Source organism: Larkinella soli (assembly GCF_003703975.1).
Lineage (GTDB): Bacteria > Bacteroidota > Bacteroidia > Cytophagales > Spirosomataceae > Larkinella > Larkinella soli.
The window spans coordinates 288,358-401,032 of sequence record NZ_QTJY01000004.1 but is presented as its reverse complement, the minus strand read 5'-3'; the positions used below and the strand labels follow the sequence as shown (position 1 = coordinate 401,032).

At 57.0% G+C, this 112,675-nt stretch carries 112 protein-coding genes (2 of these 112 running past the window's edge); 35 read left to right on the top strand and 77 right to left on the bottom strand.

All coding sequences use genetic code 11. The annotated features are described in order from the left end of the window. Both DX909_RS13505 and DX909_RS13500 read left to right on the top strand, forming a co-directional pair. A protein-coding gene (locus tag DX909_RS13505) for a TolC family protein (RefSeq protein ID WP_128545700.1) crosses the window boundary here: on the top strand, window positions 1-1,067 show its 3' portion. The gene continues 232 nt to the left of window position 1, outside the view; only the last 1,067 of its 1,299 coding nucleotides appear in the window; its start codon lies off the left edge, out of view; its stop codon occupies window positions 1,065-1,067. A 135-nt stretch (window positions 1,068-1,202) separates the two neighbouring features. Next, window positions 1,203-1,448: an acyl carrier protein gene (locus DX909_RS13500; protein WP_128545699.1), complete on the top strand. Its 246-nt coding sequence runs from the start codon at window positions 1,203-1,205 to the stop codon at window positions 1,446-1,448. A 76-nt stretch (window positions 1,449-1,524) separates the two neighbouring features. Here the strand turns inward: DX909_RS13500 and DX909_RS13495 are convergent, their stop codons facing one another. Further along, on the bottom strand, window positions 1,525-2,169 hold the full coding sequence (locus tag DX909_RS13495) for a 3-keto-disaccharide hydrolase (RefSeq protein ID WP_128545698.1): 645 nt from the start codon (window positions 2,167-2,169) through the stop codon (window positions 1,525-1,527). A 248-nt stretch (window positions 2,170-2,417) separates the two neighbouring features. Between DX909_RS13495 and DX909_RS13490 the strand changes: the two genes are divergently transcribed. Beyond that, the gene (locus tag DX909_RS13490) at window positions 2,418-2,687 is read left to right on the top strand and encodes a hypothetical protein (protein ID WP_128545697.1); all 270 of its coding nucleotides are present in this window, start codon (window positions 2,418-2,420) and stop codon (window positions 2,685-2,687) included. A 456-nt stretch (window positions 2,688-3,143) separates the two neighbouring features. Here DX909_RS13490 and DX909_RS13485 read toward each other — a convergent pair whose 3' ends face one another. Continuing rightward, a complete protein-coding gene (locus DX909_RS13485; RefSeq protein WP_128545696.1) occupies window positions 3,144-3,860 on the bottom strand; it encodes a 2-phosphosulfolactate phosphatase in 717 nt (238 codons plus the stop codon). Then, entirely contained in the window at window positions 3,857-4,948 is a 1,092-nt protein-coding gene (gcvT, locus tag DX909_RS13480; RefSeq protein WP_128545695.1) for a glycine cleavage system aminomethyltransferase GcvT, read from the bottom strand. The genes DX909_RS13485 and gcvT overlap by 4 nt, the downstream gene beginning before the upstream one ends. Before the next feature lie 154 nt (window positions 4,949-5,102). Here gcvT and DX909_RS13475 point away from each other — a divergent pair, with 154 nt between their 5' ends. Then, on the top strand, window positions 5,103-5,951 hold the full coding sequence (locus DX909_RS13475) for a carboxypeptidase-like regulatory domain-containing protein (RefSeq protein ID WP_164851276.1): 849 nt from the start codon (window positions 5,103-5,105) through the stop codon (window positions 5,949-5,951). On the opposite strand, the gene DX909_RS13470 is transcribed toward DX909_RS13475, so the two are convergent. The 5 genes from DX909_RS13470 to DX909_RS13450 form a co-directional block, all read right to left on the bottom strand. Then, the gene (locus tag DX909_RS13470) at window positions 5,920-6,612 is read right to left on the bottom strand and encodes a deoxyribose-phosphate aldolase (protein WP_229311038.1); all 693 of its coding nucleotides are present in this window, start codon (window positions 6,610-6,612) and stop codon (window positions 5,920-5,922) included. The genes DX909_RS13475 and DX909_RS13470 overlap by 32 nt on opposite strands. A 101-nt stretch (window positions 6,613-6,713) precedes the next feature. Beyond that, window positions 6,714-10,724, bottom strand: coding sequence for a S8 family serine peptidase (locus DX909_RS13465; protein WP_128545693.1), 4,011 nt, complete (start codon window positions 10,722-10,724; stop codon window positions 6,714-6,716). Window positions 10,725-10,844: 120 nt separating this feature from the next. Continuing rightward, on the bottom strand, window positions 10,845-11,189 hold the full coding sequence (locus tag DX909_RS13460) for a T9SS type A sorting domain-containing protein (protein ID WP_128545692.1): 345 nt from the start codon (window positions 11,187-11,189) through the stop codon (window positions 10,845-10,847). Window positions 11,190-11,540: 351 nt separating this feature from the next. Further along, a complete protein-coding gene (locus DX909_RS13455) occupies window positions 11,541-12,338 on the bottom strand; it encodes a polyprenol monophosphomannose synthase (protein ID WP_128545691.1) in 798 nt (265 codons plus the stop codon). 138 nt (window positions 12,339-12,476) lie between these two features. Next, window positions 12,477-12,842, bottom strand: a complete 366-nt coding sequence (locus tag DX909_RS13450; RefSeq protein ID WP_229311037.1) for a DUF4296 domain-containing protein — start codon at window positions 12,840-12,842, stop codon at window positions 12,477-12,479. Between the two features lie 137 nt (window positions 12,843-12,979). On the opposite strand from DX909_RS13450, the gene DX909_RS13445 reads away from it, so the two are divergent. Genes DX909_RS13445 through rnhB form a run of 4 tightly spaced genes read left to right on the top strand, consistent with a single transcriptional unit; the run spans window position 12,980 to window position 16,392 of the window. Further along, window positions 12,980-13,846 (top strand): DUF58 domain-containing protein, encoded by an 867-nt coding sequence (locus DX909_RS13445; RefSeq protein ID WP_128545689.1) that lies wholly within the window; start codon window positions 12,980-12,982, stop codon window positions 13,844-13,846. Next, window positions 13,843-14,790 (top strand): hypothetical protein, encoded by a 948-nt coding sequence (locus tag DX909_RS13440; RefSeq protein ID WP_128545688.1) that lies wholly within the window; start codon window positions 13,843-13,845, stop codon window positions 14,788-14,790. Before DX909_RS13445 ends, DX909_RS13440 begins: the two co-directional genes overlap by 4 nt. A 4-nt stretch (window positions 14,791-14,794) precedes the next feature. Further along, on the top strand, window positions 14,795-15,805 hold the full coding sequence (locus DX909_RS13435) for a vWA domain-containing protein (protein WP_128545687.1): 1,011 nt from the start codon (window positions 14,795-14,797) through the stop codon (window positions 15,803-15,805). Between the two features lie 11 nt (window positions 15,806-15,816). Then, complete coding sequence (gene rnhB, locus DX909_RS13430) at window positions 15,817-16,392, top strand: ribonuclease HII (RefSeq protein ID WP_128545686.1); 576 nt, start codon at window positions 15,817-15,819, stop codon at window positions 16,390-16,392. A 5-nt stretch (window positions 16,393-16,397) separates the two neighbouring features. On the opposite strand, the gene DX909_RS13425 is transcribed toward rnhB, so the two are convergent. Genes DX909_RS13425 through rpmH form a run of 5 tightly spaced genes read right to left on the bottom strand, consistent with a single transcriptional unit; the run spans window position 16,398 to window position 19,953 of the window. Further along, window positions 16,398-16,922, bottom strand: a complete 525-nt coding sequence (locus tag DX909_RS13425; protein WP_128545685.1) for a DUF2480 family protein — start codon at window positions 16,920-16,922, stop codon at window positions 16,398-16,400. A 5-nt stretch (window positions 16,923-16,927) separates the two neighbouring features. After that, on the bottom strand, window positions 16,928-17,647 hold the full coding sequence (gene tsaB, locus DX909_RS13420; RefSeq protein WP_128545684.1) for a tRNA (adenosine(37)-N6)-threonylcarbamoyltransferase complex dimerization subunit type 1 TsaB: 720 nt from the start codon (window positions 17,645-17,647) through the stop codon (window positions 16,928-16,930). A 2-nt stretch (window positions 17,648-17,649) separates the two neighbouring features. Further along, window positions 17,650-19,311 (bottom strand): S41 family peptidase, encoded by a 1,662-nt coding sequence (locus DX909_RS13415; protein WP_128545683.1) that lies wholly within the window; start codon window positions 19,309-19,311, stop codon window positions 17,650-17,652. Window positions 19,312-19,328: 17 nt separating this feature from the next. Further along, complete coding sequence (locus DX909_RS13410) at window positions 19,329-19,760, bottom strand: ribonuclease P protein component (protein WP_128545682.1); 432 nt, start codon at window positions 19,758-19,760, stop codon at window positions 19,329-19,331. 25 nt (window positions 19,761-19,785) lie between these two features. Further along, a complete protein-coding gene (gene rpmH / locus DX909_RS13405) occupies window positions 19,786-19,953 on the bottom strand; it encodes a 50S ribosomal protein L34 (RefSeq protein WP_128545681.1) in 168 nt (55 codons plus the stop codon). Window positions 19,954-20,109: 156 nt separating this feature from the next. Between rpmH and DX909_RS13400 the strand changes: the two genes are divergently transcribed. The 3 genes from DX909_RS13400 to DX909_RS13390 all read left to right on the top strand — a co-directional run bounded on the left by DX909_RS13400 (window position 20,110) and on the right by DX909_RS13390 (window position 23,825). Beyond that, window positions 20,110-21,594 carry a M61 family metallopeptidase gene (locus tag DX909_RS13400; protein WP_128545680.1) on the top strand — a complete coding sequence of 495 codons (1,485 nt, stop codon included), beginning with the start codon at window positions 20,110-20,112 and terminating at the stop codon, window positions 21,592-21,594. A gap of 68 nt (window positions 21,595-21,662) precedes the next feature. Further along, the gene (locus tag DX909_RS13395) at window positions 21,663-23,024 is read left to right on the top strand and encodes an amidohydrolase family protein (RefSeq protein WP_128545679.1); all 1,362 of its coding nucleotides are present in this window, start codon (window positions 21,663-21,665) and stop codon (window positions 23,022-23,024) included. A gap of 3 nt (window positions 23,025-23,027) precedes the next feature. Next, on the top strand, window positions 23,028-23,825 hold the full coding sequence (locus DX909_RS13390; protein WP_128545678.1) for an MBL fold metallo-hydrolase: 798 nt from the start codon (window positions 23,028-23,030) through the stop codon (window positions 23,823-23,825). Between the two features lie 35 nt (window positions 23,826-23,860). Here DX909_RS13390 and DX909_RS13385 read toward each other — a convergent pair whose 3' ends face one another. Together DX909_RS13385 and DX909_RS13380 are read right to left on the bottom strand one after the other, a co-directional pair. After that, complete coding sequence (locus tag DX909_RS13385; protein WP_128545677.1) at window positions 23,861-24,349, bottom strand: RES family NAD+ phosphorylase; 489 nt, start codon at window positions 24,347-24,349, stop codon at window positions 23,861-23,863. A 14-nt stretch (window positions 24,350-24,363) separates the two neighbouring features. Beyond that, window positions 24,364-24,774 (bottom strand): Xre family toxin-antitoxin system antitoxin, encoded by a 411-nt coding sequence (locus tag DX909_RS13380; RefSeq protein WP_128545676.1) that lies wholly within the window; start codon window positions 24,772-24,774, stop codon window positions 24,364-24,366. Window positions 24,775-24,985: 211 nt separating this feature from the next. Between DX909_RS13380 and DX909_RS13375 the strand changes: the two genes are divergently transcribed. The 3 genes from DX909_RS13375 to DX909_RS13365 are packed head-to-tail and all read left to right on the top strand — an operon-like array spanning window position 24,986 to window position 27,812. After that, window positions 24,986-25,357 (top strand): BlaI/MecI/CopY family transcriptional regulator, encoded by a 372-nt coding sequence (locus tag DX909_RS13375; RefSeq protein WP_128545675.1) that lies wholly within the window; start codon window positions 24,986-24,988, stop codon window positions 25,355-25,357. Continuing rightward, complete coding sequence (locus tag DX909_RS13370; RefSeq protein WP_128545674.1) at window positions 25,354-27,174, top strand: M56 family metallopeptidase; 1,821 nt, start codon at window positions 25,354-25,356, stop codon at window positions 27,172-27,174. Before DX909_RS13375 ends, DX909_RS13370 begins: the two co-directional genes overlap by 4 nt. Before the next feature lie 2 nt (window positions 27,175-27,176). Further along, window positions 27,177-27,812 (top strand): TonB family protein, encoded by a 636-nt coding sequence (locus tag DX909_RS13365; protein ID WP_128545673.1) that lies wholly within the window; start codon window positions 27,177-27,179, stop codon window positions 27,810-27,812. Window positions 27,813-27,872: 60 nt separating this feature from the next. Here the strand turns inward: DX909_RS13365 and DX909_RS13360 are convergent, their stop codons facing one another. From DX909_RS13360 to DX909_RS13345, 4 genes are all read right to left on the bottom strand, one after another. Continuing rightward, window positions 27,873-28,358: a hypothetical protein gene (locus tag DX909_RS13360; protein ID WP_128545672.1), complete on the bottom strand. Its 486-nt coding sequence runs from the start codon at window positions 28,356-28,358 to the stop codon at window positions 27,873-27,875. Window positions 28,359-28,549: 191 nt separating this feature from the next. Then, window positions 28,550-29,053 (bottom strand): SixA phosphatase family protein, encoded by a 504-nt coding sequence (locus tag DX909_RS13355; protein ID WP_128545671.1) that lies wholly within the window; start codon window positions 29,051-29,053, stop codon window positions 28,550-28,552. 57 nt (window positions 29,054-29,110) lie between these two features. Further along, window positions 29,111-30,304 (bottom strand): M20 metallopeptidase family protein, encoded by a 1,194-nt coding sequence (locus tag DX909_RS13350; protein WP_128545670.1) that lies wholly within the window; start codon window positions 30,302-30,304, stop codon window positions 29,111-29,113. 60 nt (window positions 30,305-30,364) lie between these two features. Next, window positions 30,365-31,066 carry an RDD family protein gene (locus tag DX909_RS13345; protein ID WP_128545669.1) on the bottom strand — a complete coding sequence of 234 codons (702 nt, stop codon included), beginning with the start codon at window positions 31,064-31,066 and terminating at the stop codon, window positions 30,365-30,367. 163 nt (window positions 31,067-31,229) lie between these two features. Here DX909_RS13345 and DX909_RS13340 point away from each other — a divergent pair, with 163 nt between their 5' ends. From DX909_RS13340 to DX909_RS13305, 8 genes are read left to right on the top strand one after another with little or no spacing between them, the layout of a single operon-like run. Continuing rightward, a complete protein-coding gene (locus tag DX909_RS13340) occupies window positions 31,230-32,183 on the top strand; it encodes a stage II sporulation protein M (RefSeq protein ID WP_128545668.1) in 954 nt (317 codons plus the stop codon). A 44-nt stretch (window positions 32,184-32,227) separates the two neighbouring features. Beyond that, window positions 32,228-33,112, top strand: a complete 885-nt coding sequence (locus DX909_RS13335) for a DUF7847 domain-containing protein (RefSeq protein ID WP_128545667.1) — start codon at window positions 32,228-32,230, stop codon at window positions 33,110-33,112. A gap of 4 nt (window positions 33,113-33,116) precedes the next feature. Then, a complete protein-coding gene (locus tag DX909_RS13330; RefSeq protein WP_128545666.1) occupies window positions 33,117-33,989 on the top strand; it encodes a DUF7847 domain-containing protein in 873 nt (290 codons plus the stop codon). Continuing rightward, window positions 33,973-34,755, top strand: coding sequence for a DUF4129 domain-containing protein (locus DX909_RS13325; protein ID WP_128545665.1), 783 nt, complete (start codon window positions 33,973-33,975; stop codon window positions 34,753-34,755). The genes DX909_RS13330 and DX909_RS13325 overlap by 17 nt, the downstream gene beginning before the upstream one ends. Before the next feature lie 25 nt (window positions 34,756-34,780). Beyond that, window positions 34,781-35,974 (top strand): DUF4350 domain-containing protein, encoded by a 1,194-nt coding sequence (locus DX909_RS13320; RefSeq protein WP_128545664.1) that lies wholly within the window; start codon window positions 34,781-34,783, stop codon window positions 35,972-35,974. A 50-nt stretch (window positions 35,975-36,024) separates the two neighbouring features. Then, a complete protein-coding gene (locus DX909_RS13315; protein ID WP_128545663.1) occupies window positions 36,025-36,999 on the top strand; it encodes an AAA family ATPase in 975 nt (324 codons plus the stop codon). 29 nt (window positions 37,000-37,028) lie between these two features. Then, window positions 37,029-38,360, top strand: a complete 1,332-nt coding sequence (locus DX909_RS13310; RefSeq protein WP_128545662.1) for a DUF58 domain-containing protein — start codon at window positions 37,029-37,031, stop codon at window positions 38,358-38,360. A 23-nt stretch (window positions 38,361-38,383) separates the two neighbouring features. Beyond that, window positions 38,384-39,847: a M20 family peptidase gene (locus tag DX909_RS13305; protein ID WP_128545661.1), complete on the top strand. Its 1,464-nt coding sequence runs from the start codon at window positions 38,384-38,386 to the stop codon at window positions 39,845-39,847. A 31-nt stretch (window positions 39,848-39,878) separates the two neighbouring features. Here the strand turns inward: DX909_RS13305 and tatC are convergent, their stop codons facing one another. The 3 genes from tatC to DX909_RS13290 form a co-directional block, all read right to left on the bottom strand. Continuing rightward, entirely contained in the window at window positions 39,879-40,751 is an 873-nt protein-coding gene (gene tatC / locus DX909_RS13300) for a twin-arginine translocase subunit TatC (RefSeq protein ID WP_128545660.1), read from the bottom strand. 120 nt (window positions 40,752-40,871) lie between these two features. Continuing rightward, window positions 40,872-42,164, bottom strand: coding sequence for a serine hydroxymethyltransferase (gene glyA, locus DX909_RS13295; protein ID WP_128545659.1), 1,293 nt, complete (start codon window positions 42,162-42,164; stop codon window positions 40,872-40,874). 158 nt (window positions 42,165-42,322) lie between these two features. Further along, window positions 42,323-43,192, bottom strand: a complete 870-nt coding sequence (locus DX909_RS13290) for an AraC family transcriptional regulator (protein ID WP_128545658.1) — start codon at window positions 43,190-43,192, stop codon at window positions 42,323-42,325. Between the two features lie 141 nt (window positions 43,193-43,333). Between DX909_RS13290 and DX909_RS13285 the strand changes: the two genes are divergently transcribed. Further along, on the top strand, window positions 43,334-44,167 hold the full coding sequence (locus tag DX909_RS13285) for a phytanoyl-CoA dioxygenase family protein (protein ID WP_128545657.1): 834 nt from the start codon (window positions 43,334-43,336) through the stop codon (window positions 44,165-44,167). Between the two features lie 212 nt (window positions 44,168-44,379). Continuing rightward, on the top strand, window positions 44,380-46,515 hold the full coding sequence (locus DX909_RS13280; protein ID WP_128545656.1) for a protein-disulfide reductase DsbD family protein: 2,136 nt from the start codon (window positions 44,380-44,382) through the stop codon (window positions 46,513-46,515). A gap of 104 nt (window positions 46,516-46,619) precedes the next feature. Here DX909_RS13280 and DX909_RS13275 read toward each other — a convergent pair whose 3' ends face one another. After that, window positions 46,620-47,312: a porin family protein gene (locus tag DX909_RS13275; protein WP_128545655.1), complete on the bottom strand. Its 693-nt coding sequence runs from the start codon at window positions 47,310-47,312 to the stop codon at window positions 46,620-46,622. A 242-nt stretch (window positions 47,313-47,554) separates the two neighbouring features. On the opposite strand from DX909_RS13275, the gene DX909_RS13270 reads away from it, so the two are divergent. After that, window positions 47,555-48,370 carry a lysophospholipid acyltransferase family protein gene (locus DX909_RS13270; protein WP_128545654.1) on the top strand — a complete coding sequence of 272 codons (816 nt, stop codon included), beginning with the start codon at window positions 47,555-47,557 and terminating at the stop codon, window positions 48,368-48,370. Between the two features lie 34 nt (window positions 48,371-48,404). On the opposite strand, the gene DX909_RS13265 is transcribed toward DX909_RS13270, so the two are convergent. From DX909_RS13265 to DX909_RS13250, 4 genes are all read right to left on the bottom strand, one after another. Then, window positions 48,405-49,817: an inorganic phosphate transporter gene (locus DX909_RS13265; RefSeq protein ID WP_128545653.1), complete on the bottom strand. Its 1,413-nt coding sequence runs from the start codon at window positions 49,815-49,817 to the stop codon at window positions 48,405-48,407. 127 nt (window positions 49,818-49,944) lie between these two features. Next, a complete protein-coding gene (gene rlmN, locus DX909_RS13260; RefSeq protein WP_128545652.1) occupies window positions 49,945-51,012 on the bottom strand; it encodes a dual-specificity RNA methyltransferase RlmN in 1,068 nt (355 codons plus the stop codon). Beyond that, the gene (locus tag DX909_RS13255; RefSeq protein WP_206512999.1) at window positions 51,009-51,593 is read right to left on the bottom strand and encodes a CvpA family protein; all 585 of its coding nucleotides are present in this window, start codon (window positions 51,591-51,593) and stop codon (window positions 51,009-51,011) included. The genes rlmN and DX909_RS13255 overlap by 4 nt, the downstream gene beginning before the upstream one ends. Then, complete coding sequence (locus tag DX909_RS13250; protein ID WP_128545651.1) at window positions 51,590-52,042, bottom strand: GatB/YqeY domain-containing protein; 453 nt, start codon at window positions 52,040-52,042, stop codon at window positions 51,590-51,592. The genes DX909_RS13255 and DX909_RS13250 overlap by 4 nt, the downstream gene beginning before the upstream one ends. 122 nt (window positions 52,043-52,164) lie before the next feature. On the opposite strand from DX909_RS13250, the gene DX909_RS13245 reads away from it, so the two are divergent. Genes DX909_RS13245 through DX909_RS13235 form a run of 3 tightly spaced genes read left to right on the top strand, consistent with a single transcriptional unit; the run spans window position 52,165 to window position 54,336 of the window. Further along, window positions 52,165-52,890 (top strand): pyridoxine 5'-phosphate synthase, encoded by a 726-nt coding sequence (locus DX909_RS13245; RefSeq protein ID WP_128545650.1) that lies wholly within the window; start codon window positions 52,165-52,167, stop codon window positions 52,888-52,890. Window positions 52,891-52,900: 10 nt separating this feature from the next. Then, window positions 52,901-53,953, top strand: a complete 1,053-nt coding sequence (gene mnmH / locus DX909_RS13240; RefSeq protein WP_128545749.1) for a tRNA 2-selenouridine(34) synthase MnmH — start codon at window positions 52,901-52,903, stop codon at window positions 53,951-53,953. Continuing rightward, on the top strand, window positions 53,950-54,336 hold the full coding sequence (locus DX909_RS13235) for a RidA family protein (RefSeq protein ID WP_229311036.1): 387 nt from the start codon (window positions 53,950-53,952) through the stop codon (window positions 54,334-54,336). Before mnmH ends, DX909_RS13235 begins: the two co-directional genes overlap by 4 nt. 3 nt (window positions 54,337-54,339) lie before the next feature. On the opposite strand, the gene DX909_RS13230 is transcribed toward DX909_RS13235, so the two are convergent. The 3 genes from DX909_RS13230 to DX909_RS13220 all read right to left on the bottom strand — a co-directional run bounded on the left by DX909_RS13230 (window position 54,340) and on the right by DX909_RS13220 (window position 57,104). Beyond that, complete coding sequence (locus DX909_RS13230) at window positions 54,340-55,065, bottom strand: 3-keto-disaccharide hydrolase (protein WP_128545649.1); 726 nt, start codon at window positions 55,063-55,065, stop codon at window positions 54,340-54,342. Beyond that, on the bottom strand, window positions 55,065-56,417 hold the full coding sequence (locus DX909_RS13225; RefSeq protein WP_128545648.1) for a Gfo/Idh/MocA family protein: 1,353 nt from the start codon (window positions 56,415-56,417) through the stop codon (window positions 55,065-55,067). The genes DX909_RS13230 and DX909_RS13225 overlap by 1 nt, the downstream gene beginning before the upstream one ends. Before the next feature lie 108 nt (window positions 56,418-56,525). Next, window positions 56,526-57,104, bottom strand: a complete 579-nt coding sequence (locus DX909_RS13220; RefSeq protein ID WP_128545647.1) for a hypothetical protein — start codon at window positions 57,102-57,104, stop codon at window positions 56,526-56,528. 267 nt (window positions 57,105-57,371) lie between these two features. Between DX909_RS13220 and prfA the strand changes: the two genes are divergently transcribed. Further along, window positions 57,372-58,445: a peptide chain release factor 1 gene (gene prfA, locus DX909_RS13215; protein WP_128545646.1), complete on the top strand. Its 1,074-nt coding sequence runs from the start codon at window positions 57,372-57,374 to the stop codon at window positions 58,443-58,445. Between the two features lie 45 nt (window positions 58,446-58,490). On the opposite strand, the gene DX909_RS13210 is transcribed toward prfA, so the two are convergent. Beyond that, window positions 58,491-59,279: an SDR family oxidoreductase gene (locus DX909_RS13210; RefSeq protein ID WP_128545645.1), complete on the bottom strand. Its 789-nt coding sequence runs from the start codon at window positions 59,277-59,279 to the stop codon at window positions 58,491-58,493. A gap of 75 nt (window positions 59,280-59,354) precedes the next feature. On the opposite strand from DX909_RS13210, the gene DX909_RS13205 reads away from it, so the two are divergent. From DX909_RS13205 to DX909_RS13190, 4 genes are all read left to right on the top strand, one after another. Then, complete coding sequence (locus DX909_RS13205; protein ID WP_128545644.1) at window positions 59,355-60,800, top strand: DASH family cryptochrome; 1,446 nt, start codon at window positions 59,355-59,357, stop codon at window positions 60,798-60,800. 68 nt (window positions 60,801-60,868) lie between these two features. Further along, entirely contained in the window at window positions 60,869-61,450 is a 582-nt protein-coding gene (locus DX909_RS13200) for a LemA family protein (protein ID WP_128545643.1), read from the top strand. Between the two features lie 230 nt (window positions 61,451-61,680). Beyond that, on the top strand, window positions 61,681-62,115 hold the full coding sequence (locus DX909_RS13195; RefSeq protein WP_206512998.1) for a TPM domain-containing protein: 435 nt from the start codon (window positions 61,681-61,683) through the stop codon (window positions 62,113-62,115). Beyond that, window positions 62,116-62,919 (top strand): TPM domain-containing protein, encoded by an 804-nt coding sequence (locus DX909_RS13190; RefSeq protein ID WP_128545642.1) that lies wholly within the window; start codon window positions 62,116-62,118, stop codon window positions 62,917-62,919. Between the two features lie 9 nt (window positions 62,920-62,928). On the opposite strand, the gene DX909_RS13185 is transcribed toward DX909_RS13190, so the two are convergent. From DX909_RS13185 to eno, 7 genes are all read right to left on the bottom strand, one after another. After that, complete coding sequence (locus tag DX909_RS13185) at window positions 62,929-63,474, bottom strand: hypothetical protein (protein WP_128545641.1); 546 nt, start codon at window positions 63,472-63,474, stop codon at window positions 62,929-62,931. 143 nt (window positions 63,475-63,617) lie between these two features. Further along, a complete protein-coding gene (gene gpmI, locus DX909_RS13180; protein ID WP_128545640.1) occupies window positions 63,618-65,153 on the bottom strand; it encodes a 2,3-bisphosphoglycerate-independent phosphoglycerate mutase in 1,536 nt (511 codons plus the stop codon). 152 nt (window positions 65,154-65,305) lie between these two features. Then, window positions 65,306-68,641 carry a UTP--glucose-1-phosphate uridylyltransferase gene (locus DX909_RS13175; RefSeq protein WP_128545639.1) on the bottom strand — a complete coding sequence of 1,112 codons (3,336 nt, stop codon included), beginning with the start codon at window positions 68,639-68,641 and terminating at the stop codon, window positions 65,306-65,308. Between the two features lie 3 nt (window positions 68,642-68,644). Beyond that, window positions 68,645-69,592 (bottom strand): UTP--glucose-1-phosphate uridylyltransferase, encoded by a 948-nt coding sequence (locus tag DX909_RS13170; protein WP_128545638.1) that lies wholly within the window; start codon window positions 69,590-69,592, stop codon window positions 68,645-68,647. Between the two features lie 196 nt (window positions 69,593-69,788). After that, entirely contained in the window at window positions 69,789-70,322 is a 534-nt protein-coding gene (locus tag DX909_RS13165) for a low molecular weight protein-tyrosine-phosphatase (protein WP_128545637.1), read from the bottom strand. 26 nt (window positions 70,323-70,348) lie between these two features. Then, entirely contained in the window at window positions 70,349-70,663 is a 315-nt protein-coding gene (locus tag DX909_RS13160; protein ID WP_128545636.1) for a septum formation initiator family protein, read from the bottom strand. A 61-nt stretch (window positions 70,664-70,724) separates the two neighbouring features. Beyond that, window positions 70,725-72,002, bottom strand: coding sequence for a phosphopyruvate hydratase (gene eno / locus DX909_RS13155; protein ID WP_128545635.1), 1,278 nt, complete (start codon window positions 72,000-72,002; stop codon window positions 70,725-70,727). A 658-nt stretch (window positions 72,003-72,660) separates the two neighbouring features. Here eno and DX909_RS13150 point away from each other — a divergent pair. Then, window positions 72,661-75,198 (top strand): ATP-binding protein, encoded by a 2,538-nt coding sequence (locus DX909_RS13150; protein ID WP_164851274.1) that lies wholly within the window; start codon window positions 72,661-72,663, stop codon window positions 75,196-75,198. Window positions 75,199-75,574: 376 nt separating this feature from the next. Here DX909_RS13150 and DX909_RS13145 read toward each other — a convergent pair whose 3' ends face one another. From DX909_RS13145 to DX909_RS12960, 39 genes are all read right to left on the bottom strand, one after another. Continuing rightward, window positions 75,575-76,771 carry an acetyltransferase domain-containing protein gene (locus DX909_RS13145; RefSeq protein ID WP_128545633.1) on the bottom strand — a complete coding sequence of 399 codons (1,197 nt, stop codon included), beginning with the start codon at window positions 76,769-76,771 and terminating at the stop codon, window positions 75,575-75,577. A gap of 113 nt (window positions 76,772-76,884) precedes the next feature. Then, window positions 76,885-78,003, bottom strand: coding sequence for a glutamine-hydrolyzing carbamoyl-phosphate synthase small subunit (gene carA, locus DX909_RS13140; protein WP_128545632.1), 1,119 nt, complete (start codon window positions 78,001-78,003; stop codon window positions 76,885-76,887). A 177-nt stretch (window positions 78,004-78,180) separates the two neighbouring features. Continuing rightward, a complete protein-coding gene (gene rplQ, locus DX909_RS13135; protein WP_128545631.1) occupies window positions 78,181-78,759 on the bottom strand; it encodes a 50S ribosomal protein L17 in 579 nt (192 codons plus the stop codon). Between the two features lie 65 nt (window positions 78,760-78,824). Continuing rightward, window positions 78,825-79,814 (bottom strand): DNA-directed RNA polymerase subunit alpha, encoded by a 990-nt coding sequence (locus DX909_RS13130; protein WP_128545630.1) that lies wholly within the window; start codon window positions 79,812-79,814, stop codon window positions 78,825-78,827. A gap of 104 nt (window positions 79,815-79,918) precedes the next feature. Beyond that, window positions 79,919-80,524, bottom strand: coding sequence for a 30S ribosomal protein S4 (gene rpsD, locus DX909_RS13125; RefSeq protein ID WP_128545629.1), 606 nt, complete (start codon window positions 80,522-80,524; stop codon window positions 79,919-79,921). 86 nt (window positions 80,525-80,610) lie between these two features. Next, window positions 80,611-81,006, bottom strand: coding sequence for a 30S ribosomal protein S11 (gene rpsK, locus DX909_RS13120; protein WP_128545628.1), 396 nt, complete (start codon window positions 81,004-81,006; stop codon window positions 80,611-80,613). A 75-nt stretch (window positions 81,007-81,081) separates the two neighbouring features. Then, entirely contained in the window at window positions 81,082-81,459 is a 378-nt protein-coding gene (gene rpsM / locus DX909_RS13115) for a 30S ribosomal protein S13 (protein WP_128545627.1), read from the bottom strand. A 9-nt stretch (window positions 81,460-81,468) separates the two neighbouring features. Further along, window positions 81,469-81,585, bottom strand: a complete 117-nt coding sequence (gene rpmJ, locus DX909_RS13110; protein ID WP_038119933.1) for a 50S ribosomal protein L36 — start codon at window positions 81,583-81,585, stop codon at window positions 81,469-81,471. Between the two features lie 11 nt (window positions 81,586-81,596). Beyond that, on the bottom strand, window positions 81,597-81,815 hold the full coding sequence (infA, locus tag DX909_RS13105) for a translation initiation factor IF-1 (RefSeq protein WP_038119936.1): 219 nt from the start codon (window positions 81,813-81,815) through the stop codon (window positions 81,597-81,599). Between the two features lie 3 nt (window positions 81,816-81,818). Further along, a complete protein-coding gene (gene map / locus DX909_RS13100; protein WP_128545626.1) occupies window positions 81,819-82,631 on the bottom strand; it encodes a type I methionyl aminopeptidase in 813 nt (270 codons plus the stop codon). Between the two features lie 6 nt (window positions 82,632-82,637). Next, window positions 82,638-83,951 carry a preprotein translocase subunit SecY gene (gene secY, locus DX909_RS13095; protein ID WP_128545625.1) on the bottom strand — a complete coding sequence of 438 codons (1,314 nt, stop codon included), beginning with the start codon at window positions 83,949-83,951 and terminating at the stop codon, window positions 82,638-82,640. 86 nt (window positions 83,952-84,037) lie between these two features. Beyond that, window positions 84,038-84,484 (bottom strand): 50S ribosomal protein L15, encoded by a 447-nt coding sequence (gene rplO / locus DX909_RS13090; RefSeq protein ID WP_128545624.1) that lies wholly within the window; start codon window positions 84,482-84,484, stop codon window positions 84,038-84,040. Window positions 84,485-84,490: 6 nt separating this feature from the next. After that, window positions 84,491-84,670, bottom strand: coding sequence for a 50S ribosomal protein L30 (gene rpmD, locus DX909_RS13085; RefSeq protein ID WP_128545623.1), 180 nt, complete (start codon window positions 84,668-84,670; stop codon window positions 84,491-84,493). 25 nt (window positions 84,671-84,695) lie between these two features. After that, on the bottom strand, window positions 84,696-85,211 hold the full coding sequence (gene rpsE, locus DX909_RS13080; RefSeq protein WP_128545622.1) for a 30S ribosomal protein S5: 516 nt from the start codon (window positions 85,209-85,211) through the stop codon (window positions 84,696-84,698). An 8-nt stretch (window positions 85,212-85,219) separates the two neighbouring features. Then, complete coding sequence (gene rplR / locus DX909_RS13075; protein WP_128545621.1) at window positions 85,220-85,576, bottom strand: 50S ribosomal protein L18; 357 nt, start codon at window positions 85,574-85,576, stop codon at window positions 85,220-85,222. A gap of 31 nt (window positions 85,577-85,607) precedes the next feature. Beyond that, window positions 85,608-86,165 (bottom strand): 50S ribosomal protein L6, encoded by a 558-nt coding sequence (gene rplF / locus DX909_RS13070; protein WP_128545620.1) that lies wholly within the window; start codon window positions 86,163-86,165, stop codon window positions 85,608-85,610. Between the two features lie 9 nt (window positions 86,166-86,174). Beyond that, complete coding sequence (gene rpsH / locus DX909_RS13065) at window positions 86,175-86,573, bottom strand: 30S ribosomal protein S8 (protein ID WP_128545746.1); 399 nt, start codon at window positions 86,571-86,573, stop codon at window positions 86,175-86,177. Between the two features lie 107 nt (window positions 86,574-86,680). Then, window positions 86,681-86,950 carry a 30S ribosomal protein S14 gene (gene rpsN, locus DX909_RS13060; protein WP_128545619.1) on the bottom strand — a complete coding sequence of 90 codons (270 nt, stop codon included), beginning with the start codon at window positions 86,948-86,950 and terminating at the stop codon, window positions 86,681-86,683. A 21-nt stretch (window positions 86,951-86,971) separates the two neighbouring features. After that, window positions 86,972-87,526, bottom strand: a complete 555-nt coding sequence (rplE, locus tag DX909_RS13055) for a 50S ribosomal protein L5 (RefSeq protein ID WP_128545618.1) — start codon at window positions 87,524-87,526, stop codon at window positions 86,972-86,974. Window positions 87,527-87,562: 36 nt separating this feature from the next. Next, entirely contained in the window at window positions 87,563-87,901 is a 339-nt protein-coding gene (rplX, locus tag DX909_RS13050; RefSeq protein WP_128545617.1) for a 50S ribosomal protein L24, read from the bottom strand. Between the two features lie 3 nt (window positions 87,902-87,904). Then, window positions 87,905-88,273 carry a 50S ribosomal protein L14 gene (gene rplN / locus DX909_RS13045; protein ID WP_128545616.1) on the bottom strand — a complete coding sequence of 123 codons (369 nt, stop codon included), beginning with the start codon at window positions 88,271-88,273 and terminating at the stop codon, window positions 87,905-87,907. 3 nt (window positions 88,274-88,276) lie between these two features. Further along, window positions 88,277-88,540: a 30S ribosomal protein S17 gene (gene rpsQ / locus DX909_RS13040; RefSeq protein WP_128545615.1), complete on the bottom strand. Its 264-nt coding sequence runs from the start codon at window positions 88,538-88,540 to the stop codon at window positions 88,277-88,279. 12 nt (window positions 88,541-88,552) lie between these two features. Continuing rightward, entirely contained in the window at window positions 88,553-88,753 is a 201-nt protein-coding gene (gene rpmC / locus DX909_RS13035; protein ID WP_128545614.1) for a 50S ribosomal protein L29, read from the bottom strand. A 71-nt stretch (window positions 88,754-88,824) separates the two neighbouring features. Next, on the bottom strand, window positions 88,825-89,253 hold the full coding sequence (gene rplP, locus DX909_RS13030; RefSeq protein WP_128545613.1) for a 50S ribosomal protein L16: 429 nt from the start codon (window positions 89,251-89,253) through the stop codon (window positions 88,825-88,827). A gap of 54 nt (window positions 89,254-89,307) precedes the next feature. Further along, window positions 89,308-90,162 carry a 30S ribosomal protein S3 gene (gene rpsC / locus DX909_RS13025; RefSeq protein ID WP_128545612.1) on the bottom strand — a complete coding sequence of 285 codons (855 nt, stop codon included), beginning with the start codon at window positions 90,160-90,162 and terminating at the stop codon, window positions 89,308-89,310. A 9-nt stretch (window positions 90,163-90,171) separates the two neighbouring features. Next, on the bottom strand, window positions 90,172-90,564 hold the full coding sequence (gene rplV / locus DX909_RS13020; RefSeq protein WP_128545611.1) for a 50S ribosomal protein L22: 393 nt from the start codon (window positions 90,562-90,564) through the stop codon (window positions 90,172-90,174). Window positions 90,565-90,639: 75 nt separating this feature from the next. After that, window positions 90,640-90,918 carry a 30S ribosomal protein S19 gene (gene rpsS / locus DX909_RS13015; RefSeq protein WP_128545610.1) on the bottom strand — a complete coding sequence of 93 codons (279 nt, stop codon included), beginning with the start codon at window positions 90,916-90,918 and terminating at the stop codon, window positions 90,640-90,642. 7 nt (window positions 90,919-90,925) lie between these two features. Continuing rightward, window positions 90,926-91,750, bottom strand: coding sequence for a 50S ribosomal protein L2 (gene rplB / locus DX909_RS13010; protein ID WP_128545609.1), 825 nt, complete (start codon window positions 91,748-91,750; stop codon window positions 90,926-90,928). A 42-nt stretch (window positions 91,751-91,792) separates the two neighbouring features. Then, window positions 91,793-92,086 carry a 50S ribosomal protein L23 gene (rplW, locus tag DX909_RS13005; RefSeq protein ID WP_128545608.1) on the bottom strand — a complete coding sequence of 98 codons (294 nt, stop codon included), beginning with the start codon at window positions 92,084-92,086 and terminating at the stop codon, window positions 91,793-91,795. A gap of 6 nt (window positions 92,087-92,092) precedes the next feature. After that, the gene (gene rplD, locus DX909_RS13000) at window positions 92,093-92,719 is read right to left on the bottom strand and encodes a 50S ribosomal protein L4 (protein ID WP_128545607.1); all 627 of its coding nucleotides are present in this window, start codon (window positions 92,717-92,719) and stop codon (window positions 92,093-92,095) included. Window positions 92,720-92,722: 3 nt separating this feature from the next. Continuing rightward, window positions 92,723-93,343 carry a 50S ribosomal protein L3 gene (gene rplC / locus DX909_RS12995; protein ID WP_128545606.1) on the bottom strand — a complete coding sequence of 207 codons (621 nt, stop codon included), beginning with the start codon at window positions 93,341-93,343 and terminating at the stop codon, window positions 92,723-92,725. Window positions 93,344-93,753: 410 nt separating this feature from the next. Next, a complete protein-coding gene (gene rpsJ, locus DX909_RS12990) occupies window positions 93,754-94,059 on the bottom strand; it encodes a 30S ribosomal protein S10 (RefSeq protein ID WP_114406391.1) in 306 nt (101 codons plus the stop codon). 191 nt (window positions 94,060-94,250) lie between these two features. Continuing rightward, on the bottom strand, window positions 94,251-96,356 hold the full coding sequence (gene fusA / locus DX909_RS12985) for an elongation factor G (RefSeq protein WP_128545605.1): 2,106 nt from the start codon (window positions 96,354-96,356) through the stop codon (window positions 94,251-94,253). A 195-nt stretch (window positions 96,357-96,551) separates the two neighbouring features. Continuing rightward, window positions 96,552-98,870, bottom strand: a complete 2,319-nt coding sequence (tamL, locus tag DX909_RS12980) for a translocation and assembly module lipoprotein TamL (protein ID WP_128545604.1) — start codon at window positions 98,868-98,870, stop codon at window positions 96,552-96,554. Beyond that, window positions 98,867-103,891, bottom strand: coding sequence for a translocation/assembly module TamB domain-containing protein (locus tag DX909_RS12975; protein WP_128545603.1), 5,025 nt, complete (start codon window positions 103,889-103,891; stop codon window positions 98,867-98,869). The genes tamL and DX909_RS12975 overlap by 4 nt, the downstream gene beginning before the upstream one ends. A gap of 112 nt (window positions 103,892-104,003) precedes the next feature. Beyond that, window positions 104,004-104,129, bottom strand: coding sequence for a hypothetical protein (locus tag DX909_RS30000; RefSeq protein ID WP_262707512.1), 126 nt, complete (start codon window positions 104,127-104,129; stop codon window positions 104,004-104,006). A 183-nt stretch (window positions 104,130-104,312) separates the two neighbouring features. Continuing rightward, window positions 104,313-105,920, bottom strand: a complete 1,608-nt coding sequence (locus DX909_RS12970) for a glucoamylase family protein (RefSeq protein ID WP_128545602.1) — start codon at window positions 105,918-105,920, stop codon at window positions 104,313-104,315. A gap of 104 nt (window positions 105,921-106,024) precedes the next feature. Beyond that, window positions 106,025-107,503, bottom strand: a complete 1,479-nt coding sequence (locus DX909_RS12965; protein ID WP_128545601.1) for a RagB/SusD family nutrient uptake outer membrane protein — start codon at window positions 107,501-107,503, stop codon at window positions 106,025-106,027. A 13-nt stretch (window positions 107,504-107,516) separates the two neighbouring features. Then, window positions 107,517-110,480, bottom strand: coding sequence for a SusC/RagA family TonB-linked outer membrane protein (locus DX909_RS12960; protein WP_229311035.1), 2,964 nt, complete (start codon window positions 110,478-110,480; stop codon window positions 107,517-107,519). A 260-nt stretch (window positions 110,481-110,740) separates the two neighbouring features. Between DX909_RS12960 and DX909_RS12955 the strand changes: the two genes are divergently transcribed. Then, window positions 110,741-112,675, top strand: partial view of a triple tyrosine motif-containing protein gene (locus DX909_RS12955; protein ID WP_128545599.1) — the 5' portion only. 834 nt of this gene lie beyond the right edge of the window; 1,935 of the gene's 2,769 nt are visible here — the first part of the coding sequence; its start codon is at window positions 110,741-110,743; its stop codon lies beyond the right edge, outside the window.

Below are 112,675 nucleotides of genomic sequence, written 5' to 3'. Positions count from 1 at the left end.
CCAAAGCCACCTTTCCGCTGAACGGCCGCGACACACAGATTCAGTTTCAGCCTAACCATAACCTGAACGCCAACCTCGGCATCGGGCAGACCATTTATGATTTCGGGCGGACCGAGGCCGGCATCCGGCGGGCGGCCGACGATGTGCAGCTTCTGAAGCACAACCTCGATCTGACCCGGCAGAACCTGGGCTATCAGGTCGCAGCCGCCTACTACGGTATTGGATTTTTACAAAAAAGCATTTCCGTACAGGATTCCGTAATCCGGGTAGCCGAAGAAAACATTCAGGTGATTGTGAATCGTTTGCGGAACGGCGACGCGCTGGAGTTCGATATTTTAACCCAGCGCGTACGCTTGGAAACGGCAAAAAACCGAAAAATTGATCTGTTGAACAATCTGGAGCGGCAGCGTGCGTTATTGTCGTATCTGACCGGTCATCCGAACCCGGTCGTCAGTCCGGCCGCCGTGCAGTTTGATGTTCCGGCAGCACCCTTCACGCTCGAGCAGAGCCTGCAGTCGGCCCAATCCGGAAACAGGGAAGTGCTTCTGGCTCAGGATCGGGTCCGGGCGGCCCAGACCGACATTCTGGTCACCAACCGCGCGGGTTTACCCAACATCAGCTTTAGCGGGGCCGCCGGCTACCGGAACGGGTATCTGCCGGACATTGCCGCCCTGAAATTCAACGTAGCCGCCGGGGTGAACCTGTCGGTACCGATCTATTCGGGCAAACGAAACAAATTGCAGAATCAGGCTGCCCGGCTGAACCTGGACGCCAGCCGCTTTGCGGTGGAAAACGCCGGCGCCCAGCTGCGGCAGAGCCTGGAACAACTGAGTGCGGACATCCGCAGCAACCAGCAGCGGCTTCAGAATCTGGAAACGCAGGTGCTGCAGGCCCATAAAGCGCTCGATATTGCCCGCAACCGACTGAAAGCAGGAGTGATTACCAACGTAGAATTGCAGAGTGCGGAGACGGGCGTCGAGGAAGCGGAACTGGCCCGGTTGAACTATCAGTATCAACTGGTGCTCAACCAATTGGAGTACAAACGATTATTGGGAGGAGATTTGTAATTACCAATTAATAAAAGTTGGAATCCGATTAAACTAAAATCTTTTACGGACGGTTCTCTGAACGAGGAACTATTTCCACCCATTTGGCCGCCGGCCGGCTTTTCCATTCGCCAACCTGAAAAACTGTTTACGACCATGAAAGACCGCGTAATCAACATTCTCAAAAACTTTGGTATTCAGGAGTCAGCTATTAATCCCAACGTTCATTTTACGCGCGACCTCGGTCTGGATAGCCTGGACACGGTTGACCTCATCATGCAACTTGAACAAGAGTTCGGCATTCGCATTCCGGATGAAGATTATGCCAGACTGACCACGTTTCAGGGTGTGCTGGAATACCTTCAGAACGAACAGCACGTTCCCATCGAACAGGAGGCCTGAGTCCGTTTTCTGACTAACTATGAAACAAAAAGCCAACCCCGAGGGGTCGGCTTTTTGTTTTTCTACGGTTCAGGACTCAGTCGGGCAGCACCCGCACCTGGATGTCCTTGAAGTAAACCTTGCTTTTGGGGTCGTGGCCCTGCAGGGCGAACGTCCCGTTGCTGATTTTTCGATTGCTCATATCCTTCGACCGGTCGAGGTTGTCGGGCTCGGTATATTCGACGACCGTCTTGTCGTTGATCTTGATCGTCACCTTCTTATCCTTCACGGTGATCTGCTCGGTATACCATTCGTTATCCTTCACGTAGACCTCCTTCACGTCCTGAACGGCGTATAGACTTCCCGTTCTCCGCCAGTCGGTGTGGGAGTTGTTCACCTGCACCTCGTAGCCTTTGGAGGGCCAGCCGTCCTCCTGGTATTCGGTATGGAAGTAGATGCCGGAGTTGGAGCCGGGCGTCGTCATGACCTGAGTTTTGAACTCGAAGTTTTTGAAGTTGTGGTTGTTCACGGGGCCCTCATAGAACAGGTGCGCCCGGGGGCCGGCCACCACGATAGCGCCGTTTTCAATGCTGAACGTGCCGGCGTTGGCCCCGACTTTCCAGCCGTCGAGCGATTTACCGTCGAAGAGAGAAACCCAGCCTTTCTTCTGCGTTTCGGGCCGGAAGCTCACGCAGGCCACCAGAAGCAGCAGCACGAACAGACCGTTACTGACTTTTTTCATGAGAGATATTTGTTAAAAGGTTTAAGATTTAGGCTTTGCCTGGAAGCAAGTTCACGAAAGTAGGAAAACGATGTACAAGTCGGATGGAAATACCCGGCTTTTTTCGGGGGTGGCTCCATAGTAACCAAAAACCCAAACCTATATATTTAGGATATAATTTGATAGTGACTGATACTAATACAAAGTATACTACTGCCCCTTTTTTAGTTATTTCACACAAAAGTTGTTGATTTCAGACGAGAAAATGCATGATAAGCTTTTTAGTTCTTTATATTTATATGCACAAACAAATTAATACCGACTACAGCGGAGCTGCTCTTGAAAGGATATTTGGCTCTTTAACATTGTCAGGTGTTGCGAAAGAAATGGTTAAAATGCCATGGAATAATTTCTTGACCGCGGTCAGAGGAGTTCTGTTTGGATTATCATTGAATGTATTGGATGCGAATGCGTGTGTAAAAGGTGCCCAGGGAGATATTGATGCAGAAATAGCAAAGGCTTATAATGCCGCTGCATAGGCATTTAACAAACCATGTAATTAACAAAAACAAATAAGTGATGAGCATAGAATGCTCATCACTTATCGTATAAATGGGATGTACTATGGACTTAAATAAAAATGCCCAGAACCTTCGAATTAAATATGATAATTACGTAAAAGGTTCATTGTCGCAAAATGACTACAGATTTTGGACTGTATTTATTACCAGTGCAGCTATAGGTTGCTTAACTTATTATTTATATACCTTTTACTTCGATTCTTTTTTTAACGGGGAAGATTCAAAAACCTATGCAATGTTAATAGCCTATTTATGCTTATTAATTCCGGCTATTTCGTTGCGCAGACTCCACATTGTTGTCATTTTAATAATGATCCACCTGATAGTAAATTTATTGAAAAGGGAATTCTGACTTTCAGAACCATATCATGGTGGCTCAGAATCCAAAATAATGAAAATCCGTAAAATAGGTGATCACACCTCCATGCTCACCAGCGCGCTTCCGCGCAAAACCGGGATTACATCATACAGGTCGTGCTGCAGGCAGTAGATGATGTCCTTGTGAATGCTGAGCCGGTGTAGGCGCCGGACGTGCGAGGAGTTGGCCAGAAAAGCCGGCAGGTCCTTCTGCCCCAGATTATATAACCGCCAGGCCATCAGCCCGCTGTCTTCCGGAATCATGTATTCGTCCTTCAGCCGGTCGATGAGGGCGCCGGCAAACAGCGTATCCTCCAGGTTGACGCGGCCCTTCCAGCCCGCACACAGCACCAGCACGTCATAACGCTCCCCGCGCAGAAACCGCACGATGGCTTCCAGGTTCAGGAATGACCCGACCAGCACCTTCACCGCGTTCCGCGAACGGGTGATGGCGTACGTCCCGTTGGTGGTCGTCATGGCGATGTTGGCACCGATCAGGCGTTCGTCCATGTAGCTGAACGGCGAGTTGTCGAGGTCGAAACCTTCCACCATGCGGGCGTTGCGCTCGGCCGCGCCCAGATACCCCCGGCTTTGCAGTTCGCTGCACTCCTCCACCGTCGCCACCGGGATGATGCTGCTCACGCCGTGGGCGAAAGCCGTCACCATGCAGGAAGTCGCCCGGAAGACGTCGGCTACGACGACGATCGAGTTTTCAAGGGAAGAGGTATGAAGATGAAGCAAATCAGGGGTCAGACAGACGTCAATCGTTTTCATAATTTTTTAACAAAAGGCATTTTCACCACCTGGGCTTTCAGCAGCCGGTCGCGGACTTTGACGAAGATTTCGGTACCCGGTTTGCTGAATTCGGCCGGCACGTATCCCATACCGATGCCTTTCCCAAGCGTGGGCGACTGCGTACCGGACGTCACTTCGCCGATGCGGTTTCCGTCGGCGTCGCAGAGCTCGTAGTGGCTGCGCGGAATGCCGCGGTCGAGAAGCTCGAAGCCGACCAGTCGGCGCGGAATGCCCTGTTCCTTCTGCTTTTTAAGCTGATCGGAGTTGATAAAATCCTTCGAAAACTTGGTTACCCAGCCCAGACCGGCTTCCAGCGGGGATATGGTGTCGTCGACGTCGTTGCCGTAGAGACAGAAACCCATCTCCAGCCGCAGGGTATCGCGGGCGCCGAGTCCGATCGGTTTGATACCGAAGGGCGCGCCGGCTTCCATGATCGCCTTCCAGACGCCTTCCGCCTGCTCGTTGGAGACATAAATCTCGAAACCGCCGGCCCCGGTGTAGCCCGTCGCCGAGACGATCACATTCTGGTAACCGGCAAAAGCCGTTTTCTCGAAGGTGTAATACGACATCGAATCGAGCTTCACGTTGGTCAGCGGCTGGAGGGCTTGAGCCGCCCGCGGGCCCTGGACGGCAAACAGGCACATGCCGTCCGAAATGTCGACCATATCCACCTCGAACGTGTTCTGGCTTTGAATCCAGTTCCAGTCCTTTTCGATGTTGGAGGCATTGACGACCACCATATATTCGATTGCACTGATCTGATAAATCAGCAGGTCGTCGACCACCCCGCCCCGGTCGTTGGGCAGGTAGCTGTACTGCACCTTGCCGTCATAAAGCAGCGAAACGTCGTTGGCCGACACTTTCTGAATCAGATCGCGGGCGCGTTCACCTTTCAGAATAAATTCGCCCATGTGCGACACGTCGAAAATACCGACGCCGTTCCGGACGGTCTGGTGTTCTTCAATGTCGGACGAATACCGCACCGGCATCAGAAAACCGGCAAACGGCACCATTTTTGCCCCAAGCTGTACGTGAATCGATTCGAGGGGAATATGTTTTAACTCCATGGATTGGACGAAGTGAGAAGGCAATTTTTCATATGGCCCGCCTACCGGGCCGAATCAGCTTGCAAAACTATCGAATTGTTAACGGTTTTCCATGTTTACTTACCCCAACCTCCGGCTTCTGTTCACTTTGAGTTTTATAACAACACCTTTTTTATTGCTTGCACAAAAAATAATTACCGGAGTAATCATTTCGGAAGCTGATCACCGACCGGTCCCGTATGCGCTGATTACCGAAACCCGGCACCGGTTCGGCACCTATGCCGATGCCGAAGGGCGGTTTTCGGCTCATATTCCATCGGAAGCGGATACGCTCCTGATTGCGTGCATCGGCTACCAGACGCGGCTCATCCCGGTAGCCGACCTGACCGGCGCCACCGTCTGGCAACTCCGCCCGAATCCGACCCAGCTGCCGGAAGTGCTCGTCCGGGGAACCAAACCAAAGCTGTTCACCACCGGAGCGATCCGAAAGCGGTCACCGATCGTCTGGGGCAACTGTTCAGGCCGGAACATTGAGTTTGCCCTCCACCTGCGGAATCCCGACCACCTCCGTGGGTACCTGCATCAGGTCCGGTATCTGGTGGCGAGGGGCGGGGTTCCGACGGCTCCGTTCCGGGTCCGGGTCTATGCCTGCACCGAGGGCGCCCCCGGCGAGGACCTGCTGCCGGAAAGCGTCGTAACGGCCGCCCGGCGCGGCAACAGCTGGTGTGAGATCGACCTGTCCCGGTACGGCATCCGGTTTCCGGAAGAGGGCTTATTTGTAGCGATGGAATGGCTGCCTACCCATGAAGCCCGGTATCGATTCTCCCTCTCAGCCGGTCCGTCAGGCCCACTCCGGGTAGTGCGTGAGTGCTTCGGGCAATACCTTGCTTTTTCCCGCGACCTCCGGCCGGCCTCCTACTGGGAGCGCATTAACGGCGGCATCTGGCGCCGGCATACGCCCTTCTCCCGCACCGGGCAGGGGGAGCATCCGGTCATTCAGGCAAGGATTGCAGTAACGGAGTGAGCGACTGCCCGAGAATCCGGCTGACCGGGTCGGCCAGTGAAATCCGGTCGATACCGGCCTCGACCATCCGTCGCAAATCGTCCGGCGAAGCTCCGTCGCCCACGATTTTCACGCCGACGGCCCGGGGTACTTCCCGCCGGAACTTCAGCGCCCGCTCCACCGAGAACCGCGTCGGCAGCACCCCCGTGGCGTCCTTGATGTAGTCGGCACCTGCATCGGCTGCTTTCTTTATCATCTTTTTCAGTTGGTCGTCGGTCAGGAGAGCGGATTCGATCACGACCGTAAACAGGGCTTCCTTCTCGTGAATCATGGACACCAGTTTGGCCAGTTCAATCTTGATCCAGACAGAGGTCGGCGAAAACAGGGCGGACGTATTCACCACGACTTCGATGTCGCAGGCTCCGTCTTTCAGCGCCCATTCCACTTCCGTCTGCTTGGCTTCCGTCCGCTGATAGCCATACGGAAAACCCACTACCGTCGCGAGGGAGGCCGGGTGCCGGGTGCCCATATCCCGCCTGAATTTTTTCACCCAGAACGGCGAGACCGTCAGCCCGGCCAGACCCAGGTGGGTCACCTCGTCGAGCGCATCGTGCTGTTCGTCAATATACATCCCGGGGTTCAGGACCGTGCGTTCAATATGGCAGAATAAATGCGGTTTCATGGTTACAGGAAGGTTATTCAGGAAAAAAGCCGGTGTTGAAAATCAACGTTTTGGCTTTCCGTGGCTTAACCCCCGAACTCCGTCTTCTGTTTGACCGGAATTTAATATTTAAGCATTTTGCCCTGTCCGACGCTCCGGCCCTCTGCATCCCGGATCAGCACCACGTACGTTCCGGCCGGGACCGAACTCACATCGAGACCGACCGAGAAAGAATCTCCCGCTCTGACCAGCTGCGCCGACCGGACCACCACGCCCCGCCCATCCAGCAGTTGCACCGAATAATTCCGGCTGCCGGCCGAACCGGGCGCGTATTCGATCCGCACCTGCCGGGAAACCGGGTTAGGCGCAAGGACGAACCTGGCGGCAGAAACTGACGGGCTGCCGACCGACGTGATCACCTCCAGTTCAATCTCGCGCGAAACCAGTTCTCCGCAGCCGTTGACGTTGGCCCGGACGGCATACCGCCCCGACTGCCGGGCCACGTAAGTCCGCTGCGTAGCACCTGTGATCGGCAGGCCGTTGTACAGCCACTGGTTGTCGGCACTTGCACTGGAAGTCAGGGTATTGCCGTCGCGGGTGATGGTCGGCACTTCAGGCGGGCGGACCGAGATTGCCACCGGGGCAGACATCACCGGAACGCATTCACCCGCCACCCGAACGGTATAGCTTCCGGCCGTCGAAGCCGTCAGGGTCGTCAGGGTAGCGCCGGGCACCGGCTGTCCGTTCCGGAACCACTGGTAGGTATAGCCCGGCCCTTCGGCGGCCCGCAGCGTCACGGCGCTTCCGGTGCAGATCGTCGTCGGGCCTTCCGCCGTAACCGACGCGCGCACGGCCGTTCCCGGCTGCACCGTCACCGGCACCCGCGCCGGGACCGCACAGGCCAGCGATTTCACCTGAAGGTCGTACAGATAATAATAAGAGTTGGTAATCGTGTCGCCGTTGAACAGAGCGCCGTCCAGCCGGGCCACGTCCGGAATCCGGAACGGAAAACCCGTCACCCCGACGTTGCTCCGAAAAATGGTAGCTCCGTCTTCGTATTCGATGCCGATGCGGTAATTGCCCGGTTCAGGAATGCGGAGGTTGAGCCAGTATTCGGCCCCGATGTCGTTCGGGTCGTCAGATTGCTGGCCGGAAGGCAGGTTGCCGGGGGGGGTTGCCGGGTTGCGGGTGGGCGTAACATCGAGCGTGACGCTGGAGACCGGCGTGCCGTCCGGTTTTTTTACCGTGAACGTCAGCCGTCCGGCAGTACCGATATATAGCCTCGCCCGTTCCAGCACCAGCGGCACCTGCGTCGAGATCAGCGGCTCGGGGCCGAAGTTTCCGGAGTAGGATCCTCCGCCGAACGCCTGCTTGCCGGCCGGACCGAGCCGACCGGAAAAGTCGTTGAGCGAAGCGTAATATACCCCACCCGACGGCCGGGAGAGGGCCACCGTCTGATTACCGGCCCCCAGGAGCTTTCCTCCGGTCGGCGCGTCGTACCAGAAAGCCGTGCCGGTGCCGGTGTTTCGGAGAGAAACCGCCGTATCGCAGCTCATGGCCGTAAATCGGCCCTGTCCGCCAGGGTCGGCGGCTGCGGTCAGGATGCTTTCCAACTGGTTGTTGGCGGTATTCTGGTCGCCCGGAAGCAGGGCTTGGATGGAAAACCGATAGGCGGTGGCCGCCTGGGTAGTTCCGGGCCCGCGCAGGAGGATCTGAGCCTCGGCCGCAGGTTCGAGCGTCTGCCGGAGCGTATCCCGGAGTGAAGCCACCACCCGGCCGAAAGGCGCCATCACCTGAACGGTAACCGGAATGTTGCGCTGGGCCGCCGAGCCGTAATTCCGCACCCGCGCAACGATTTGAATCTCGCTCTGACCGCAGAAACCGTTCTCCGGCGACACCAGGGCGCTGATGCCCACGTCGTCGCGGGGCCGGACAAACTGCACCAGATAGTCCTGCGTTTCCCCGTTGGGATACGTACCGCAGGCCGAAACCGCCCCGGCCTCAGTGGTTTCGACCGTAACGATGCGCAGCCGGGTGGTCTGACCGTCGATCAGCCCTGTGGGAACGGTCACCGTGGCGGTAAAGGTGGCCGGTGAAGTCAGTGCCGCCGACGTGGCCGCCAACTCGTCCGGATCATCGAAGTCGCCGTCGAGATTCCAGTCGACGAAGGCTTTGGTGACGGTCTGCCGGTTTTCGCCACAACTGCCGATCAGTACCTCCAGAGGAACGCGCTGCCCGGCCGAGACCGTGGTGGAGACGGCCGTGATGTCGGAATACGTCCGGCATCCTTCCCCCCCGGCCCGGTCGATGGTCCCGAACCGTACGCGGTCGATGCGCGTACGCTCCGGAGAGGAGGCTCCGGACACGCAGTACTCCTTTCCGCCGATTCCGCTGATAATCAGCGCAAACTCCTGTTTTCCGCTCCGAAGAGCGTTTTTGTGCGAAACCGTCAGGGTATAGGATTTCCCCGGAACGGCATCCGCGATCAGGACCTGTTCGGTATTGTCGCGGAGGTTATCCCCGGGCGTGGCCGGTCGGGCCGGGTTTTCCGGATCGAGTACCCAGGGCAGCAGGCTTCGCGTGCCGTCGGTAACCCGGATGTCGAGGTCGTTCACCAGCCGGGGGGTTCGGTTGTTGACGCTGGAAACTGCCGCCGGCAGGGCCGTTCCTTCCGGATCGGTCCAGCAGATGGTGACGATGAGCGGCCCTCGACCGGAGGCCGTCAGCCGGACGGTCTGGGTTTCGCCCTGATTCAGGGTCCGTTCTTCGAGCAGGTGGCTTTGGTCGGTATTGCCGATGACCCGGGCGGCCCGTTCGGCGTTGAGCAGGCCCCAACCGAAGCGATAATCGGGGCCGGGAGCGTCGCCCGCTTCGTCGGCCGTATGGAGCGCTACTCCTTTCAGGGTCGAGGAGCGCATCAGCCGACCGGCGTTCAGCCGGGCATAGTGTTCCTGGAGAAGCAGCAGGGAGCCGGCTACATTGGGCGTTGCCATCGACGTACCCGACAGCGAGGTATAGGCGTTATCGCCGGCCGAGCCGGAGGAGAGTACGTTGACCCCGACCCCAACGAGGTCGGGCTTGATGCGCCCGTCGTCGGAAGGCCCCCAGGAGCTGAAAGTGGCCAGTCGGGCGTCGGCGGGCCGGAAATATTCCGTAGAAATGGCACCGACGGCGCCCACCGTCAGGATGTTTTTGGCGTTCGCGTCGGTGGAGATCAGGTCGTAGGCGCTCTGGTCTCTTCGGGCGGTGCGGCTGATGACGTCGCCGTTGATGAGCCAGTACGGTGCTCCGGCTCCGGGGCCGTTCTGCCCGTGCGAATTGCCGGCCGACCTCACCAGCAGATAGTAAGGCGCATTGTAGGCAATGCGGTCCCAGTTGCGGGCACCGCTGTTGTAAAGCCCGAATTTGTAATCATCGGTGGCGCTGAGGGTCGTGTCGCCGTGCCATTCCCATTTGACGTCGCCCGAACGGTTGCTGTTCAGGATCCAGCCGGCCTGGTAGTTGTAGGAGTGGTTGGAAATCAGCAGGCCGGGAGCGGCCGAGGCCACCTCGGTTTCGTCGTTGCTGAAATCATAGGCCTTCAGTCGGGCCCCGAACGCCATGCCGCGGGCGCGTTCGTTCAGACCGGCGCCGATCAGGATACCGGCCACGTGCGTCGGGTGGTTCTGGATCCCAGGAGAATCGTCGATCAGGGTGACGCGGCCGGTAAGTTCAACGTGGCTTTGGCGGATGCGGCCCCCATCCCAGACGCCGAGTCGATCCCGAACGGTGGTGTCGGCGCCGGACAGCGACAAACCGAGCGAACCACCGGCGTAGAGGGCGGAGGTGCGCGTGGTCTGGCCGGCGCGGGTGGCGCTGCCGGTGGCCTTGAAGAGCAGGTTACCCCGCTCGTCGACGCCGTCCACGATAACCACCGAACCGTCGGCCCGCTCCTGCCGCAGAGGAATCTGCCGACGGACGGCCGTCTCGACCGCCCGGCGGTAGGAGCGGCTCCGTTCGCGCTGGATTTCCCGGCCGATCCGGTCGAGGGCGGCTCGCTGGCGGGCATTGAACAAAGGTTGCTGCGCTGCGGCCGTAAACAACACCCCTCCTACCAGCCCGACAGCCGACAGTAACCTGAAGAAAGAAAGCATATAGGTCTTACCAAATCAAATTCAACTAAGCGTTTTTAAGTTAACTGAAATAAACCAAAAAAGTAGGGGCGGCCCCATCAAATGGAACCGCCCCCCGTACAGCGTTACGATTGGTATGGCTTAAACCGGTTTCTGAGCAACCAGCGAAACTTCTTTCACCTTCCTGGTGAGTCCGTCGGTTACTTCTACCCGGTAGGTACCGTTTTCGGCATTTTTCAGACCGAAGTGAACGATATTCCCTTCTTCGAGTTGCTGGCTGGCAACCACCTCGCCGTTCAGTTTGGACAACTTCACGGTAATGGGCTGATTATCCGCCTTATTGACGACAACAGTTACCTGCGCTTTCGATGCTGACTGACCGCTCAGCCAACCCAGAATGGATTGGGGATTGACGGCGTCGACGACACAAATCATGACGAAGCCCATACCCAGGGCTATCAATGATGCTTTAACTACGGTGTTCATAATCTTTCTTGTTTACAGTGATGATCATTGTGATGTGGATCTTTTCAGCAAAGTAACTATAGAAAGAGCATAGGAAGTTCACATCGATTTAAGCACCTGACGTTCAGTGCAATTTTAATGTTGACACAAATAGGAAATTGAACTTTGCCAACCCAAACGAAATTTGGAGAGTAAAAGGTAAATCAGAAGATTATTCGCACAAAACCGAATACTCAGAGAAGGGGCGATCTTGGAAAAATTTAAATATTCTTTATAAAGTACAATTATATTTGACTCTGGACGGAAGAAAAACGGAGAAAAGTGATGCCTGGAGCGCCGGGAAGCGCAAAAAAAAGGTGTGAGGGACTGACCTCACACCGCTTCGGTGGTTTCCGGTTTTTCGGCTACCGGCGCCGGCACTTTCCGGGGAGGGATGTATCGCCGGAAGAAGCTTTCGACTTTCATCTGGATGACGCCGAAGACGGCCTCCTTAAAAATACGGGTCGACATTTTCGAAACGCCTTTTGTCCGGTCGGTGAAGATGATCGGCACTTCGGTAAGCCGGTAACCGTATTTCCAGGCCAGAAACTTCATCTCGATCTGGAAGGCATAACCGACAAACCGGATGTTATTGTGGAGGATGGTTTCCATGACTTCCCGGCGGTAGCAGATAAAACCCGCCGTCGGGTCCATGATCGGCATACCGGTGATAAAACGGACGTAATGCCCGGCAAAATAAGACATCAGCACCCGTCCCATCGGCCAGTTGACGACATTGACCCCCCGGATGTAGCGCGAACCGACGGCCACATCGTAGCCCTCTCCGGCGCAGGCCCGGTAAAGCCGCACCAGATCTTCGGGGTTGTGGGAAAAGTCGGCATCCATTTCGAACAGATACCGGTAAGGTCCTTCGAAGGCCCGGCGAAAGCCGGCAATGTAAGCCGTTCCGAGGCCGAGTTTTCCTTTACGCTCCAGCAGGTGCAGCCGCTGCGACCCGTCCGTCTCATATTCGGATTGCAATGCTTTTACCCGCAGGGCCGTCCCGTCCGGCGACCCGTCGTCGACGATCAGGAGGTCGAACGCAACGGGCAGGGACATCACTTTCCGGATGATGGCCTCAATGTTCTCAATTTCGTTGTAAGTCGGGATGACTACCAGACACTCTTTCAATGGACCAATGGGTTTTAGGGTCACGAAGGATTCATTACCAGCTAAATAACAACTTTTTCGAAGATAATTGCGTATGGAAATTCCTAAAAAGCGTTAAAAACGAACCCCGGCCCGGGGCGGTTTTCCGTTTGGGAGAACTCACTTTGCTTTGGACGGTTTCTTCCGTCGCTCCAGTTCTTCCGTGACCCGTTTGTAGACTTCAGCCAGTTTGGCCGGATGTGTGGAATAGTACGTGTAACTCCTCGAATAAACCGTCGTATCGACCTTGAATTCGCGGAAAATCTGCTTTTCCAGGCGTTTGTACACCAGGCTGCTGCTGTCCTGCGATCCCAGGCTCATGCGGCTGACCCGGGCCTCGGCCAGGTGGATTTCCGTCAGAATCCGGGCCATTTTTTCCTCCGGGATCAAGCCTTCGGGCGCTTCTTCGGCCTGATTCTGACAGGCCTGGACCAGCAGGACTACGATCAGCAGGAACCATTGCGGCAGCGATCTGCATCGTTCCACCTTCATTTTCGTTATTTTTGTCAAAGCCGGCATTTTCATACAAATGTCGTAATTATTTTTTACACGCCCGTTCGTCCGGCGACGGCCGGCGATTTACTCTTTCCGGACCCGTCCTTCGGGGACGTCCGGTGACGATTATGCACGAGTTCCTGGCGAAGTTACATCAATACGAAATCCGCATCCGGAAGGCCATCAACTCCCAGATGCGGGGCAATTTCCATTCAATTTTCAAAGGGTCGGGGCTTGAATTCAGCGACCTGCGGACTTACCAGTACGGTGACGATGTCCGGGCCATCGACTGGAACGTGTCGTCGAAAGGCCACGGCACCTTCGTCAAGATTTTCCGCGAGGAAAAAGACCAGACCGTATTTTTTCTGGTCGACGTCAGCGCTTCGCAGGAGGTCGGCACCGCGACGCGCTCCAAGCTGGCCACTACCCGGGAGGTCTGCGGGGTGCTGGCGCTGTCGGCCATCAAGGAGGCCAGCCATGTCGGGATGTACTGCTTCTCGGACCAGAAGGAAAAATACCTCAAGCCGTCGAACAGCCTGAAACACGGCTACCGGCTGATTCTGAGTCTTTTTAAACTGAAACCGGAATCGGTCCGAACCAACCTGGCCGGTGCCCTGCTGTTTACGCTGAACGTCCTGAAGCGCCGGAGCGTGGTCATCATGGTTTCCGATTTCATCGACAGCGGCTACGAGCACAACCTCAAAGCTCTGGCCCGGAAACATGATCTCGTGGTCATTCATATGTACGACAAGCGCGAAACCGAACTTCCGCGGCTGGGCATCATCCCGGTGTACGATACCGAGAGCCGCCGGACCGTCTGGGTCAACACGTCCTCCCCGGCTTTCCGGAACCAGATTCGCCAGACCTTTCGGCAGAGCCAGCAGCAACTCGAACGGTTTTGCAGGCAGTATAACGCCAATTACGTGGCGCTGGATTCCCAGGAGGACTATGTTCCCAAACTGATCGAATTGTTCCGCGTTCGGAAGTACCAATGAGCAGCCGGTTCTACAAGACGACCGAAGGGATACCGGGCCGGGCCGGCCGACGGCGGGCGTGTCTGCTGATGGTTCTGTTCCTGCTGGCCTTCTCCGTACCGGCCCAGACGCCGAAAGGCGTGTTCATCTCCGATACGGTGGAGATCGGCAAGCCGTTTCAGTATTCGCTCAGCCTGCTGCACCGCCCGGCCGCCGACGTGCTGTTTCCCGACACCGCCCGGTTTTTCGCGCCTTTTCTGGTTCGGGATATTTCGATTTTTTCAACGAGAACCAACGCGAAGGGTAGCCTGGACAGCGCCGTTTATACGCTCGTTTCCTTCGAAACCAGCCCCATGCAGACGCTGCGCGTTCCGGTGATTCTGATCCGCAACGGCACGGACAGCGTGTCGGTGTTTTCCAACACCGACACGGTCCGGCTCCGGGAGCGGATTCAGAGCCGGCGGCTCGACACGCTTCGGCTCTCGACCTATACCGATGTGGTGACGCTTCGCCAGCAGATGAATTATCCGCTGCTGTTCGTGATCCTGCTCGGAACCCTGGGGGGCGTCGGAATCGTCTTCCTGTTTTTCGGCCGCGACATCCGGACGCGCATCCTCCGGTACCGGCTCCATCGGCAGCATCTGGATTTCCATCGCTCGTTCAACCGGATGGCGCGCAGCATCGGCCCTGAAACGGCCCACGAAGAGGCCGGGCGGGCGGTGGTTCTCTGGAAAGAATACATGGAATGGCTGGAGGGCAAACCGTATACCTCCCTGACCACCCGCGAAATTGTCGAGTCCGTGCGTGACAACCGGCTGGCCGATGCCCTGAAAGAAATCGACGGGGTGGTTTACGGGGGCGTTTATTCCGATCAGACGCAGCAGTCGCTCCGGGTGCTGAGCGAACTGGCAGACATTGCCTATTACCGGCGCAGCGTTCAATTGCTGAATAACCCAATGCCCTGACGACATGGAATGGCTCTCTTACCACTGGTTCACCTTAGCGCAGCTGCGGCAGTTCACCTGGGCGCAACCGATTTATCTGTATGCCATTCCGATCGTTCTGCTGCTGTTCGGGCTGCGGTCGCTCCTGACGAGCCGCTCCCAGCAAAAGCTGAGCGTCGCCCTGAACCACGCCGAACTCCGGCCCACCCTGCTGAGCCGTCTCCGTTATGCGCTGCCCGTCAGTCTGTTTCTGGGGATGACGCTGATTCTGGTGGCTCTGGCCCGCCCGCAGCTGGTCCGCGAGCAGACCGAGCAGGTAGCCGAGGGCATCGACCTGATGCTGGCCATCGACATTTCGTCGTCGATGCTTGAAAAGGACCTCAAACCGAACCGGCTGGCGGCCGCCAAACGGGTGGCCCGGACCTTCGTGAAAAACCGGCGCAACGACCGTATCGGGCTGGTAATCTTCGCGGGTGAAGCCTTCTCGCTCTGCCCGCTGACCACCGATTACGACCTGCTGTACAGCTATCTGGACGATCTGGACGAGAGCATGATCAAAACCTCCGGCACGGCCATCGGCAGCGCGCTGGCGGTCTGCATCAACCGCATGCGCGAATCCCCGACCAAAAGCAAGGTTTCCATCCTGCTCAGCGACGGCGACAATACCGCCGGGAACCTGGACCCCGTGACCGTGGCCCGGCTGGCAAAGGCCTTCGGCATCCGGATCTATACCATCGCCGTCGGGCAGCCGCCCCGACCCCGGCTGCCCGACGTGCTGTCGGCGGTGACGGTGGATGAGGGCGTTCTGACCAACATTGCCAGCATCGGCGGAGGCAGTTTTTTCCGGGCCGGCGACACCCAGCGGCTTCAGGTGGTTTTCAACGAAATCGACCGGCTGGAGAAGGCTCCCGTCAAAACCACAACGTATAAAGACGTCAAGGACTTTTACCGGGTTTATCTTTACTGGGCCATCATCTTTCTGCTGCTGGCTTTTCTGCTGAAGAATACGATATTCGGAAATATTCTGGAAGATTGAGGAAGAACGCCGTGCTACGCTCTTTTTACAACGAAAACACGCTGGAAGCCGGTCTGGACGAAGTAGGCCGGGGTTGTCTGGCCGGGCCGGTTGTGGCGGCCGCCGTCATTCTGCCGAAACAGTACACGCACCCAGTCCTGAACGATTCGAAGCAGCTGACCCGCAGCCAGCGGGAAAAGCTGCGGGCGGAGATCGAGCGGGATGCCCTCGCCTGGGCGATTGCCGAGGTCTCGAATGAGGAAATCGACCGGATCAATATTCTGAAAGCCAGCTTTCTGGCCATGCACCGGGCGGTGGATGCCCTGGCGGTGGTGCCGGAGCACCTGCTCGTCGACGGCAACCGCTTTGTGAATTACCCCCTGATTCCGCACACCTGCATCATCAAAGGCGACGCCAAATTTCTCTCCATCGCAGCCGCGTCGGTGCTGGCGAAAACCTACCGGGACGACCTGATGGAAAAGCTTGCGGCTTCATTTCCACACTACGGCTGGGAACAGAACGTCGGTTACCCAACCCCGTTTCATCGCAGAGCCCTCCGCGAGCATGGCCCCTGCCCTCACCACCGCATGAGCTTCCGGCTGGTTTGAGGGTTTTAGGAATTGGGGAGTTTGGGGCGTTTATAGAGAGGGACGGTGCTGCACGGCTCGCCGAACATCAGGCTCTGAACGACCGGCTGGAGCAGCCGCGTGATCTCGACATAGGCCGAGGTCGGCACTTCCACCTTGCTGCACCCCTTCACCACCACCCGGGCATCATGATATGCTTCCGGATCGATGCGGGCAATGGCGTCGAAATAAAGCTTTTCTTCCAGATCCTGGAGGGAGCCGAAAACCACCAGATGGGCGTGGGGCTGCAAATGGAGCGTCAGCAGCATATAGGCCCAGGTCGGGACGATGGCGTCTTCGGAGCAGGTAACGGCCACGTTCTTTCCTGCATACTGGTTCCAGTCATGGGTTTTCAGAAACTCACGAAAGTCCTTTTCCCTCAGAATCAGCCCCATGTAAAGGTTATCTTTCAGGTCATAGACGACCCGCTCGCCGGGGTGGTAATACTCTTCCAGGTCGAGGGTGACCAGGCCGCTTTTTGCCACCCGGTTGATGATCGGTTCGGTTTCCATACGGATTAAACAACCAGTTTCTTCGGCTTGGTTCCCTGAAAATCTTTCAGATAGAAGGGTTCGAAGGCGGCCACGTCCTCAAACCGGCCCGCTTCGAAAGCCGCAGCGGCCCGCCGACCGACGGTCCGGGCGGACGGATGAATGACCTCGTCGATAAAAACCGCATTCGGCTGATGGGCCAGCACCGCCCGGCACTTGGCCGCCCCGTTGCCGAAAAATACCACGGGACCCCGGGACAGCAAATCCGGGAAGGAGGTTTCGTCCACCACCAGCGCCGTCGTCGGCATCAGTTCGGCTCCCTCCGGATCATATGCGGCACAGTAGACCTCCATCCGGCGGGCGTCGATCATGGGGCAGAGGGCGGGCGATTCGGCGGTACCCGACTCGTAGAACGGGCGGACCTGTTCGGCCATGGCTTCGAGCGTATTGACCGCCAGCAGCGGCTTGTCGAGCGCAAAACATAGCCCCTTGGCCGTTGAAACGCCGATCCGCAGGCCCGTGTAAGAGCCGGGGCCTTTGGCGACGGCCACGGCATCCAGCTCCGTCAACTGATGCCCGGCCTGCCGAACGGCATCGCGGATCAGGGTCGTCAGCATTCCGGAGGAGGACTTTTCGGCAAACAGCTCGTAGCAGGAAAGTAAGCGAACGGTCTGCAATCCGTCGCCCTGATGGAGCGCGACGGAGCAGACCGTTGTGGATGTATCGATAGAGAGAATGAGGGGCATACTTACTTCTGCCCTTTCAGAATAGCCTGATACCGGTTCATGTCCTTGAACAGATCGAGCGCGGCCTTGATTTCCGGGTCGGTCGAGAAGGAGGCTTCCTTCATGCCTTTCTGGAGGTAATAGTGACCGATAATTTCCTGTTCGAGCAGGGTTTTGATCTCCCCTTTAAACGTCGCCAGATCGGCGTCCTTGCTGTGCGAAAGCTTGTTTTTCAGGGCTTTGAGCTGGTCCTGAATCTGATCGAACGACTTTTCTTTCTTGGCCGAGGCTTCCAGGGTACCGAGATCTTTTTCCACCTGCGACGTGTAGTCATATTCCTTGTCTTTCAGCCAGCCGACGAAGTCCTGATAGTCGGCGTCGGACAGACGGAACTCCCGGGCGGGTTTGATCGTCGGGTGCGCATGCCGGTATTTGACGGCGTAGTCGAAGATCAGGCCCCGGTTGGTCAGGCTCAGGGCGATGGGTGCAGGCGACGCGGGTTCGACCGCCACGTCGGGCGTGACGCCACCGCCGTCGTATACCACCCGGCCGGCTTTGGTTTTAAAGGCGGTTTTGAGCGAATCCGGAATCTTGCCCACGCTGCCGTCCGGGTTCCGGTGGCTGTAGTCGATGGCCTGAATGCAGCGGCCGCTGGGAATATAATATTTGGCCGTGGTGATCTTCAGCTTGGTGTTGTACGACAGTTCGCGGGTCGTCTGAACGAGTCCCTTGCCGTAGGTCCGCTGGCCGACCAGTACGCCCCGGTCGTAGTCCTGAATAACGCCGGAAACGATTTCGGCGGCCGAGGCACTCCGGCTGTTGGTCAGCACCACCATCGGCATTTCCAGGTCGAGGGGCGGGTTCAGGGCCGTATAGGTCTTGTTCCACTCGGTCACCTTACCTTTGGTCGTCACGATCTCCGACTCGCGCGGGAGCCAGATGTTGGCGATGTCGATAGCCATGTTCAGCAGCCCGCCCGGGTTTTCGCGGACGTCGAGCACGAGCTTCTTCATGCCTTTGTTCTTCAGCTCGACGAAGGCGTTGCGCACCTCGCGGGAGGCCGTACCGGTAAAGTCCTTCAGGTCGATGTAGCCCACCTCGTCGGTAATCATGCCGTAAAAGGGCACGTTGGTCATCTTCACCACATCCCGCGATACCGGAATATCCAGGGGGTCTTTCGCCCCGAACCGCCTGACGGTGAGTTTGACGTTCGTGTTGGTCTGGCCGCGCAGCAGCTTTTCGGAGTCGATGTCGCGCCGGGTTTTGATGTCGACGCCGTCGATCTTCAGAATTTCGTCGCCGATCTGGAGACCGGATTTCTCGGCGGGTGTGCCTTCGTAAATCATCATGACGATGCTGCGGCCCTGCCGGGTACCGATCAGTGCGCCGATGCCGTTATAGCGGCCGGTCGTCATGGTCATGTAGTCCTCGATCTCATCTTCGGCGAAGAAGTTGGTATAGGGGTCCAGCGACTTCAGCATGGCGTCGATGCTGGACTTCACCATCTTGTTGGGATTCAGTTCGTCGACGTAGTAGAGGTTGAGTTCCTTGAACAGGGTCGCGTAGATATCCAGGTTCCGGGCGATTTCGAAGAAGCGGTCGTCGTTTCTGAACGAGGCCAGGCTAAGCCCGCCGACCAGCACGGCTGCGGCAGCCGCGATTTTATAACGTTTGCGAGTAAACATATTTTCAGCAGGCGGTCTTAAGGGGCTATTTTGCCTAAAGCTAATTTCACACTTTTTTCTATCTCTTCAAACGAAATTTTCTCGCGTGCGGTATACAGGAAAGCGATATAAGCCGGCGGGTTCCGCGGATTCTCGTCCGGGCCTAAAAGAAGCGGCTTATTCTGGCGGTAGGCTTCGCGAACGCGCCGTCGGATGAAGTTACGGTCGACGGCTTTTTTGAAGTTTCGGCGGGAAATGGAAATCAGGACGGCCGGCCAGTGCCGGTCGGCGGGATCGCCCGACGCGACGGGTTCACGTTCGGCGGGGTCGCCGGGATCGGGGTCGGCGATGTACAGAATTCGAAACGGAAAGAGGTAGAACGTCCGGACCGACGCACTACCTCTTTCAAACAGACGTTCAGTAATTTTTTTACTGCAAAGCCGTTCCGACTTTTTGAACGTCTGCTTCATAAAACGGCGAACAGGGCCGGTTTACTTAAAACTTAAACCGGTCGCCTTTCTTCTCGTCGGAAACGGTCAGTTTATGCCGTCCTTTCTTGCGACGGGCAGCCAGTACTTTACGGCCGTTGTGCGATGCCATGCGCTCGCGGAAGCCGTGTTTGTTCCGGCGCTTACGGTTCGACGGTTGATACGTTCTTTTCATGATCGATATATCCTTGAATCCCTATTTTTCAAATGAGTCTGCAAAGGTAGATAATGTTTCGGAATGGAGCAAGTTCAGGCTAACTATTTAGCGTTTTCATAAACAAGCCCTTATCTTTAGCGGTAGTACCTGTACTGTAGCCGCTTCCTCCGTGTTATGTATTATAAAATCACCTGTCCGCTTCCCGCATCGCGTTCCATCGAGGTAGAGTGCCGGCTCACCGGGATCGACACCCCCGTCGTCGAGCTTCAGCTTCCGTCTTGGCGACCCGGCCGGTATGAACTCCAGAATTTCGCCAAAAACCTGCAGCGCTTTGAGCTATTCGATACCGAAGGCCGCCGGCTGGCCTGTCACAAAATCACCAAAGACCGCTGGCGGGTGCAGACGAACGGGGTTTCGGAACTGGTGGCCCGGTATACGTATTATAGTAACGTGATCAACGCCGGCAGCAGCTTTTCCGACGACCGGCTGCTGTACGTCAACCCCGTCAACCTCTGTCTCTACGCCGAGGGCCGCCTGTCGGAACCGTGTACGCTGGAACTGGGCATTCCGTCGGACTGGACGGTGGCCTGCGGTTTGGCCGCGTCCGACGAGTCGCCTGCCCTGCTGAAAGCCGCCGATTTTTACGAACTGGTCGACTGCCCCCTCATGGCTTCCCCCGACCTCAAACACGACCAGTACCTGATCGACGGCGTTCCGTTCCATGTCTGGATTCACGGCAACTTCAAACCCGACTGGGAGCGCATCCGCCACGATTTCAGCCGGTTTTCGGAAGCACAGCTGCGGCTCTACGGCGAATTTCCGGAACCGGAATACCATTTTCTGACGATTGTTCTGCCGACGGCCTTCTACCACGGCGTCGAACACCGGAACTCCACGATGCTCGTTCTGGGACCGAACGATGAAGGCGAAGGGCTGTATACCGACCTGCTGGGCGTCGCTTCGCATGAACTGTTTCATGCCTGGAACGTCATTCGCATCCGGCCCGCCGAGCTGCTGCCGTATGACTTCACCCGGGAGAACTACTTCTCCACCTGCTTCGTGGCCGAAGGTGTCACGACCTATTACGGTGACCTGATGCTCCGCCGGGCAGGCGTTTTCGACGATGCGGCTTATTTAAAAGAACTCCACGTGCTGTTCAAGCGGCATTTCGAAGCCAGCGGGCGGGCGTTTCAGTCGCTGGTGGAATCCTCCTGGGATCTGTGGCTCGACGGCTACGACAAGGGCGTTCCCCACCGCAAGGTTTCCGTCTACCACAAAGGAGCGATCGCGGCCCTGATTCTGGACCTTCACCTCCGGCGCCAAACCGACCACCTCCGCTCGCTCGACGAGGTGATGCGGCTGATGTGGGACCGCTTCGGGAAACCGTTCATCGGCTACACGCTGGAAGATTACCGCGCCGTTGCGGAGGAAGTCGCCGGCGAATCCCTCGACTGGTATTTCGACCGCTGCATCTTCGGCAACGAACCGCTCGAAGACCTGCTTAACGAGTATCTGGCGTTCGTGGGCCTGCATCTCGATTACGATGCCGCCGATCATACCGCCAACCCGTCCGTGCTGCTCCATTCGCTCCCGGACATCGACGGCCAGCTCCAGCGCGATCGCTGGCTGAGCAATCAGGTTGTCCCGGTAGCCGGCTGAAGCGGGCGGCTCCAACGGTAAATTTCCTATCCTTCCCTCCTTTTGTCGTAAACAACCCCTCCAAGGCCATGCGTCACGTTATCCTTGCCTTCCTCCTGCTGCTCACCCTGCCCGCCTTCGCGCAGGACCTGGTCAGCAATGCCGGACGTGAAATTGTGTTCCGGTCGGTCAACGTCATCCCGATGGATCGGGAACGGGTTCTTGAAAACCAGACGGTCGTGGTGAAAGACGGCCGGATCACCGCCCTGGGTGACGACGGGAAAGTGAAATTTACCCGGGGTGCCCAGGTGGTTAACGCCAAAGGCAAATACCTGATGCCCGGCTGGGCCGAAATTCACGCCCACGTGCCGCCCATCGACGACATCGAGCCCATGAAGGACGTGCTGAAGCTCTATCTGGCCAACGGCATCACCACCATCCGGGGGATGCTGGGTCATCCGCGACACCTCGAACTGCGCAGCAAAATCAACAGTGGGGAGATTCTGGGACCGCATTTTTACAGTTCCGGGCCGTCGTTCAGCGGCCAGAGCGTCAAGACGGCGGAGCGGGGCGCCGAGCTGGTGCGTGAACAGAAAGCCGCCGGGTACGATTTCCTGAAACTGCATCCCGGTCTGACCAAAGAAACCTTCCCGGCCATTGCCAAAACCGCCAAAGAGGTGGGCATTCCGTTTGCCGGTCACGTGTCGTTCAACGTGGGCGTCTGGCGGGCCATCGAAGCGGAGTATGCCTCCATCGACCACATGGACGGTTTTATCGAAGCCATCGTGCCGGGCTCGGATACGCTCGTCGAGCAGGAAACCGGTCTGTTCGGCGCCTGGATCGGCTACCGCGCCGACCCGTCGCTGATTCCGAAGCTGGTGAAGGCGCTGCGCGATAAAAAGATCCGGGTGGTGCCGACGGAGGCCCTGGCCGAACGCTGGCTGTCGCCCCAGCCGGCCGAAACGTTTGCCAAAGCGCCGGAAATGAAATACATGAAACCGGAGGAGGTGCGTAACTGGGTCAACGCCAAGAACAACTACAACAATAACCCCAACTTCTCGAAGGAACGCGCCGAAAAATTCATCCAGGCCCGCCGGAAGCTGCTGTATGAATGCCAGAAGAACGGTGTCGAGATTCTGCTGGGCTCGGATGCCCCGCAGGTCTTCAACGTTCCCGGCTTTTCGATCCATCACGAAATGCAGTACATGGTGGATGCGGGCCTGACGCCCTACGAAACTCTGCGGACCGGCACCGTCAACGTAGCTTCCTTCTTCAACAAACCGGACTGGGGCACCGTCAAAACCGGCAACGTGTCGGACCTGGTACTCCTGAACGGCAACCCGCTGAAAGACATCAGCCAGACCCGTAACATCGAAGGCGTCATGATCGGCACCAGGTGGCTCTCCAAAGCCTACATTGATAAGGAACTGAAAAAACTGGAGAAGAACTGAGGCATGGCGCAAACCATCTGCCGGACCTGCGGCACCCAGTATCCGGACCCGGCCCGGCTGCCCGACCTCTGCCCGATCTGCGCCGATGACCGCCAATACGTCGGCGACGACGGCCAGACCTGGACCAGCCTCGACGAGCTGGCGAAAGACCGCACCATCCGGTTCAGCCGCCTTACCGACCGCCTGTACGACCTGCGCATCACGCCGGCCTTCGCCATCGGCCAGCGGGCCTTTCTGATCCGGTCGGAAGGCGGAAACATCCTTTGGGACTGCCTGCCCTTCCTCGACCCGCCCACGACGGCCTTCATCCGGTCGCTGGGTGGGCTGAAAGCCATTGCCATCTCCCATCCGCATTATTTCAGCCTGATGGCGGAATGGACCGAAACCTTCGACTGCCCGGTGTACATTCACGAAAACGACCGGCAATGGGTGATGAATCCCACTGACCGGGTTGAGTACTGGAGCGGCCCCCGGCAGCCGCTATGGGATGGTATTATCGTCGTCAATACCGGCGGGCATTTTCCCGGGAGCTGCGTCCTGCATCTGCCGGACGAAACCGGCCATTTTCTGCTGACGGGCGACAGCATCTATGTGACCCGCGACCGCAAGTCGGTCACCTTCATGTACAGCTACCCCAACTTGATTCCGCTGCCCAAACGGGAGATCGAACAGATCCGCGACCGGCTCGACGGATTTTCCTTCGACCGGATTTACGGCGCCTTCGAGGACCAGAACATCGAAGCCGACGGCCGGGCGATATTCGACCAGTCGATTCGGCGGTATCTTCAGATTTTTGAGTAAGGGACGGGCGGAAAAAAACGGTTTGGCTTTCTTTCTTAAGCTGCCTCAGGGGGCAAGCCTTCATCCCGCCACAACCGTCGCTCCACCGGGAAGTCCTCCTGCCGCAGGATCTCAATCTCCCTAAAACGGGGATGGGCAGGATGAATCAGGTAGTTACAGGACATGGGCACTACTACTGAGGGCACCGCGGCCACCAAGGTGGATGGGCGGGTGAGCCAGTCTCTCAGCAACCACTGGGTGCGCTCGTAACTTTCCTCCTGCCAGTACGCCGGCAGTGACTCAATAGGGAAGGAAGTTACCTCATCCGGGACCCGCAGGGTAAACAACATCAGTCCGGGCAGCTTCTCATACTTCACCCGGGGCTGATGGACCAGCGATTCCACCAACGCCAGAGCCGGTGAAGACGTTGTATAGAGCAAGGGAAAGCCTTTGGGATTCCAGCGGCCGCCAAACAGGCGAGCGCCTTCGGTAGCCAGCGGCTGGTCACTGTATCTCGCTTTTACGGTTCGGTACACAGTCAGCATTGCGGTATGACGGCTTACCCGACAATGCCATGTTCAATGCGGCCCAGTACGTCGTCGACCAGGCCAAAGCCCGTCGTGGTGTCCAGCAGTTGTAAAGGGGATTGAGAGTTCAACTCGCGAATGGACGAGCGTAGCCAGTCGGCCAGGGTTTCAGCGTCGTCATCAAAGACATCCAGACCATGACGAAGCAGATTGGTTAACAGCAGCAACCGCTCGGAAGCGTCACGAGACAGCCGCTCCTGGGGTTTAAGCCGATGCAGATTTCGATCGGACATGTTGAGGATCCGGGCCATCTCCAGGTCGGTCAGGCCTGCTAAGGCAGCCACCTGATCGGCTTCCGAACGCAGAACACCCTGACGGGCCTTGTCGATCACCGTATACGGAGCATATACAGCCTGATAGGGCGGAGGAGTTGCATGAGCCATGAGCAGAAACCGAAATATGTCAGTGCTACAACCGCAATATGGCAGATCGAGTTCATTTCTGCAATGGGTCAGAAATAGCAGGTCTAAATAAATTATGAGAACCATCGCCGGGCGCCAAAAATTTTTCAATAAAAAAACTAATGTATTAGTTGTGAAACTAAAATATTAGTCATACTTTCGGATCAGTTATCCATTCAAACCCCGGCCCCACATGAAGGTGCGCGAACTGACCAATGCCGAAGAAGAGATCATGAAGGTGCTCTGGAAGCTGGAAAAGGGCTTCGTCAAGGACGTTCTGGCCGAACTTCCGGAACCCAGACCCGCCTACAACACCGTCTCGACCATCATCCGTATTCTGGAAAAGAAAGGATTGGTAGGGTATCGGGCCTACGGCAAGACCCACGAATATTATCCCCTCATTACGGAGGAGCAGTACAAGCGTTTCGAGATGGAGCAGCTGATGTCGAGCTACTTCGACAATTCGCTGAAAAAGCTGGTTTCGTTTTTCGTCAAAGACCGGAACCTGAGCCTGAAGGAAGCCAACGAGATCATCGAACTCTTAAACCGGAAGAAGGAATCATGACCGCCTGGCTCGATTACCTGCTCAAAGCCAACCTGTTTCTGGCGCTGTTTTACGCCTGTTACTGGCTCTGGCTCCGCCGACACACCTTTTTTCGGCTCAATCGCGCCTACCTGCTGGGGTCGGTGGGCCTGTCGCTGGCGTTGCCGCTGGTCGAACTACCGGTCCAAACGGCCGAGGTGCTGCCGCTGCCCGTAGGGGTGATCACCCTGCCGGCCGTCGGCGCGGTGGCTCCGGCAGCGGCCGGTCCCGACTGGGAAACGGCGGCTTATTACCTCTACGGCCTGATTGCCGCGGTGCTGCTGTTCCGGCTGCTGCTTCAGCTGACCGGCATCGGTCGGCAGATCCGCCGGTCGGAGCGGCAGGCGATGCCGGGCTACACGCTGGTGCTGCCTACTGACGAACGCGTCCCTACCTTCTCCTTTCTGCGGTATCTGGTGCTGAGCCGCCAGGATGCGCAGACCGCCAACGCCCCGATCATCGCCCACGAGCTGGTGCATATCCGGCAATGGCACAGCCTCGATGTGCTCCTGCTGGAACTGATCCAGGTGGTTTTCTGGCTGAACCCGGTGCTGCTGGCCTACAAACGCTCCCTCCGGCAGGTGCACGAATTTCTGGCCGACGCCCAGGCCGAGGATAAACAGCAGTATGCGGCTTTCCTGATCGATTATGCCTTCGGCGTTCAGCCGGGCGGTCTGACTAACAATTTTTTCAAAAGCGCCCTCCTGAAAGAGCGCATCCGGATGCTTCACCGCCGGACCACCAGCCGCTGGGCGCTGGGCAAGTATGTGCTGGTGCTGCCGATGCTGCTCAGTCTGCTGGCCATGACCTCGGCACGGGAGCAGATCAGCCGGCTGGTGACGGCCTCCTCCGCCGAACCGCTGACCGTATCCGGAAACGTTCTCAGCGAGGAAGGGAAACCGCTCAGCCGGGCTACCGTGCTGGTTCAGGGTACGACCAACGGAGCACAAACCGACGCAGAAGGCCGGTATCAACTCCGCAACGTCCCGGCCGAGGCCCGGATCACGGCCAGCTATGTCGGTTATGAATCCGTCGCCGGAGAAGTGGCCGGAAAGACCACCCTGAATTTCGTACTGAACCGGAAAGCCGAGTCGCTGAAGCCGGTGGTCGTGGTCGGCTACGCGCCTTTCCCGAAGCCGGCGACGTCGGCCGACCCGCAACAGCCCGGACCTAAAAAGCCCCAGCAAAACCCCGTGTTTACCGTGGTGGAAAAGGCGCCCGAATTTCCGGGCGGCATGGACGCCCTGGGTCTGTATCTGGGAAAAAACATCCGGTATCCGTCTGAAGCAATTCAGCGGGGGGTTACCGGGAAGGTCTTCGTCCAGTTTACCGTCGGCCCATCTGGTGAAATCTATGACCTGCGGGTTCAGAAAGGCATCGGCTTCGGCTGCGACGAAGAGGCTGTGCGGGTGGTCGGCAAGATGCCGAACTGGAACCCGGGCATACAGGGCGGCAAGCCCGTAGCCGTTCAGTATGTGCTCCCGATCGAGTTTCAGCTGGAGCGCGGTGAACGAACCGGCAGCCGGACGGAAGAAAACCCGCCACCGGGTCCCATGTTCACGGGGCGGATCACGCTCGACCCTAACACCAAACCGCTGTATATCATCGACGGCGAGATGCAGGATGCCGATTTCTCTTTGAACAGGCTGGCTTCCGATGCCATTAAGTCGGTAGCCGTCCTGAAAGGCCAGTCGGCCCGGGCCATCTACGGCGAAAAGGGTACGAACGGCGTCATTCTGATCACGACCAAAGCTAATCCGAAAGCCGGGAACGAGACCCCGGCGCCTAAAAATCCCTGATCATGACCAGCCTGTTTTCCTATTTCGCCCGTCGCCGGCACCAACTGGACGACCGGCTGACGGCCTGGGTGTTCGGTCCGAACCCAGCACCGTTGGTAACCCCCTTTTTTCATTCATCCACCCTTAAACAGCGTATTCTTATGTTACAGAAATCGAAATCCGGCCGGTGGCGGCTGGTGAGTTACGGAGTCGTGTTCCCCCTGGCCGTTCTGCTGCTGATGTGCACTCAGAAGGAAGCCGAACCGACGCAGGCGGCCGCCGACAAGGCAACGGAGAAAGCCGTCGCCCAGGGTTTGTCGGCTCTTTCAAGGATTGGTCCCGTGGGTGAGGTCTATACGGTCGTGGATGACCTGCCCGGTTTTCCGGGCGGCTGGGAAGCCCTGGGCGAGTATTTGTCGGATCACCTCAATTACCCGGAAAAAGCGGTGAAAGACGGCGTTCAGGGAAAAGTGTTCGTAACGTTCATCGTGGCGACGGACGGCAGCCTCCATGACGCTCAGATTCTGGAAGGACTCAGCCCTGAAGTCAATGCGGAGGCTCTGCGGGTGGTTTATGACATGCCGCACTGGACCCCGGGCCGGATCCAGGGGAAACCGGTCAATGTAAAATTCAGAATGCCGATCCGGTTTCAGCTGTGACCTCCGCTAAAGCTCCCGTCAGGGAAGCAAAAAGCCCCGGCTTCATCAACCGGGGCTTTTTTATTTCGTTGTTTTTTTGGAAAAAAGATCCTTGAAGGTTTCGACGAACTTCGCGTAGGCGTCCGGAGCATTTTTCCGCTCCCAGGCGACGCTGTACTCGGTTTTGGCCTTCTTCCAGACGAGGGTGGTGTCGGGCTGCGCGGGAGCTTCGACCCTGGCGGTCTTAATTTTACACTCCTGTTCCAGGGCGGCAAAGGCCTGCTGGATGGTGGCTTTGGGCTTCTGACCCAGCTGTTTGAACGGCCCTTCGGAGCCTTCGCGGTAGAACAGCAATCCGTTGTCGAGCAGGCGGTATTCAGGTCGGTCGGCCGAAGAACCTACCGCCAGAATGATTTGACGCCCGGTATACCGGTTGGGAAACGTCGAACCGGTGGGCGTCGGCGGAGAAGTCGGCTCGGATTCCGTCTCCTGAGCCTGGCAGAAGCCGGCCCCGGCAAACCACAACATACTGAAAACCAAGAACAAGCGCACAAATCGGGTACTCATAAGTCTACTCACTACGATTATTAATTAACTGACTCTATTAACTGGTAACTATTTTAATCGCCAAAAATTGTGCCGAATGCCGGCGGCCCTGCCGCGGGTCCATCCGGTTTCCGTCATCGTTTAGCACCCCTTCCCTTTCTCCGCCCGATTCCCCTGTCGTCCCGACGCAGGAGGGCAAAACGGGCCGCTGGTCAGGGGGCCGTCGGCGTGCCGTACGTCTCTTCCTTCAGGTCTACCGACTGGCCAAACAGACCTTTGCGGACCGTTACGATCAGCAGGTTGTCGAAATCCCCGGACTCGATTTTCTGCCGGGAGGGGTTAGTTCCCAGTGCTTTCGCTATTTCCAGGATCGTGTTGCTGTGCCCGACCACCAGAATATTCTTCGCGTCGGCTTCTTCCAACTGCTTTACCACCGCCGTCGGCGGGCCGGCCGGATACGTTCCGGTAGTCAGGTTTCGCTGCTTTGCCAGCGGTGCCGCCGTGAGTCGCGTCCGGGCATAGGGCGTCGTCAGAATGAGGTCGATGTTCCGGCCGGCCAGCCGTTCGGCGAGGGCCTGCGCCCGCTCCGAGCCCGCCGGGGTCAGCGTGCTGGTGTCGGTGTCGTTCCGCTTCTCGGCATGCCGGACGATGTAGACCGTCGAGGTCGAGCAGGCCGACAGCCCCGCCAGCAGGAATCCAATCAGAATGTTTCTCATACGTAAAAATAGTTACGGGTGATGCTGATGGCCGGAATGGCCAGTCCTGACCGACGGTCAGACGGCGCCCATCCGGAGTTCCTCCACGGCCAGCCAGCTCATCAGGCCGGAGCCGATCTCCAGCGCCGACTCGTCGATGTCGAAGGTCGGGGTATGGACGCCGGAGACGATGCCGCGTTCTTCGTTACGGGTGCCGAGCCGGTAAAAACACGAGTCCACCACCTGCGAGTAGAAGGCAAAATCTTCGCCGGCCATCCACAGGTCCAGGTTGATGACGTTCTCCGGCCCCATGAAATCCGTAGCGGCCGACCGCAGACGGCGGGTCAGTTCGGGGTGGTTTTTCAGGAACGGATAGCCGCGCAGGATTTCGAACTCACAGCGTCCGCCCATCGCTTCGGCCATGCCTTCGGCCATTTTTTTCATCCGGCGCAGCCCGTCTTCCCGCCATTCCTCATCCATGCAGCGGAACGTCCCTTCGATCTTTACCTCGTTGGGAATCACGTTGGTAACGCCGTCGGCGATGAACCGCCCGAACGACAGCACCGACGGGTTGGCCGGCTTGCGGTTGCGGCTGATGATCTGCTGCAGGGCGACGATGATGTGGGACGCAATGACCACCGGGTCGATGAGCTGGTCGGGCATGGCCCCGTGGCCGCCTTTCCCCTTCACGGTCATGTACAGTTCATCCGTGCTGGCCATATACATGCCTTCCCGGAAGCCGATCTTCCCGACCGGAATGTTGGGCGCCACGTGCTGGCCGATCATGCTGGCCGGAGCCGGGTTTTGCAGCACGCCGTCCTTGATCATCAGGGAAGCCCCGCCGGGCGCCTTTTCCTCCGCCGGCTGAAACACCAGCTTGACGGTGCCCTCGAACTGGTCACGGAGCTGGTGAAGAATCCGGGCCGTGCCGAGCAGCGAAGCCGTGTGAACGTCGTGCCCGCAGGCATGCATGACGCCCTCGACCGTCGACTTGTACGGGACCTGGTTGGCTTCGTGGATGGGCAGCGCGTCCATATCGGCCCGCAGCCCAACGACGCGGCTCTCCGGGTTGCGGCCTTCGATCAGGGCCACGACGCCGGTGTTGGCGACGCCTTCCTGCGGGGTCAGGCCGATGGCTTTGAGGTGTTCGGCCACGAACCGGGCCGTATTGAACTCATGAAACGACAGTTCCGGGTGAGCGTGAAGGTGCCGCCGGTTGGCGATGGCATCGGCGGCATACTGCCGGGCTAATGCTTTGATCTGTTCCTGCATAGAATGATACGGGCCTGCGCCCGGCTTTTTCCGTTTTCGGCGAAGCTTTTCGGTGCTTCGTTATCGGGTGACCAGATATTGATAGTCGTTGACGATAGTCTGAAGAAACGAGCGGTCGTCCTGCGCCGACTGCACGTCCAGAACCGTCTTTACCTTGTCGGCCGTCAGTGCCAGAATGCCGGGCTGGTTTCGACGGAGGGCCTCCCGGACGACATTCAGGTCGCGGTCGGAAAGCCGGGTCACCTCCGGAAAACTGACCTGGTAATCCGGAGGCAGTTCGCGGTAGGCAATGTGTTCGAGTGAAACCGGCCGGTCCAGTTTGACCACGGTCGTTCCGGCGGCAATGTCGCCTAGCCGTTGGCCTTTGCCGTTGACCGCCACGGTAATCAGGGCCACCAGCCCGCCCATGAACGCGGGCGATTCGATCAGCCGCAGCAGCCACCGCAGCAGATAGGCACCCAGACCCGGCTGCGAACCGTCGAGGTTGACGACCCGGATTTTCATGGCAATCTTGCCGAGGCTCTGCCCGTTCAGCATCACCTCGCAAACCAGGTCGTAGAGCATGAACGGCAGCAACAGCAGCAGGTAAATCCACACCTGGCTCCGGGCGGAACCCTGAAGCTGGCCGTAGATGAGAAAGAACGCAATCATCCAGGCCAGAAAAATCAGGTAATCGATCAGCGTCGCCAGAATCCGGTCGCCGAGGCTGGCCGGTTCATATTCCAGCGTAACGTTCTGGGAGGTTTGTATGGCAACGCTCAAAACCGGGTTGGTTAAAGTGGATGTCTGGCCGGAGCTTCCACCGGAGGAATGCCCCGACCGATTACAAAATTTCAAAATTTTCGCTGCTTTTGCTTCCTGATCTTTGAAATAATAGCAGAATCTGCCAATTTATGTCTCTGCCATCACCGGCCTCAGGATCGTTATGCGGGAAGCTGTTTTCATCAAACGAAATACCGATAAGTGGAAGGAAATCGAAAATGCACCGGCGACCACCCGCGACCGCCAGGACCCCGACGTGCTGACCGGACACTTCATCGAGCTGACCGACGACCTTTCCTACGCCCGCACGTTTTACCCCAACTCGCCGGTGACGCGCTACCTCAACGGGCTGACCTCCGGGATGCATCGGCGGCTGATGCACAACAAGCGCGAGGAACGCGGCCGGTTTGTGAGCTTCTGGAAATATGAACTTCCGCGGCTGTTCCGGCAGTCGCACCGGCTGCTGCTGGTGTCGTTCGTGGTGTTTACGGTGGCCGGGGCACTGGGCTGGGTTTCGGCGGCCAATGACGATACGTTCGTCCGGCTGATCCTGGGCGACGACTACGTCAATATGACGCTGGAAAACATCCGCAAGGGCGACCCGCTGGCAGTATACAAAAGCGGAGGGCAAGCCACCATGTTTCTGGGCATCACGATCAATAACATCCGGGTGGCGTTCATGGCCTTCGTAATGGGACTTTTTGCTTCGCTCGGCACGCTTACGGTGCTGTTCCGGAACGGCATCATGCTGGGTGCCTTCCAGTATTTCTTTTATGAACGGGGCCTGCTGACCAAAGCCCTGCTGACGGTCTGGATTCACGGAACGCTGGAAATTTCGGCCATCGTCATTGCGGGGGCGGCCGGTCTGACGCTCGGCAACAGCCTGCTCTTCCCCGGCACGTATTCCCGGCTGGAATCGTTCCGGCGGGGGGCGAAACAGGGGCTGAAAATCGTGATCGGGCTGGTTCCGATCTTCATCTCCGCCGGCTTCCTCGAAAGCTTCGTGACCCGCCTGCCGCTCCCCCCGGCCGCCAGTCTGGCCATCATCCTGGCTTCGGCGGCTTTTATCATCTGGTACTTTATCCTGTATCCGATCCGGCTCGGAAAGAAAACCTGAGGCCGGGCTGGAAACGTTTCCGGCCGGCCCCAACCACACCTGATATGAATGGCTCTTTTCAACTCCACCGCCAGCGCGATTTCGGCCAGAAGGTCAACACCGCCTTTCAGTACATCGTACGGCATTACCGCTCGCTGGGTCTGGCCATCCTGGCCATTGCCGGTCCCCTGGCGCTGGCTACCAGTATCGCTACCCGAATATTCCAGACAGGCCTGGTCGATTCGCTGGTTCACCGGCGGTACAGCAGGACCGGCCTGGGAGGCTGGGGCGTTCTCAGCTTCAGCTATACCGCTCCGTCGTTCTGGGCCATCCTGTTTTTCACGCTGCTCAACAACCTGCTGGTGGCGATGGTCGTCTACCGGCATCTGCTGAGTTACGAAGAACGGCCCGACGAGCCAATCACCGTCAAAGGCATCTGGTCGTGGCTGGAAGTCGATTTTCTGCAGGTGTTTCTGACCTCGGTCGCATCGTTCGTACTGGTCCTGGCCGGCGCCCTGTTTCTGTTCGTGCCGGGTATTTATCTGGCGGTGGTGCTGTCGCTCGGGACGATCGTCGTCATGCGGGAGGACCTAAGCGCGGGCGAGGCCATCCGCCGGTGTTTCGAACTCGTTCGCGGCCACTGGTGGGAAACGGGCGGGCTGCTGCTGGTGATGCTCCTGATCCAGATCGTCCTCTCCAACGGCATCGGGATTCCGCTGGGGCTGCTGACGGCCGGAACTGCCCGGATCCACCCGGTTCTGTTCATCCTCTCCCAGTCGCTGCTGATCCTGATCCGGTCGCTGGTGTCCGCCCCCTTGCATATGGCCATCGCCCTGCATTATTTTCATCTGCTCGATCTGAAAGAGGGCACCGGTCTGCTCGACGACATTGAAAGCATCGGTACCCGGGCCCATTCCGACACCGCTTCTCAGGAAGACGTAACCACCTGATTTTATGATTCTTTTTCAACAGCGTGACTTCGGAGAGAAGATCAACGCAACCTTTCAGTACGCCGTACAGCAGGCCCGCAGTCTCGGAGCGGCTCTGTTGTCCATCGCCGGACCGGTGGCGCTGCTGGCCGGCATCGGATCGGGTTTGATGCCGCTGTCGGAAATTTTCAGCCGGGGCACGCGGATCGGTGACGACTATTTCGGGGTGATCGCTCCCGGAAGCGGGGGCGTGGTGATGCTCCTGACCATTTTCTTCTCCCTGCTGACGACCCTGTTCGTTTACCTCACCGTCTACGGCCACCTGAAGGTGTACGACCGGACGCAGGGCGGGCCGGTGGAGGTGGCCGACGTCTGGTCGGAAGTGAAGCAGTCGCTCGTGGGCGCGTTGGGAGCGGCTTTCATTTCCGCCGTTCTGATCTTCGTCGGGATGCTGTTCTTCCTCCTTCCCGGTATTTATTTCGCCGTCGTGTTTTCGCTGGCGGTGGTCGTGGTGGTGTTCGAAAACCAGACGCCCGTCCGGTTCATGGGCCGCTGCTTCGACCTGATCCGCGACCATTGGTGGTCGACGTTCGGGCTGATCATCATCCTGAGCATGATCACCTACATCCTCGGTATCGCCTTCAGCCTGCCGGTGGCGGTCGTGAGCGCCCTGAACGGTATGAAGGTTCTGCCCGAAGTTCCGACTTTCGTCAACATCCTGACCAGCGTCATCAGCACCGTGGGCAGCGCCCTGGTGTCGTCTCTGATGGCGCTCGCCCTCGGCTTTCAATATTTCAACCTCGTCGAAAAACGGGAAGGCAAAGGCATGCTCTCGGCCATCGAAAGCATTGGAACGGCTCCATCCAAAACTCAGTCAGCGGATGAAGGAGAGTTCTGACCGCTTCCGGCTCACGCTCGCTTTCCCGGCGCTCCCGGCAGGGCTGCTGATTCTGCTCCTGCTGGTTACCTCACCCGGCCGCGCGCAGGAGCCGGCGGCCCCGCAGACGGCGGAGAGCCGGGCGGCTCCCGACGATCAGGGGCCGGTCCGCGTCCGTCGACCGGCACCCGGCCGTCTCGATACCTACCGCAACGACCGGGATTATCACTACGGGCAGGATGTTCAGCCCACGGACAGCCTGTGGGATAAGTTCTGGAACTGGTTCTTTCGGAAAATCGCCCGGTTTTTCGCCAGTGAGTCGTATGAGAACTTCTGGCAGTATGTGATCCTGGCGGTTCTGGCCGGTGGAGCAGTCTGGCTGCTGATCAAAGCCCAGATCCTGGGGTTTGTCTTTAAAGCGTCGCGAAGCCGTCCCCTGGGCTATGAAACCTTGACCGAGAACATTCATGAAATGGATTTCGGAGCCGCCATCGACGAGGCCGTGCAGCAGGCCAATTACCGGCTGGCCGTGCGGCTGCTGTATCTCCGGACCCTGAAAAACCTGACCGACCGCCGGCTGATCGACTGGCAGCCGAACAAGACCAACCGCAGCTACGTCTACGAACTGGGGGCGTCACCCCTGCAGGCCGATTTCGAGCAGCTGACGACCCGCTTCGAATACGTCTGGTACGGCGACTTTCCGGTATCCGGGGAGCAGTTCGCTGAACTGCGGGAGACGTTCCGACGATTTAACCACGCCTTTCAGGCTTCTCCGGCCGACCGATAAGCAAGCCGCCTGACCCAATGCCGACATGGTCCTGAAACCCAACCGATACCTCCTCATTTTCGTCCTGACCCTGGTGGCCTACGGGTTGTTTGAATACTACCGCCCGAAACCCATCGACTGGACGCCGACCTACATGAACAAAGACCGGATTCCGTTCGGAGCGCGGGTGGTGTATGAAGTGTTGCCGGAGGTCATGAACGGGGCGCCGGTCACTCAGGTAAGGATGCCGGTCTACAATCATCTTTCGGACACGAAGCGGCCGCCCCGGAGCAATTACATCTTCATCTGCCATGCTGTGAAATTCAGCCGTTTCGACCGGGAGAAGCTGCTGACGTACGTTCGGGAGGGCAACCAGGTATTTCTGTCGGCCTACGAATTTCCGGATTCGCTGGCGTCGGTACTCGGTTTCACGGCCGACCTGAAAATGCCGACCCTCCGCGATACGACGCTGGGCGTCAATTTCTCCAACCCTGCCCTGCGATCACCGGCCGATTACCACTTCCGGCACGACGACGGCCGCAACTATCTGAAAATTAAAAATCCGTCAAACATTACCGTGCTGGGCCGGAACGCCCGCAACGAACCCGTCTTTCTGAAGATCACCTACGGAAAGGGGGCTATTTACATCCACAACCTGCCGCTGGCCTTCACGAATTATTACCTCCTCGACCGACCGACGGAGGAGTACGCCTACCGGGCGCTTTCCTACCTGCCCCCGGTGCCGACCTACTGGGACGAATACCAGAAACAGGGCCGGTTCAGCGAGGACGAACAATCCACGCTGCGGTATGCCCTGAGCCGCCCGCCCCTGGCCTGGGCCTATTACCTGAGCCTGGCCGGGCTGCTCCTGTACGCCGTCTTTGCCGGGAAACGCACCCAGCGGGTAATACCGGTGGTCGAACCACTGAGAAACACCTCGCTCGAATTCGTGCAGACGGTAGGGCGGCTGTATTTCCAGCGGGGGGATCACGATAACCTGGCTCAGAAGAAAATTCAGTATTTCCTGACCTTCGTGCGGGAGCAATATGGCCTGAATACCTCCTTCCCGGACGAAGCGTTCAAACAGGCGCTGTCGCGGAAAAGCGGGGTGCCGGAAGAAGACGTTCACGAGCTGTTCCGCCGGATCGCTTTCGCCCGGCAGCAGTCGCGGCTGAGCGAATATGATTTACTTGAATTGAACCGCCTGATTGAAAATTTCTATAAATACGCTAAAATGTAGGCGCACCGGGGCTGTGAAACGCCGACCGCTGCCTTTAAATCACGGAATGTATGTCATCTTTTGAAAGCCGTCTGGACTTAACCGAACTCAAAACCGCCGTCGAAGGCATCCGGACCGAAATCGGCCGGGTCATCGTCGGTCAGCAGGCCACCATAGATCTGCTGCTGACGGCGCTTCTCTCCGACGGCCATGTGCTGATCGAGGGCGTGCCGGGCGTTGCCAAAACCCTGACGGCCAAATTACTGGCAAAAACCATCGCGGTGGATTTCAGCCGCATCCAGTTCACACCCGACCTGATGCCGTCCGACGTGCTCGGGACGTCGATCTTCAACCCGAAATCCACCGAGTTCGAATACCGCCGGGGGCCTATTTTCGCCAACCTCGTCCTGATCGACGAGATCAACCGCGCCCCGGCCAAAACGCAGGCGGCCCTTTTCGAGGTCATGGAAGAGCGTCAGGTGACCAACGACGGCGTCACCTACCGGCTGGAAGAGCCGTTTCTGGTGCTGGCGACCCAGAATCCCGTCGAGCAGGAAGGCACCTACCGGCTGCCGGAGGCCCAGCTCGACCGGTTTCTATTCAAGGTGGTGGTCGGCTATCCGAATCTGAACGAAGAGATCGACATTCTGCGGGGGCACCATGAGCGCCGTCACCTCACCGACGGCGTGGAGGCCGTTCAGCCCGCCCTGACCGCCGGCCAGCTTCAGGCATTGCGGTCGCAGGTGCATCAGGTCCATGTGGAAGACAAAGTGCTCGAATACATTGCGCAGATCGTTCAGAGCACGCGCAGCAATAAATCCCTTTTTCTGGGTGCCTCTCCCCGGGCTTCGGTGGCGCTGCTGAACAGTTCGAAGGCCCTCGCCACCCTCCGGGGCCGGGATTTTGTGACGCCCGAAGACGTTCAGGAACTGGCCGGGCCGGTGCTTCGTCACCGCATCCTGCTGACCCCCGAGCGCGAAATGGAGGGCGGCACCGCCGACGAAGTGATTGCGCAGGTGCTTCAGAAGATCGAGGTACCGCGGTAATTTATCTGTCACTATTTTCCCCGGCTGCCGTGCGATTTTTCCGCTCCCTGTATGTTTCCACACGCGTCTGGATGGCCCTGACCGGCTTTATCCTGCTGTTCATCACGGCCTATCTGGTGCCGGCCCTGTTTGCTCCGGTAAAGCTGGCGCTGGCGGTACTCGCGGCCGTGCTGGTGCTGGAAGCCGTACTGCTCTTTCGGGGGCGGAGTTCAGTTTTTGCCCGCCGGGAGGTGCCCGACCGGCTGTCGAACGGGGACGACAACCCGCTGACGATCTACCTCGAAAGCCGTTATCCGTTCCGGGTTCATCTGGAGGTAATCGACGAAATACCGGTCCAGTTTCAGAAACGCGACGTTCTGTTTCAGGCCGCCCTTAACCCCAACGAAACCACTGCCATCCGGTACGAACTGCGGCCCATCCGAAGGGGAGAATACGGCTTCGGAGCGCTGAACATCTACGTCATGACGCCCCTGCGGCTGCTGAAACGCCGGTTTCAGTTTTCCCAGGACAAGCAGGTGGCGGTTTACCCTTCTTTTCTCCAGATGCGGCAATACGAACTGCTGGCGATCACGAACCGCCTGACCGAGCTGGGCATCAAGAAGGTGCGCCGGATCGGTCACAGCATGGAGTTCGAGCAGGTGCGGGCCTATACCCGGGGGGACGACGTCCGGACGATCAACTGGAAAGCCACCGCCCGCCGGAGCGACCTGATGGTCAATGCCTTTCAGGAGGAAAAATCGCAGGCCGTCTATTGCCTGATCGACAAGGGACGGGTCATGAAATCGCCGTTCGAGGGGCTCAGCCTGCTCGATTACGCCATCAATGCCTCGCTGGTCCTGAGCAACATCGCGCTGCTGAAACAGGATCGGGCGGGCCTGATGACGTTCTCCGAAAAAATCGGCCAGACGGTAGTCGCCGAACGCCGGCCGGGCCACATGCAGAAGATTCTGGAAGTCCTGTACCGGCAGAAAACCCGGTTTCTGGAGTCGGATTATGAGGCCCTGTACACGAGCGTCCGGACGCACATCCGCCAGCGGAGCCTGCTGCTGCTGTTTTCCAATTTTGAAACCGTCAACGCCCTGCACCGGCAGCTGCCTTATCTTCGGCGTCTGGCAAAAGACCACCTGCTGATCGTCGTTTTCTTTGAAAATACCGAATTAAGAAGTTTATTGGACGGTCCGGCCGACAGCACCGAAGCCATTTATCAGAAGACGATTGCCGAAAAGTTTTACTACGAGAAGAAGCTGATCGTGAAAGAACTTCAGCAATACGGCATTCAGACCATTCTGACGGCCCCGCAGCACCTGACCGCCGACACCGTCAATAAGTACCTGGAGTTGAAAGCCCGCGGGATGATCTGAACTCCGACCCTCTGTTATTTACGATGAAGAAATTTCTCCGCTGGTTCCTGCTCGGTCTCTTCCTGCTGGCCGTTATCCTGGTGATCAATACGTTCCGGTTTTCTTCGCGGCAGCTGACCGGCGTCGCTCCGGCGCCCCCGGTTGCGGTCGGCGATTCGGCCGTGGACCGTTTTGCCCAGGCCCTGCGTTACCGAACCGTCTCCTTCACCGACTACTCGCTGACCGATACCACCCAGTTCGAGGCTTTCGGGGCTTTTCTGAAACGGTCATTTCCATTGATGCACAGCCGGCTTAAGCTCGAAACCTTCAACCGCTACGGCCTGCTGTATGAATGGAAAGGCCGCAACCCGGCGTTGAAACCCATCCTGCTGATGGCCCATTACGACGTCGTGCCGGTGATTCAGGGCACCGAGCGGATGTGGCCGCGACCGCCGTTTGCGGGCCGGGTCGACGGCGGAATCATCTACGGCCGCGGCACCCGCGACGACAAAGGCTGCGTCATGGCGATCAGTGAAGCGGTCGAGTGGTTGCTGAAAGGCGGTTTTCAGCCGGAGCGGACAGTGTATCTGGCGTTCGGGCAGGACGAGGAGACACTCGGGAAACGGGGCGCCGAAGCCATCGCCAAAGCGTTCAAACAACGGAATATTGATCTGGAATACGTGCTGGACGAAGGCGGCACGGTCAAAACCGACGGCATACCGGGTTTGAAAAAACCGGTTGCGCTGGTCGGCATCAGTGAGAAAGGGTACGTCAGCCTGGAACTAACGGTCGTTGCGAGCGGGGGGCACTCGTCCATGCCGCCCCCGCAGACCAGCATCGGCATGGTGGCCGAGGCCGTCGACCGTTTGCAGAAGAACCCGTTTCCGGCCCGGCTGGATGCGGGTCTGGCCCAGATGTTCGCCTATACCGGCCCGGAGATGTCGTTCGGGCAGCGGCTGGTGTTTGCCAACGACTGGCTGTTTGCCCCGCTCGTCAAGCGGATCATCGGGCAGACCAATTCCGGCAACGCGCTGATCCGCACGACCACCGCCCCGACCATTTTCAAAGCCGGAGCCAAAGACAACGTCCTGCCCATCGATGCCACGGCGACGGTCAACTTCCGGATTCTGCCCGGTGAAAGCATCGCGAGCGTGACGAAGCGGGTGAAGGAGGTGATCGACAACGAGCAGGTGAAGGTGACGGTCATGAGCGCTTCCAGTACGGAGCCTTCGCCCCTCTCCGATCCCGACGACCCGGCTTTTACAAAGCTCCACCGCACGATCAAAAGTGTTTTCCCGGAGGTCGTGGTGACGCCGTTTCTGGTGCTGGGCGGCACCGATTCGAAGTATTTTGCGCGAATCTGTCCGAACGTGTACCGCTTCTCGCCGATGCTGACCGACGAAGCCAGCATCCCGACCATCCACGGCACGAACGAGCGCATGCCGGTCGACGACTACCGGAACATGATCCGGTTTTATGTGACGCTGATCCGAAACAGCCAGAACTGAAAAGGGCCGGTTCTGAACCGGCCCTTTTCAGTTAATCTTCATATCCGTCGCGTCGCATCAGTTCCTGCTCCTCCTTGAGTCGGAGCCGGTTGACGTAGCCGGACACCCAGATGCTGACCTCATAGAGCAGCGCCAGCGGCATCGCCACCAGAATCTGGCTGTAAATATCCGGCGAAGGCGTAATGACGGCGGCCACGACCAGAATCACGACCAGCGCATGCCGGCGGTATTCGCGCATAAATTCCGGAGTCAGGAAACCGATCTTGGAGAGCACGAAGGCCACGATTGGCATCTGAAACGTCAGCCCGCAGCCCAGCGTCAGGGTCGCCAGCGTTGAAATGTAGGAACTGATATCAAACTCGTTGACGATTCGGGGGTCGAGCTGGTAATTGGCCAGAAAGTTGATCGCCAGCGGAGAGACGATATAATAGCCAAACAGAACGCCCATAAAGAACAGGGTGGTCACGTAGAAAACCGCCCCGCGGGCCGCCCGGCGCTCGTTGGGCCGGAGGCCCGGTTTGATAAACCGCCACAGTTCCCAGAACGCATACGGAAAAGCGAACAGCAGCCCGATCATGAGCGAGGAGGTCAGTGCCATCGTAAACTGCTCGGCCATCTGGCGGCTTTGCAGCGTAAAGTTCAGCTTTTCGATGCAAAGGTCCGTAAAACCGGTCTTCTTCGACAGTTCACACATCATCCGGTACGTCCAGAAATTGGTTTTCGACGGTGCCAGAATCACCTTGTCGTAGATTTCCCGGATAAAGATAAATGCGGCAATGGCAAAGACCGCAATTGACCCAACCGCCCGCACAATATGCCACCTGAGTTCCTCAAGGTGCTCCAGGAAGGTCATCTCCTTGCCGTCGTCGAGGTCGTTATCGAACTGTTGATCTAAAGGATTCATCAAAAAGTTAATTGTTGAATAATTGAATTGCTGAATGATTGAATGTGCGCTGCCAACCTTGCACTGCGGAGCCAATTCAATCGCAACGGCGAACCGTCCCTCAACAACTCAACCATTCAATCATTGATAAAGCGGGTATGCTTTCATCCAGGAATTGATTTCCTCTTTTACGGCCTGAATCTTCGCATCGTTGTCATGGTTCATCAGCACCTCGTCGATATATACGACGATTTGCTCCATGTCCGATTCTTTCATACCGCGGGTCGTCATGGCGGCCGTCCCGACGCGCATCCCGGAGGTAACCATCGGGGACTTGTCGTCGAACGGAACCATATTTTTATTGATCGTAATATCGGCTTTGATCAGCGTATTCTCGGCCAGCTTACCGGTCAGGCCTTTGGAGCGGAGGTCGATCAGCATCAGGTGATTGTCGGTGCCGCCCGAAATGATCTGGTAACCCCGGCCGACGAAGGCGTTCGCCATGGCCTGGGCGTTTTTCTGGACCTGAGCCGCGTAGTCGGAGAAGTCTTCGGACAGCGCTTCACCGAAAGCGACGGCTTTGGCCGCGATGATGTGTTCCAGCGGGCCGCCCTGCGTGCCGGGGAAGACGCCCGAATCCAGCAGCGACGACATCATCCGCAATTCGCCTTTGGGCGTCCTGATGCCGTACGGGTTCTCGAAGTCGTTCCGCATCATGATCAGACCGCCCCGGGGGCCGCGCAGGGTTTTGTGAGTGGTCGTCGTGACGATGTGGCAGTGTTCCAGCGGGTCGCTCAGCAGTCCTTTGGCGATCAGGCCGGCCGGGTGCGAAATATCGGCCAGCAGCAGAGCGCCCACCGAGTCGGCAATGGCCCGCAGACGGACGTAATCCCAGTCGCGGCTATAGGCCGAAGCCCCGCAGATCAGCAGTTTCGGGCGTTCGCGACGGGCGGTTTCCTCCACGACGTCGTAATTGATGACTCCGGTTTCCTTCTCGACTCCGTAGAATGTCGGGCGGAAATACTTGCCGGAGATATTGACCGGGGAGCCGTGAGTCAGGTGTCCGCCATGCGACAGGTCGAAGCCGAGGATGGTATCCCCTGGTTTCAGGCAGGCCAGAAATACGGCGGTGTTGGCCTGTGCGCCCGAGTGCGGCTGTACGTTGGCCCAGGAGGCTCCGAAGAGTTCTCTGATGCGGTCGATCGCCAGCTGCTCGATCTCGTCCACTACCTCACAACCTCCGTAATACCGTTTGCCGGGCAGCCCTTCGGCATATTTGTTCGTTAACACACTCCCGGCCGCTTCCATCACTTGTTTGGAAACAAAGTTCTCGGAAGCAATCAATTCAATCCCGGACTCCTGACGGTGCTGCTCTCTCGCGATGAGGTCGAAAACCTGCGTGTCGCGGGCAACGGAGATGGCTGTAGTCGACATAGTAGACGGTTCGCCGTAGCGACTGATTATCAGTAATTGGATTACAATTTTTTCAATACAGATACAAAAGTACGGAGAAAACCCATACCGCACAGCATCCGCTCCCGGCTTTGACGCAAACCGCCGAAATATAAAAGACCGGCGGTCCGGGCGTCCGGTTACTTGGTCTGCTGAAGCGCCTGATATTTCAGGGGGGTGGTGCCGGTATGCAGTTTGAACTGCCGGTGAAAATGCGAAATGTTGTTGAACCCGCACTCCAGCCCGACCTGACTCACGCTGATGTCCGACTCCACAAGCAGCTTGCGGGCGTGGCTGATCCGAAGTTCGTTCAGGTATTCGATGAACGACTTGCGGGTCCGCTTCCGGAAATACCGGCAGAAAGCCGCCGGGGCCATACCGGCCACCGAGGCAATATTGTCGACCCGGATTTCCTCCCGAAAATGCCCCAGCATATAGTCGAGTACCCGTTTCATCCGCTCGGTTTCGGCTTCCGTGGCTTTCAGTTCGTAATTATCACTGGCGAGCATGACGGCATCTCCGTCCTGAGCGAGCATCTGGAGGATGTAGAGGAGCCGCAGCAGCCGCTCCAGGCCGTCGGTTTCCAGCAGGGTGTAGAGCCGGTCGCGTACCTCAAGCACCTTTTCAGGCCCAAACCGGAGGCCGTAGCGGGCGCGGGTCAGCAGGCCCGTCAGCGGCTGGGCTTCCGGAAGCTGGGGCAGCCAGCTGTCGCCCAGCGCCTGCGCGAACTGCACGACGATGGCTTCTCCAATCTCATCGGACTCGGGGTGGTAGTACTCGTCGTCGTTCCGGTACAGGTGGGGAAGGTCCGGCCCCAGCAACACCAGGTCACCCGGGCCGAACGCTTCCACATGGTCTCCGACGAACCGCTTGCCCCGGCTTCGGATGACGTAGGTCAGTTCATACTCCGGGTGATAGTGCCAGGGCGCATCGAAATAAGGCTGAGACAGGTAAATGACCCGCAAAGAGTTGTATTCACCCAATTCAATCTTTTCAAATAAAGCTTTCACAAAATGCGGTATTTATACTCGTAGCAAATCAATATGCTGAACAAAAGTCAAAATTATACACTTATCGGTAAAAGAATTAAATTTTTACAAGAAAATATTGACCCAACTTTGTATTACTGATTTTCCTAAACCTTTACCATTATGCAAGTAGCCGTTGACAAAGCATCTCTGCTTCATGAACTGGAAACGGAGTATGCAGTCAGCGCCGAAGCGACTGCCTTCTACCGTGAATACGGCTACGTCAAACTGAAAAATGTGCTCAGCCCGGAGGTTCTCCAGTATTACGGTGATATCATTACCGAGCTGGTCTTCAGGCTGAACACATTGACCAAACCCATGGAGGAGCGCACCACCTACGAGCGGGCGTTCCTTCAGATTATGAACCTCTGGCGGGAAGACGCTTCCGCCCGCGAATTCGTCTTCTCCCGTCGGCTGGCCAAAATCGCGACGGATCTGATGGGGGTTCAGGGCGTCCGGCTGTATCACGACCAGGCACTCTATAAAGAGCCTTCGGGCGGTTTGACGCCCTGGCATGCCGACCAGTTCTACTGGCCGCTGGCTTCTCCCCAGACCGTTACGGTCTGGATCCCGTTGCAGGCGACTCCGATGGAAATGGGACCCCTGGCTTTCGCCGAACGCAGCCAGAACGTCGAAATCGGCCGCGACATCGAAATTAGCGACGAAAGTGAGCAGCGGCTCAGCGAAGAGTTAAAGAAATTGAATTTCAACGTCAATGACACGCCGTTCGAACTGGGCGAGGTCAGCTTCCACGCCGGCTGGACGTTCCACCGCGCCGGCCCGAACACCTCCGGAGCCCCGCGGAAGGTCATGACGATGATTTACATGGACAAAGATCAGACTATTTCTAAACCCAAAAACTCTTTTCAGCAGGCCGACTGGACCACCTGGTTGGACAGCTATCCGGTCGGCAGCAAACCCGAAAGTTCACTAAATCCGGTGCTTTTCACCTATTGAGGAGAACTTTCCGAAAAAGGACGAACCTTGAATAGTCCTTTTTCTACCTGACTACCGTATTTAATTCATTATCAATTCATAGGTTGGTTGTACAGAACACCTCGCTGGAGCTCCGGCGGGGTGTTTTTTTGTCCGATGGTGAATCCTTTCCCATTTGGAAATATTTTTGTGGAAATCGTGTTATTAGCTTGGGCAACAAGTAACCCCCCGGTATGAAACAAGTTGGTTTCTTTTTCACTTTTCTGACCGCCATCCTATTTTCACTGACGACTTCGGCGCAAATTCAGAAAGATCCGTCGCACTGGACCTTCGGCGCATCCCGGCCGGAAGCCAAAGTGGGCGAGGTCGTGGAAATACGGCTGAACGCCACCCTCGACAACGGCTGGCATATGTATTCCTCGGATTTGAACCCGGACATCGGGCCGATCGTCACCTCGGCCAAATGGAAGGAAAACGGAAGCTTCGAGAAAATCGGTCCTCTCGTCTCGCTCGGTCCCAAAGAAGAATTTGAAGAAGTCTGGAGTGCGAAAGTGCGTTATTTCGAGGGCAAAGCCACTTTTGTCCAGAAAATCCGGATTCGAAAAGCCAACCCGGTGATCGAAGGCACGCTCGAATACCAGACCTGTTCCGGGACCACCTGCCTCCCCCCGGCCGAACAGGAATTTTCGGTGAAGATCAAAACCGTCGGAACCGCCACGGCGGAAACGGCTCCTCTCTCCGAGCCCGTCGCTTCCACCGAACCGGCCAAAGCTCAACCCACTCCCGGACTGTCGGCCGCTGATTCAGCGGTCGTTACAGCCTCCGCCGATGCCGGCACCGCGACCGACACCGTCGTTTCCGCTTCCGAAAAGGCGGTTGCCCCCGTTCCCGACCTGAGCGCGGCCGAGCCTGAGAACGCCGACGGCTCCCTGCTTGGTTTCATGGTGGCGGCTTTCCTGTCGGGTCTGCTGGCCCTGCTCACGCCCTGCGTTTTCCCGATCATCCCGATGACGGTCAGCTACTTTACGAAGCAGGACCACGGGGCCTGGAAGGCCGTATTGTATGGGGTTTCCATTATTGCTATCTATGTGCTCGTCGGTACGCTCGTGTCCCGCATCAACGGCCCGGCCTTTGCCAATTTCGTCAGCACCCACTGGCTGCCGAACCTGCTTTTCTTTGCCATTTTCTTCGTCTTCGGCCTCTCGTTCCTCGGGTTGTTCGAGATCGTTCTTCCTAACTCTCTGGTCAACAAGGCCGACGCGCAGGCGGAAAAAGGCGGTATTCTGGGGATCATCTTCATGGCCTTCACGCTGGTGCTGGTTTCTTTCAGTTGCACCGGTCCGATCGTCGGCAGTCTGCTGGTGGCTTCGGCGGGGGGTGAGGTGATCAAGCCCATCGCCGGAATGGCGGCTTTCTCGGCGGCTTTTGCGGTGCCGTTCACCTTGTTTGCGGCTTTTCCGCAGTGGCTGAAAAGCCTGCCCAAATCGGGTGGCTGGCTTAACTCGGTGAAGGTGGTGCTGGGCTTCCTGGAACTGGCCCTGGCCCTTAAATTCCTGAGCATCGCCGATCAGGTCTACCACTGGAACCTGCTCGACCGCGAAATCTTCCTGGCTTTCTGGGTCGTTATCTTCTCGCTGATCGGCTTTTACCTGCTGGGAAAAGTTCGGCTGCCGCACGACAGCGAGACCAAAACCGTCAGCATCCCCCGGCTGCTGCTGGCCATCGTTACCTTCTCTTTCGTCGTGTACATGATTCCGGGGCTGTGGGGCGCTCCGCTGAAGGCGCTGGCGGGTTACCTGCCGCCCGAAACTTCGCAGGATTTCAACCTGACCAACCAGACGGCCGCCGTCGGCACCCCGGTTGCTGCGCTGGGCGAAAAGCCCAAATATTCCGAACTGTTCCGGCTTCCTCACCAGCTGCAGGGCTTTTTCGACTACCAACAGGCGCTGAATTACGCCCGAAAAGTGAATAAGCCGGTGTTCATCGACTTTACGGGACACGGCTGCGTGAACTGCCGGGAAATGGAAGCCCGCGTCTGGTCGGAGGAGCCGGTTCTGAAGCGCCTGCGCGAAGATTACGTCGTGGTGGCGCTGTATGTAGACGACAAAACCGAACTTCCGGAGGCAGACTGGTATACGTCTACCTACGACAACAAACCCAAGAAAACCATCGGCGCCCAGAACGCCGACCTCCAGATCGTCCGGTTCAACAACAACGCACAGCCGCATTACTGCCTCGTCGATCCGAATGGGCGGCTGCTCGTCCGGCCGAAGAATTATGACCTGAATCCGGAGAACTTTGCCGCTTTTCTGGATGAGGGCAAGAAAAATTTTCAGTCGCCGGTAACGCTTTCCCGGCGGTCGGAATAAGCCGTTTTTTACCGAAAGAACATAAAAAAGCCCGGAGCAAACGCCCCGGGTTTTTCTTTTTCAACTCTAACCCTTAAACACACACAAACTATCTTTAGAATGGCTTACCGACCGATAGGGAACGAGTACCCGATGGAAGCACTGAGGCCCCGGTTCCGGATCGGAAGCTGAAGCATCGGCAGGTCGTACTGACGGGAGAAGCCGTGTTCATACCGCGCTTCGACGAAGAACTTCCCGACGCCGGCTTCGGCGCTCAGGCCCAGCCCGCCGATCCCGCTGAAATCCCAGCGGTTGAAACCGAAACCGTCCATGCTCATGGGAATATCGATGGGACGGGTCCGGAACAGCGCACTGGCCCGGGTGCGGATGCGGCCGTCGACGGCATACCCGGCGGCCGCGCCGGCCATCAGGTAAACCTGTACCGGACCGTCGTTCAGGTTAATTTTTGCCAGCACCGGCAGTTCGACGTAGTTCGTCTGGTAGGCCACCCGGGCACCCAGCGGAATCTCCCAGCTGCCGAGGCTGAAATCGAAGCCTTCATTGATCACGAAGCCCTTCCGGATATAGGCGATTTCCGGCCGGATGCTGACCCGGTCGCTGACCGGAAATTCGAGAAATACGGCCCCGGTCGGACCCGGAGACGGTTTGAACTCCGGAGAAAAAGTGTCGATCAGGTCAGGTTTCGAAACCGCCCCCCAGTTGGCCCCGGCCCGGAAGCCGACCTGCACCTGAGCGGTAGCGGTTTGAACGATGAGTAAGGCCAGAGCGGCTATTCCTGCCAGCGTAAATCGTTTCATGGAGATAAAATCTAAATAGGTTGGTTGCACTTTTATTTCAGGCAGGTAAAGTGAGTCATAGCCTCTTTTTTCGTGAATCTGTTGCTTGGACAGCAACCGGAAGGCATGGATTAATCGGATGTAAAAAAAAATTTAACGTTCAGTTATCCTGTATCGGAGTCGGAGGATGGTACTATTTATTGAAAACATTGTATTGCTTTTGTAGCTTTACGGATGTAGTCTCTGATTCGTCCGTCTCAAGAATGAAGTATCCGAAACCGATCCGATACAGCCTCCTTCCGAAACCGCTGGACGCCCTGGACTTCCTGGGCCTCTTTGAACTTGACCCGTTTGGAAACTTCCTGTTCTTCAGACGCATCCTGATCACGATCCTCGGCTGTTTCACCTACTTCCGCTATACGCTTTACAACAAACTGAAAATCGAGGGGACGGAACACCTGGAAAACCTGCCGGCCGGAAACGTGCTGTTTCTGTCCAATCACCAGACCTATTTTGCCGACGTCATTGCTTTTTACCACATTTTTTGCAGTGTAAAATGGAAGATGCGCAATTCCATCGTTCCACCGGTTTACCTGTTGTGTCCCAGAGCCAGGACCTATTATGTTGCGGCAAGTGAAACGATGAAGGGAGGGCTGGTTCCCCGGATTTTTGCGCTGGGGGGCGCCATTCAGGTGGAACGCTCGTGGCGGTCGAAAGGGCAGGACGTCAGCCGGGAAGTCGATACGACGGCCAACGACCGGATTGCCATGGGCCTGGATCATGGCTGGGTGATCAGTTTTCCGCAGGGCACGACCAGCCCTTACGCCCCCGTCCGGAAAGGTACGGCCCACATCATGAAGAATACGAACCCGATTGTGATTCCGGTGGTGATCAACGGTTTTCGGCGGGCGTTTGATAAGAAGGGTCTGCGGTTCAAAAAACGCAACACGGTCTTATCGGTGCGTTTCAAAGCCCCGCTGGAATACCGGATCGATGAACCGATCGAGACGCTGGTGGACAAGGTCCGGTCGGCCATCGAACAGGACGTGCCGAAAGAAAAACTGACGTGGATGTCATAGGCCGGCCTAAAAGGCCGTCGGCCGGGGTTTCACCTTAAAGAAGCCAGCGGAAAAACAGATACAGGGTAAAAGAGAGCGTAACCGACACCGGCAGGGTCATCACCCAAGCCAGAGCAATGTTCCGAATGGTGCCGCCCTGCAGGTTTTTGATCCCCTTGCTGGCGACCATACTCCCGGCAATTCCCGAAGAAAGCATGTGGGTCGTGCTGACCGGCGCCTTGTAGAGCGTTGCCAGAGCGATCGTCGTGGCGGCTACCAGTTCGGCCGAAGCGCCCTGGGCATAGGTCAGGTGCTGCTTTCCGATTTTTTCACCGATGGTCACCACGATCCGCTTCCAGCCGACCATCGTTCCCAGGCCCAGGGAAAGGGCGATCATCAGAATGACCCAAAGGGGCGCATAGTCGGTGAAACGCCGAAGTCCCTTTTTCTCATCCAGATTGGCATTGAGGGTGGCGATGTCGGCGGCACTCAGGTCGACGTTCTCGCTTTCGATCAGTTTTTTGATGTTGCTGTTGATCAGCAGGAGGTCGCGTCGGATCTGCAGCCGCTCCTCATTCCTGAACTTACCGGCTACCAGCGGGAGGTCCAGCCGACGCTGCAGATCGACCAGTTCTGTTCTGGTGGCGCTCAGGCGGCTGCGGTCGGCGGCCGACAGGCCCACGGTATCAATTTTTTGAATAATCGGCTGAATATGAACAAGGTTGGCCCGCATCGTAGTCGGGTCGACATTGGAATTGAGGGCAAAATAGGCGGGTGTGATCCCGATCAGGATCAGCATGACCAGGCCGACGCCCTTCTGCCCGTCGTTCGAACCGTGGAAGAAACTGACCCCCGTACAGGTGACGATCAGAACGGACCGGATCCAGGTCGGCGGGGGAGTATTCTTTTTGGGTTCCTTGAACAGATCTTTATTCCCGACCAGCTTCCGGAGCAGGTACATCAGAATGATGGCGAGACTGAAACCGATCAGGGGCGACAGCAGCAGCGCCCTTCCAATCTTGGAGGCTTCTTCCCAGTTCACCCCGCCCCGGTTGTTAGTGTCTACCATCGTGGAAAACGCCAGGCCGACCCCGAGAATGGAGCCGATCAGGGTGTGGGAACTGGAGCTCGGCAGACCGAAATACCAGGTGCCCAGGTTCCAGATGATGGCGCTGAACAGCAGGGCCAGCACCATGGCGATGCTGTGATAGACGTTCTGGTCGACCAGCAGCTCGACGGGGAGCAGATTGACGATCCCCATCGCCACGCCGATTCCGCCCAGCAGTACGCCGACGAAATTGCAGATGCCCGACCAGACGACGGCCACATTGGGTTTCAGGGAGTTGGTATAGATGACGGTGGCGACGGCGTTGGCCGTGTCGTGAAAACCGTTGACAAATTCAAAGGCACAGGCGGCAAACAGACAGAGGGAAAGGAGGATAAAAATATCCGTTTCTAATCCGAACATGCAGGTACAAGTCTGTAATAATGGGGCATGCTTTTACCGAAAAGCATAGATACTGCTACAAAAATACGGTAAACTTTCGAGGGCAATGTTAAGTAAATATTAAGTACCTGCTCCGCCTGTGCCGGAATCATGACGGGTTATTCTCTTTCCCTGCCAGTTGCCCGCAGGCGGCATCGATGTCTTTTCCGCGGCTCCGGCGCACGTTGACCACCACACCCCGCTCTTCCAGAAAGCCGGCAAAGCGGTCGAGCGTCTGCGGATCGGTATTCTTAAAACTGGCTTCGGCAATCGGGTTATACTCGATAATATTGACTTTGGCCGGCACTTTTTTGGTAAACTGCCAGAGTTCTCTGGCGTCCTGAAGCGTATCGTTGAAATTATAGAACACGATGTACTCGAACGTCACCCGCGTGCCGGTCTTCTTATAAAAATAATTCAGGGCTTCGGCCAGGGCGGGCAGCGAGTTGCTCTCGTTAATCGGCATGATCTGGTTGCGCTTCACGTCGTTGGCCGCGTGCAGCGAGAGCGCCAGGTTGAATTTCACCTGATCGTCGCCCAGCTTTTTGATCATCCTGGCGATGCCGGCGGTCGAGACCGTAATTCGTCGGGCCGCCATACCCAGGCCGTCGGGCGAGGTAATGTGTTCGACCGATTCGAGCATGTTGGCGTAGTTGAGCAAGGGTTCGCCCATACCCATATAGACGATGTTGGTCAGGCCGGTGCCGTAGGTTTCGCGGGCCTGCCGGTCGATGGAGACGACCTGATCGACCATCTCGAAGGCTTCCAGGTTGCGTTTTCGGTCCATGTACCCCGTCGCGCAGAATTTGCAGGTCAGCGAGCAGCCTACTTGTGACGAGATACAGGCCGTCATCCGGTCGTCGTCCGCCTGGCGGAGGGCCGGAATCAGCACCCCTTCGACCAGGTTGCCGTCGTAGAGACGGAACGACGATTTAATGGTACCGTCCGAACTTTGCTGCTGCCGGGACACCGACAGCGTCCGGATTTCGAAATGTTCGGCCAGCAGCTGCCGCGTCTTCAGCGACAGGTTGGTCATGTCGTCGAACGACCGCACGGAGTGCTTCCAAAGCCATTCCTGAATCTGTTTGGCCCGAAAACCGGGTTCGCCGTGCCGGCCGAGCCACGTTTTTAATTGTTCGGTATTGAGTTTCCGTATGTCCTGCTTCGTAGCAATCATCCCTTTTTTCCTTCCTTCAGCGCCGGTATCGCGATCACATCGCCGGACTTTCTGTGTGATAATTCTTCTTTCCGTTTTCGGATCCAGTTCGTACCGACCGGTATCCAGGCCGAGGTAACATCCATCACTTTGGGAGCCACCGGCACGACGATCGGATACAGGTATGTTTCCTGGGTGTGTTTGGGGGGCATCCGTATCCCCATCCAGGTTAACAACCAGAGCATTACACTAATTCCGAAAATCCAGGTAAAAATTCCGACCAGGGCACCGGCTACACTGTCGAAGGTGCCCAGAATCGTGTATTTCAGCGACCGGCGCAGGGAAAAGCCGATCTGGTTGATTAGAAAGACGGTCGGAAAAAAGATGATGGAGAAGCCCAGCCACGGCAGCAGCCGCCGGGCCATTTCCATACTGATGTATGGGGCCAGCAGGTCGATGCCGAACCCCAGAAACTTGAACCCCACGATCATGGCCACGATAAAGGCGATCACGGCTACGATCTCCACAAGGAGGCCTTTACGGTAGCCGTTGTACGCCCCCCAGAGCAGTGGAATGAGGATGAGGATATCGAGGGTTTTCAACTCAGCAGGCTCTTGACCACCGTGGAGATCGTTTTTCCTTCGGCCTGTCCGGCCAGTTCTTTGGTGGCGACGCCCATCACCTTGCCCATATCCGACGGTCCCGAGGCTCCGACGCGGGCGATGATCTCCCGGATGCGGGTTTGCAGTTCCTCTTCGGAGAGCTGCTGCGGCAGGTATTTTTCGATGACGGCGATCTCGGCGAGTTCGGCCTGGAGAAGGTCCTCCCGGCTCTGGGCGCGGTAAATGTCCGCCGAATCTTTCCGCTGCTTGACGGCTTTGGTCAGGAGCTTCAGTTCGTCTTCCGGTTTCAGGTCTCCGCCGGCCGCGCCGTCTTTGGTTTCTTCCAGCAGGATCAGCGACTTGATGGCCCGCAGCGCCCGCAGGCGGTCCTGCTCCTTAGCCTTCATGGCTTCCTTGATATCGGTATCGATTTGTTGCTTCAGCGACATGCCTTGCTGTAGGTTTAATGTGGTACGTTTAGAGTAACTTCGCTTCGGAACCATTGAAACGTCGCCAAAGTTACAAACAAAACCGGCCTCCTTTCAATCATTCAACCATTCAATCCCATCCGATGACCCGTCTTAGTGTCAATATCAACAAAATTGCCACGCTTCGAAATTCGCGGGGCGGTAATAATCCCAATGTGGTGAAGGTCGCGCTGGACTGCGAACGCTTCGGCGCCCAGGGCATTACGGTTCACCCCCGTCCCGATGAGCGGCACATCCGGTATCAGGACGTGCTGGACCTGAAGGAAGTCGTGACGACGGAATTCAACATCGAAGGTAACCCCGACGACCGGTTCATCAAGCTGGTGACCCGCGTCCGGCCGGAGCAGGTGACGCTCGTTCCCGATGCGGTCGATGCGGTCACGTCCAACGCCGGGTGGGATACCGTCTCGCACCGCGAATACCTCCGGCACCTGGTTTCCCGCTTCAGGGATCTGGGCATCCGGGTGTCGATTTTCGTCGATCCGGACCTGAGGATGGTCGAGGGGGCCAAAGAGGTCGGCACCGACCGCATCGAACTGTATACCGAACCGTATGCAGCCCATTATGCCGCCAACCGCGAGGCCGCCATTGCTCCCTACATCCAGGCCGCCAACCTGGCCGGCGAACTGGGACTGGGCCTCAACGCCGGACACGACCTGAGTCTGGAGAACCTGCAGTATTTTCAGCGCAACATCCCCAATCTGCTGGAAGTCTCGATCGGCCACGCCCTGATCTCGGATGCCCTGTATTTCGGTCTGGAAAACACGATTCAGTTGTATCTTCGGGAATTGGATTCGAATCGTGAATAAGCAATAAATGATGGTCGAGCCATTGTCGGTCGAGGAGTTTTTAGAGAGAGCGCAGCGAATGCCGGTGATCGACGTTCGGTCGCCGGGGGAGTTCGATCATGCCCATATTCCGGGGGCCGTCAACATTCCGCTATTTGACAATACCGAGCGGGCCCTGGTCGGCACCAAATACAAGCAGGCCGGCAAAGACTCGGCCGTGCTGCTGGGTCTGGAGCTGGTCGGGCCGAAGCTTTCCGCGTTTGTGCGGCAATCCCGCAAACTGAACCCGAAAGGGAAAGAGGTGCTGGTGCATTGCTGGCGGGGCGGGATGCGCAGCGGCAGTTTTGCCTGGCTGCTGAACACCGCCGGCCTGACCGTTTCGACGCTCGCCGGCGGTTACAAAGCCTACCGTACTACCGTGCTGGACAGCTTCGCCGAACCGCGGAAGCTGATCGTTCTGGGCGGAAAAACCGGCAGCGGAAAAACCGACATTCTGAAACAGCTGGCGGCTTCGGGCGAGCAGGTGATCGATCTGGAAGCCCTGGCTAACCACAAAGGCTCCTCCTACGGGGCCATCGGTCTGCCTCCGCAGCCTTCCACCGAACAGTTTGAAAATCTGGTGTTTCAGGAGTGGCGAAAGCTGGACCCCGCCCGCCGGATCTGGCTGGAGGATGAAAGCAAAAGCATCGGCGCCTGCTTTATTCCGCACGCGCTCTGGCTCCAGATGCAAACCGCCCCCGTGGCTTTTCTCGACCTTCCGAAAGCCGCCCGGATCGAACGGCTGGTTGGAGAGTACGGCCGCACGGACCATGGACTGCTGGAAGAGGCCACCCGACGAATCGAAAGGCGGCTGGGCGGGAAAGCCTATCGGGACGCCCTCGATGCGCTGGCCCGAAAGGATTACGCGGCCGTCGCCGACCTGACCCTCGCGTATTACGACAAAGCTTATCTGCACGGCCTTTCCCAGCGAAAAAAGGAAACCGTATTCCCCCTCGAACTGGCCGCCGACGATCCGGCCCAAACCGCCCGCCGACTGATCGGGTGGGCCGACGAAGTGCTGAACCCTACCCTTGCGCATTCATGATCGAGTCTGTCGAAACCCCTGACGCCCCGCTGCCTGCCGGGCATTATGCGCAGGCCACCGTCTGGAAGGACCTGGTCTTCATTTCGGGCCAGTTGCCGATTCATCCGGTCACGAAGGAGAATCTGACCGGCCCCATCGAGGCTCAGACCCGGCAGGTGCTGGAAAACGTGCGGGCCATCGCCGAAGCCGCCGGCAGCGATCTGTCGCACATCCTGAAGACCACCGTGTACATTGCCGACATCTCCCTCTGGGACCGGGTCAATGCCGTCTACGCCGATTTTTTCGGAGACCACAAACCCGCCCGGGCGGTGGTCCCGACCAAAGAACTGCACTATGGCTTTCTGATCGAGATCGAAGCCGTGGCCGTCCGCCGGGAAGCCTGATTCTCAGAGCTGCCGGAACTTGATGTTGCGGTACCAGACCGTGCTGCCCCAATCCTGCAACCCGATGCGGCCGGCCAGTTGTCCCGTGCTGATCGGGGCCGCTTTCAGGTTGCTGGCCGCGATCCGCTGTTTCCAGTCGGCGCTGTCGAGGTTATGCTCCTGAATCAGATAGCCGTTCATGTAGACGGAGAGCGTCCGGCCTTTGAGAATGAAATGCACCTGGTTCCACTCCCCAACGGGCGACGGCTCCCGAATGCGGGCATTGGAGACGCTGAAGAAATCGCCGGCCCGGTGTTTGTTCTCCGGGGCACCCTCATAGATCGCATTGTCCAGCACCTGAAGTTCCAGACCGGTATGGTACGGCTCCTTGTAGGCCGGCGCTTCGGTCACGAAAAAGAAGATACCGCTGTTGGCCAGCCGGGAAACCTTCCAGTCGGCTTTGAACTCGAAGTCGCCTTTGAAGGCCGCATCCGTGACGATGTCGCCCCCGTTTTTGGCTTTGTTTCCGGCCCGCACCGGCACGTCGAGTTTGAGCGCGCCGTCTTCGATGCGCCAGGCCGACCCGATGCCCTGCTTACCATAGGTATGCCAGCCGGCGGTATCTTTTCCGTTGAAAAGGAGCTTCCAGCCTTCCCTGCGTTCCTGTGCCGTCAGCGTGTTCGGGGTCTGGGCCATGCCGGAAACCAGACCGGATAGAAAGGTTACGGTGAGTAAAAACGCTTTTTTCATCAGATGACCCAGCCCTGCCGGTATTCGCGTTTGAGGTACGGGTTCAATTCGGGAGCGTTCGTAAACTGCATATTCTGCGTATCCCAGTTGAGCTTCGTTCCCTGCCTGTACAGAGCGACGATGCCCAGCAGCATGGTTTCGCAGAGCGGCCCGGCATACTCGAAGGGGCTGGTGGCCTTGCCGTTGCCCTTGCAGGCTTCGGCCCAGTTGCGCTCATGACTCATGCCGACGCGCGGATAGGTCTGCGCCGGTTTTTTATAGGCTTCCATCTTTTCCTTCGGCAGCAGGCGCGGGTTACGGCCGTAGGTTTCGTGCATCAGCTTGCCTTTCGTTCCGATGTACAGCACGCCCCCGCCTTTGTCGACGGATTCGTTGCCGAGTTCCAGGGGTTTGGGCGGCAGAATACCGCCGTCGTACCAGGTCATTTTCAGGACAGGATGTTTCTTGTCCTTCGTGGCGAACTCATAGGTCACCATCGACGCCATCGGGTAGCTTTGTTTGTTGAACGGCGTCGAGGAGGCTTCCACGCTGATCGGCGGGTTCAGGCCCAGCGCCCAGTAGGGGTGATCGACCAGGTGGGCGCCCATATCGCCCAGCGCCCCGGCCCCGTAGTCGACCCAGCCGCGCCATTTGAACGGGGTGTAGGCCGGGTGGTAGGGCCGGTAGGGAGCCGGTCCGAGGAAGAGATCCCAGTCGAGCGTCGAGGGCACTTCGACGGCTTCGGTCGGGGCCGGAATCCCCTGGGGCCAGATGGGACGGTTGGTCCAGACGTGCACCTCCGTCACCTTGCCGATGGCGCCGTCGGCGATCCATTCGTTAAGAGAACGGGCGTCGTCCGAGGAGTGGCCCTGGTTGCCCATCTGGGTGACGATTTTCGGATTTTCTTTCGCCAGCCGGGCCAGTTCGCGGGATTCCCAGACCGACACCGTCAGCGGTTTCTGTACGTAGACGTGCTTGCCGAGTTTCATGGCCGTCGACGCCTGGATGGCGTGGAGGTGGTCGGGGGTGGCAATCACGACGCCGTCGATATCCTTCTGGGCTTCGAGCATTTTGCGGTAATCTTTATACCGCTTGGCGTTAGGATATTTTTCAAACACCGGGGCCGCATATTTCTCATCGATGTCGCAGAGGGCCACGATGTTTTCGGTCGGAGCGAGGGCGTTCAGGTTGCTTTTACCCATTCCGCCGATGCCGATGCCGGCCACGTTAAGTTTATCGGAAGGTGCGATGAAGCCTTTCCCGCCCAGCACGTGCCGGGGGACGATGGTGATACCGGCCAGCGCGAGCGAAGCGCCTTTGACGAATCCCCGCCGGCTCACCGGGGAGTTCGGTTTGTTGTTTGGATGATCCATAGACGAAAAGAAACTGGTTAAGGGGCGTATGCAGTCAGCGCTAAATGTACGAATTCTCTCTTCCTTTCCGTGCAATAAATTCAGGTTTCCGTGCTATTCCGCGGCTTTTTATCTGAGTTTACGTGGGTTGATGCGCCGGATGATCTCCCGTTTGTTAAACACGACCCGCCAGATCACCAGCGGCAGGGCGGCACTGTCGGCACAGGTCCGGCAGATAGGGTCATCGGTCGGTACCGGCGCGTTGTAGACGAAAAGCGTGTCGGCAATCTTCTGGACGTTGTCGCTCTGCTCCAGTTTCCGTTCGGCATTGTACCGGTAGGCGTCGAGCAGTTCGCGCTCCTTGGGATTCAGGGCCGGATTTTTCATTTCCTCCGTGCTCAGCAGGTCGATCGACACGGCATACTGTTTCTCCAGTTTCTGAATAACCGGCAGGCCTTCCAGCCGGCAGAGGGGCGTAGCGGGGCCGCCCGGTGTTTTAGCCAGTTCGTTCGTCAGACTTTTCCGGGCGGTGATTACCAGCGCCTTGCCCCACTCATCGGCCGTCGACACCAGCTGGGCATCCGTCACGCGTTTAATTTTACGGTCGTTCATCTCCAGAGCCAGTTCCCGGGTGTTCTGAACGCGATCCGAATTGCAGGCGGAAAAAGCCGGCAGCAGCAGCATAAAAAGGCGAAAGGAACGATTCATAGTCAGGAACTTAGTAACGCCAATTCTTGTCATCTAAATAAACAATGATTTGTATTTCCGTTTCGTTGACAAAAGTACGACGGAACGACCGACTGACCGAATTTTCTTACCTTTGCCTGAATGCCGCACCGGCGGACCGGTTTCCGGTGAAACTTCCCGTCGACAGGCCGGGATAGTCAGCAGTCGGTGAATCCATACCTTAAAATCAGGAGTGAAAAGCCGGCGAGAGCGTAGCAGTAATCGTTTCACTCCTCCCAGGAGAAGATTATGATCAACCAATTAGAAGCCATCAAGGAGCGGTTTGACGAGGTTGCCCAGCAGATCATGATGCCGGAGATCGTTTCGGATCAGAAGAAGTTCATGAAACTGAGCAAGGAATACAAGGACCTCGACAAGATCGTCAGACAGTATCGTCTCTATAAGAAACTGTTGCAGGACATTGATGGGGCGAAGGACCTGCTCGCCAACGAAAAAGACGAGGACCTGCGCGAACTGGCGAAGGCCGAACTCGATGAACTGGTTCCGCAGCGGGAACCCCTGGAAGAAGCGCTGAAGGAGATGCTGATTCCGCGGGACCCCAACGACAGCAAGAACGTGATTCTGGAAATCCGGGCCGGAACCGGGGGCGACGAAGCCTCCATCTTTGCCGGTGACATGTTCCGGATGTATCAGCGCTTCTGTGACCGCATGGGCTGGCGGATGTCCCTCATGGACTATACCGAAGGCTCTTCCGGCGGATTCAAGGAAATCATCTGCCAGGTGGAAGGAGAAGACGTTTACGGTAAACTCAAGTTCGAGTCCGGCGTCCACCGGGTTCAGCGCGTTCCGGCCACCGAGTCTCAGGGACGGATTCACACCTCGGCGGCCAGTGTGGCGGTGCTGCCGGAGGCCGAAGAAGTCGACGTGGAGATCAACATGAACGACGTCCGGAAAGATACGTTCTGTTCGTCCGGCGCGGGCGGTCAGTCGGTCAACACCACCTACTCGGCCGTTCGTCTCACTCACATCCCGACCGGCCTGGTGGTGCAGTGTCAGGACGAACGTTCGCAGTTGAAGAACTTCGACAAAGCCCTGACGGTGCTGCGTTCACGGCTGTACGAGATCGAGCTTCAGAAACACAACGACGCCATCTCCTCCCAGCGGAAATCCATGGTCGGCACCGGTGACCGTTCCGATAAGATCCGGACCTATAACTATCCGCAGAGCCGCGTGACGGACCACCGCATCGGCCTGACGATCTATAACCTCCCGGCGGTGATGGACGGCAATATCGACGAATTTATCGAGCAGCTCCGGATTGCGGAGAATGCCGAAAAACTGAAGGAAGGGGCAGTGGCGTAACACCGGGTGGCGAACACCGGGTGTCGTAACACCGCCCCTTTTCTTTTACAGCGAGCCGGTTTTGCCGCCGTCGACCGGCACGTTGATGCCGTTGATGGCCGCAGCGGCCGGCGTACACAGAAAGGCCACGGCGGCCGCTACCTCCTCCGGTTCGGCAAACCGCCCGGCCGGAATCTCCCTGAGCATCCTCTGCTCCGCTTCCTCCGCCGAAATACCCTCCTTCTTCATGCGCAGGTCCAGAACCGTCTGAAGGCGGGCCGTGCGCGTCGTCCCCGGCAGCACGTTGTTGACCGTGATCCCGAACCGCGCCATTTCCAGCGACAGGGTCTTGGCCCACTGCGCCACCGCACCCCGGATGGTATTGGAAACGCCCAGGCCGGTAATCGGCTGCTTAACGGAAGTGGAGATGATGTTGACGATACGTCCGTAGCCGAGCCGCTTCATCGACGGAACCACGGCCTGGACCAGCAGTTGATTATTGATCAGGTGGGCCGCGAAGGTGTTGAGGAACTCCTCCGGCCGGGCGTCGATCAGCGGGCCGGAAGGCGGTCCGCCGGTGTTGTTGACCAGAATATGAACCTCCGGAAACTCCTTCAGGTAGCTTTCGACGGCGGCTTTGACTTCCTCCGGCCGGGTGAAATCGGCCACCCGGTATTGGTGCTTCTGGCCCTGGGCGGTGTCGAGCTGCCCGGCCACCTCTTTCAGCTTTTCCTCATTTCGGGCCAGCAGCGTTACGTTTGCTCCCAGCAGCGCCAGTTCGACGGCCGCGGCCCGGCCGATGCCCTGCGTGCTTCCGCAGACGACGGCCGTTTTTCCGGTCAGTGATAAATTCATCTCGGGTTGTATAGTTGATTAATCCAAACAAAAGGTTCTAATTAAGCATTTAATCAGGGTAATCATAGCTCGCCCATGAAACGTATCCTCTATTGGTACCGGAACGACCTGCGTCTTCACGATAACGAAGGCTTCCTGAAAGCGACCGAAAATGCCGAGGAGGTTATTCCCGTCTATTGTTTCGACCCGCGGCTTTTCGCCACCATTCCGCGCTTCGGTTTCCGTAAAACAGGACCGTTCCGCGCCCGGTTCCTGCTCGAAGCCGTCGCCGACCTGCAAGGCCGGCTCCGGGCGCTGGGCGGTGACCTGCTCATCCGGATCGGCGACCCCGAACCCATCCTGCTGGAACTGGCCCGGGATTACGAGGTGGAGGCCCTCTATACGAGTAAGGAGGTCACCCAGGAGGAAACGGAAATCGAAGCCGGTATCAGCAAGCGGCTGAAAACCTACAACATCGACATGGAGCTGTTCTGGATGGCGTCGCTATACCACGTCCGGGACCTGCCGTTCAACCTGTTCAAACTACCCGATCAGTTCACGCCCTTCCGGAATCAGGTGGAAAACAAGGTGTCGGTCCGGCCCACGTTTCCCGAACCGGCGCGCATCCGGCTGCCCGAGGGCCTCGAAACCGGAACCCTGCCGACGCTTCCGGAACTGGGTTTCCATGAAATGCCGGAGTCGGATGAGCGGGCGGCCATCCGGCAGCTGGGCGGAGAAACCGCTGCGCTCCGGCATCTGGAAGCCTATGTCTGGAACCGGGATTTGCCGAAAACGTATAAAGAGACCCGCAACCAGATGATCGGGCCGGATTATTCTTCAAAATTTTCGGCCTGGCTGTCGGCAGGCTGCCTGTCACCCCGGAAGATTTACGAAGAAGTGAAGCGGTATGAACGCGAGCGGGTCGCCAACGAGTCAACTTATTGGCTGATTTTCGAGTTATTATGGCGGGATTTCTTTCGGTTCGTCGCTCTTAAGTTCGGGACCCGGATTTTCAAGCCGAGCGGCATCAGGCACGATCTGAGTTATACCTACCGCGAAGACCCGGAGGTGTTCGAGCGCTGGAAACTGGGTCAGACCGGCATTCCGTTCGTCGATGCCAACATGCGGGAATTGCTGCGAACCGGGTACATGTCGAACCGGGGCCGGCAGAACGTCGCGAGCTTTCTGGTCCGGGACCTCGGCATCAACTGGATCTGGGGAGCCGCCTGGTTCGAGAGCATGCTCACCGACTATGACGTGTGCAGCAACTGGGGCAACTGGAACTACGTGGCCGGTGTCGGCAACGACCCCCGCGGCAACCGGTATTTCAACGTGTACTCGCAGGCGTTGCACTATGACGAGCAGGCCGTGTACGTCAGACACTGGCTTCCGGAACTGGCCGGGGTTCCGCCTGAAAAGGTGCATACCGTCTGGCAGCTTAGTCCGGAGGAGCAGAATCGGTATGGCGTCCGGCTGGGAAGTGATTATCCGCTTCCGATCATCAACCCCGACAAGTGGATTAAGGCCGAAAGTATCCGATAGTGTAAATTTTAACGTTAAACCTTTAGTTTTACCCAACTTTGGGTCCAACAATTAACCTGCTAACTACCATGTCAAGAGGTCTTATTATCGTGATCGTGCTGGCTCTGATTCTGGGTTTCTACGGCTGCAGTTCCTACAACGGGCTGGTCGACAAGGACACTCAGGTAGACCGGGCCTGGAGCAACGTTCAAACCCAATATCAGCGTCGGGCCGACCTGATTCCCAACCTGGTCAACACGGTCAAAGGAGCCGCCAATTTTGAAAAGAGCACCCTCGAATCCGTCATTAAAGCCCGCGCAAGCGCTACGGGAATCAACCTGAATGCCGACCAGCTGACGCCGGAGAATCTCCAGCGCTTCCAGCAGGCTCAGGATCAATTGGGTGGTGCCCTGTCACGACTGCTGGCCGTGGCCGAAAATTATCCGCAGCTCCGGGCCACTGAGAACTTCAAGGAATTACAGGCCCAGCTGGAAGGCACCGAAAACCGCATCGCCGTGTCCCGAAATGATTTCAACGGGGCTGCCACGGAATACAACCGTTCGGTGCGATCCTTCCCCAACAATATTTTTGCCGGTGTATTCGGCTTCAGCCGCCGGGGCCTTTTCGAAGCATCCCAGGCCGCCCAGCAGGCACCATCGGTTCAGTTCTAAATCGAGGAGTAAAAGAGTTGGGGGGTTTGGGGGTTGAGGTGTGGTCATTCCGGCCCTGTCATCCCAGCGGTTTGGTTTGCCATTCCACGGTCTGTCATCCCGACGCAGGAGGGATCCTGCCGCTGAATGACCGGCTGCCCTGAGCGCCGAAGCACCAGATCCCTCATTCCTCGGGATGACAGACCTCTCCAACTCCCTAACCCCTAAAATCCTTAACGCCTAAACTACCCATGTCCTCCATCCAACTCTTCACCCCTGAGCAGCAGCAGCAGATCATCCAGGCGATCCGGTCGGCGGAGCTGGAAACGTCGGGGGAGATTCGGGTGCATATCGAGCCGCACTGCCCGACGCCCGAAGTGCTCGACCGCGCGGTGCAGGTCTTTCACCAGCTTGAGATGGATAAAACCGCCCAGCGGAGCGGAGTGCTTTTTTACCTGGCTACCGAAGACCGGAAATTCGCCGTTCTGGGCGATGAGGGAATCGATAAGGCCGTACCGGAAAACTTCTGGGAGTCGACGAAGGAAATCATGCGGGATCATTTCCGCAACGGGCGGTTTACGGAAGGTTTCTGTCAGGGAATCGAACGGGCCGGCCGGCAACTGCGGCAGTATTTTCCCCGCCTGACCGACGACACCAACGAGCTTTCCGACGAAATTTCACATTAAATGAACCTACGCTTCGTCTTATTTCGCTTTGCTCCACCCGTCCGTGTCCTTGCGGCTTTGCTGCTGGTTCTGACCTCGTTGTGGGCGTTCGGGCAGGATCAGGGCATTCCTGACAGGCCCAATCCCCCGCGTCTGGTCAATGACTACACCGGCATTCTGAGCGCCGGGGAACGGGAGCAACTGGAGCAGAAGCTGCGCCGATACAACGACTCGACCTCGACCCAGATCGTCGTTCTGATCGTCCGCACCACCGATCCCTATCCGATCGGGGACTTCAGCTTTCAGGTCGGGCGGAAATGGGGCGTCGGGCAGGAGGGGAAAAACAACGGCCTCGTACTGACCTGGGCCACCGACACCCGCAAAGTCTTTATTGCGACCGGTTACGGGCTGGAAGGTGCAATTCCCGATGCCATCGCCAAACGGATCGTCAGCCAGATCATCATCCCGCGATTTAAAAATCAGGAGTGGTATGCGGGGCTGGATGAAGCCACCACGGAGATCATCCGCCGGGCCAGCGGAGAGTACCAGGCCGAGGGTTCGGAGGAGGATGGCGGGTCCGGGCTGGGTTTCATACTGATTATCTTTCTGGGGATTCTGCTCCTGATCTGGATCGGCCGGAACCGGGGCGGTGGAAATCGAAATCGCAACCGGGGGGGCGGCTTTTTCCCCTTACCCTTCCCGCCGACCACCTTTTCAGGTTGGGGCGGCTCCTCCGGCAACTGGGGAGGGGGTGGCGGTGGCGGAGGCTTCGGCGGTTTCGGGGGCGGTAGTTTCGGCGGGGGCGGTGCCGGCGGTGACTATTGACACCGGCGATTACTGTACCTCACCGTCGACGACAAACTGCTTTTTCTCTAACCAGGCCAGCTGCTGGAATCCTTCCATGTGATACCGCTTGACGGTGCCTCCCCGGGTTTCCAGCCATACTTTCCGCTCCGATTCATACAGCGAGTTTTTGGTATTCAGCGTGGCGTCGATGCGCCGGGGCTTCCGGCTGGCCGGGTCCACCTGGACGCGCAGATACCGGACGGTCAGGTGTTCACCGGGCTTCAGGCGGTATTCGTACGTCAGGGAATCCGGGCGGGTTTTCTGGTAGCTTGCCTGATAAGCCTGCTTGTTGATGTCGGCCTGAAGGAACAAATCCAGTTCCCGGCTCCAGTTGATATCTTTCACCGTCTGGCGCTCGCGCTGGCTGCCGAAGCCCACCTGCTTGACGACGGCCGGTTTCTGCCGGTCGAGCTGACCGATCTGCTGCTCAACGTAGGATTTCAGGTCGTAATAAGTGCCGACGGGCGCTTCTTTTGCGGGGTTGTTACAGCCGGCCAGCAGCAGAACGAAGGTAATTCCGTACAAAAATTTCATAGCGATAAAAAAGCCCCTGTCCGAATCCGTCAGGGGTGCGTGATGCGAGGCCCTTTGTCTGCGAACACCATCGCGGGCCGAAAAGTTGCGCAGCGCTGCAGGCAGTTCGCAAACGGAAACCCACCTGCAACGCTGCGGCCGACTCAGGAAACGATCAGGCTGCGGCCTTTCATTTCGTCGGGCTGCGGAATGCCCATCAGTTGCAGAATCGTCGGGGCAATGTCGGCCAGAACCCCGTTGTTCAGCTTCGGATGATACTCGCTGTCCACCAGAATGCAGGGCACCGGGTTGGTGGTGTGGGCGGTATTGGGCGTACCGTCCTCGTTGATCATATAGTCGGCATTGCCGTGGTCGGCGATGATGATGGTCGAATATCCATGCTGCAGGGCGGTCGTGACGACGGCCTGCGTACACTGATCGACGGCCTCGGCGGCTTTCACGGCGGCTTCGAATACGCCCGTGTGACCCACCATATCGGTATTGGCAAAATTCAGACACACGAAATCGACTTCCTCACGTTCCAGCTCCGGAAGGATGGCGTCGCGGATGTCGAAGGCGCTCATTTCCGGCTTCAGATCATACGTAGCCACTTTCGGCGACGGGCACAGAAGTCGCTTTTCACCCTGGAACACCTCCTCGCGGCCACCCGAAAAGAAGAACGTCACGTGCGGGTATTTCTCCGTCTCCGCAATCCGGATCTGCTTCCGGCCGGCTTTCGACACGACCTCACCGAGCGTATTGCTCAGGTTGTCCTTGTCGTATATGATCTTGACGCCCACGAAGTCGCTGTCGTAATTCGTCATCGTGACGTAATACAGGTTCAGCTTCTTCATATCCTGGTCGGGAAAGTCGCGCTGAGTGAGCGCCAGGGTAATTTCCCGGCCCCGGTCGGTGCGGAAGTTGAAACACAGCACGACGTCGCCGTCCTGAATGGTCGCCACCGGGCTGCCGTCGGGCTGCGTCACGATGATCGGCTTGATAAATTCATCCGTCACTCCGGCGTCATAGGATTCCTGAACGGCCTGAAGCAGGTTTTCGGGCGAAGTCTGTTGGCTGCCGACGCCTTTCACCATGGCATCGTAGGCCAGTTTGACGCGCTCCCAGCGGTTGTCCCGGTCCATGGCATAATACCGCCCGACCACGGTGGCAATCCGGCCGCCGGTGGCGTTCATGTGCTGCTCCAGTTCTTCGAGATAGCCGTAGCCGCTTTTGGGGTCGGTATCCCGTCCGTCAGTGAAGGCATGAACGAATACGTCGGTCAGGCCCCGGTTATGGGCAATCGAACAGAGTGCTTTCAGGTGATTGATGTGCGAGTGAACACCTCCGTCGGAAACCAGCCCGATGAAGTGTACCTTCTTTCCTTGTACTTTGGCGTAATTCAGCGCATCGACCAGGGCCGGCTCGTTGTCCAGCGTCTGTTCGGCCACCGCCTTGTTGATCTTGACCAGGTCCTGATAGACGATCCGGCCGGCACCGAGGTTCATGTGGCCGACTTCCGAGTTTCCCATCTGCCCCTCCGGCAAACCTACCGACAGCCCCGAAGCCAACAGATGGCTATGAGGATATTTAGGATATAACGAGTCGACAAAGGGGGTGTCGGCGGCATCGATGGCCGACACTTCCTTCTTGCTGGCGATGCCCCAGCCGTCCAGAATCATCAGGATGACTTTCTTGTTCATAATGCAAAACTACCACAACAGGTTAGCGATCAAACCCTTGATCGAATCAGCCGCAAAGATAGACCAGTCGCGGAAAGTTTGCCTCCCTCCCGGATATTATATTCCGATTAAATACGCGCATCAGCGCCGGAAAACCGGTCTGGGACGCTCCATCAGTCGAACCGGCACAGGGAAGTGACATGATCCCGACTGCCGTCGGTCACCCAGGCATCGAGCTGGGCCGGGTCCTTCATCTGCTGCCCGCGGGTTCGGGGCACGGCCACGTAGCCGCACGAAACGTCGGACAGCGCCGACATATCGCTCCAGAGCTTTTCGATCTGAGCCACCGGGTAAATATCCTCCTGACCGTGTCCCCATCGGTATTTGACGTCTTTCAGCGTCACGTAGGTCGGGATGCGGTGGGCCACGCTCCGGACGGCTTTCGCCAGCAGGGCATCGTCGCCGTCCTGAAGGTCCTGCCGGGTCAGCCCGAACAGGGCCAGCAGCGGATCCACCTGAATCCAGGTGGTCATGGTGTTGTAATAGCTCAGGTTCAGCTCGTCCTCCTCCCGGGGCTGCGCCAGCCCTTCCAGCAGCCGGACATGGCCGTTGACGCGGGCCAGCCCACCCCCCCGGTCTTCGATCCGGCGGGGAACCACCTCGAAGGTAAGCATATGGCCCGACGCCAGGTGATAGCCCAGCACGGCGGGGTCCACGTCGGCACCCAGCGTATCGATGTTGTGCAGCATGATCGTCTCGACCTGGGGGCGTTCGGCCAGCAGCCGGGCCAGCGTCCCGTTGCGCAGCAGGTTCGACACCTCATACCAGTGGCCGAGGGGCGAAAACCGCTGGGAAGCAATGTTATCGACGTAATCGGACCCCTCGCCTTTCGACTTGGCCCAGCCGATCAGCGTCTGCCGGACGGCATCCCGGACCTTCTGCTTGTTTTCGTCGAGTGTTTCCTGCGGCATTTCCTCCCACATGAAGCGAAGGTCGCGCTCCATCGGTACGAACCGCTGCCCGATGGAGCGGCCCGGCGACAGGTAGGTCGGCCCGGCAAAACCGAAGTTTTTCGTTTTTTCCAGCGCCTGCCGGATCGGTTTGTGGGTCAGGTAGCTCGTCGCGACGAGGTGCGGAATCGGGCTGCCATACTGTTCCGAAACCCGCCGGGTCTTGGCCAGGTGAATCTCCAGAAAGCTGCGGTGTACGCCGTCGATTTCCACGAACGGATTCAGCGCCTTGATCACCCCGGCCCCCTTGGTCCAGCGGCTGCCTACCCCGGCGGCCAGGCTCAGCACGGCCACTTTGCCGCCCCGGATGGCCTCTTCACCGGTTTTGACCGAGCCGGCGAGTTCTTCCAGGCGGGCGAGGTCCTCGGGCTGTACGTCCTCGATCGTCGTATCGACCGACAGGCGGTTTCGGGCCAGACCGATCCGGCCTTTCTGGAGGTCTTCCCGGATTTCTTCGTGCTGGATATAATCGAAACCGTTCTCTTTCTTGATCCGGTCGGCTTTCTCGTCCTCGGCGGAGCGGTTGCTCTGCGCGCCCGGGTCCGATACCTTGAACAGGTTGCTGACGATGGTCCGCAGCAGCGGGTAGGCCAGGTTGTTCTGTTCGCAGTAGGTCGTAAAGAAGTCGATTTCGGCCCGGCGGATGTAGGAAATCGAAGCCGGGTCCCGGCGCACCAGTTCCGACACATGAATGCCGTAATACTGCTCCGGCATCAGGGCCTCCGCGCCTTCGCGCAGGGTGGCCCAGGTTCCTTTCCGGTTGATGCTCCAGTTGTAGACCACCGGCTCCATGGCAAACGGCAGCGCGGCCGAGAGTTCTTCCTTGGTTTCCCGCAGGATCTCCAGCACCTTCATCTTATGGCTCTCGTAGCCGTCGGGGTTGACAAACATGCCCATGCCCCCGCCCGACATCCCGCCGAGCATCAGAAAGCCGTAATAATTCGGACCGAAGGCCTTTTTGGCTTTGGCGATGATCTGCTCGGTGAAATGGGTCGACGCCCAGGGAATAATGGTTTTGATGGGAGATTCCCAGTTTCGGGCGGTATTGGCCCCCAGCTTTTTGATATCGCCTTCCCGAATGGCCTCCAGGATGTTGTTGAAAATCTGATTGGTCTGCCGGCGGCCGTCCCATTCCTTCTCCCCGCGGAGCAGGTACTTCTCCGTCACCATCTCCAGGATGGGGCCGACGTTGGAAGCCATCCCGCCGTGCATCAGCACCAGGGAGTTCATGATCTTTTCGTCGACGTCGGGATGGATTTCCTCTCCCTGCAGCACGCGGTGACGCGGCAGCAGCGTGCCGCGGCTGATACCGAACTCCGGGTCGCCTTCCTGCGAGAACGTACCCTGAATGGCTTTGATACCGGGCCAGACTCCACCGGAGTCCTGCCAGCCCCCGCCCGAGCCGCCGATCCACTCGCCCAGGATGGCCCGCGACGCCACCAGCCGGCGTTCGCTTTCCTCCAGACCGCCTTCCAGCGTTCGGGTCTGGCCGGTGGCCCGCATGAGCAGGCTGATGATGGAGCCGAGCAGGTTGGTCGAAACGGCAAAGCGGGACCCCTTCGGAATGTCGTTCACTTTCGTGACCAGTTCGATGCCCATACCCGGCGCCACGATGCGGGACAGGATATCGGGCAGCGACTGGTTGGTCCCTTCAAACGAGGGGGGAATCAGGCCGGAAGCAATGACGCCGGCTTTAACCAGACTCAGGTAATCGTTCCCGAAGTTGAACAGGTCGGCCAGGTCGTGAATGTCCTTGGTGGTGTTGAGGTCGATGCTCGTCAGGCGCAGCACCGGGTCGGGAATGACCCGCACGTAGCAGTTCAGGGGGGGCCGGATGTCCCTGTCGCGGCCGAACACGCCCAGGTCGATGGAGATGTTGATCACCCGCGCGCCTTCCGGGTAGTCCATGCCCAGAAAGAAAATATCCGACCAGCCGCTGTGGGTCAGGTCCATCCGGACGGAGGTCTGCTCGTGCAGGATCGGATAGAAAAGCGAATCGGCCGGTCGTTTCAGGAGCCGGGGGTGGATTCGGATGGGATGTTCTTCGCGATGACCGACCCGGAACATCCACTGATTGCCCCTGCTGGAACGAACGCTCTTCCGGACCTGATCGGCTAGGATCTGGAACGAGAGGTGGTGGTAGCTGTCGGCCAGGGCGCTGAAGAGGGCCGCATGGGGGCCCTGTTGGTCCAGCTCGTGAAGAAAGGTCGAAATGGCGTGTTCGAAACGGCGGGAAAGGAGATCCTCAAAGCCGGAATAGGGTATTTTTCCGATGGGCGGGGTTTCTTTCGCTTCCATCAGGAAAAACCGAAACCCGGCATACAGAAAGAGAATGGCCCGGACTTTGTCGTACAGGTTCGGCGTCGACTTTCGGAAGTCATCCAGTTCACGCAGGGCACCGAGCAACTCCTTTGCAGAGAGTTTCCGGCTTATATCGTAAAAAGACCGATCCCGTTTTTCCGGTTCAGCCGAGGTAATGGTCTCGATAAAAACATTCATGGGTCAGACGGTTCGGCTGTTCGCTTCGGCCAGAAGTTCCACAATAGTCGTCAGGGTTTCGCTGTTCGCTTCACCGGCCAGCCCGAGCGCAATCTGGGCACGGAGCAGCCCATGCCGCCGGCTGAGGTCATAGCGGTTTCCTTTCACTTCCAGAGCCAGGTAGGTTTCGGCTTCGGCCAGCTGCTGCAGGGCCGGCGTCAGCATGATGTTCGTGCCGCCCTGCGCGATGTATTTCTGAAGAATATCGAAAATGGCGGGGGTGAACACGTGCATCCCGAAGAAGCAGAGGTAATAGCCGACGCGCAACCCCGGCGTCTGCAGCTCCAGTTCAGCCACGCTGAGCGACGGTTTTTCGATGATTTTTTCAATCTGATAGACGCCGTTCCGATTGGCGACCTGCTTACCGGTGAGGGTTCCGTAGCGGCTGATCTGGTGCTCGATGGTCGGATTAACGGCCGAAACCGAGCAGTTTTCCTGGTTGGCCAGTTCGAGCAGCTGGGCCGCGCAGCGTTTCTGAGCGACATTGGAGACGTACAGATAATCTCCCAGCAGGAGCAGGAACGGTTCGTTATTGACGAACTCCCGGGCGCAATAGATGGCGTGCCCGTAGCCGAGCGGCTCGCGCTGCTCCGCAAAATGCACCCGGCTCAGTAGATGATCGATCTTTTCGGCTTCCTTCTTTGCCCAGTCCACGCCCTTGAACGAACTGACCAGATTATCACGCAGGGACGTAAACGCCCGGATATAGCGGTCTCCGTCGCCGGGAGCGCAGACCACGCCAAGCTCTTCGATACCGCTCGAAAACGCTTCTTCGGCAATGATCTGAATGGCCGGTTTGTGCAAACCGTCGGTGTCGATCACCGGGAGCATGGCCTTCTGGATGGTATCGGCTACCGGATACAGGCGTTCACCGCGGGCGGCCGCAGTAATCACCGCTTTCTTAATTTTCATGACTTGAACAAGGTATGTAAAGGGATCTGAAGCAGGCTGATGTTACTGCATGATGCGCTTAATCGGACAGGCAATAAGCAGTCCAAAATAATGGAAGGTCGGCAAGAAAATACGAGAAGAGGGAAATAATTACTTTAAATAGCTAAAACCGGTAACAAGCGTTTCGGAAGCCGGTATAATTAAAGGAAATAATTGATCAATTTTGACTGATCCGCCCTTCAGGCTGGGGCTGAAGCCGATGCTGTTCAACCAGATACTGAAGGAAGTTACGGCAGCAGCGGTAGATAATCTGATAGACCTGCTCGAAGAATTCGGCGTCTTCGTAATAGGGGTCCGGCACGCTCAGTCCGCCCTGGCCGGGGTCCTGCGGGTCGGGATCGAATTCGCGGAGCAGAAAGGTATTTTCTTCGCTGTAAAGGCCGATGCTCCGGTGGCTGAAATACTGGATGGCGTCGTAGTTGGCTTCGTCCATCGCCACGAGGTAATCGAACTGCGACAGGTCTTCACCGGACAGTTTGCGGCCGCGGTGGGTCAGTTTCAGACCGTGTTCAAGGGCATTCTCGCGGGTTCGTCGGTCGGGCAGTTCACCGAGGTGGTAGGAGGACGTGCCGGCGGAGTCGCAGCTGATCAGCTGCTCCAGGCCCTGGTCTTTCACCAGTTGCCGAAAGACCCCTTCCGCCAGGGGTGACCGGCAGATGTTTCCCAAACAGACAAACAGAACACTGATCATACTATCCCTGCACCGGCCGGAACGGCTTATTCTTTTTCTATCGGTTCGTTTTTTTCATTCACCAGCACGTAAACGTCCTCGGTCGGTTTGCGCATGAGGTAGTTTTCGCGGGCGTATTTTTCCTGCAGGCGCGGGCTTCCCAGGATTTCCTTCTGCTGAGCCTCCACTTTCTGAATTTCTTCGCGGTAATAGATCCGCTGGGTTTCCAGGTCCTGGAGTTTCCACCAGTTGCGGACCTGGGAGATGATGTCGTTGGTATCGAAAAACAGCATCCAGACCAGCAACCCTACGCCCGTGGCCACATAAAAATTCTTTGCGAGTCGGATGAACTTGTTCAACATGGTTTTCTTAAGGTAAAAAGGCCGGAACGCTGCTTCGCGAAGCAGCGTTCCGGCCTGAAAGCTACAGCTTGATTCCCGGGAAATAAGCGATCTCGCCCAGTTCCTCCTCGATGCGGAGCAGCTGGTTGTATTTCGCCATCCGGTCGGAGCGGGAAGCGGAGCCGGTTTTTATCTGGCCCGTGTTCAGCGCCACGGCCAGGTCGGCGATGGTGGCGTCTTCGGTTTCACCGGAGCGGTGCGACATAATATTTTTGTAGGCGTTGCGCTTCGCCAGATTGACCGTATTGATGGTTTCCGTGAGCGAACCGATCTGGTTCACTTTCACGAGAACGGCGTTGGCAATGCCCTGTTCGATGCCCTGCTGCAGGCGGGTTACGTTCGTAACGAACAGGTCGTCGCCCACGAGCTGGGTTTTCTTGCCGATGAGGTCGGTGTGTTCTTTCCAGCCCTTCCAGTCGTCCTCGGCCATGCCGTCTTCGATGGAAATGATCGGATATTTCTCGACCCATTCCTTCCAGTAGTTGGCCATTTCGGACGAGCTGAGTTTATCGCCGGTCGATTTTTTGAAGTGATACGTACCGGATTCCGAATCGTAAAACTCCGAGGTGGCGGCATCCATCGCCAGGTAGATATCCTGGCCCGGACGGTAGCCGGCTTTCTCGATGGCCTGCAGAATGATCTGGATGGCCTCCTCGTTCGACGGGATGTTGGGAGCAAAACCGCCTTCGTCGCCGACGTTGGTGGACATGCCCTTGCTTTTCAGCACTTTTTTCAGCGAGTGGAACACTTCCGTTCCCCAGCGCAGGGCCTCGGAGAAAGTGGGTGCGCCCACCGGCATCACCATGAACTCCTGGAAGTCGATGGAGTTGTCGGCATGGCTGCCGCCGTTGAGGATGTTCATCATCGGAACGGGCAGCGTATTGGCGTTCACCCCGCCGACGTACCGGTACAGGGGCAGACCGGCCTCCTGGGCTGCGGCTTTCGCAATGGCCAGGGAAACGCCGAGGATGGCGTTGGCACCCAGACGGCCTTTATTGGGCGTACCATCCAGATCGATCATGATCCGGTCGATCATACTCTGGTCGAAAACCGAAAGGCCCACCAGTTCCGGAAAAACCAGCTCGTTGACGTTCTGAACCGCTTTCAGGACGCCTTTGCCCACGTAGCGCTTCGGATCGTCGTCGCGTAGTTCAACCGCTTCGTGCGAGCCGGTCGATGCACCCGACGGAACGGCTGCCCGTCCCAGAAAACCGTTTTCGGTACGAACGTCAACTTCAACGGTCGGGTTACCCCTCGAATCCAGAATCTGTCTGGCATGAATGGTCTGAATGATACTCATTGTGTCTTTAAGGATGATTGATTTGCAAATGAAATAAAAGCAGCGTCCTGATTGGATTTGTGCAAGCAATTATATACTTTCCAGCAAAAACAGTTACCGAAAATTTTGGTGACAGCGCCTGATTTTTGCCGTACAAAGTAAGTAAAATTTTCCGTCTTGTACGGAACGGTATCTTTAAAATGCCGTCGGCCGGCATTTCCATCGGGCCTCTTTGCTGCTCAACGTTTCTTCTCGATTCTTAAAGAAAACCCATCCAAACCCTGTTCATTTCACGATGATGAGAGTTTATACCGCTGCGCTTTATAGTATTCGCTATTCTATTTTGGTTTTATATTTACTTGCCCAAACATATGAGAGTTTCAGTCAGAACAGCGCTGACTTCCGGGCTCATCAGGGCGTTATCGATCTCTCTGCTTACGCTTACTCCTCTGCCGAACCGGTTGCTTTGGATGGGGAATGGTTTTTTCAGTGGAACGGTTTTGTTGATTCGGCCGCCGTTGTCCGGAGCAGGCAATGGACTTCCGTGCCGGGTTCATGGAAAAGGTACGCCGGTTCATCCCTGCTGTTTCCGCGTAATGTCGGGCACTGCACCTACGGCCTGCGAATACGACTGCCCGAGCCGGGGAAAGTATGGGCCCTGCGCCTTCCCCATATCCGGATGGCCTACACGTTGTTCATCGACGGCCGGCCGGTGACCCGGACGGGAAATCCGGCCCCGGGTCCTTCGACGAAAACGGCGCTGACGGCGAAGGTCGTTTCCTTCTTTGCACCGGACCGGGACGTCTTTCTGCTCTTTCACGTCGCCAACTACAACTTTCCCCACGGCGGTATCTGGAAATCGATTGAAATCGGCAATCCCATCGTGATCACCCGGCGCCGGGAAAGAGGTATTTTCTACTCTTCCATGATCGCCGGTAGTCTGTTTATTATCGGTATCTACCATTTTATCCTCTTCAGCCTCCGGCGCAAGGACCGGGCACCCTTATTTTTCGGGCTTCTTTGCCTAGTGTCCGGCGTCCGGGAAAGCCTGAACCTTGAAAGCCTTTTTTACCTGATTTTCCCGGATTCTACCTGGCTTCAGACCATACCGGCCCTGCATTTCTGCTATTCGGCCGGCTTTATCTGCCTGATTCTTTATCTAAGTTGTCTTTTTCCGACGATCGTGAGCCGTACCGGGCGGAATCTGGTCGCCGGCTACGGCCTGTTCAATGTGCTGGTGGCCGTTTTTCTGGACTCCGCGAACTATACGACTTTCAACCCGGCAAGCTACGTAATCGTAGCCCTGCAATTTGCCTATTTTCTCTGGATCGCCGTCCGCGCGATCCGGTTGAAGGTGGAAGGCGCCTGGTGGTATCTGACCGGCCTGCTGATCCTGATGATGGCGGGCTTTCACGACATGTTTGTCGGTGCGGGAATTCACCGCACTTACCATTTGGTTTCCTTTGCCATCCTTCTGTTTACGTTATGTCAGGCTACGCTTCTGGCCATCCGGTTTTCCAGGGCCTTTGCCCAGTCGGAAGCCCTCACGGCCGAATTGCAAACCGCCAACCTGACCATCGAGGAGATGACCATCAAAAAGCAGGAAGCCGAGCGACGCCGGGAGGTCGACGAGATGAAATCCCGCTTCTTCTCCAACCTCACGCATGAGTTCCGTACACCCCTGACGCTAATTATCTCCCCGGCGGAGCATATTCTCCGGATCACCGGAAACGGCGGGCCGGTTGAGCCGGCTTACCTCCGCAGGACGTTCAATACCATCCAGCAGAACGCCCGGCGGCTGCTCCATCTGATCAATCAGCTGCTCGATCTGTCGAAGCTCGAAGCCGGCAGCATGAAAGTGACCGAGTCGAAGGGTGACCTGAGCTATTTCATCGGCGAACTGGTCAATCACTTCCGTCTGGCGGCCGAAAGTAAACACATCGAGCTGGTCTACCGGACGGAATCCGTCCCGGAGCAACTGCTGTTCGATGACGAGAAAATTGAAAAGATCGCCTACAACCTGATCTCCAATGCCCTGAAATATACGCCGGACGGCGGGTGGATCGAAATCGGGCTGTGTTCGGTATCTTCCCGTCCGGATGGGCAGTTGACGATGCGTCTAACGGTGGCCGACAGCGGGATCGGTATTCCGGCCGACAAACTTTCGTCCATCTTCAATCGGTTTTATCAGGTCAATGACGCCCGTGCCCGCTCCGTGGAGGGAACGGGCATCGGCCTGGCGCTGGTCAGAGAACTGACCGATCTGCTGCAGGGACGGCTTTGGGCCGAAAGCGAAATTGACCGGGGAACGACCATTTCCGTCGAGTGGCCGGTCCGGACGCCCGGTGAGAATGCGTCGTCCTTTCTTCCTTACCCTCTGCACCAGACGTATCTGCCCGAGGTGGCTTCCGTCCGGACGGAAGCCACCGGGCCGTCGGTTCCGTTCGATAACCATCGGCCGCTGGTGCTGATCGTGGAGGACAACGAGGACCTCCGCGAGCTGATCGCCTGTAGCCTGGAAGGGAAATATAACCTGCTAAAGGCTGCAAACGGAAAAGAGGGTTGGGAAATTTGCCGGCGCGAACTGCCGGAACTGGTCATCAGCGACGTGACGATGCCGGTGATGGACGGCATTGAATTAGGGAAACTTATTAAGGAAACCCATGCGACCAATCACATTGCCGTGATCTATCTGACTGCCCGGACCGCCCCGGAAAGCAAGCTGGAAGGCCTGTCTACAGGAGCGAACGACTACCTGACCAAACCGTTCGACCAGCAGGAACTTCAACAGCGGGTGGCCAACCTCCTCCACCATCAGGAAGTTCTCCGGGACTTTTACCGGCGGCAGTTTCTGGAGAGCCGCTCCCAGCAGAAAGCGGAATCACCCAAGAATCCTTTCATCGGTGAACTGCAGAAGATGGTCGAGTCGCAGCTCGACAACTCGGAACTGTCGGTAGAATCCCTGGCCGATATGGTTTCGATGAGTCCGCGGACTCTCAACCGCAAGCTGTCCGCTCTGGTCGGGATGACGGTCAGCGAATTCATCCGTACCTACCGTCTGCACAAGGCCGCCGACCTGTTAAAATCCGGACACACGGTTTCGGAAACCGCCTATATGATTGGTTTTGAGAGTCCTTCCTACTTCGGACAGTGTTTCAAAGAATTGTTCGATACTACCCCCTCCGACTACATCCGCGGCAGTTTGTCCGAAAATTAGTAGTTATTGTCCGAAAACTGAGAGCAAGTCCGTGGGGGATTTCGGACTTTTGTTATGTACTTTTTTTCTCTGTTCATTCTGTTGATCCTGGTAGGAATCCCAAGGAACCTGGGATTCCTACCTTCTTTTGCACGGCTGCCTTTTCCTTCAACGATTCCTATACATCACTGTACCGCACGATGAACGATTTCACTTTCAAGCCGGACAAAGTAAAAGTTCCTGCTCCCCGCCGACGCCTGAGCCCCTCCGAAGAAGCATTCCAGTACTACCTGATTGCCCTTCATTACCGACTGACGGAGACACGGACGTATCCTCTGCCGTTTTCCCCGAGCAAAGCGGCACGGCTGCAGTGGCACTCCGGCGATATACCCAGTGCTTAGAGGTAACTCCAGAGCTGGCTGCTTCTCCGGCTCTTGAACCGGCCATACCAGCGACAGAGCGGATAGAGAGCGGCAATCAGGAGTATCCAGACGATGTAGACGAGAGAAAGTGTCAGTCCGTGATCCCGCATCACCCCGCCGGACCCGTTCCGGAAGTTGATCTCCGACCAGGCAATACCGTCCATCAGCAACACCCCGACGGCCAGGAAGTGAATGATTGCAAAGTGCAGCACGTAATAAAAGAAGGGAACACGACCAAATACCGTGAGGAAATCCAGGCCGGCTCCCCGTTTTCCTTCCAGCAGGCTTAACACGAGGATTCCCGGTCCCAGCGTCATCAGCGAATAGAGCAGCGAAGGTGGGTATTTAGTCGTGTTGATAAAGGAAAAAACCGTAAAAAGAGACGTTTTCTGAACCGACCACGGAGCAGGATCACCGTAAATATTTACGGCTCTGATCAGAATAAAGGCACCGATTGCTCCCAGCCCGATGATCCGCAGCAGGCGCCGACGCTCCTCCGCCCTGAAGCGGTTACCGTATAATTCCCCAAAGCAGTATCCCAGCGCCAGAATGCCGACCCAGGCCAGAACCGGGTACAGCGTTACTACGGTCTGCCCCGTAGAAAGCGGGATGAAGTTCGTCTGGTGCAGCATCGACCAGACCATTTCCATAAACGTTCCTTTGGCGAAAGACACCCCGTCCAGGGCGTTATGCCCGGCCAGAATCAGCAGACCGACGGCCAGGACGGCCCGTTTGGGCAGAAAAATCAGCCCGCTCAGAACCACCATGCTAAAACCGGTCGCCCAGATGACCTGGAGAAAGATCGTGGACATCGTCACGTCGAACCAGAAGATGAAATTGACCAGGGTCACTTCGAGAAGCATGAACCACAGACCCCTCGTCAGCAGAAACAGGCTCAATTCACGCTGATTCAGCTTCCGGCCCATCAGAAAAGCCGAGGTTCCGGCCAGAAAGACAAAGATCGGCGCGCAGAAATGCGTAATCCACCGGGTCAGAAAGAGGACCGGATACGTCGTATTCAGATCGGTGGCGTTATAGAAGAAGCCGTTGACATGCAGGAAGTCCCGCGTGTGGTCCAGGGCCATGATAACCATCACCAAACCCCGGAGCACATCGATGCTCTGGATGCGGGTGGCCGTACGGGTGAGAGGAAGGGTTGCAGTTACCGACATGATCGTTACGTACCTGTTGTTCAGGCACCAAGTTAACGGATCATGCCGTAATCAGGATCATGATTTTAGCATAAGGCAAGAAAAACCCCGGCCGTTGGGCCGGGGTTTTGAATTCATCGAACCTCTACCTCGATGAGTTTGGCAAACTCGTCGAACAGGTAGCGGGAATCATGCGGTCCCGGCGAGGCTTCCGGGTGATATTGTACGGAGAAAGCCGGCCGGTCTTTGCGCCGGATTCCTTCGATGGTATTGTCGTTCAGGTTGACGTGCGTCAGTTCAACGTCCCGGTGATCCTGCACTTCGTCGCCCTTCACCGCAAAGCCGTGGTTCTGGGAGGTAACCTCACAGCGACCGGTGATCAGGTTCTTGACCGGGTGGTTCAGCCCGCGGTGGCCGTTGTGCATCTTATACGTCGAGATGCCGCTCGCCAGGGAGAGAATCTGGTGGCCGAGGCAGATACCGAAGAGAGGCTTATCCGTTTCAAGCGCTTTCCTGACGGTTTCCACGGCGTAGGGCATGGCCGCCGGGTCGCCGGGGCCGTTGGAGATAAAGAAACCGTCCGGATTCCAGGCCGTGATTTCCTGGATCGGGGTTCTGGCCGGGAACACCCGACAGTAAGCGCCCCGGTCCGTCAGGTTTTTCAGAATGCTTTTCTTGACGCCAAGGTCCAGAACCGCCACTTTGAATTCGGCCTGGTTGGGGTCTCCGATTTCATAAATCTGTTTCGTACACACTTCGGACGACAGTTCCAGCCCTTCCATATCCGGGATTTCGTTCAGACGATGAACCAGAACGGCGGGGTCCAGAATTTCGGAGGAAATGATGCAGTTCATCACCCCTTTATTCCGGATGTGACGCACGACCTGGCGGGTGTCGATCCCGCTGATTCCAACGATGTTTGCCCGTTCGAAGTACTCCTGAAGCGAAGCGTCGGCTGTCGAGCGGGAATGAATCTGCGAGAAAAAGTTACAGACCATCCCGCTGATTTTTACGCTGTCCGACTCTTCTTCCTCGCGGAACTGGACCCCATAATTCCCAATGTGAGAGGTCGTGTTGACGATCACCTGCCCATAATACGACGGATCGGTATAAATCTCCTGATAACCCGTCATCCCCGTGTTAAAGCAAATCTCACCGCCTGCGGTGCCGATTTTACCTAATGCTAACCCTTTGAAAACGGTACCATCCTGTAGTACCAGCAACGCTTCTTGTTGTTGAGGACGTTTTTGCATTGGTTTGATTTATGACAATTGGTCTCCGGACCCGGCATTCGACCCTTTTCTAAACACAATTTTCGGGTCAAATGTCCAGCATTGGGTAATTATTGTTAATTATTATTTTACTACTCCAAAAAAAGGGGCTTAACCGAACGGCCAGCCCCTTTTTTATAAAAATCAGTGAGTCATCCCTTATTCTTTGGGTGCTTCGGTTTCGTCTGAAGTTTCCGTTTGACTGGCTTCCGGATCCCCGGCGGCCGGTTCCCCGGCGGCCGGCTCTGCGGCAGCGGCTGCGACAGGTGCAGCTTCGGCCGCAACTTCGGTGCCAGCTTTCTTACCGCTGCCACCACTGCCACCACGACGGCTCCGACGGGTTTTGGCCGGCTTCTCGGCGGCGGCCGTCAGCAGAGCCTCATTGAAGTCCACCAGTTCGATCAGGCAGGTTTCGGCGTTGTCACCCAGCCGGTTGCCCAGCTTGATGATCCGCGTATAGCCACCCGGGCGGCTGGAGATTTTGTCGGAAACGACGTTGAACAGTTCTTTCATCGACTCCTTATCCTGGAGGTACGAGAAAAGAACCCGACGGTTCTGGTAGCTGTCTTCCTTGGCGCGGGTCAGCAGCGGCTCGATGTATTTCCGCAGTTCTTTCGCTTTGGCTACCGTCGTCTCGATGCGCTTATGCAGAATCAGCGAGGACGCCATGTTCGACAGCATTGCCGCCCGGTGGGAATGGGTCCTGCTCAGGTGATTATCTTTTTTACCGTGTCTCATGGTAATTTGTACTGTTGGGGCCGACTAAGGTGCACTGTCACAGCCTGCTCAGGCGGCCGGATTGGTTAGTCCTCGTCTAATCTGTATTTAGCAATGTCCATACCGAAGGTCAGACCCTTCTCGGACACCAGTTGTTCTAATTCCGTCAGGGATTTTTTACCGAAGTTCCGGAACTTCATCATGTCGGAAATCTCCAGTTTTACCAGATCACCCAGCGTTTTGACGTCAGCGGATTTCAAGCAGTTGTAAGCACGGACCGACAGGTCGAGATCGGCCAGCGGGGTCTTCAGCAGCTTGCGCATATGCAGCATTTCCTCGTCGACGACGTTGTCCTCTTCGGCTTTGGCCGTTTCGAACGTCATCGTCTGGTCGGAGAAGAGCATGAAGTGCTGGATCAGGATCGTCGCAGCGCCTTTCAGGGCTTCCTCCGGGTGAATCGAGCCGTCCGTTTCAATGTCGAGCAGCAGCCGCTCATAGTCGGTTTTCTGCTCGACGCGCGTATTCTCAACGCTGTAACGAACGTTCTTGATCGGGGTATAGATGGCATCGATGGGGATGTGACCGAAGGGAAGTTCATTCGCCCGCGGCTCATCGGCAGGGATATAACCCCGCCCTTTTTCCACGATAATTTCCATCTCCAGTTCGCGGGTGTCGTCGATGTGGCAGATTTCCAGATCCGGATTCAGCACTTCGAACGAAGCCGTAAACTTCGATATATCACCGGCCTTGAGGACCGACTGGTTTTTGATCGTAACGGTAATCTTGTTATCGACCATGTCCGAGATCTTTTTGAACCGAACCATTTTCAGGTTCAGGATGATTTCGGTCACGTCCTCAACAACCCCTTCGATCGACGAGAATTCGTGCAATACTCCAGGGAACCGTACGCTGGTGATGGCATAGCCTTCCAGCGACGAGAGCAGAATTCTCCGCAACGCATTCCCGATGGTCACGCCGTAACCCTTTTCGAGTGGCTTGAACTCAAACAACCCGTGAAAGTCGTCAGCTCGCTCCATGACAACTTTATCGGGCATTTGGAACGCTAATATTGACATACGATTTTGTTGTTAACAGTCCGAAAATAGTTTTCAGCCGTCAGTTCTGGGTCGTCGGTAAGGTAGATAAAAAACCGATGACCATAACCGTCAGCTGAAAACGCTTATTTAGAGTACAATTCGACGATCAGCTGCTCGTTCACGTTTTCCGGAATCTGGTCGCGCTCCGGATAGCTCGTGAACTTGCCCTGCAGTTGTTGCTGATCCCACTCCAGCCAGTTATAACGCTTGGCACCCCGGGCCGACAGGCTGGTCGAAACGGCTTCCAGCGACTTCGATTTCTCGCGAACACCGATCAGCTGACCCGGTTTCAGGGAGTATGAGGGGATGTTGACTACTTCGCCGTCGACAATGATGTGTTTGTGAGATACTAACTGGCGCGCTGCCCGACGGCTCGGAGCAATGCCCATGCGATAGACGGTATTGTCCAGACGGGCTTCGCAGAGTTTCAGCAGGTTTTCACCCGTAATGCCCTGTTTAACGACGGCCCGGTGGAACAGACCCCGGAACTGGCGTTCCAGAATACCGTAGATATATTTTACTTTTTGCTTTTCCTGAAGCTGAACGGCATATTCCGATTGCTTCCGCTTACGACCCCGGCCATGCTGACCCGGACCGTAGTTTTTCTTTTGCAGTGCTTTGCTGGGGCCGAGGATCGGCTCGCCGAATTTACGCGAAATTTTGGCCTTGGGGCCAGTGTATCTTGCCATTTTTACTCTCAATGAATAACGTTAAACCATGAACAGACACAACCTAATGTCGCCTGTTCGTATTCATTCTACTAAAGCGAAGCCGATTAAACGCGACGGCGTTTCGGCGGACGACAGCCGTTGTGCGGCAGGGGCGTAATGTCTTTAATAGAGGTCACTTCGATCCCGCTGTTCTGGATGGTCCGGATGGCCGACTCACGACCGGCGCCCGGGCCTTTCACGAACACTTCAGCTTTCCGCATACCCAGGTCATGGGCAACGGCCGCACAGTTCTGAGCAGCCGTCTGAGCAGCATACGGGGTATTTTTCTTGGAGCCTTTGAAGCCCATTTTGCCCGCAGAAGCCCAGGAGATCACCTGGCCGGTGCTGTTGGTAATCGAAATGATGATGTTGTTAAACGTCGCCTTGATGTGAACCTGGCCGACGGATTCAACAACCACTACCCGCTTCTTCGCTTTATCTTTGCGTTTTGCTTGAGCCATTTTTGTTTGAGTTTGCAGCAGGCAGTCGAATCGGAAACCGTGGTTACCCCTTCGAAACTACCTGCTGGTCACTGGTTACTTCGTTGCTTTCTTCTTGTTTGCTACCGTTTTACGCTTTCCTTTCCGCGTACGGGAGTTGTTTTTCGTATGCTGGCCCCGAACCGGCAAACCTTTCCGGTGACGAAGTCCACGATAACAACCGATATCCATCAGTCGTTTGATGTTCAGCTGAACTTCCGACTTCAGAGCACCTTCCACTTTGAATTCCCCGGTGATGATGGTACGAATGGCGTTCGACTCTTCGTCGTTCCATTCATTGACCTTCTTGTCAACGGAGACCCCTGCTTTATTCAAAATTTTCTGCGCTGAGCTACGGCCAATGCCGAAAATATAGGTCAGAGCAATTTCACCGCGCTTCCGGTCGGGAATGTCAACCCCTGCAATACGTGCCATATTCAGTGATTATCCTTGTCTTTGTTTGTACCGTGGATTTTTCTTGTTGATAACGTAAAGTTTGCCCTTCCGGCGAATCACTTTACATTCAGCACTGCGCTTTTTAATGGACGCCTTGACTTTCATGGTTACTGCCGTTATTTGTATCTGTACACAATTCTTGCCTTGGTGAGATCATACGGTGACATCTCCAGCTTTACCCGGTCGCCGGGTAAGATTTTGATGTAGTTCATCCGCATTTTCCCGGAAATATGAGCGATTACCTCGTGCTTATTTTCGAGCTGAACCCGAAACATGGCATTGGAAAGCGCTTCTACAATCGTACCGTCCTGTTCGATGGATGTCTGTTTTGCCATTCGTTACGCTATAGTCGCTTCGTTGACTTCTATCATTAAGCTCGTATTGGCTGTCGCTTCTTCAATGTATTGGAATGTGGTCAGGATTTCGGCCTGGCCTTTCCGTATCGCTACGGTATGCTCATAATGGGCCGATGGTTTGCGGTCGGTCGTCCGGATTGTCCAGCCGTCGCGCTCCTGCACAATATTTTTCTTGCCCAGGTTGATCATCGGCTCAATGGCGATCACCATGCCTTCCTTCAGCTTGGCTCCCTGACCGCGTTTGCCGTAATTCGGCACTTCCGGGCTTTCATGAAGACTTTTTCCAACCCCATGGCCGACCAGTTCCCGAACCACCGAGTAGCCGAATTTCTCAACATAACTCTGCACCGCATGGCCGATATCGCCAATCCGCCCGCCTTCCGACGCTTTCTCGATTCCGAGGTAAAGAGACTGCTTGGTCCGGATAAGCAGGTTTCGAATGTCCTGGCTGATTTCTCCGACCGGGTATGTATAGGCACTATCGCTGTGGTAACCGTTCAGTTTAACTCCGCAATCGATGGAAACGATGTCTCCTTCCTTCAGTTCATACCGCCCCGGAATACCATGCACTACCGTCTCATTCACCGAGATACACAGCGCAGCAGGAAAGTTATTGTATCCCTTAAAAGAAGGAATTCCGCCGTTATCGCGGATATATTCCTCTGCCACCTTGTCCAGTTCCCTGGTAGTAAGCCCCGGCCGGATTCGTTTGGCTACTTCGGCATGGGCTTTCCCAAGGACCTGGGCGCTCGCTTTTATCAAGTCTATTTCCTGATCGGACTTCAGGTAAATCATCTTCCCTTAGGCGGCCACGCTCTCCGTGCGCCCCGTTACACGTCCTGACTTCATCAATCCCTCGTAGCGACGCATCAGGAGATAACTTTCTACCTGCTGCAGGGTATCCAGAACGACACCAACCATAATCAGCAGCGAGGTTCCGCCAAAGAACTGGGAGAAACCACGGGTCATTCCGAGCAGAACGGCAATCGCCGGCAGAATAGCGACGACGGCCAGCATGAGCGCACCCGGTAATGTGATTCGGTCAAGCACCTGCCCAATGTATTCAGAAGTCATGAAACCAGGTTTGACGCCCGGAATAAAACCACCGCTACGCTTCATATCGTCGGCAATCTGATTCGGGTTTACCGAAATGGCCGTATAGAAGAACGTAAAGACAATGATCAGGAAAGCAAACAATACATTGTATTGCCAGGAGGTATAATCGGCGAAAACCGTCTGAACCGTTCCGGCAAAGTCACTTTTTTCGGCAAACAGAGAGCCAACCAGCGAGGGAAGGAACATCAGCGCCTGGGCGAAGATGATCGGCATTACACCAGCGGCATTCAGCTTAAGGGGCAAATACTGCCGTTGTCCGCCGACGACCTTGTTCCCAACGACCTGTTTGGCATACTGGATCGGAATCCGGCGCACGGCCTGCGTCAGCACGACGGCACCCATCACGACAAAGAAAAGCGCCACAATCTCCAGAACGAAAATCAGAGCCTGAGCGGTTCCCCGTGACATGGCTTCTCCGATGATGGCTCCCGGGAAACGGCTCACGATCCCGATCATGATCAGCATCGAAATACCGTTGCCGATTCCTTTATCGGTGATCCGCTCACCCAACCACATACAGAAGATCGTTCCTGCCGTCAGAATGAAAACCGATACGATCCGGAACGTGGTCGGATTGATCAGAATGGCTTCGTTCGGAATCGTGGTCGTCAGGTAACTGATCGCCTGGGCGGCCGTAACGAATATCGTCAGGACCCGGGTAATCTGATTCAGCCGTTTGCGGCCGGATTCACCTTCCTTCTGCATTTTCTGGAAGTAGGGCAAGGCCAGCGTCAGCAGCTGAATCGCGATGGATGCCGAAATATACGGCATGATCCCCAACGCGAAGATCGAAGCTTTGCTGAAAGCTCCACCCAGAAAGGTGTCGAGCAAACCTAACAGCCCCTGCGGAGTCAGATTCAGTTTGTCCGGATCGACACCGGGCAGAACGATATGAGAACCCAGTCTGAAAACCGTTACGAAAAGCAGGGTATTCAGGATACGGGTCCTCAGCTCTTCAATCGAAAAGATATTCTGAAGGGTCGTGATGAATCGTTTCATTGTATTATCAAGCTGCTCATCCAAAAAAAGTCACCAAAGTTACAGAAAAAATCTGGCTTAACCTATTGAACGGACGAGCAAACTGATTAGAGCTTTACTGCTTTACCCCCCGCTTTCTCGATGGCCTCGGTGGCCTTCAGTGAGAAGGCATGCGCTTTTACTTCCACCGCCGACGTCAGTTCGCCCCGGCTCAGGATCTTTACCTTATCGTTTTTACTCACCAGACCGTTTTCCAGCAGCAGGTCAATATCAACGGCCGTTGCCTGGGTCTTCTGGATCAACTCCTGAAGAGTATCCAGGTTAATGGGCTTGTATTCAACCCGGTTGATATTTTTAAAGCCAAATTTCGGTACCCGGCGCTGAAGGGGCATCTGACCGCCTTCAAAGTTTTTCTTTGCGCTGTAACCGGAACGCGACTGGGCACCTTTATGACCACGGGTAGACGTACCACCCATGCCCGAACCAGTACCTCGACCTACTCGCTTGCGCTCCCGGACGGAACCTTTCGCAGGTTTGAGTGAACTTAAATTCATAATGAATTAGATTTCTTCGACTTTAATCAAGTGTTGGACTTTCCGAATGATACCGCCCAGTGCGTCGTTGTATTCAAACTCGACGCTGCGGTTGATTTTGCCCAGTCCGAGCGACTGCATCGCCAGCTTTTGCGTTTTCGGCCGCTTGATGGTGCTGCGGATCTGTGTAATTCTAACCCGTGCCATTTCTTATTACGGTTGTTATGGGATCTTACCCGTTGAAGACTTTGCCAAGCTTCACGCTCCGCTGGAAGGCTACCTGATGCGGAGCACGCATTTTCAGCAGGGCGTCGATCGTTGCCTTAACCACGTTGTGCGGGTTGGACGAACCTTTCGACTTTGCCAATACGTCGCGGATACCGGCGCTTTCCAGCACGGCGCGCATTGCACCGCCGGCGATAACGCCCGTTCCGGCAGAAGCCGGTTTCAGCAGAACGAAACCACCGCTGAACTTGCCTTCCATCTGGTGAGGTACGGTGTGCTTCAGAAGCGGAACCTGAACCAGGTTTTTCTTGGCATCTTCAATTCCCTTGGCAATCGCATCCGTTACTTCGTTTGCTTTGCCCAGGCCGTAGCCAACCACTCCGTTACCATCACCGACCACTACAATAGCGGCAAAGCTGAAGCGCCGGCCACCTTTTACTACTTTGGCAACGCGGTTGATCGCAACAACGCGCTCTTTCAGTTCAGACTCGTTAACCTTAGCGGGTCTTGTATTGGTTACCATTGTTTTGCTTAGAATTGAAGGCCTCCTTCTCTGGCACCGTCGGCCAGAGCTTTCACCTTACCATGATACAAATAACCATTCCGGTCAAAAACCACTTTCGTGATGCCGCTGGTAGTGGCTTTTTCGGCCAGTTTCTGACCTACCTGCTTTGCCAGTTCGACATTGATCCCTTTTTTCTCGCTACCGTTGACCTCGATGGACGAAGCGCTGGTCAGAGTGACCCCATTCTCGTCGTCGATGATCTGGGCGTAAATCCGGGCGTTGGAACGGAATACGGACAACCGCGGCCGGTCGGCCGTTCCGGCAACCCGGTTCCGGATATGATGCTTAATACGCAGTCTTCTGTTTGATCTTGTGACAGCCATTTTCGCCTGTGCTTATTATATGGTTCACCAATTATTTCTTGGAGGCAGACTTGCCTGCTTTCCGGCGGATGGCTTCACCCACAAACCGGACCCCTTTGCCTTTGTACGGTTCAACCTTGCGGAGTGAACGGATTTTGGCGGCTACCTCACCAATCAGCTGCTTGTCGATCCCTTCAAGAATAACTTTCGGATTCTGACCTTTTTCAGTTACGGCAGAAACCTTAATCTCGGCCGGAATCGAAACGTAAATGTCGTGGGAGAAGCCTAAGGTCAGCTGCAGGATATTGCCGTTCACCACCGCTTTATAACCCACACCGACAATTTCCAGTTGCAACCGATAGCCTTCGCTGACACCGGTTACCATATTGTTCACCAGAGCGCGATACAGACCATGAAGGGCCTTATGACGTTTCTGATCGCTCGGACGAACCACCCGAAGCTGGCCGTCGGCAATTTCTACCTTGATGTCGGGATTTACGCTCTGCGACAGGGTTCCCTTCGGGCCTTTCACAGTAACGACATTACCGCTCTCCACCGAAACGGATACCGTCTCCGGCAGCGCAATGACTTTATTACCTACGCGTGACATGGTTCCTGATTAGTAAACGTAACACAACACTTCACCGCCTACATTCAACGTCCGGGCTTCCTTGTCCGTCATCACGCCTTTCGAGGTCGAGACGATGGCCACGCCCAGGCCGTTTAACACGCGAGGAAGATCCGTCGAGCCTTTGTATTGGCGCAGACCCGGACGGCTTACCCGCTGCAAATCAACGATGGCAGGCTGCTTGGTCACCGGATTGTACTTCAACGCGATCTTGATACTGCCTTGGGGGCCGGTTTCATCGAACTTATAGTTCTGAATGAAGCCCTTATCAAAGAGTACCTTCGTGATCTCCTTCTTTATGTTGGAAGCAGGAATTTCAACGACCCGGTGCTTGGCGCGGATCGCATTTCTGATACGAGTCAGATAGTCTGCTATGGGATCAGTATTCATTTCCTCCTGATTATTAGCTGCAAACCCTCCCGGCGACTTGTACCGCCTGAAACGGGCCTGCAAAATTAGGGAATTGTTTCGATATTCGCTAAGGTCGCGTTAAATGCTTACCAGCTTGCCTTCGTTACGCCTGGGATCTTACCTGCCGAGGCCATTTCGCGGAAGGTGACGCGGGAGATACCAAACTTCCGCATGTATCCGCGCGGACGTCCCGTTAGTTTACAACGGTTGTGCAGACGAACCGGCGAAGCATTTTTCGGGAGCTTGTCCAGCCCGACGTAGTCTCCGGCAGCTTTCAGCGCGGCACGCTTGGTGGCATACTTTGCAACCAGGGCAGCCCGCTTACGCTCTCTTGCTTTGATGGATTCTTTTGCCATGTTCTTTTTTCGCTAAATGCGTTATTTTTTACCACCGGCGAAGGGCATACCCAGCGCTTTCAGCAGTGCAAAACTTTCTTCATCCGTGTTGGCCGTCGTAACGAACGTGATGTCCATCCCGGAGATCCGGTTCACCTTGTCGATGGTGATTTCCGGGAAGATGATCTGTTCCTTCACGCCAAACGTATAGTTACCATTGCCGTCGAAACCCTTGTCGCTGACGCCTTTGAAGTCACGTACCCGCGGAAGCGCTACGGAGGTCAGACGATCCAGGAATTCGTACATCTTCTCACCGCGCAGCGTTACTTTGGCGCCGATCGGCATGCCTTCGCGAAGTTTGAAGTTGGATACGGCTTTCTTTGCAATCGTCGGAACCGCCTTCTGGCCCGTGATCATCGTCAGTTCTTCGACACCGACATCGACCAGCTTCTTATCGGCGACGGCGGCCCCAATCCCTTTGTTGATGACGATCTTGGAGAGTTTCGGTACCTGCATGATGCTTTTGTACTGGAATCTCTCCTTGAGCTGGGACACAATCTCGTTCGTATATTTTTCTTTCAGTCTCGGAGTTGCCACTGTCGTATTCGTTTAATACGTTCCTGATTTTCTTTCTTAGATAAAGTTGCCGGACTTTTTCGAGTACCGCTGCAGCTTTCCTTTGTCATTCAGTTTCCGACCAGTGCGTGATGCTTCTCCGGTTGCCGGGTCAACCACTTTCAGATTACTGATGTGGATGGAACCTTCGCGTTTTTCAAGGCTTCCCTGGGGGTTGGCGGCTGAGGGCTTGATATGCTTGGTGATCATATTGACACCTTCTACCACTGCCCGTTGCCGGTCTACCAGCACACGCAGGATTTTACCGGTCTGTCCCTTTGAGTTACCGGAGATCACCAGAACGGTATCGCCCGACTTAACGTGTAACTTTTTGGGCTTATCTGCTACATTCTTCATTGCTTACAATACTTCTGGAGCCAACGAAACGATTTTCATAAACTGCTTCTCACGCAACTCACGGGCAACCGGCCCGAAAATCCGGGTACCGCGCGGCTCGTCATTGTTGTTCAGCAGCACTGCCGCATTGTCTTCGAAGCGGATATATGAGCCGTCTTTCCGGCGAACTTCCTTTTTCGTCCGTACGACAACGGCTTTGGAAACAGTTCCCTTCTTCATGTTACTGGAAGAAAGGGCCTGTTTCACGGTCACAACGATTTTATCGCCGACCGTAGCGTAGCGTTTGCCCGTACCACCCAGGACCCGGATGCAGAGTACCTCCTTGGCACCGCTGTTATCGGCAACGCTCAAACGTGATTCTTGCTGGATCATGGATTACTTCGCCTTTTCAATGATTTCGACTAATCTCCAACGCTTGTTCTTGCTCAGCGGACGAGTCTCCATGATGCGTACCGTATCGCCGATCCCGCAGTCGTTGTTCTCGTCATGGGCCATGAACTTCTTCGTACGGTGCATAAACTTACCGTAGATGGGGTGCTGTACCTTCCGGTCGACGGCAACGGTGATGGATTTGTCCATCTTGTTGCTGACCACCTTACCGATTCTTTCTTTTCTTAAATTTCTTGCTTGCTGCTCCATGGTTCGATACCGTTATGCCTGCCCGGGTTTTTCTTTAATCGTAAGCTCGGTCAGTAATTGAGCAATCAGTTTACGTGACGTACGGATTCGCATCGGGTTCTCGACGGGCGAAATAGCGTGCGCAAACTTCAGTTTCTGAAGACGATCCTTTTCAACTGCGATCTGCTCTTTCAGTTGTTCGACCGTCAGCGACTTTATCTCGTTCTTTTTCATTTCACTTATGAGTTTTTTTCTGTCAAACCGGCTTCTGGATCGAATCCTGCTCTCAGGATGACAAAACCGAGTTAGTCTTCTGCTTCCTGATAATCCCGACGAACAACGAATCTCGTCTTGATCGGCAGTTTCTGGGCGGCCAGACGGAGTGCTTCATTGGCGATATCCAGGGGGACGCCCGTCGCTTCGAACAGGATCGTACCGGGTTTAACGACGGCTACCCAGTATTCGGGAGCGCCTTTTCCTTTACCCATCCGTACTTCAGCCGGTTTCTTGGTGATCGACTTATCCGGGAAAATCCGGATCCAGACCTGGCCTTCACGCTTCATGGCCCGGGTGACGGAAATACGAGCCGCTTCAATCTGGCGGGACGTAATCCAGCCCGGTTCCAGCGCCTTGATGGCAAACGATCCGAAAGCGATCTCATGGCCCCGTCCGGCTACTCCTTTGACGCGGCCTTTCTGTTGCTTACGAAACTTGGTTCTTCTTGGTTGTAACATCTTTAGTCGTATCTAAAGGACGTTGTCTGATTCAGCCGACGTCCGATGTTCTTACTATCTTTTACGTCCGCCACCGCCCTGGCCACCGCGCTGCTGTCCGCCACCACCGCCCCGGCCACCGCGTCCGCCCTGCTGGTCGTTCCGACCCCGGCGACGGTCACCGCGTTCGCCTTCACCACCGCGCTCACCGCGACGGTCCCCACGGTCACCACGACGGTCACCACGGTCGCCACCGCGATCCTGCTGTGCTGCGCTCATCTGAGCGGCCGGTGACAGGTCCCGCTTGCCGTAAAGCTCACCTTTGAAAACCCAGACCTTAATACCGATTTTACCGTATACGGTCTGCGCTTCAGAGATGGCATAATCGATATCGGCACGGAGCGTGTGCAGGGGTACCCGGCCTTCCTTGTACTCTTCCGTACGGGCCATTTCAGCACCGCCCAGACGACCGGAAACCCGAACTTTGATTCCCTGAGCACCCACCCGGATGGCCGAGCTGATGGCCTGCTTCATGGCGCGCCGATACGAGATACGGGCCTGGAGCTGCTGAGCGATGGTTTCACCGATCAGCTTGGCGTCGATCTCCGGACGCTTGATCTCAAAGATGTTGATCTGGACGTCTTTGCCGGTAATTTTCTTGAGCTCTTCCTTGATCTTATCGACCTCGCCACCGCCTTTACCGATAACGATACCCGGACGGGCCGTGTGGATCGTCAGCGTAATCCGCTTCAGCGTCCGTTCGATTACCACCTTGCTGATGGAACCTTTCGGAATACGAGCCTGAATGTATTTTCTGATCTTTTCGTCTTCAACCAGTTTATCAGGAAATTCCTTGCCGCCATACCAGCTGGAATCCCAACCTTTAACGATGCCGAGCCGAAGACCAACGGGGTTAACTTTTTGTCCCATTCTGTTGTCTTAGTTTTCTGCGTTTTCTGTTGTCACTTCTGGTGCAAGCGTCAGGGGAGCTGCGGCACTGTCGATCACGATCGTCACGTGGTTGGACCGTTTCCGGATCCGGTGACCACGGCCCTGAGGAGCCGGGCGCAGACGCTTCAGCATCCGGCCGCCGTCGACGAAGATCGTCTTTACATACAAGTCGGCATCTTCGATCCGTCCGTCTTCATTTTTCTGTTGCCAGTTGGCTACTGCCGAGAGCAGCAGCTTTTCCAGCAGGGCGGCACCAGCCTGGGGCTGATAACGCAGAATACCCAGCGCTTTGCTGACCTTCTGACCCCTGATCAGGTTGGCGACCAGCCGCATTTTGCGAGGGGACGAAGGCACATTTTTTAGCTTTGCTATTGCTTCCATTATCTTACGAGTGTTAGTCGCCTTCCGCATACCCGGATCGTTCGGAAACGACCGGCTTACGACGGCCTGCTGCTTTTATCGTTTGCCTTTGTCTTTCTTCGCCACGTGGCCGCGGAAGTTACGGGTGGGAGAAAATTCACCCAGCTTATGGCCTACCATGTTTTCGGTGACGTACACCGGAATGAACTTATTGCCATTGTGGACGGCAAACGTATGGCCAACGAAATCGGGAGAGATCATCGACCGACGCGACCAGGTCTTGATGACGGACTTGCGGCCGGAATCATTCATGGTGGTGACTTTCTTCTCCAGACGAAAATCTATGTAGGGACCCTTTTTAAGTGAGCGTGCCATCTACCTCTTATTTTTTCCTTTTGCTAATAATCAGTCGATCTGAGTACTTCTTCACCGGACGGGTCTTCTTGCCTTTTGCATACAGACCGGTACGTGAACGCGGATGACCACCGGATGCACGGCCTTCACCACCACCCATCGGGTGATCGATCGGGTTCATGGCGACACCCCGAACGCGCGGGCGGATCCCGAGCCAGCGGTTACGGCCGGCTTTGCCCACACTGACGTTCATGTGATCGGGGTTCGAAACCGACCCGACCGTCGCCATACAGGCTCCCAGGACCATCCGCTGCTCCCCTGAGGGCATCCGCAGAATGGCATACTTGTCTTCCCGGGCCACCAGCTGGGCGTAAGTACCGGCACTGCGAACCAGCGCACCCCCTTTTCCCGGCTTCAGTTCGACGTTGTGAACGATCGTACCGATGGGCATGGCCGACAGCGGCAGAGCATTACCCACTTCAGGAGCAACTTCAGCACCTGATACTACCTGCTGCCCGACCGTCAGGCCCTGGGGAGCGAGGATGTAGCGCTTCTCGCCGTCTACATAATGCAGCAGCGCAATCCGTGCCGAACGGTTGGGGTCGTACTCGATCGTCTTTACCGTGGCGGGAACGCTCGTCTTATCGCGCTTGAAGTCGATAATCCGGTACTGGCGTTTATGACCGCCACCAATGTAGCGCATCGACCGGCGGCCCTGGTTGTTACGGCCACCTGATTTCTTTATGGATACCAGCAGACTCCGTTCGGGCTTGTCCGTCGTGATTTCGGCAAAGTCCGGAGCTACCCGAAAACGCTGACTCGGGGTAACTGGTTTAAGTTTCTTAACTCCCATGATTCCTAACTAATTCGTTTGGTCGTTCGTGGTTCGTACCCCTTATACTTCCGCGTAGATGTCGATGACTTCTCCTTCGGCAACGGTCACCAGCGCTTTTTTCCAGGTGGAAGTGCGGCCGGAAGTGATCGTGCCCCGCTTGGTGCTTTTCGACTTTTTATGGCCGATGCAACGCATGGTATTGACGTCCGTTACCGTTACGCCGTACAGTTTCTCGACTGCCTTCTTGATTTCGATTTTGTTGGCATTCATCGACACCTCAAAACCGTATTGTCCCTTTTTGTTCAGGGCGGTCATCTTTTCCGTGATGATCGGTCTTTTCAATACGTTTTCCATGATCAGTTACTGGAGAAGAGATTCTAATTTCGACAGGGCCCCTTCCGCGATCAGCAGTCGATCGGCGTTCATCAGATCGTAGGTGCTGACCAGATCGGCCGTCATCACTTTCGCTTTCTTCAGGTTGCGGCTTGAGAGAACGACGTTCTTGTCTACCTCCGGCAGGATCAGGAGCGTTTTGGTATCAGCCGCCTTAAAACCGTTCAGGAAATCGAGGTAAGACTTCGTACGGGGACCGTCCAGCGTAAAGTTATCCAGGACCGCTACGTTGTTTTCTTTCGCTTTTACCGCGAGAGCCGACTTACGGGCCAGTTGCTTTACTTTCTTGTTCAGTTTGAAGCTGTAGTCGCGGGGACGGGGACCGAAGATGGTACCACCGCCGACGAATACCGGCGATTTGATGGAGCCGGCGCGGGCGCCGCCCGTACCCTTCTGCTTCTTGATCTTGCGGGTTGAGTGAGCATTCTCAGCCCGTTCTTTCGCCTTATGCGTACCCTGGCGCTGGTTGGCCAGGTATTGTTTCACGTCTAAGTAGATCGCGTGCTCGTTCGGCTCAATTCCGAAGATTTCGTCGGACAGGGTTACTTTCTTGCCCGTATCTTCTCCTTTCGAGTTATAAACTGCTACCTCCATGACTTACTTCTCTAAAATGACGAACGAATTTTTTGAGCCCGGGATCGAACCGCTTACAACGATCAGGTTCTGCTCCGGCATAACTTTCAGTACACGGAGGTTCTGTACTTTCACGCGGTTGCCACCCATACGGCCGGCCATCCGAAGCCCCTTGAAGACCCGTGACGGGAAGGAACAGGCACCGATTGAACCGGGGTGACGCTGGCGGTTGTGCTGACCGTGGGTTTGCCCACCGACACCACCAAAACCGTGACGTTTCACAACGCCCTGAAAACCTCTACCCTTTGCCGTGCCGACGATATCGATGAAATCGCCTTCCGTGAAAACGTCCGTAATGCCCAGCGTCTGCCCAAGATCCAGGTTCTGTTCGAACGTCTTGAACTCGACTAACTTGCGTTTCGGCGTCGTGTTGGCTTTCTTAAAGTGGCCCAGCAACGGTTTGTTGGTACGCTTCTCTTTCTTTTCACCGTACCCTAACTGGACGGCCTGATAACCGTCCGTCTCCTGTGTTTTTACATGCGTAACGACACAGGGACCAGCTTCAATGACTGTACATGCCAGAGCCTGCCCGTCAGCATTGTACAGACTGGTCATCCCAATCTTCTTTCCAATTAAACCAGACATAATAAGTGGTTGTAAAGCAGGAATTTATGTGTTTAAACCCGAAAAAACGGAGTGCAAAATTAGGGATTTGTCGACTGTCATCCAAACCCTATCTCCTTAATTCTCAAAAAATTCCGGGCTCTGAACTAAATACGACAAACAAAAAGGGTCAGACGTTTCCACCTGACCCTCCGTTCGGTAGGCACACACAAGGCGTGTTACCGGACTAAATTGTCAGATGTGGTTTCCTTTCGGACCTTCACCCAAGGTATGTCTTTGCTCCGTAATTCGGCTTCGGGTTGCAAAGATAGTTAATTTTTTGATTTCCGAAAAATATTTTTCCGGAAATCCGCTAAAGGAAACAGCGCCCTCTGAAACCGGTGGCTTCGGTCGGCGCTGTTCCGAAAACTTCCGTCGTTCGACGAATTAATTTATACCTTAATCTCTACATCAACCCCGCTCGGCAGTTCGAGCTTCATCAGGGCGTCTACCGTTTTGGCGCTCGTCGAATAGATATCGACCAGACGCTTGTAGGTACAGAGCTGAAATTGCTCCCGCGACTTCTTGTTGACGTGCGGAGAACGCAGGACGGTAAAGATTTCTTTCTCGGTCGGCAGGGGAATCGGGCCGCTGACGATAGCGCCCGTCGATTTGACGGCCTTGACGATTTTTTCAGCCGACTTGTCGACCAGCATGTGGTCGAACGACTTCAGTTTAATCCGAATTTTTTGATTCATAACAATTAGTGGTTCTGATGAAAAGGTGCCTGTCCGGGACAGGCGGTACGCCGATGAAAGAACCATTTACTCCACCGGCGCGGCACTGTTTTATTGTTTTGTCAGCCCGACGAAAGAGGGACCCTGTGCTTCGGCGGTCGAAGGGACCGGTTATCAGCCACAGGATCCCTCGTTCTTCGGGATACAGGCAATTACGAAATTCGAACCGTTCCTTTGGCTTTCGAGATGATGCCTTCGGCCAGGTTGTTCGGGACCTGCTCGTAGTGAGAGAACGTCAGGTTGGCGGTAGCGCGACCGGACGACATCGTACGGAGGTCAGTGACGTAACCGAACAGTTCCGACAGGGGAACGTCCGCCTTGATCACCTGCGAACCACCGCGTGAATCCATCCCTTTCATAATCCCGCGACGACGGTTCAGGTCACCCGTGATCGGACCGGTATACTCTTCCGGCGTCAGCACCTCGACGGCCATGATCGGTTCGAGCAGTTTCGGACCGGCGTTCTTAGCTGCTTCACGGAAGCCCAGACGGGCGGCCAGTTCGAACGACAGCGAGTCGGAGTCGACGTCGTGGAACGAGCCATGGAACAGACGAACCTTCATCGAGTCGAGCGGATAGCCGGCCAGCGGACCGTTGGACATGGCTTCGCGGAAACCTTTTTCGACGGCCGGGATAAATTCTTTCGGAATGACCCCACCCACGATACCGTTCACGAATTCCAGACCCGGCTTGCCGTCTTCACGAACACCGATTTCAAAGACGATATCGGCAAACTTACCGCGACCACCCGTCTGCTTCTTGTATACCTCGCGGTGTTCGAAGTTCTTGGTGAGGGTTTCCTTGTAAGCGACCTGCGGAGCGCCCTGGTTCACTTCTACCTTGAACTCGCGACGCATCCGGTCGATGATGATTTCGAGGTGAAGCTCACCCATACCCCGGATGATGGTCTGGCCGGTTTCTTCATCCGACTCTACTTTCAGGGTCGGATCTTCTTCGATCAGTTTACCGATGGCTTTCGAGAAGTTGTCCTGATCGGCGGTTTTCTTCGGCTCGATGGCGTAACCGATCACCGGATCGGGGAATACCATGGATTCGAGCACGATCGGGTTCTTCTCGTCGCAGAGCGTATCCCCGGTTTTAATATCCTTGAAACCGACCACGGCACCGATGTCGCCGGCCCGCAGTTTGTCGATCTGGTTCTGCTTGTTGGCGTGCATCTGGAAGATGCGGGAGATCCGCTCCTTGTTGCCTGAACGGGTGTTCAGCACGTAAGAGCCGGAATCCAGCGCACCGGAGTACACCCGTACGAAGCACAGACGGCCCACGTAGGGGTCGGTAGCGATTTTGAACGCCAGTGCGGTGAACGGGTCGGTTTCCGTCGGGTGACGAACCACTTCCTGCTCGTTATCGGGGTTCGTCCCTTTGATTTCCGGTTTGTCGAGCGGAGACGGCAGCAGGGCCATCACGTAGTCGAGCATCGTCTGAACCCCTTTGTTCTTGAAGGAAGAACCGCAGAGCATCGGAACGATTTTCATCTCGATGGTGGCCTGACGCAGCGCCGTCAGAATTTCGTCTTCGGTGATCGATTCGGGATCCTCGAAGTATTTTTCCATCAGCGTCTCGTCGTAGTCGGCAACGGCTTCGAGCAGTTTCTCCCGCCATTCTCTGGCTTCTTCCAGCATATCGTCCGGAATGGGCACTTCGACAAAGGTCATCCCCTTGTCATTCTCGTTCCACTGGATACCCCGGAAGTTGACCAGGTCAACCACGCCCTTGAAGTTATCTTCCGCACCGATCGGCAACTGCAGCGGTACGGCGTTGCTGCCGAGCATTTCCTTTACCTGCTTGCAGACGTTCAGGAAGTCGGCACCGGCACGGTCCATTTTATTGACGAAGCCCAGACGGGCCACGTTATAATTGTTGGCCAGACGCCAGTTGGTTTCCGATTGCGGCTCAACACCGTCGACGGCGCTGAACAGAAACACCAGACCGTCCAGGACCCGCAGCGACCGGTTCACCTCTACCGTAAAGTCCACGTGGCCCGGCGTATCGATGATGTTCACATGATAGGATTCACCCCGGTATTTCCAGTTGACGGTTGTGGCCGCCGAAGTAATCGTGATCCCCCGTTCCTGTTCCTGCTCCATCCAGTCCATGGTAGCAGCCCCTTCGTGTACTTCGCCGATTTTGTGGCTCACCCCGGAATAGTACAGAATCCGCTCGGTGGTCGTCGTCTTACCGGCGTCGATGTGGGCAGCGATACCAATGTTGCGCAGGTATCGAAGATCAGTTGCCATAATGAAGTATAGTTACAGAAGTTTGTTTTCTTGATGACGAACGCAGAAAAAGGCGACTTGAATTTATCAAAAAGGCATTTTTCGCGAATCAGAGCGCAAAGGTAGTGGATTTCAGACGGAAAAGCAAAGAAGAACAGGTCTTTGAAGTAACTTATTCATTAAATAATCAATAAAAACGCGGACCGGCCGCCCGGCTCAGAACGGATAGCCGACCGCTACGTTCAGGATCAGGTTATCCCGGCGCCAGGCCCGGTTTCCGAGCGCAATTTCATCGGCCACCCAGCGTGCGCCTTCCGGCAGCCAGGGTTTGCGCAGGGGAAAGGCCAGATCGAAACGAACGACGAAATACGACAGGTCGAGCCGCAGACCGACGCCCGTTCCCACCGCCAGTTGCTTGTAGAAGTCCTTCCGGAATGTGGTCCCGAACCCGTAAGTGCTTTCGTCGGAATACATCCAGACGTTCCCCACATCCAGAAACAGCGCCCCCTGCAGGTACTGGTTGATCCGGGGCCGGAATTCGGTGTTGGCTTCCAGTTTGATGTCGCCCCCGCCGTCCTGAAGCTGGACGATACCGTCGGTATTGCGGGTATACACGCCTGGCCCCACCGCCCGCGGCCGGAAGGCCCGCAGGCTGTTGGCTCCCCCCACGAAATACTGCTTGACGAACGGGAGCTGGTTCGAATTGCCGTAGGGAATACCCACGCCGGCGAAAATCCGGTTGGCCCAGGTCAGGCTCGGAGCAACCCGCAGGAAATGCCGGCTGTCGAGGTCGAAGCGTACATACTGCGAATACGGCACGCCGAAGATGACCTCCTTCCCGAGTTCATTCCGCTTGTTCACCATCATCGCGGCCAGATTTCCGGCCGGCTCGGCGTTGAACGTAAGGCGGTACGTATAGCGGGATACGGTACGGGGAGAAGAACTTAGATTGTAGGTATATAGGGAACTCAGGATCAGCTGCTCGGAACGGTAGATGTTGATGTACTGCTGCCGGGTCGTCGGGTCTTCTTCCAGCAGGAAGAACTTTTCTCCGTAATTCGACGGGCGCACGTAGTTGATGTTGAACGGCTGGAAAATATGCTCCGACCGCTGGCGGCTCCGCCAGGTGTAGCCGAAGGTAGTCAGGAAGGAATTCAGATTATAATAGTCACCCCGTACGATGAGGTCATACCCGAGCGTGACGGTGGTTTTCGGCAGCACCTGACTGCGCCGGTAATAGCGGATCGGAATGGGCGACACCAGCCGGGGAAAGGTCAGGCTGCCCTGAATTCCGTACCGGTAGTTGGTGACGCCCTGCCCCCGCGCACCGACCTGAAACTCGATCCCGGCGTTGGCGTTGATGCTCAGCAGCTCCGACCGTCCGAGCGCATTCCGGTTCCGCCAGCTGACGGTCAACTGCGAACCGACCAGGTTGTTCGAACGGCTCGTACCGGCAATCTCCAGCCGGACGGATTTCTTGGGATAGGGCGTCAGGTAATAATGGACGTCCAGAACGGCGGAATCTCCCTCCTGATCGGGTTCGAACCGGCTCCGGACAAACTTGAAGGACCCGACATTGATAAACCGGGAAAGCGTCAGGTCCTGCGCCCGGCTGCTGTACCGCCTGCCCGGCTGTACGGCGACGACCTCCCGGAACAGCTTCGGGTTAAAAAGCCCGGCCGGGTCGACGATACGGAAATCTTCGAACTGGTACGACCGGTTCAGGGCGGTATCGCCGACATTCCCCGTCAGACTGTAATTCGGGTAAATATAAAGGTCGCGGATCGAATAGGGCAGCAGGGCCGCGCGCGGGGTCTCCGGCTTGACCGCAATGTACAGCCGGGTACGGTGATTACCCACGACGCTGTCGGCCAGAATGGCCAGATAGTCGGGCTGAAAGTAGAAATAGCCCTGCCGGCGAAGCGCATCGGCAATCCGTTCCCGCTCCAGCTTGATCACCTCGAACCGATAGGGATTGTCTTTCTTCAGCAGGGACCGTTTTTCAATGGCTTTCATGGCGGGCTGAAGCGGAGTCGAATCAGTCAGGTAGGTCACCGAATCGATCAGGTAGCGCTGCGGCACCTGAACCTGATACACCCCCCGGGCCTTGTAGCCTTCCTCCACCAGATCGCCGGTAACGGCGGAGCGGAAATAGCCCTCGTTTTCCAGAAAAGCCGTCCAGAGAGCCGCGTTCGACGAGAGGGCCCGGGCACTTGCCAGCACCGGCTGTTCACCGAATTTCCGGCGGGCCCAGGCCCGGAAGCCGCTGTCTTTTTTCGGCTCCCCGATGAAGTAATAGAGCCCGACTTTATAAGGAAAGCCGAACAGCTTCTTGTTGGGCTTCGGCCGAGCCAGTTCGCTCAGGCGGGATTCGATCTGCTCCCGCTCTTTTTTCGATACCGTCGAATCGGCCTCGACCTTTATGTCCGTACCGTCATACAGCTTCTCCCCCGCCGGCAGGTGTCTGGCGATGTTGCACCCCTGCAGAACGTAGAGACCGAGAAGAATGAACAGGAGTAGAGTACCTTTTTTCATTGCGCCGTATCCGCCGGTTTTTTGCCAAATAATTCGCTGAGCAGGTTATAGTCGACCGTGATGACGAAGCCCACGCCGGTTTCGATGATATAGCCCTCCAGAACGGCCTGGTAGTCGCTCCGGCGATACCCCCGGATCATATAGCGGCCGTCGCGGGTCAGGTTGTAGTTCAGGGAGACGTTGTCGAAGACCTCGTTCGGGTTGCGGTTGATGCCGGTATTGTTTTCCAGAACGAAGTTTCGTCCGACCGTCACGGTCAGCCGGCCCTGCAGGAAACTCTTGGAAACGCCGACGTTCAGGTCCGTCCGCGAGCCGACCTGGTTATTGACGGCCGCCGACTGGCTCGACGACAGCAGGTTGAAATCCACATCGACACCCCGGATCAGGCTCGACGCAAACCGCTCCAGCTGGTCGGACAGAATCTTACTGACACTGTTTCGGGCAATTTCCTCCGTGTTGATTCCTCCACCCGACGAACTGGACGACGTCTCGGCAATGAAGCTGCCCAGCACCAGCAGACCGAACACCTGCTTGTTAAGCTGGGAAGGATCCTGCCGGAGTTGGCCCAGCTTGGAGTTGACCGCATCGATCACCGCCCGCGAGGCCACGAAATTCTGCTCCGGCATCGTAATGTCGAAGCTGATATCCGGTGCCGACAGCCGGCCCTGCATCTTCAGCAGGACGTTGAACGGCAGCTTCTGTTTGGCCGCCGTCCGCAGCTGTTCGCTCGATTCGTTGGCCACCAGGTTGGCGGGCGTCGTGGAGGTATTATAAATGGCCGTAATGTCAAGGTCGGCCCGGAGGGGGTCGCCGGTCCAGGTGATCGAACTCCCCTTCTGGATGGAAAACTGGCGTTTGAGTACCTGATAGGTCAGCGAGTATTCTCCTTCGGTCACTTCATACCGGCCCAGCAGGTTGATCTCTCCGCTGGCATTGACGGTCACGTTCAGCCGGGCGTTGCCCCGCACGCGCAGGTTGTCGCCGTTCAGTTCGTCCACCACGATGGTCAGTTCCGATTTCTCATTGGCCTCCAGGCTCAGCGAAACCGTGGCGTTGCTCAGCTGCTGGAAGGCAATTCGCTTGATGGCGGTATCCGGCCGGGCGACGGTCAGGTATTTCCGCAGGGCCAGCGTGTCGTTGTGGTCGATAAACGTAACCACCTCCCGAGCTTCATTGACGGTCGAACTCTCATCGGGCAGCACCATCGTCACCCGGCTGTTGTCTTCCAGCCGCAGCGAGCCCGCGATGGTCGGCCTGGAGCCGGTGCCCCGGATACCGAGGTCGGCGGTGATGGCGGCCAGGCCATAGACGAAATCGTTGTCCTTCCGGGCCGCATTCAGGACCAGAAAATTCTTCGCCGAGATCCGCAGGTCGTAGGCGACGTCCGGCAGATTCCGGATGGTCACCGTCCCGTTGGTGGTCAGTACCCGGTTCAGCGTATCCCGCACGTCGAACTCCTGGAAGCGGACGGTCTGCTCGTCGAACCGGATGCTTTCCTGATGGATGCGGTAGGTGGCGTTGATGTAGGCGACGTTGAACGACACCGAGTCGAAGGCAATGCTTCCGTCGAGCCGGGGCCGGCTCACCGACCCGTCCACGCTGACCTGTCCGGTCAGCCGGCCCCGGGTGTAGCGCAGTTGCCCGAAGCTGAAGGCTTCAATCGTCTGCATGGTCAGCTGCTGAAGGTTCACGTCGAAGTCCAGCGCCTGGTCGGCATTCGTGGGGTTGTAAAAACCGTTTACCGTCATGGCGTTCCCCGAGCCGGTCAGCGCCATCTCGGTGCGAATCCGGCGGTCGTCGGTATTGGCCAGCTTCGCGGTCAGGTTCCCGACGCCCTTGTTCATCACCTTCAGACTGTCGACCCGAATATTCCCCGTAAAGGATAGGTTGGTCATATAATCGCGCAGCACCACATCGGCGTTCAGGACGCCCCCGACCAGCGTCGTATCTTGGTCGGCAATCTTCGCCAGGTCGGAAAGAATGATGTTTTCTGCCCGGACATCGAGCGGAGCGTTAGGTTGCTGTACGGTGCTGTTGACCGTCAGGCGCTGCTCTCCCGACTGCAGGGAGAAACGATTGGCCAGTATGCCCTGCTCGCTATATTGCAGGAAACCGGCCGAATCGCTGACCCAGCGCCGGTAGTTCGTCAGAAGACCGTCGGGGTTGAATCGGAGCTGATAGGCCCGTTCGGCCACGCTCAGCCGACCGGCCAGTCCGTGCCGGGGGTTGCCGACGGAGTCCTTGCTGACGACGGCAAACCGGAGCTGGTTGCCGGCGGCCGTGCCGGTCAGTTCCGTCCGGCCGAGTTCCAGACCGGAAGCCTCGATGCCGTTGACGGCCGCACTCAGATCAAGCTGATTGCTGGCGGCCTGCATCCGGGCTACAACGCTCCGGATCTGCATGGTGTCATATTCGATGACGCCGGTCTTCAGGTTCGCCAGGAAGGTCGTATCGCGCACGTTGTCGAGGTAGGCATCCAGGCGGACGGTGTCGAGCCGGGTCAGGGCCGGCACGAATGCCTTCAGCAGCGGGTGCTGCTGGGCCGTCATCCGAATATTGAAGCTATAGGGCGGATTGACCCGGTTGAAGGTCAAACCGGGCAGTTCGAAGTATCGGCTGAATTCGCCGACGAAGATGTCGTACAGCCGGGTATATTCAAACTGCCCGTCGAAGTTGACCCGGGCGAACGGCACCGACGCTTCGACGGTTTTACGGCCTCCCTGCGTACCGGCCCGGACAAAGAGCGAGTCGATGGGATAGGTCTTATTTTTCAGATTGACGACCGTCTCCCGGGCTCTCAGTTCGCCGACGGGCTGGGCGGGGTCCGTAGAGGAAAAATCAAATTCCAGGCGACCCCGCAGGCTGAGCGGGTCCTTGTAGAGCTTCAGTTGTGTCAGATTCAGCTCCTGAATGGCAATGCGCCCTTCCACACTCGGGTACGCCTGCTGCAACCCGACCCGCGTATTCAGATCGATCTGCACATTGGGGTCATCGACCCGGCTTTCCACATCGAGCGTTCCGTTGGAGAGCCGGCCCTGGGCGGCCACCCGCTGGTAGCGGTAACCGTTCAGCTCGGCTTCCCGGACATTCAGGCGAAATACCGTCTGCATGGTTTTGACGTCCAGCCCCTGGCCGCGCACGGAGGCTTCGGCCGTAATGCGTCCGATGGTGCCGCGCTGGTACAGAAACCGCCCGGCATCCAGGTTGTCCAGCGTCAGCCGGCCCCGGTAAGAAGGGTTCCGGCCGGAGACGAACCCGGTCAGTGTGCCGTTGAAACCGGCGTTGCCCCAGTCCGTCCGTAGAGCCGACTGGAGGTTCAGGTCGTTCAGTTGCCCCTGCATCCGGCCGGTCAGCCGCAGACCCGGCGGAATCCCGATGGAGTCGGGCAGGGAGCCTTTGGGGGCCAGCTTCCGAATGTCGCTCAGACGAGTCGTCGCATCCCGGATGGTGAGGTCCATGCCCAGCCGGTCGACGTCCGTCACGTTGGTCAGGCGACCGGAGGCCCGAATGCGGGTTCCGGAAAGCATATCCAGTTCGAAGGTCGGGATGCTCAGGGAAGCCAGGGTCCCGCGCATCAGCGTATTGACCCGGATCACGGCGTTGCGGTTCCCCGCAAAGGGAGCGGTATTCGCCAGGAAAGGTGCCAGTTGAAGAAGGTCGGACACGGCCAGCCGGCTTTGGCGCAGGCTGACCCGGACGCCCACCCGCCGGGCTTCGGCCGGGCGCGAAAGCTGGCCGATGGAATCGTAGCGCAGAATAAGCTGATCGCGCAGCAGCGTCTGGGGCGTCTGTACCAGCAGGCCGGTCACGGACGTAAGCGTGTCGCCGTATTTCACGTCGGCATCGAGCCGCTGCAGCACGAACCCGCTTTTGTCACGGAACCGTCCTCCGCGGAATTGTCCCTGAATCAGTTCGGGACTATAGCCAATCTGCCGGGCGGCCAGGTTCAGCCCCTGAAGGTCGAGGTGGCCGTAGTCGAGGCCGGTACGGAGGGGTGCCTGATTATCGTCGTCGAACCGGATGCGGCTGTCGGCGAGACGCAGCCGGCTCAGCCGGGCCTGCCAGCCGCCTTCTTCAGCCGGTGTGGCCGTCGCCGGAGCCGTCTTCGGCGGGGGGGCGGCTTTCGGCTGTTTCGTCAGTCGGGCAGCAATGTCGGAGTTGGTCAGGTCGAGGGAACGGATGCCCACCCGTTGCCCGTCGAGGTGCAGGTAATCGGCGGTCATGGCCAGCCGGCCGATGCTGCCCTTTGTCTGAAAACCGGCTTCCTCCACCCGAACGTCCCAGCGGCTTTTATTGATTTCCCAAGTGCCGAGCTTCAGGTCGAGCGTATCGCCCGCTACGGATGCCTGGGTAGTGCCGCCCGGTTTTTCGGGCAGGTCGATGCCTTTGTAAAGCCGGGTCAGGGCCGTCAGCCCTTCCACCCGGACGGAATCGAGGTGATACCGGTTTTTATTCAGATTCGTCTCGGTGAAACCCGCCCGCAGGCTATCCACGTAGGCATTCACATCGGCCCCCACCACATCATCCTGGTAGACGATCCGCACATCTTTCAGGAACATCGCCGTGAGGTTGATGTCCAGCGGGGCGGCTGCCGTATCGGCCGGTTTCGGGGGTGCTCCGGTATCGAAGGCATCCACGATGTACTGGAAATTGAAGGTCGTATCCGGGCGCGTGCGGGTAATTTTCAGACGAATCCGTTCCAGGTCGACCTGGTTGATCATGACCCGATTATCCAGCAGGGCCATCATATCGAGGTCGACGTGCATCTTCTGTCCGGCCAGCAGGGTATCCCCTTTGGGCGTAATGAACAGGACGTCCTCCAGCGCCACGTAATCCGGGAGGTGATAGCGGATGCGCCCGATATGAAAAGGGCTTTTGATCTTTTTGGCGAGGTAATTATTGACCTGACGGGTAACGAACACCTGCCCCCACGTCGTCGTCGCTATCACGGTGGCAAAACCGATCAGCAGAAAGAGAAGGGCAAGTATGGCAAGAAAAAAAGCCGTCAGAAATCTTTTCACGTTCCGGTGTCGGTCTTGAAATACCGCTATATACGTTTTTAACGCCAGTTTCGGTATACTAAACCCGGCCGGTAGTGAATATGTTATAGTTATGTTGTTTCTTGAATGCGTCTTACTTTGAAAAAACGCCTTTGGCAATCAGGTAAGGGATAATCAGCCAGAGCAGGCCCTTGATGAGAAAGAAGAGAAAGCCCAGCCAGCCGACGCGCTTGAGCCAGGTTTTGAAGCGAGTATTCATGGGAAAGGTTGTCTACTGGGTGGTTACCCGGTATAACGCAATTCGGCAGGAATGCGTTGCATGACCGGTTACCCGACAAACCTATTTAAAAAAGGCGGTTTTCTTCCACCGACGCCCAGGAAAAAATAGCCGTTGCCCGGAGCCGGGCCTCTCCACTGCGGGCAACGGCTATTTTTTTCGACCCTATTGATTATCAACGCCCTGATGCAGAAACAGCTTCATCTGCCGTTTCTCGCTGCCCTGTGCCAGTTCAAACACATACCGCCCCTGAGGAAGCTGAAACAGCAGTTCGTGCATTCCCTCGGTGTAGGCTTTGTTATCGATCAGTTTCTGCACCTCCCGGTCGTTCTCGTCGCGCGCGGTCAGCGTCACCGGCTGGGTGCCTTTCACCGCAAAATCGAGGACGAAGGCGCCCCGGTCGGGGTGTTTCCAGAGGTCGACGTAGCCCGTGCGGAAGTCCGGCGCGTAGGCGTAAAACCCGGTAGGATGCGCCGGCCGGCGGATGTCCATTTTTGACAGCCCGGTCCATAACTCCGGCGTTTTTTCGCCCAGTTTCCAGAGCAGCCCCGAACGGAAATTCTCCATCATCACCACAATCGGCCCCTGATCGATGGCCAGATACTGGTTCGAATACCAGTTCAGGCCTTTATGGTAGGCGTCGTAAAAACCGTAAGGGCCGAACAGCCGGCTGCCCTCCCGCAGATACAGATTTCGCAGCACCTGCATCGAATAATAGGGCGTATAGGGAAACGACGACAAAGCCGCCGTCGGGCTGATGGTGCCGTTGTCGTTGGTGGGCGAGTGAGCGTCGTAAAAATTGTAGTCATCGCTGGCCGTCAAACCCCAGTTGCCCGGCCCGTAGCCGAACATGGCCTGGCGGGGTTGCAGGCAGTGCGCCCGGTTGATAAGCGTGTGATTCCGGTTCTGCTCCCAGTAGTAGGTATGGTCGTCCTGCATGAGCCGCGGGTCGAGGCTCAGGTAGGAATAATGCGCGAAAAACAGCGGCCCGCCCATCGGGAAACCCAGCGGCAGTTTATAGCCGAAATAGGTCTGATCATTGACGTAATGGTCGCTTTGTTTATAGGTGTTCCGGTATACTTCCGGCTGAATGGCGTGGGTCGGTGAGCCCAGCGCCAGCACGTAGGTGATGAACGTCTCGTCGTGCCCCCGGATCGGGTGGTTCATGCGCCATTCATAGTTCGGCGACCAGTGCCAGAGCAGCCGGCCGTCGCGGACGTACCAGTCCCATTCCACCTCCCGCCAGAGCCGGTCGATGCGCTGGCGCAGGTCTTTCTCGACGGCCGGATTCCCGTCGAAGTAGGTACGGGCAATCAGCAGCCCGTTGACTAAATAGGCGGTTTCGACGAGGTCGCCCCCGTTATCATGCTCCGAAAACGGAACCACCCGGCCGGTACTGCCGTCGAGCCAGTGGGGCCAGACGCCATGGAAACGGTCGGACTTTTCCAGGAAAGCCACCATCTTCTGCACCTGCTGGAGGGCTTCGGCCCGGGTGATCCAGCGCCGTTCCGCCCCGGTAATCAGGGCCATGATGCCGAAACCGGAGCCGCCGGTCGTGACGATGTTGGGCGTGGCGGTTCGCTCGGGCGCCAGGCCGGATACCGGGTGGGCAAAGTCCCGGAAATACCGAAATGTGGCTTTCTGAACGGTTTCCAGGTATTCGCTGTATTCGTTGGCCGGCGGAATGGCCGGCTTCTTATCCGGCTGCGCCATGCAGCGTGTCATCGAGCCGAGCAGACTCAGGGAGAGGAGAACTGATCCGAGGAATTTCATAAGCGATGAAAGGAATGGATGGAAAGAAAAAAGGCTATAATCAAGCGGTTATAGCCTTTTTTGTATACTTATCACAGGTAAGCAGTAGTTAAATCGCGATTACGTCAATAGCCGGGATTTTGAGTCAGCACGCCCCCGCTGGCATCGATCTGCGGCTGCGGAATCGGCATGACCTCGTTTTTCCCTTCAACAAATTGCTTGCCAAGTGGGCGAAGCACCTGTCCGGCCCGGCCCTGACGGACGAGGTCCCAGAAGCGGTCATGTTCCATCGCCAGCTCCGACCGGCGTTCTTTCCAGATGGCCTGCTTCAATTGTTCCTTACTCGTAAATTTCACATCCGGCAGCACGGCCGCGTTGCTTCCTCTGGCCCGCGCCCGGACGGCGTTCAGTGAGGTCACGGCCTGCTGCGACTGGCCCAGTTCGTTGGCCGCTTCGGCGTTCATCAGCACGATGTCGGCGTAGCGGAGCAGGCGGATATTTTTGTTCGAATCCCCGAGGCCGTTCGGCGATTTTGTCTCATTCTGAGCTACATACGCCTTCTGGTTGTAATACGGATTCACCGCGTTCGGAAGGACGACGACGCCGTCCGGCATCCGCTCACCGCGCTCGATGATGGTGGCGGCTTTGCGCGGGTCGCCGGCTTCATAGGACTTCACGAGGTCTTCGGAAGGGACGTTGAAACCCCAGCCCAGCTGCCCGCGGACACTCTGTACCTCGGCGTACTGCGATCCGCCACCACCCTGCGGCAGCGCGGCATTCTGCACTTCGAAAACCGATTCCGAAGTGTTTTCACCCGCTTCCGTGAAGATCACTTCGTAAGGCGTCTTGAGGTCATACTGACCCGACTTCATGATTTCGTCGGTCAGCCGCAGCACGTCATTCCACTTGCCCTGATACATAGCCACTTTCGCCAGCCAGCCTTTGGCGGCTCCTTTCGTGACCCGGCCCATATCCTCGGCCGCATACGCCGACTTTTCGGGAAGAACGGCGATGGCGTCGTTGAGGTCCTGCTCGATCAGCTGGTAGATTTCCTGCCGGGAGGCCCGCGGCACCGCCGGCGCGTTGTCGTCCTGAATGGCGGTGATCTTCGGCACCCCGCCGAACGTCCGGACCAGGTTGAAGTAGAAATAGGCCCGCAGCACTTTGGCCTCGGCGATCAGCCGGGCTTTCAGGGTTTCGTCCATCTGGATGCCCGGCAGCCGCTGGATCACCTGATTCGCTTTGGCAATGCCCAGATACTGACCGCTCCAGAAGTCGTTCAGAATGAAGTTGGTAGCCGTCACCGTAAACTGATCGAACTCGTTCAGGAAGACGGCGTCTCCCGGTTCACTGCCTTTCTCGGCGTCGTCGGAGGTCATGCTCGAAACGGCCAGGAAGGCAAAGATGTGGGTCGGCCACTGCCGCAATTGCCAGTAAATGGCGTTGGTCGCCTTCAGGGCCCCCTCCTGGCTCTGGAAAAAGTCCTCGGTGATCAGTTCACCCTGCGGCTTTTTATCCAGAAATTCTTCACTACAGGCCTGACCCGTCAGCAACAGCGTGCCGGCCAGGGCCACTCGTATCCAATTTTTTGCTATCGTATTCATGTCGGAATGCGGTTTAAAAACCAATTTGTAAGCCCACGGTCGTCGTGCGGTATACCGGTACTACATCCAGGTCGACTCCCCGGCTCAGTGCATCGCTCTCCCGACCGCCCACTTCCGGAGAGAAGCCGGAGTAGTTGGTAAAGGTCACCGGGTTCAGCGCGTTGACATACGCCCGCACCGACCGCACGCCCAGCGTCCGCAGGAGATTGGAAGGCAGCGTATATCCCAGCTGTATGTTTCGGATGCGGACAAACGATCCGCCTTCGATGAAGTAATCCGACACCTCGAAGTTCTGCCCGCCGTTGGTCAGCCGGGGCTGAGAGGTCGACGGGTTCTGGGTCGTCCAGCGTTCCAGCGCAATCCGCTCGTAGTTTTCGTTTCCGAAGCGAACCGCCCGCCGGCCGTTGTAAATCTTATTGCCGTGCGAACCCTGCAGGTCTAGCGCCAGGTCGAAGCCTTTCCAGGAAAAGTTCGTGTTGAACCCCCAGAACACTTTCGGAATCGGCGTCCCGAGGAACACCCGGTCGTCGGCATCGATTTTCCCGTCGGGCCGGCCGGTCAGGTTGCCGGAGGCATCCCGGCCGTTGAGGTCGGCATACCGGATATCGCCGGGCTGGGCGGTCGGCTGGGCGCTGTTCCGGACTTCGTCGGCCGTCTGGAAGATACCGGCCATCTGATAGCCGAAAAAGGCCCCGATGGGTCGTCCCACGTCCGTCAGGGTCGTGGTCCGGCCGTTGCCGAGGCCACCGCCGATGATCGGAATCCCGCCGTTGCCGAGGTTGGTCACTTCGTTTTTCACCGTGGTGAGGTTGGCGTTGATGCCATACTTGAAATCATTCACGTTGTCGTTCCAGCCCACCGTAAACTCCAGTCCCCGGTTGTAGGCGCTGGCTGCGTTGGCCTGGATCTGCCGCCCGTTTCCGATGTTGACGTTCAGGACCATGTCGGAAGTTTTCCGGTTATAGTAGTCGACTTCGGCCGTCAGGCGGTTATTCAGGAAGCCCATTTCAAGCCCGATGTCGGTCTGCGTCACGGTTTCCCAGATCAGGCTGGAGGTGGTCGTGTTCACCTGGGTTGCGCCCTGCTGGAGGTTCTGGCCGGAGCCGAAAACCGCATCCAGACCGCTGCTGATCCGCGAATAGTACAGGTAATTCGGAATGTTCGTGTTGCCGAGTTTCCCGTAACTGGCCCGCAGTTTCAGGTTGCTGAACAGCGTCACATCCTTCATAAACTCCTCGTCGATGATCCGCCAGCCCACACCCACGGCCGGGAACGTCGCCCAGCGGCTTTCGGACGGGAAGCGGGAGGAACCGTCGCGACGGAGGCTCACGGTCAGCAGGTACTTGTCCATCAGGCTGTAGTTGACCCGGAACAGGTACGAAGCGTAGGTAAACTGGTAACTCCGGTTGTCGGGGTTGTCCTCGGCCGTTGCGCCGACGGCGTTTCCGAGAGAGAGAAATTTGACGTCGTCGCTATAGCCCGGCACGTCGAGCCGGATGGCCCGCAGAATGTCGGCGCGGCTGCTCTGGGAAGTCGCCCCCAGCAGCACGTTCACATTGTGAATATCACCGAACGTCCGGTTGAAGGTCAGCGTATTTTCCCACAGCCAGGTCGTATTCAGACCTATTTCGCGCGTAAGCCGGCTCCGGTCGTTTTTCTGGCTGCTCGAGACAAAATACTGCGGCAGATAGATCCGGCTGTTGGTCAGACCCAGGTCCACCCCGAAACTCGACCTCAGCGTGAAGGACTTCAGGAAATCCAGTTCACCGTAGATGTTACCGACCAGTTGGCCGCTGCGGGCGATGTCGTCGGTCTGATAGGCCAGCACCGCAGCCGGGTTCGCCACCGTACTGACGGTCGAGAAACCGTATTTTCCGTCCGGGCCGACGGGCATGATCGTCGGGTCGGCGTTGTAGGCCGACTGCACGATCGAAGCCGGCACGTTGTTCGACTGCGTCCGGGAAAATGCCAGGTTGTTGCCCATCCGGAAATTTCCCGTCAGTTTATACGTATTGTTCACCCGGAACGTCAGGCGGTTATAAGCCGACTTCTCGACGATGCCCTTCTCGTCGTAGTAGCTGCCGCTGACGTTGAAGGTCACCCGCTCGTTGCCGCCCGACGCGGTAATCTGGTGGTTCTGGATGCTCCCGTTCCGGAAGATATAATCGAACCAGTTGGTGCCGGCTCCCAGCGCCCCCGGTGTCGGGAACTTGGCCTGCCCGCCTTCGGCTACCGCAACTTCGTTGACCAGCGTTGCAAATTCGCCGGCGTTGGTGAGTTTGATGCGATTGTTCACCTGCGTAATCCCGCCAAAGCCTTCGTAGTTGATGGAAGTCCGGCCGGATTTCCCGGATTTGGTCGTCACCAGAATTACCCCGTTGGCTCCCCGGACCCCATAAATTGCCAGTGAGGAAGCATCTTTCAGCACATCGATCGACTGAATGTCGGCCGGGTTCAGGAAGCGGATGTCATCCACGAACATTCCATCGACTACATAGAGCGGATTACTGTTTCCGACCGTTCCGACGCCCCGAATTCGCACATTGGGTGCAGCACCCGGCAAGCCCTGGTTGGTCGTGATCAGCACCCCGGCGGCTTTTCCCTGAAGAGCCTGCGTCGCCGTAGCGACCGGCCGGCTGGCAATGTCCTGTGCTTTGATGGAAGAAATGGAACCCGTCACGTCGGCCTTGCGCTGGACGCCGTAGCCGACGGCTACTACTTCCTGCAAGGTCGTCACGTCGGATTCAAGTTCAACGTCGAGTGTCGCTCCGGTTACGGGGCGCTCGGTGGTTTTCAAACCGATGAAGCTAAATACCAGAACATCGCCCTGAGCAGCCTCCAGACTGTACTGGCCGCTCGGGTCAGTGGTCGTTCCACGGGTCGTCCCCTTGACCTGAACACTTACCCCCGGAAGTCCTCCGGGTTCGTCAGCGGTCCGCACTCTTCCGCTGACCCGCTGCTGCGCCCAAACCATCATTGGCAGACATAGCAGGATCATTAAAGTAAACACCCTCTTTCCCATAACTTTTCCGATAATTTATTAGGCTTTTCGTAGCCCAAATGTAAACGGCTTTCCCGGAGAGTATGTTCAAAAGAGCTACATCACTACTACATCATTTTAACTATTTAGATAGTTAACGGCCTATTCCAACGGTTTTCCACGGTTGTCGGATCTTCTTTATGAAGAACTTACGTTATCAATAGAGACTTCGCTTTATTTTTTACCACCCATCAGTCATGAAGATTCGTTGCCCGGACAAAATCCTTCTACTCTGCCTTTTCTGGTTCCTCGGAACCCTCAATAGTCAGGCAAGCGGAATTACAAAAAATATTCTGTTTGCTCCGTATATCCGAAATTTCACCAAACAGAATTATCAGGCTTATAATCAGAACTGGTCGTTGAGCCAGGATACGTCGACCGGCTTTATCTACGCAGCCAACTCGAAGGGGCTTCTGGAGTTCGACGGGACCCGCTGGCAGACCTACCGGCTTCCGAAACGGCAGATCGTCCGGTCGGTGGCGGCAGACGGCCGGGACCGGGTCTATACCGGCGGGCTGGGGGAGTTCGGCTACTGGGAACCGAACCCGTCCGGCCTGCTCGAGTACCACTCGCTGGCCGACCGGGTTCCCAACCGGCAGTTTGCCCGGGAGGAGATCTGGAACATCGTCGCCGGGCGGGACTTCGTCTTCTTTCAATCGTTTTCCACGGCATTCATTTATCGCCGGAACCGGGTAACCGAGCTGAAATTACCCGGTAACGTCTTCTTTCTATATGAAGCCGGCGGGCGGTATTACCTGCAGGCCATCGGCAAAGGTCTCTATGAGTTGACGGGCGGAAAGTTCATCTCCCTGCCCGGAACGGAGGCCCTGGCCGGCACGGAGGTCCACACCATCCTGCCGGACGGACAGGAGGGCCTGCTCCTGGGAACCCGCGACCACGGGATGTATCGCTACCGCCGGGGCACTTTGACCCGGCTACGGCATCCGGCCAGTCAGTTTCTGCAGCGGTATCAGTGTAACAGGGGGCTCCGGCTGCCGGACGGGCGTTATGCCTTCGGCACCATCCTGAACGGGCTGATCGTGACCGACACCACCGGGCGCATCCTGTATTCGCTGAACCAGCGCTCCGGCTTACAGAACAATACCATTCTGGCGCTGCTCGCGGATGCGCGGGGCAATCTCTGGGCGGGGCTCGACGACGGGATCGATGCCATGTCGTTCCATTACCCGCTCAAATACTTCACGGACCCGAGCGGCCTTCTCGGTACGCCTTACGACGCGGCCCTGTTCAACGGCCGGCTGTATCTGGGTACCAACCACGGCGTGTACTGGTGCGCCTTCCCGACCTCCGGCCTTCCGGCCTACCATCTGGTTGAAGGGTCGCAGGGGCAGGTCTGGGATCTAGCCGTTCTGGATGGGCAGCTGGTGTGCGGACACAACGCCGGTACGTTCCGCGTCACACGGGAAGGCCGCTGGGAACGGCTCAGCGATCTGGCCGGCGGGTGGCACCTGCTACGGCTCCGGAGCCATCCGGGGGTTGCCCTTCAGGGGACCTATACCGGTTTAGCCCTTTACCGCCGGACCGAGTCGGGTCAGTGGGCTTTCAGCCACCGGATCGACGGCTTCGGCGAACCGATCCGGGAAATCCGCGAAGCCCCCGACGGCCGGCTCCGGCTGCGGCACGCTCATAACGGCTTCTACCAGATTGCGCTTTCGGGTGACCTGAAAAAGGTAACGAACATCTGCTTTTTCGATCAGCCGGTTCCGGCATCCGGTTTTACGGACGGGTCGAAATTCCGCCGGGTTTTTGCCGGCCTTCAGGGGGAATCGCTGGCCGTCCGGAAAGGCGGCAGCCTGCTGATCACGAATCGCAGGGGCCTCAAAGCGGAGTTTCCGCTCAGCAATTTTGCCTGGATGGACGATTACGAGAACATCATCCCGCTCGATTCATCGTATTATCTGCTGTGTCTGGAGAAAGGCTATGCGCTGCTGCCCCGGGCCGAGCTGACCGCCATCGGCCGGGAGCAGGCGGAGAACCGGCCGCTGATCCGGCAACTGGCCGTTTTGCAGGGCGGGTCAGACCTGCGTTTCGAATTCCGGTCTGCAACGGCGGCCGGGGCTTTCGGGCGACGGCTGGCGGCCCGGGAGAATCACCTGGTTTTTCAGTTCAGT

What these genes read in the sequence shown, in the direction of transcription:
- gpmI (WP_128545640.1), bottom strand. Translation starts at nt 65,153, where the DNA reads ATGAACAAGAAAGTCATCCTGATGATTCTGGACGGCTGGGGCATCGCC.
- rpmD (WP_128545623.1), bottom strand. Translation starts at nt 84,670, where the DNA reads ATGGCACGGGTTAGAATTACACAGATCCGCAGCACCATCAAGCGGCCG.
- DX909_RS13205 (WP_128545644.1), top strand. Translation starts at nt 59,355, where the DNA reads ATGAAACGTATCCTCTATTGGTACCGGAACGACCTGCGTCTTCACGAT.
- DX909_RS13265 (WP_128545653.1), bottom strand. Translation starts at nt 49,817, where the DNA reads ATGTTCGGATTAGAAACGGATATTTTTATCCTCCTTTCCCTCTGTCTG.
- rpmJ (WP_038119933.1), bottom strand. Translation starts at nt 81,585, where the DNA reads ATGAAAGTCAAGGCGTCCATTAAAAAGCGCAGTGCTGAATGTAAAGTG.
- DX909_RS13150 (WP_164851274.1), top strand. Translation starts at nt 72,661, where the DNA reads ATGGCCTACACGTTGTTCATCGACGGCCGGCCGGTGACCCGGACGGGA.
- DX909_RS13165 (WP_128545637.1), bottom strand. Translation starts at nt 70,322, where the DNA reads ATGATCAGTGTTCTGTTTGTCTGTTTGGGAAACATCTGCCGGTCACCC.
- tamL (WP_128545604.1), bottom strand. Translation starts at nt 98,870, where the DNA reads ATGAAAAAAGGTACTCTACTCCTGTTCATTCTTCTCGGTCTCTACGTT.
- DX909_RS13375 (WP_128545675.1), top strand. Translation starts at nt 24,986, where the DNA reads ATGAAGGTGCGCGAACTGACCAATGCCGAAGAAGAGATCATGAAGGTG.
- eno (WP_128545635.1), bottom strand. Translation starts at nt 72,002, where the DNA reads ATGAGTATCATTCAGACCATTCATGCCAGACAGATTCTGGATTCGAGG.
- DX909_RS13495 (WP_128545698.1), bottom strand. Translation starts at nt 2,169, where the DNA reads ATGAAAAAAGTCAGTAACGGTCTGTTCGTGCTGCTGCTTCTGGTGGCC.
- DX909_RS13320 (WP_128545664.1), top strand. Translation starts at nt 34,781, where the DNA reads ATGGTCCTGAAACCCAACCGATACCTCCTCATTTTCGTCCTGACCCTG.
- DX909_RS13230 (WP_128545649.1), bottom strand. Translation starts at nt 55,065, where the DNA reads ATGAAAAAAGCGTTTTTACTCACCGTAACCTTTCTATCCGGTCTGGTT.
- DX909_RS13435 (WP_128545687.1), top strand. Translation starts at nt 14,795, where the DNA reads ATGGAATGGCTCTCTTACCACTGGTTCACCTTAGCGCAGCTGCGGCAG.
- rpsD (WP_128545629.1), bottom strand. Translation starts at nt 80,524, where the DNA reads ATGGCAAGATACACTGGCCCCAAGGCCAAAATTTCGCGTAAATTCGGC.
- DX909_RS13410 (WP_128545682.1), bottom strand. Translation starts at nt 19,760, where the DNA reads ATGAAGCAGACGTTCAAAAAGTCGGAACGGCTTTGCAGTAAAAAAATT.
- glyA (WP_128545659.1), bottom strand. Translation starts at nt 42,164, where the DNA reads ATGTCGACTACAGCCATCTCCGTTGCCCGCGACACGCAGGTTTTCGAC.
- rplW (WP_128545608.1), bottom strand. Translation starts at nt 92,086, where the DNA reads ATGGAAAACGTATTGAAAAGACCGATCATCACGGAAAAGATGACCGCC.
- map (WP_128545626.1), bottom strand. Translation starts at nt 82,631, where the DNA reads ATGATTTACCTGAAGTCCGATCAGGAAATAGACTTGATAAAAGCGAGC.
- tatC (WP_128545660.1), bottom strand. Translation starts at nt 40,751, where the DNA reads ATGAATCCTTTAGATCAACAGTTCGATAACGACCTCGACGACGGCAAG.
- DX909_RS13380 (WP_128545676.1), bottom strand. Translation starts at nt 24,774, where the DNA reads ATGGCTCATGCAACTCCTCCGCCCTATCAGGCTGTATATGCTCCGTAT.
- DX909_RS13225 (WP_128545648.1), bottom strand. Translation starts at nt 56,417, where the DNA reads ATGGATCATCCAAACAACAAACCGAACTCCCCGGTGAGCCGGCGGGGA.
- rpsQ (WP_128545615.1), bottom strand. Translation starts at nt 88,540, where the DNA reads ATGGAGCAGCAAGCAAGAAATTTAAGAAAAGAAAGAATCGGTAAGGTG.
- rplC (WP_128545606.1), bottom strand. Translation starts at nt 93,343, where the DNA reads ATGTCTGGTTTAATTGGAAAGAAGATTGGGATGACCAGTCTGTACAAT.
- DX909_RS12970 (WP_128545602.1), bottom strand. Translation starts at nt 105,920, where the DNA reads ATGAAATTCCTCGGATCAGTTCTCCTCTCCCTGAGTCTGCTCGGCTCG.
- DX909_RS13280 (WP_128545656.1), top strand. Translation starts at nt 44,380, where the DNA reads ATGAAACAAGTTGGTTTCTTTTTCACTTTTCTGACCGCCATCCTATTT.
- DX909_RS13275 (WP_128545655.1), bottom strand. Translation starts at nt 47,312, where the DNA reads ATGAAACGATTTACGCTGGCAGGAATAGCCGCTCTGGCCTTACTCATC.
- DX909_RS12965 (WP_128545601.1), bottom strand. Translation starts at nt 107,503, where the DNA reads ATGAATACGATAGCAAAAAATTGGATACGAGTGGCCCTGGCCGGCACG.
- DX909_RS13465 (WP_128545693.1), bottom strand. Translation starts at nt 10,724, where the DNA reads ATGCTTTCTTTCTTCAGGTTACTGTCGGCTGTCGGGCTGGTAGGAGGG.
- gcvT (WP_128545695.1), bottom strand. Translation starts at nt 4,948, where the DNA reads ATGGAGTTAAAACATATTCCCCTCGAATCGATTCACGTACAGCTTGGG.
- DX909_RS13425 (WP_128545685.1), bottom strand. Translation starts at nt 16,922, where the DNA reads ATGGAAACCGAACCGATCATCAACCGGGTGGCAAAAAGCGGCCTGGTC.
- rplQ (WP_128545631.1), bottom strand. Translation starts at nt 78,759, where the DNA reads ATGAGACACGGTAAAAAAGATAATCACCTGAGCAGGACCCATTCCCAC.
- DX909_RS13330 (WP_128545666.1), top strand. Translation starts at nt 33,117, where the DNA reads ATGATTCTTTTTCAACAGCGTGACTTCGGAGAGAAGATCAACGCAACC.
- DX909_RS13500 (WP_128545699.1), top strand. Translation starts at nt 1,203, where the DNA reads ATGAAAGACCGCGTAATCAACATTCTCAAAAACTTTGGTATTCAGGAG.
- rpsM (WP_128545627.1), bottom strand. Translation starts at nt 81,459, where the DNA reads ATGGCACGTATTGCAGGGGTTGACATTCCCGACCGGAAGCGCGGTGAA.
- DX909_RS13335 (WP_128545667.1), top strand. Translation starts at nt 32,228, where the DNA reads ATGAATGGCTCTTTTCAACTCCACCGCCAGCGCGATTTCGGCCAGAAG.
- rplB (WP_128545609.1), bottom strand. Translation starts at nt 91,750, where the DNA reads ATGGGAGTTAAGAAACTTAAACCAGTTACCCCGAGTCAGCGTTTTCGG.
- rplF (WP_128545620.1), bottom strand. Translation starts at nt 86,165, where the DNA reads ATGTCACGCGTAGGTAATAAAGTCATTGCGCTGCCGGAGACGGTATCC.
- rpsC (WP_128545612.1), bottom strand. Translation starts at nt 90,162, where the DNA reads ATGGGACAAAAAGTTAACCCCGTTGGTCTTCGGCTCGGCATCGTTAAA.
- rpsN (WP_128545619.1), bottom strand. Translation starts at nt 86,950, where the DNA reads ATGGCAAAAGAATCCATCAAAGCAAGAGAGCGTAAGCGGGCTGCCCTG.
- DX909_RS13210 (WP_128545645.1), bottom strand. Translation starts at nt 59,279, where the DNA reads ATGAATTTATCACTGACCGGAAAAACGGCCGTCGTCTGCGGAAGCACG.
- DX909_RS13415 (WP_128545683.1), bottom strand. Translation starts at nt 19,311, where the DNA reads ATGTTTACTCGCAAACGTTATAAAATCGCGGCTGCCGCAGCCGTGCTG.
- DX909_RS13385 (WP_128545677.1), bottom strand. Translation starts at nt 24,349, where the DNA reads ATGCTGACTGTGTACCGAACCGTAAAAGCGAGATACAGTGACCAGCCG.
- DX909_RS13305 (WP_128545661.1), top strand. Translation starts at nt 38,384, where the DNA reads ATGAAGAAATTTCTCCGCTGGTTCCTGCTCGGTCTCTTCCTGCTGGCC.
- DX909_RS13220 (WP_128545647.1), bottom strand. Translation starts at nt 57,104, where the DNA reads ATGAATCGTTCCTTTCGCCTTTTTATGCTGCTGCTGCCGGCTTTTTCC.
- DX909_RS13185 (WP_128545641.1), bottom strand. Translation starts at nt 63,474, where the DNA reads ATGAAATTTTTGTACGGAATTACCTTCGTTCTGCTGCTGGCCGGCTGT.
- DX909_RS13395 (WP_128545679.1), top strand. Translation starts at nt 21,663, where the DNA reads ATGCGTCACGTTATCCTTGCCTTCCTCCTGCTGCTCACCCTGCCCGCC.
- DX909_RS13160 (WP_128545636.1), bottom strand. Translation starts at nt 70,663, where the DNA reads ATGTTGAACAAGTTCATCCGACTCGCAAAGAATTTTTATGTGGCCACG.
- DX909_RS13315 (WP_128545663.1), top strand. Translation starts at nt 36,025, where the DNA reads ATGTCATCTTTTGAAAGCCGTCTGGACTTAACCGAACTCAAAACCGCC.
- DX909_RS13170 (WP_128545638.1), bottom strand. Translation starts at nt 69,592, where the DNA reads ATGAAAATTAAGAAAGCGGTGATTACTGCGGCCGCCCGCGGTGAACGC.
- rplO (WP_128545624.1), bottom strand. Translation starts at nt 84,484, where the DNA reads ATGAATTTAAGTTCACTCAAACCTGCGAAAGGTTCCGTCCGGGAGCGC.
- rplP (WP_128545613.1), bottom strand. Translation starts at nt 89,253, where the DNA reads ATGTTACAACCAAGAAGAACCAAGTTTCGTAAGCAACAGAAAGGCCGC.
- mnmH (WP_128545749.1), top strand. Translation starts at nt 52,901, where the DNA reads ATGGTCGAGCCATTGTCGGTCGAGGAGTTTTTAGAGAGAGCGCAGCGA.
- DX909_RS13355 (WP_128545671.1), bottom strand. Translation starts at nt 29,053, where the DNA reads ATGAGAAACATTCTGATTGGATTCCTGCTGGCGGGGCTGTCGGCCTGC.
- carA (WP_128545632.1), bottom strand. Translation starts at nt 78,003, where the DNA reads ATGCAAAAACGTCCTCAACAACAAGAAGCGTTGCTGGTACTACAGGAT.
- secY (WP_128545625.1), bottom strand. Translation starts at nt 83,951, where the DNA reads ATGAAACGATTCATCACGACCCTTCAGAATATCTTTTCGATTGAAGAG.
- DX909_RS13325 (WP_128545665.1), top strand. Translation starts at nt 33,973, where the DNA reads ATGAAGGAGAGTTCTGACCGCTTCCGGCTCACGCTCGCTTTCCCGGCG.
- rpmC (WP_128545614.1), bottom strand. Translation starts at nt 88,753, where the DNA reads ATGAAAAAGAACGAGATAAAGTCGCTGACGGTCGAACAACTGAAAGAG.
- DX909_RS12960 (WP_229311035.1), bottom strand. Translation starts at nt 110,480, where the DNA reads ATGATGGTTTGGGCGCAGCAGCGGGTCAGCGGAAGAGTGCGGACCGCT.
- rpsJ (WP_114406391.1), bottom strand. Translation starts at nt 94,059, where the DNA reads ATGAATCAAAAAATTCGGATTAAACTGAAGTCGTTCGACCACATGCTG.
- DX909_RS13130 (WP_128545630.1), bottom strand. Translation starts at nt 79,814, where the DNA reads ATGTCAATATTAGCGTTCCAAATGCCCGATAAAGTTGTCATGGAGCGA.
- DX909_RS13485 (WP_128545696.1), bottom strand. Translation starts at nt 3,860, where the DNA reads ATGAAAACGATTGACGTCTGTCTGACCCCTGATTTGCTTCATCTTCAT.
- DX909_RS13400 (WP_128545680.1), top strand. Translation starts at nt 20,110, where the DNA reads ATGTATTATAAAATCACCTGTCCGCTTCCCGCATCGCGTTCCATCGAG.
- DX909_RS13245 (WP_128545650.1), top strand. Translation starts at nt 52,165, where the DNA reads ATGACCCGTCTTAGTGTCAATATCAACAAAATTGCCACGCTTCGAAAT.
- fusA (WP_128545605.1), bottom strand. Translation starts at nt 96,356, where the DNA reads ATGGCAACTGATCTTCGATACCTGCGCAACATTGGTATCGCTGCCCAC.
- rplD (WP_128545607.1), bottom strand. Translation starts at nt 92,719, where the DNA reads ATGGAGGTAGCAGTTTATAACTCGAAAGGAGAAGATACGGGCAAGAAA.
- rpsK (WP_128545628.1), bottom strand. Translation starts at nt 81,006, where the DNA reads ATGGCTCAAGCAAAACGCAAAGATAAAGCGAAGAAGCGGGTAGTGGTT.
- infA (WP_038119936.1), bottom strand. Translation starts at nt 81,815, where the DNA reads ATGGCAAAACAGACATCCATCGAACAGGACGGTACGATTGTAGAAGCG.
- rpmH (WP_128545681.1), bottom strand. Translation starts at nt 19,953, where the DNA reads ATGAAAAGAACGTATCAACCGTCGAACCGTAAGCGCCGGAACAAACAC.
- DX909_RS13445 (WP_128545689.1), top strand. Translation starts at nt 12,980, where the DNA reads ATGCACGAGTTCCTGGCGAAGTTACATCAATACGAAATCCGCATCCGG.
- rpsS (WP_128545610.1), bottom strand. Translation starts at nt 90,918, where the DNA reads ATGGCACGCTCACTTAAAAAGGGTCCCTACATAGATTTTCGTCTGGAG.
- DX909_RS13145 (WP_128545633.1), bottom strand. Translation starts at nt 76,771, where the DNA reads ATGTCGGTAACTGCAACCCTTCCTCTCACCCGTACGGCCACCCGCATC.
- DX909_RS13370 (WP_128545674.1), top strand. Translation starts at nt 25,354, where the DNA reads ATGACCGCCTGGCTCGATTACCTGCTCAAAGCCAACCTGTTTCTGGCG.
- DX909_RS13200 (WP_128545643.1), top strand. Translation starts at nt 60,869, where the DNA reads ATGTCAAGAGGTCTTATTATCGTGATCGTGCTGGCTCTGATTCTGGGT.
- DX909_RS13250 (WP_128545651.1), bottom strand. Translation starts at nt 52,042, where the DNA reads ATGTCGCTGAAGCAACAAATCGATACCGATATCAAGGAAGCCATGAAG.
- DX909_RS13490 (WP_128545697.1), top strand. Translation starts at nt 2,418, where the DNA reads ATGATAAGCTTTTTAGTTCTTTATATTTATATGCACAAACAAATTAAT.
- DX909_RS13270 (WP_128545654.1), top strand. Translation starts at nt 47,555, where the DNA reads ATGAAGTATCCGAAACCGATCCGATACAGCCTCCTTCCGAAACCGCTG.
- DX909_RS13235 (WP_229311036.1), top strand. Translation starts at nt 53,950, where the DNA reads ATGATCGAGTCTGTCGAAACCCCTGACGCCCCGCTGCCTGCCGGGCAT.
- prfA (WP_128545646.1), top strand. Translation starts at nt 57,372, where the DNA reads ATGATCAACCAATTAGAAGCCATCAAGGAGCGGTTTGACGAGGTTGCC.
- DX909_RS13390 (WP_128545678.1), top strand. Translation starts at nt 23,028, where the DNA reads ATGGCGCAAACCATCTGCCGGACCTGCGGCACCCAGTATCCGGACCCG.
- rplX (WP_128545617.1), bottom strand. Translation starts at nt 87,901, where the DNA reads ATGAAGAATGTAGCAGATAAGCCCAAAAAGTTACACGTTAAGTCGGGC.
- rplN (WP_128545616.1), bottom strand. Translation starts at nt 88,273, where the DNA reads ATGATCCAGCAAGAATCACGTTTGAGCGTTGCCGATAACAGCGGTGCC.
- DX909_RS13440 (WP_128545688.1), top strand. Translation starts at nt 13,843, where the DNA reads ATGAGCAGCCGGTTCTACAAGACGACCGAAGGGATACCGGGCCGGGCC.
- rplR (WP_128545621.1), bottom strand. Translation starts at nt 85,576, where the DNA reads ATGGCTGTCACAAGATCAAACAGAAGACTGCGTATTAAGCATCATATC.
- DX909_RS30000 (WP_262707512.1), bottom strand. Translation starts at nt 104,129, where the DNA reads ATGAATACTCGCTTCAAAACCTGGCTCAAGCGCGTCGGCTGGCTGGGC.
- rplV (WP_128545611.1), bottom strand. Translation starts at nt 90,564, where the DNA reads ATGGAAGCAATAGCAAAGCTAAAAAATGTGCCTTCGTCCCCTCGCAAA.
- rpsE (WP_128545622.1), bottom strand. Translation starts at nt 85,211, where the DNA reads ATGGTAACCAATACAAGACCCGCTAAGGTTAACGAGTCTGAACTGAAA.
- DX909_RS13360 (WP_128545672.1), bottom strand. Translation starts at nt 28,358, where the DNA reads ATGAGTACCCGATTTGTGCGCTTGTTCTTGGTTTTCAGTATGTTGTGG.
- rpsH (WP_128545746.1), bottom strand. Translation starts at nt 86,573, where the DNA reads ATGAATACTGATCCCATAGCAGACTATCTGACTCGTATCAGAAATGCG.
- DX909_RS13470 (WP_229311038.1), bottom strand. Translation starts at nt 6,612, where the DNA reads ATGAAACCGCATTTATTCTGCCATATTGAACGCACGGTCCTGAACCCC.
- DX909_RS13350 (WP_128545670.1), bottom strand. Translation starts at nt 30,304, where the DNA reads ATGCAGGAACAGATCAAAGCATTAGCCCGGCAGTATGCCGCCGATGCC.
- rlmN (WP_128545652.1), bottom strand. Translation starts at nt 51,012, where the DNA reads ATGATTGCTACGAAGCAGGACATACGGAAACTCAATACCGAACAATTA.
- tsaB (WP_128545684.1), bottom strand. Translation starts at nt 17,647, where the DNA reads ATGCCCCTCATTCTCTCTATCGATACATCCACAACGGTCTGCTCCGTC.
- DX909_RS13365 (WP_128545673.1), top strand. Translation starts at nt 27,177, where the DNA reads ATGACCAGCCTGTTTTCCTATTTCGCCCGTCGCCGGCACCAACTGGAC.
- DX909_RS13285 (WP_128545657.1), top strand. Translation starts at nt 43,334, where the DNA reads ATGCAAGTAGCCGTTGACAAAGCATCTCTGCTTCATGAACTGGAAACG.
- DX909_RS13340 (WP_128545668.1), top strand. Translation starts at nt 31,230, where the DNA reads ATGCGGGAAGCTGTTTTCATCAAACGAAATACCGATAAGTGGAAGGAA.
- DX909_RS13195 (WP_206512998.1), top strand. Translation starts at nt 61,681, where the DNA reads ATGTCCTCCATCCAACTCTTCACCCCTGAGCAGCAGCAGCAGATCATC.
- DX909_RS13190 (WP_128545642.1), top strand. Translation starts at nt 62,116, where the DNA reads ATGAACCTACGCTTCGTCTTATTTCGCTTTGCTCCACCCGTCCGTGTC.
- DX909_RS13460 (WP_128545692.1), bottom strand. Translation starts at nt 11,189, where the DNA reads ATGAACACCGTAGTTAAAGCATCATTGATAGCCCTGGGTATGGGCTTC.
- DX909_RS13175 (WP_128545639.1), bottom strand. Translation starts at nt 68,641, where the DNA reads ATGAATGTTTTTATCGAGACCATTACCTCGGCTGAACCGGAAAAACGG.